The sequence below is a fragment of the Streptomyces sp. NPDC048142 genome, from assembly GCF_043202835.1.
GTDB lineage: Bacteria > Actinomycetota > Actinomycetes > Streptomycetales > Streptomycetaceae > Streptomyces.
This window is the reverse complement of sequence record NZ_JBIDBC010000001.1, coordinates 392,661-507,514: the sequence shown is the minus strand read 5'-3', so window position 1 is coordinate 507,514 and position 114,854 is coordinate 392,661. Positions and strand designations below refer to the sequence as shown.

Below are 114,854 nucleotides of genomic sequence, written 5' to 3'. Positions count from 1 at the left end.
GGAGGGCATGGGCCCGCACGGTCTCTGCGTCGGCGCCACCGGTTCCGGCAAGTCCGAGCTGCTGCGTACGCTGGTGCTCGGCCTCGCCGTCACCCACACCTCGGAGACGCTCAACTTCGTCCTCGCCGACTTCAAGGGCGGCGCGACCTTCGCGGGTATGGCGCAGATGCCCCACGTCGCGGCTGTGATCACCAACCTCGCGGACGACCTGACGCTGGTCGACCGTATGGGTGACTCCATCAGCGGTGAGCTCAACCGCCGGCAGGAGATGCTGCGCGACGCGGGGAACTACGCCAACATCCACGACTACGAGAAGGCGCGCGCGGCCGGTGCGCCGCTGCAGCCCATTCCCTCCCTCGTCCTGGTCATCGACGAGTTCAGCGAACTTCTCACCGCCAAACCCGACTTCATCGACATGTTCGTCCAGATCGGCCGTATCGGCCGTTCGCTGGGCGTGCACCTGCTGCTGGCCTCGCAGCGTCTGGAGGAGGGGCGGCTGCGCGGTCTGGAGACGTATCTGTCGTACCGGGTGGGTCTGCGGACGTTCTCGGCGGCGGAGTCGCGGGCCGCGATCGGCGTGCCCGACGCGTACCACCTTCCCAACGTTCCCGGCTCCGGGCTGCTCAAGTTCGGTACGGAGGAGATGGTCCGGTTCAAGGCCGCGTACGTCTCCGGGGTGTACCGCTCGGGCGCGCACCGGGCCGCGGCGCCGGGTGCTCCGCTGCCGGTGGACCGCAGGCCGGTTCCGTTCACGGCCGCCCCGGTTCCGGTGCAGTACGTTCAGCCGGCGGCGCAGCCCGCGGGCGTACCGGATCAGCGCTCGACGGAGGACGACGCGCTGGCGGACACGGTGCTCGATGTGATCGTGCGCCGGCTGGAGGGCCGCGGCGCCTCCGCCCATCAGGTGTGGCTGCCGCCGCTGGACAATCCGCCGTCGCTGGACGAGCTGCTGCCGGGGCTCTCCCCCGTGCAGGGCCGGGGGCTGACCCAGCCCGGCTTCGAGGGCGCCGGCCGGCTGGTCGTGCCCCTGGGCGTCATCGACAAGCCGTTCGAGCAGCGGCGCGACACCCTCTACCGGGACTTCTCCGGCGCGGCCGGTCATATGCAGATCACCGGAGGGCCGCAGTCCGGGAAGTCGACGCTGCTGCGGACGCTCATCGCCGGTTTCGCGCTCACCCACACACCGGAGGAGGTCCAGTTCTACGGGCTCGACTTCGGTGGCGGCGGCATGTCCTCGATCGCGGGGCTGCCGCATGTCGGCGGCATCGCGTCCCGGCTCGACCCCGAGCGGGTACGCCGTACGGTCGCCGAGGTGTACGGCATCCTGGCGCGGCGCGAGGAGTACTTCCGCAGCGCCGGGATCGACTCCATCGCCACGTTCCGCAGGCTGCGGGCGCGCGGTGAGATCTCGGTGACGGACCAGCCGTGGGGGGATGTGTTCCTGGTCATCGACGGGTGGGGCAGCTTCCGGACGGACTACGAGGGGCTGGAGTCGGCGGCCACGGACATCGCGGCCCGCGGACTGGGTTACGGGATCCACCTGATCGTCACGGCGTCGCGTTCCATGGAGGTGCGGGCCAGTCTGAAGGACCACCTCATGAACCGTCTGGAGCTGCGGCTCGGCGACGTGATGGACTCCGAACTGGACCGCAAGGTGGCTGCCAACGTGCCGGCCGGGGTGCCGGGCCGCGGCCTGACCCCGGAGAAGCTGCACTTCATGGCGGCGGTGCCGCGGATCGACGGCATCAACTCCGACAGCGACCTCTCCGAGGCCACCGCGGCGATGAACCAGGAGGTCGCCCGCCACTGGACGGCCGCGCCCGCCCCGGCGGTGCGTCTGCTGCCGCGCGCGCTGGAGGTGAGCGAGCTCCCGGCCGGCTACGCGGTACCGGAGCGCGGTGTCGCCTTCGGCATCGACGAGAACAACCTGGAGCCGGTGTTCCTGAACTTCGAGCAGGACCCGTTCTTCCTGGCGTTCGGCGAGAGCGAGTCCGGGAAGTCGAACCTGCTGCGGTTGCTCATCAAGCAGCTGACCGAGCGGTACGACGGTGATTCCTGCAAGCTCTTCGTCATCGACAACCGGCGTTCGCTGCTGGACGTGACCCCGCGCTCGCACCTGGCGGAGTACATCCCGATGTCCAACAACATGGAACATCACATGACGGCGCTGCACGATCTGATGAAGCGCCGCACACCGTCCGCCGACGTCACGGCGCAGGAACTGCGCGACCAGAGCTGGTGGCAGGGCCCCACGGTGTACGTCGTCATCGACGACTTCGACCTGGTCTCCACGTCGAGCGGCAACCCGCTGTCACCGATCACGGAGCTGCTGCCGTTCGCCCGCGATGTGGGCGTCCGCTTCATCATCGCCCGCAATACGGCGGGGGCCAGCCGTGCCCTGTACGAACCCTTCCTCCAGCGCATGATCGAACTGGGCGCACAGGGCGTGGTGCTGTCGGGCGACCCGAACGAGGGCGACGTCCTCGGCAACGTACGACCGCGGCCGATGCCTGCGGGCCGGGGCATCTTCGTCACGCGCCGGCGGGGGAACCCGCTGGTGCAGACGGGGCTCATGGACGGGGAACGGTAGGCCGGCGAAGCGGGGACGGGACGGGACGCACGGATCCTCCGTGCGTCCCGTCCCGTCCCCCGATCCGGCTCTCGTGAGGAGGTCCCGGTCTCGGGACACAGCTCCCCAGCCTTGGGACACAGCTCAGGGTGGACACCTCCCGCGTGTGTCCACCCTGTTGCGCTGTGTGCTGTGTGCTGTTGTGCTGCGTGCCGTTGTGCTCGAACTCTGTTAGAAGTTCGCTGCCGCCCGCTTGTCACCGCCGCGGTAGATGGGCGCCGCCTCGCTGACCTTCTGAGCGATGTCATTGAGGTTGTCGCGGATAGCGCTGGCGTCCTCGCTCCACTTCTTCTGGGCGAGGGCGTAGGCCTGCTTCGCCTCGCCCTCCCACAGCTCCGAAGCGCCCGCGATCATGTTCCTGATCGCCTCGAGGTCGTCGGTGAGCAGCTTGCCCTGCCGCTTGATCTCGGCGGCCGCGAGATCAAGGCTCGCGTAAGTGACAACCGTCGTGCCGTCGTTGTTCCCCATGTGGTCCTCCGCTGGATTTCGAGTTACGGGATGAGGGTCAGAAGTTGTTCAGGTTCGACGTCTTGGCCGTCGCCGCCGCGTCACCGGAGTAGCCGTCGACAACGTCCACGCCACTGAGGGCCGCGCGGATCTCGTCCTCGTTGTTGCCCGAGATGGTACGGGCGGCCTTGATGGCCTCCTGGAACTGGAGAAGCTGCTTGCCCAGGCTGACCATGCGGTTGTTGATCTGGTCCTGCTTCACATTGAAGTGATTGGCGCCGATGCCCTGCCACTTGCCTTCGAGGCTGTCGATCGTCGCGTGGAGCTTCTGGAGCTGCCCCTTCACCGAGTTGAACCGCAGGGTGAGGTCACCCTCCAGCTTCAGGAGTGCGGCATCTGAGACCTTCTGGTCTGCCATGGTTCTCTTTCCCTTTCGGTTGGTTCTGCAAGGCCGGCATGGGTCGCCGACCGGTACATGCGGAACGTGCGGTCAAGCGGCCTTACGCCTGCGGATCACGGCGTAGGTGACCCCGCCGAGCACGGCCACGGCTGCGGTCACTCCGAGGATCAGGCCCAGCCGGCCTTCGTCCCCCGAGGACTTGGTTTCTTCTGCCGCTACGGGCTTGTCGCCCTCCGCGCCGTTCTTGGCGGGCTGCGGTGAGGCCGAGTCGGCCGGCTTCTCGGACGAGTCGGCGGGGCCGGTCGTCCTCTTCTTGGTGAGCGGGCTGATGTCCGGGTCGCCAGGCTCACCCTTGCCCTTGAGGATGTTCATCGAAGGGCGGATGAGACCGTGACCGAGGTACTTGCTGCGCTCGCCGTCCTTCCAGTCACGGCTGGCCGTGTCGAAGAGGACGTTGAGGACCTGGTTGGCGGTCCAGTCGGGGTGGAGGGACCAGATCAGGGCTGCGGAGGCGGAGGCGATGGCGGTGGCGGCGCTGGTGCCGCCGTCGCCGTCGCAGTAGCTCTTGAAGGAGTTGTCGCACCAGCCGGGAACGTCGCTCCCGGGAGACGCGACATCCACCGTGCCAGCGTGCTGCGAAGTGGACGAGACCTTCCCGACGCGGTCTGCTGAAGCGACGCCCACTACCTCAGGGTGTGCGGCTGGGTACCCCCGCTTGTTCTGCTTATGCCCTTCGTTCCCAACGGCAGCGAAGAGCAGTTTCCCTTTACTCTCGGCGTACTTGATCGCTTCATGTTGCTGAGGCGAGACGTAGAAACTACCGAAGGACATGCTGATGATCCGTGCGTCGCTGTCCGCCGCAGCGCGGATGGCGTTCGCGGTGTCCTGGATCGTGATGGAAGGCTTCTCCTCCTCAAACTCGCCCAGGGCAATCCGCATTGGAATGATCTTGGCTCCTGGGGCGAGTCCCTTCAGACCGCCTCCTTTGCCTGTCCCGGCGATCAACTCAGCCATCGTCGTACCGTGACCGTCGTAGTCGTCGGTTTCGTCGCCTGGTGCCTCGGTTGCGTCGACCCCCTTGAGGACTTGTCCCTGTAGCGACGGCGTTGACGAGTTCACACCCGAGTCAATAACGGCGACTTTGATGCCTTCGCCCGTCGTGACATTCCACATGTCCTCAGCCTGCATCGCGCTGAGATACCACTGCTTCGACTGCGTATCGGCTGCGGCGGGCTGCGCCGCGCCGACGAACAGCACACTCCACGAAGCGGCCACAGCCAGCGCGCCGAGCCCACGCACGCGCCTCTGAGCTCGGCCCATTCCTGCTGTCATCGCGGCTTCCGTACCTTCCCTGGGACTGCTACTCGACCACCGGCGGCACGGCTCCGCGCCGTCCGACGTTCCATGTCTCTTCGTCTTCCGTCAGGTAGTCGGGACGGGTCGATCCGTTGTCGTCGTCTTCCTTCCGGCCGGAATTTCGCCGACCAGCAGGACCACGGACTAGCCCTGCCCCACCGGCCGTGAAGCCCTTGGCGTTCGTGCCACTCCCCGCAGCCTTGCGGGGTGCGCCGACGACTCCGTTGGCACCGGGAGCAGGGGTGACTCGCCCACCGGTACGAGAGGTGGCGGCAACTGCTCCACGTTCTCCGATCACTCCCCGCTGGCCGGACCCTCCAGCAGTGTTTCTGCCTTGAGGCGCGTGCTGGGGAGTTCCACCGACAATGCCGTTTCTGCCTCCTGCACGAGGGCCGCCGACTGCGGATGTACCGCCCTGGCCGGCGATGGGGCGACCGCCCGTCACACCGGAACGGCCCCCAGTCGGCGACTGCGATGGCGAGCCGACCGGCGGACGGCCGGTGGACGATCCTCCGCCCCCCATGGGACTGGGACGACCGACCGGGGGCCCGCCCGGCCCCTTCGCGACGGGACCTCCCCCGGTGGACTGAGCCTTGCCCGTACCCAAACCGGTCCGGCTGACCGTTCGCGGCATGCCGGGAGGTCCCGTCGGACGCTGTGTGCCGCCCTGCACAGGGTTCATGAGGCTGGGCTGCATGAGCGACGGTGGCGCTCCAGACGGCCCCGGCGTGGGCGTGGGCGTGGGTAGCGGTGGCGCACTGTTGATCGTCGTCGGAGCCTGAGGAGGCGCAACGCTGTTGATCTCCGTAGCGGTGCTCCTGTCAGGCAGGGGTGCCGAGCCGAGTACCTGATCCAGTGGCCGACTGGCTGCGACTACTGAAGCGGATTCCCCCGGCGTAGAGCGCCCTGAAGAGCCTGGCACTGCACTGTTGCCAAGACTCTCGGAGCGCTCGCCGAAAGTACCGGATGACGGAGGGCGCCAACCATCGTTCTGCGGCGGCGGCATATCGATACCAAGGTCCTTCTCGAACCGAGGCGGTTCCTGCCCCGCCAGCACCTCCTCCGAGACCGAGTAGTACGAAGCCAGCCGGTTGACCTGGTTGATGGCCTCCTGGCGGTTCTTCTCCACCTTGACGGCGGCCTCGTACTCCGGGTTGGCCTCGATCCGGGCCGGGAACTCGATGTCGTCCGGCATCTTCCGGATCAGCCGGCTGTCGCGCGGCGGCATGGCGCTCTTCACCGACGCGAGGCCGGTGCCCGCGACCGTGATCTGCGTGCCCGCCGCGTCCGCGAAGTCGCCCAGCTTTTCGGCGTGGGCGACCAGGCCCGTGCCGAAGGACCGGAAGGCCGTGCCGGACTCGCCCTGCCAGTCGACCCCCTTGAGGTGGTCGCCCAGCTCCTTCGCCGCGCGCCGGATGGCGTCCCTGGCATTCCAGAGTGCCTCGCCCGCGCTCTCCAGGTGTTCCGGGTTGGAGTTCTCCACCATGTCGATGAGGGCGTTGAGCTCGTGTCCCTCGAAGGAGGTACGGCCCCCGGTGCGGAAGTTGCCGAAGCCGAAGGACTCCAGGGCCCGGCCGGCCATCTCGGACATGTCCGTGACGACGATCTGGCTCTGGACTCGGCCTTCGTCCTGCTTCGACTGCTCGGCAGGCGTCAGGTTCTGCTGCTTCTCGTCGCTCATTCCGCCGCCCACCCGGAGTCCGACTGCTTGTCGTTGTTGGTCTCTTCAGGCTTGGCCTGTTCGGACTTCGCGTACTTCTCGCGTTCCGCGTCCATGCGGGTCTGGATCTCGTAGAAGCGTCGCCTGATGTCGTCGTCCACGTTGTCGAAGCCGACGGCCGCCGCGTGCACGCCCAGGCTCAGGTACTCGATCTGGTCGCCGAGGGACCTGGAGAGCGAGACGAGGGAGGAGTGGACCCGGTTGTACTGGGTGTAGAGGCCGTCCGCCTCGGCGAAACGCGCGTTCGGGCCGCTCAGTGAGGCCCGCGAGACCTTCTGGCCGGCGACCTTCGTCTTGCTGGCCGCCGAGCCCTCGAAGTCCGCCAGCAAGGCGTCGACACGCTTCTTGAACGTCTCCAGCGCGCCCACTCCGCGCCTGAGGTCACCCGTACCGCCACCGCCACCTGGATCGGTCACAATGCCGTCCTCCCCGTTCTGCATCCCCGTTTGCTCGGATCGTCCCGCGTTGCTATCGCACTGACGCGATCCGATCCGATCTCATCCCGACAACTGTAGTCACTGGCTACGACAGCGCCAATCGACTTGGTGACCACGTGACTTGTCTCATGGCCGGCACTTCACCGGTTCCCCCGCTACGCCCCGCCCGCCAGGCGCCCCGTGCGTCGCCGCTTGTCCCGTACCGCCACTGCCGTGCCCGCGATGGCCGCCACCAGGACGCCGCCGCCGACCATGACGTACGTCGCCAGGCGCACGTTCCGCTCGTCGGCCGTTTCGCCCAGATGGAGTTCGGCGGGGGTGGGGGCTTTGCCCTTGCTCACTCCCTCGCTCGCGACCGGGCGGTCGATCGGCCGGTCGTCCTCGGTGAGGGCGCGTACCGGGTCGATCACGCCCCAGCCGACCAGGCGGTCGTGGCCCGCGACCGAGCGTTCCGCCGTCTGCTGCATCTGCGCGACGATCTGCGCCTGTGTCCAGTCGGGGTGCTTCGCCTTGATCAGGGCGGCGACCGCGGCCACGTACGGGGCGGAGAAGCTGGTTCCGTTGTCGGCGCAGTGCCCGCCGCCGGGGACCGTGGAGATCATGTCCACGCCGGGGGCGGCGATGCCGACGAAGTCGCCGGACTGGGAGAAGGGCGCCCGTTCGTTGTTCCGGTCCGAGGAGGCGACGGCCAGGACGCCCTTGAAGGAGGCCGGGTAGGTCTCCTTGACGTTGCCGCCGAGCCCGTCGTTGCCGGCCGAGGCGACGACCACGATGTTCCGGGCGAGGGCCCTGTCCACGGCCTGTTTCAGCTCCGCGGACGGTTTCACGGCGTCGGCGGTGTCCTGGGAGATGTTGATGACGTCCGCGTCCGCCTGCACGGTGGCGTAGTGGATGGCGTCGGCGAGGGTCTTGGTCGTTCCGTGGCCGTCCGCGTCGTTCTGCTGGATCGGGATGATCGTCGCGTCGGGGGCGAGGCCGCTGAAGCCGGTGCCCTTCGCCCTGCGCGCGGCGATGATGCCGGCGACCTTGGTGCCGTGGCCCACGGTGTCCGTCGTGCCGTCCTCCTTGCCGCGTTCGATCTTCGTGCCGTCGTCGGCCTTCAGGCCCTTCGGCAGGAAGTTGCGGCCCGCCTTGGTGTCGACGGCGGACGTGAGCTGCGTGTTCCTGACGTCGACGCCGGTGTCGATGACCGCGACGCGTACGCCCTTGCCGGTGGACTGCTTCCACAGCTCGTCCAGCAGGACACGCTGCAACGCCCAGGGGCGGCCCGGGTACTTCTTCGAGGGGAACGTGCACTGGGTCGAGTCGGCCGCGGCCGCGGGGAGCGCCGGCAGGGTGACGAGGAGGACGGCCGCGGCCGCCGCGGCGGTCAGGAGGCGGCGGGCCGGGCGGTGTTCGTGGGTCGCCATGTCCGTACGCACGCTCACGAACCCTGCGGCTGGCTGGCGGCGCCGGTGGAGAGCCGGGGGCCGGTCGGCAGGAACGCGGACCAGACCGCCGGTACGGGGTTGGGGTCGACGTCCTTGTAGCCGAGCCGGTTCTGCGACTGCTGCGCCTCCTCCTGCTGGGACGCCCTTTCCTCCTTCTCCTCCTTCGAGCCGGACTCGCCGATGCCGGAGTCGTCCTGGCCGCTGTCGCTGTTGGACTGCATCGCGTAGCGCAGCCCGGTGTCGGTGACCAGGAAGAGGAAGCCCGCGCTGGTCGTGGAGCCCTTGAACTGGCGGAAGAACTCACCCGATCCGGGCGTGACGTAGGCGCTGCTGGAGCCGGTGGGGAGCGTCGCGGGGAAGCTCGTACCCACCCATGTGCTCAGCGTGGTGACGCCGTTGTCCGCGTCGACGCCGCGCAGAACGTTGCACACGGTGTTTCGGCTGCCCTTCTTGACGCTCGGGGAGTTGACGGGCTCCGGCTCGCTGACCGGCCAGTCCTTGTCCTGGCCGAACGGGGCGCCCGGTTCGATCTCGCCGGCGCTCACCCCTTTGGTGATTCCCGCCTGCTTGAGGTCCACCAGCTGCCTGCTGCTGAGCAGGAGCTTTGCGGTGAAGTCCGAGACGGGGGCGACCCTGCCCGGCAGGACGACGTACTGCTGGGTCTTGGTTCCCGCTGTCGCGGCCAGGACCATGCCGACCTTGTTCGTCCGCGCGTCGAGGGTGCCGGGGGCGCCCGCGGGGGCTCCGGGGACGCCGTCCACGGTCGGGAAGGTGATCGGGGCCCCGGTGTGGAGCGTGGCGAGCCAGGCGGCCGAGACCCTCTGGGGCTTGGTGTCCTGGCCGACCAGGGTGCGCAGGAGCAGTTCGTCCTTCTTGACCGGGTAGGCCTTGCCCGCCTTGTCGACGATGTAGCGGGTACGGTCCGGGCCCTCGACGTACATCAGCTCGCCGCCGTGCAGGGCGTTCTTGCCCTCGGTCTTCTTCTGCTCGCGCTCGGCGAAGATGAAGGTCGCCTTCTGGATGGCCCTGCCGCCCTCGCCGGGCCGCTCACAGACCGCCCAGCGCTTGGCCGCGCCCGCTTCCTTGGCGTCGGGCAGCCGGTCGGGGGCGTACGGGATGCCGAGGGTGGCGCCGTGCGGAATCTTGCCGCTGTCCAGGACCGACTCGTCGACGTTGACGACGGTGCCCTTGTCCGGGGCGAGGAGGAGCTTGGCGGAGGCCATGTTCAGGACGGGGTGCAGTTGCTTCTTGCCGTCGGTCTCCAGCACCACGTACCGGGTGGTGGATTTGCTGGCGATGATGACGTGTTCCTTGGGGGCGTCCCACTTCTGGGGAGCCACCGGCCTGAACATCCCCCAGGCGCCGAAGACGGCGAGAACGACGACGGCGATGATGGCCCCGGGCAGCACCGCGCGCAGCGGCCGGGGGGCGCCTTCCTCGGAACCGGTGGGGTTGGGCTGCAGGAACTGTGCGATCAACCTCCGCTTCGCAAAGGTATAGGCGTTGAGCTCATCCCGCCGTGATGCCATGTGTCCGCTGACCCTTCTCCCCAGTGATCGAACAGGGTCCCACACGCACCGTCGGCCCCCGCTCCGTACCGCGCCCCTACTATGCCTGCTGGGGTTCCGCTCCCTGTGCTCAGGTAGGGTGACGACCCGATCAACACCCGTGCAAAAAGCGGTGAATACGGACACGAGGGGGCAACGCGGCGATGGGTGCAGCTACGCGCGAGCGTACCGGGCGGACCGGCCGTCGAGCCGCCGGGACTTCCCGGAGGCAACGCAGCAACCGGTCGCCCGCACCGGCCCCCGATCCGTCCCCGGATTCCGTCGCCCCCGGGCAGAACGCGCCCGCCGCGACGACGCTGCGTTCGATCTCACGGACCGACCGGGTGCGCCCCCTGCTGCGGCAGATGGTGATCATCGAGGTGGCTCTCGTGATCGCCGCCGTGGGCGCGGTGCTGGGCGGCGCGTGGCTGATCCCCTCGCTCGTGCTGCTCTGTCTGCTGGTCGCCCTCGCGGTGGTACGCCGACGGGGCCGCGCGCTCCAGGACTGGGTGTCGACCGCTCTCGGGCTCCGGGCCAGGCGCCGGGCCGCCGTCACGCCGCCCGCGGACGCGGAGCCGATGCTGGCCCCGGTCGCCGAGAACGTGCCCGGTTTCGGCCCGCAGGTCTATGTGGACCGGGCCCATCGGACGGTGGGCATGCTCGGCGACGGTACGTTCCTGACCGCTGTGGTGCGGGTGGAGGCGAGCGGCGAGTCGCTACGGCCCGCGTCCGGCGCCCGGTCGCTCCCGCTGTCCCTGCTGGGCGACGCCCTCCAGGTGGACGACATCGTTCTGGAGTCGGCGCAGTTGGTGCAGCAGGTGCGGTGTGCTCCGGCCCCGCATCTGCCGCAGCAGTCGGTGGCCCGGCTCTCCTACGCGCCGCTGCAGGACCAGACCGGTGCGCCCGCCCTGCGGATGACGTGGGTGGCGGTGAAGCTGGATCCGGAGTTGTGCCGTGAGGCCATCGAGGCGCGCGGCGGCGGGCTGGACGGTGCGCAGCGCTGCCTGGTACGGGCCGCGGACCATGTGGCGAGCCGGATCACGGGCGCCGGTTTCCAGGCCGCGGTGCTCGACCAGGACGAGTTGAACTCCGCCGTGGCCACCTCCGCGTGCGCCCATCCCATCCTGTCGGGGCGGGCGGGCCGGCCGGACGCCGCACCGCAGCGGCGCACGATGGAGACGTCCCGGGTCTGGCGGTGCGACGACCGCTGGCACACCACGTACGCGGTGGACCGCTGGCCCGAGCTGGGCCGGGGCGCGACGCCGCTGCCGCAGCTGGTCGCGCTGCTGACCTCGGTGCCCGCGTACGCGACGACGTTCAGCCTGACGGTGCGCCGCGGGGTGCGCCAGGGCTCGACGCGGGTGGGCGGCCATGTGCGGGTCACCGGTGGTTCGGACACCGAACTGATCGGGGTGCGAAGGACATTGGAGCAGGCCGCCCGGCACGCCAAGGTGGGTCTTGTCCGGCTGGACCGCGAGCAGTTGCCGGGCGTCCTGGCCACGCTCCCGCTGGGAGGCGCTCAGTGAGCAACCGGACCGAGCCGCGCCGCGGGCTGCGCGGCCCCCGTCACGCCGGCCACACCGTGGCCGCGGACCACCTCGGCGCGCTGTCCCTGCCGGTCGGCGACGACGGCGTGATCATCGGCAACGACGCCAACAACCGGCCGCAGTTGATCGGCTTCCACCGCCCCGTGCCGTACGACGTCACCCTGATCGGCGGACTGTGGACAGCACAGGTCCTGGCCCTGCGGGCGGCGGGCACCGGCGCCCGGGTGGCGGTCGAGACCGGTCGGGTCCAGGCCTGGACCACGCTCGCCCAGGCGGCGGGCGCCGGGCTGGAGTGCGTTTCCCTGTACGACGTGGGCCGTGTTCCGCCGACGGGGGCGACCGTGGGCAGCCCCGTGGTCGTCGTGCGGGACTGCGGCATGCGGCCGCCGCGCGGCCGGGTGGTGTCCTCGCCGTGGCAGTCCGTGCTGACGCTGCTTCCTTATCTGAGCCCTGTCGCACCGCGGTTGATGCGGTCGTCGGCGCTGGTGGGCATCCAGCGGGTGTCGCCCGGTGAGGCCGAGCAGATCGGCCGGATCCTGGGGCTGGCGCGTGCCGAGTACGAGGCGCTGCCCACGCTGGCGGACGGTGTCACGCTCTGGGTGGCGGGGCGGGAACACCACTGGGTGATGACGAACCCGACGGACGCCGAGACCGGTCTGCTGGGCACAGCTCGCCGGATGGACTGATTCCTGTCCCGTTCGGTGCACGGACACCCCTCCCGCCAGGGAACATGGATCACGCAACGAATCCGTTCGATCGAAGGGACGCCGTCATGGGCACCCAGCAGGAAAAGGACGAGCTCTACGCTCTCGACATCTCGGATGTGACGTGGCTCAGTGCGCCCGGCACCGAGGACGCCGAGGAGCGGGTCGAGATCGCGCATCTGCCGGGCGGCGCCGTCGCCATGCGCTCCTCACTGGACCCGGACACCGTCCTTCGGTACACCGAGGCGGAGTGGACGGCGTTCGTCCTGGGCGCTCGCGACGGTGAGTTCGACCTCACGTAGGCGCGTCGCCGTACAGGATCGGCCCCGCACGGGCGCGGGCATGGCGAAGGGTGGCGGCCCGGGTGAGCTTCCACTCTTCGCTCTGTACGTGTATGGCCTGGATTGACCGTCTCGCCGCCCCCTTCCGTCGCACGTGGTTCACCGGGGTGTGACACATGGCCCGTGGGGCGGGGTTTGCCGTGCCCCACGCCCTGCCTGAGTTCACCGGATGGCGATTAGGGTGGGTGGGGCGCGGCAGAGGAAACCTGCGAGCAGGTGATGCGCGTCGCAAGGGGGAGAGCCGGGCGGACCGGCACATCGGGAACGGTCGCCCCCACCCACCACGGCACAAGGGTGCTCGACCACACCAGGAGGCAAAGTGAACGGCGATCGGGACGAGATCCGCGGCGGATGGGACCTGCCCGTCGACGAGTCGTCCGACGCGGATCCCGCCGAGATGACGGGTGAGTTCACCATCGACTACACCCCTCCCGCCTGGTACACGCAGAACGCGGCGGGGGACTCGTCGGGCGGAGCGGGCTCGCACCTCGCGCCCCCTCCGCCGCCGGCCGGGCCACCCGTGTCCGCTCCGGGCCTGTCGGCGACGCCCGGCGGCTTCGACCCCAACTGGGCGCCCGCCCCGCCGGCGCCGGCCGAGCCCGCCGTACCCACGGCTCCGGAGGCCCCGGTCTCCCCCTCCCCCGCCGTGCCGGAGACGCCGTACGCCCGGACTCCGGCCGCTCCGACTCCGGCCGCTCCGACTCCTGCCGCTCCGACCACGGCTGCCCCGACTCCTGCCGCTCCGACTGCTCCGGCCGCTCCGCTTGCCGAGACCGGGGATGCCGGACCGTTCGGCGGCGGTGATGTGGAGAGCGGCGCGACGATGCGGTTCTCGCCTGCCGCGCTCAAGCGGGAGATCGCGGAGCGCGAGGCGGAAGCCGCAGCGGGTTCCGGGGCCGGGGCCGCCGCCGGCTCCGGTTCCGGGTCCGCTGCCGGTTCCGATTCCGGGGCCGGGGCCGCCGCGGAAGGCGCATCCGCCGCCGGGGCGAAGGACGACGAGAACGCCGATGTCCTCTCCTCCGGTACGTCCTTCGAGGACGCGTCCCCCTCCGGTACGTCCTCCGAGCCGCCCGCCGCCCTTCCCGTGCTCAGCGGCACGGACTCCACGGCCGTCTCCCGTACGGACGCGGACGCCGTGGACTCCCAGGGCGGCAGGCCGAGCACCGACGAAGCCCCGGGCCCTGTTGACGTAACCGCCGCCGACGCCGTTCCGGACGCGGGTACGCAGGGTGTCGGGCCGCAGGACGCGGGTCCCCGGGACGCCGCGCCCCAGGAGGTGCCGCCTCCCGCCGACGCCCCGCAGGCCGCCGTCGCACCCGTGCCGTGGTCACCGCCCGCACAGGGCGGCGCGCTGCCGCCGCTGCCGCCCGCCTTCCAGCCGGCCGCTCCGGCGCCCTCCGCACCGCAGCCCGCGGCGCAGTGGCCCGGTTCCGTCCCGGCGAACGAGACACCCGGCGGCTACGGCTTCCCACAGGCGGCCCAGGCACCTCATGCGCCGCAGGCACTTCAGCCCCCTCATGCGGCCCAGGCACCCCAAGCGCCTCACGCACCCCAGCCGCCGCACCAGCAGCAGCCGTACCCCGGCCACCCCGGCTCCGGCGCACCCCTGCCGCCGCAGGCCCACCCCCAGGCCCCCCAGGGCGCGGGCGGCTACGGCTACCCGCAGCAGGGCGGTTACGGCTACCCGCAGACCGGGCAGCCGGGCCGGCCGGGGCAGATCCCCCAGCAGACCGGGCAGACGCCCGACGCGCCCCAGCCCAACGCGCAGTTCCCGCAGCAGCCGGAGGCGTACGGGCAGCAGCAGCCCCCGGCCCAGGCCCAGCCGCCGCACCAGCAACACCAGCAACATCCTGTCGACCCGCGTACGGGCGGAGCCTGGCCCACCCCGGTCGCGCACGACCAGCGCGAGCGGTCGGTGCCCGGTGCCCCGCTCGGGTACACCGCGGCCGTCGAGCTCTCCTCCGACCGGCTGGTGCGGGGCAAGCAGAAGGCCAAGAGCAGCCGTAACCCCTCCGCCGCCTCCCGGTTCAAGCTGGGCGGCAAGAAGGAGGAGGCCGAGCGGCTGCGCAAGCTGGAGCTGATCCGCACCCCGGTGCTGTCCTGCTACCGGATCGCCGTCATCAGCCTCAAGGGCGGCGTCGGCAAGACCACCACGACCACCGCGCTGGGCTCGACCCTGGCCACCGAGCGGCAGGACAAGATCCTCGCCATCGACGCCAACCCCGACGCCGGCACGCTGGGCCGGCGGGTGCGCCGCGAGACCGGGGCCACCATCCGCGACCTGGTCCAGGCGATCCCGTACCTCAACTCGTACATGGACATCCGCCGGTTCACCTCGCAGGCGCCCTCCGGTCTGGAGATCATCGCCAACGACGTGGACCCGGCGGTCTCCACGACGTTCAACGACGAGGACTACCGGCGCGCGATCGAGGTGCTCGGGAAGCAGTACCCGATCATCCTCACCGACTCGGGCACCGGGCTGCTCTACAGCGCGATGCGCGGGGTCCTTGACCTCGCCGACCAGTTGATCATCATCTCGACCCCCTCGGTCGACGGCGCGTCCAGCGCCTCCACGACGCTGGACTGGCTTTCGGCGCACGGCTACGCCGATCTGGTGCAGCGTTCGCTCACCGTCATCTCGGGCGTCCGCGAGACCGGCAAGATGATCAAGGTGGACGACATCGTCCAGCACTTCGAGACGCGCTGCCGCGGCGTCGTCGTCGTGCCGTTCGACGAGCACCTGGCGGCGGGCGCCGAGGTCGACCTCGACATGATGCGGCCCAAGACCCGTGAGGCGTACTTCCACCTCTCGGCGCTGGTGGCCGAGGACTTCGCGCGGGCCCAGCAGCAGCAGGGGCTGTGGACGGCGGACGGCCAGAACCCGCCGCCGCAGTACGCCCCGCCGATGCCCGGCCAGCAGGGCTACCCGGGACCGGGACAGCAGGGCGGCCCCGGTCAGCCCGGACCGGGACAGCAGGCTCCGGGTCAGCAGATCCCCGGTCAGCCCATGCCCGGCCAGCAGGCTCCAGGTCAGCCCATGCCCGGTCAGCAGGCTCCCGGTCAGCCCATGCCCGGTCAGCAGCCGTACGCACCGCAGCAGCCCGGACCCGGTCACCCCTATCCGCCGCAGCAGCACCCCGGGCAGCCGCAGCCGGCGCAGCAGCAGCCGTACGCCCAGCAGCCCTACGCCGGACAGCCGCCGTACGGGGGATATCCGGCGGCGGGTCAGCCCGGTTCCCCGCAGGCCCCCTACCCCCCGCAGGCGGCCCCGGGCGGATGGCCCCAGTCGCCTCCCCCGCAGGCCGCTCCGGGTGCGCCCGGAACCGGCGGGCAGCAGCAGGGGCAGCCGGAACAGCAGGGTGGACAGGGCGAGTCGGCGGACCGGCCCGATCCGCACGGTCCCGTACCTCCCGCCGGCTGGCAGCAGACGCCTCCGCAGCCGCCTCCGGCGCCTCCGCAGTAGGGCGCAAGAGGGAGGGACCATGAGGGCTCGCACCGCTCACGCGGTGCGAGCCCTTTCGTATTCCCGCAGCCCACACGCGGTTTGACACACCGTTGACGAGCCTCGACCGCCGCTGATAGACCTCGCTTCACCAACTGGCGAACCAGAGATCTGCCCGCCCTCTTCTCAGCGAGTGATGACGCGAGGTCCCGTCCATGGTCACAAGAGTTCCCGCCCGCTCCTCCCGGCCACGCCGACGCCTGCGCCTCCTGCCGGCCTCCGGCGTGGCCGCCCTGGCGCTCGCCGCCGGGTCCGTCGTCCCCGGAAACCCGCTCGCGCCCGCGCCCTCCGAGGCCCGCGCCGACGACGGAAGGACGACGCTCACGGTCGCCGTGGCGCAGAGCGTCGACTCGCTCAGCCCGTTCCTCGCGCAGCGGCTGCTCAGCACGAGCATCCACCGGCTGATGTATGACTACCTCACCAACTACGACGCCAAGGACAGCAAGGCGATCCCGGGCCTCGCCACCGCGTGGGAGCCCTCCGCGGACAAGCTGACCTGGACGTACACGATCCGCTCGGACTCGAAGTGGTCCGACGGGCAGCAGGCCACCGCCGAGGACGCGGCCTGGACGTTCAACAAGATGATGACCGACGAGAGCGCCGCGACCTCCAACGGGAGCTTCGTCGGCAACTTCGAGACGGTGACCGCACCCAGCAAGGACAAGCTGGTCATCGAGCTCAAGGAGCCGCAGGCCACGATGGCCGCGCTCGATGTGCCGATCGTCCCGAAGCACCTCTGGGAGAAGGTCGGCGACTTCTCGAAGTTCAACAACGACAAGGACTTCCCCATCGTGGGGAACGGCCCGTTCATCCTGACGGACTACAAGGTCGACAGCTATGTGAAGCTCAAGGCCAACAAGGACTTCTGGCGCGGATCGCCCAAGTTCGACGAGCTGGTCTTCCGCTACTACAAGGACCAGGACGCGGCCGTGGCCGCCCTGCGCAAGGGTGAGGTCTCCTTCGTCGCGGGCAACCCCAGCCTGACCCCGGCCCAGTCCGCCTCGCTGAGGAGCGCCCCGGACATCAAGGTGAACGACGCCCCGGGCCGCCGCTTCTTCGCGCTCGCCGTCAACCCCGGTGCCCGTACCAAGGACGGGCAGACGTTCGGCGACGGCCACCCGGCGCTGCTGGACCAGAAGGTGCGGCACGCCCTGTTCATGTCGGTCGACCGCAAGACCATCATCGACAAGGTCTTCCAGGGCCACGCCGTCGAGGGCGAGGGCTACATCCCGCCGCGCTTCGCCGACTACTTCTGGAAGCCGTCGGCGGACCAGAAGCTCGCCTACGACCCGGCGAAGGCCGCGGCCCTGCTGGACGAGGCCGGGTACCGGAAGAACGGCCAGGGCAAGCGCGTCGGCGAGGACGGCAGGCCGCTCGACTTCCGTATCCTCTGCCACGCCACCGACCCCAACGACAAGGCGATCGGCAAGTACCTCCAGGAGTGGTGGGGCGCGCAGGGCATCGGACTGAAGGTCGACTGCCTCGACAACGTGTCCGACCCCTGGTACGCCGGTGAGTACGACCTCGCCTTCGACGGCTGGTCCGTCAACCCCGATCCCGACTTCGTCCTGTCGATCCACACCTGCGCCGCCCTGCCGACCAGGGCGAAGGAGTCGGCCGCGACCGACAACTTCATCTGCGACAAGCAGTACGACGAGCTCTACAAGAAGCAACTGGCGGAGTACGACCCCGCCAAGCGGGCGGATCTGGTCAGGCAACTGGAGTCACGGCTGTACGACACCGGGTACATGAACGTCATGGCGTACCCGAATGCCGTCGAGGCCTACCGCACCGACCACATCGAGTCCATCACCACCATGCCGTCGGCCGCGGGCAACATCTACGGCCAGGACGGCTACTGGAGCTGGTGGTCGGCGGTCCCGGCCGCCGGGGCCTCCTCGTCCGGTTCCTCCGACTCCGGTGGCGGCTCCACCGGAGTGCTCGTCGGAGTCGGGATCGCCGTCGTCGTCCTCGCCGGTGGCGGACTCCTGTTCGCCATGCGTCGCCGCTCCACCGCGGAAGACCGTGAATAGTCCATGAGCTCAGAAAGCACTCCCGCCCTGCTGAAGGGGGCGGCGGGCGTGGCGAGCACCGAATCCGGCGGCCCGGCTCCGGCCGGGCCGCCGGACCGCTCCCCACGCTCCCGCGGTACGGCCGCCTACGCCCGCTACGCGGCGGGCAAGCTCGCCGGGGCGGCCGTCTCCCTCTTCGCCGTCCTCGTCACCAGCTTCTTCCTCTTCCGGCTGATCCCCGGCGACCCGGTCAAGCAGATGACCGGCGGCCGTCAGGTGTCGACGGAACAGATCGCGGCGATGCGCCGTGAGTTCGGCCTCGACCTGCCGCTGTGGCAGCAGTTCACGCAGTACTGCGGCAAGGCGCTGACCGGCGACTTCGGTACGTCGTACCAGTTCCGCGCCCCGGTCGTCGACAAGATCGCCGAGGCGCTGCCCGCCACCCTGCTGCTGACCGGCACCGCCTTCGTGATCTACACCCTGCTCGGCATCTGGCTGGGCGCCCGCTCCGCGTGGCGCAACGGCAGTGCCGGGGACCGGGCCAACACCGCGTTCGCGCTGACGCTGTACTCGGTGCCCTCGTTCTGGCTCGGACTGCTTCTCATCATCACCCTGTCGGTGGGTATCGGCCCGGTCCCCGGGCTCTTCCCGACCGGCGGCATGGAGTCCGGCAGCACCGAGGGCTTCGACCGGGTGCTGGACATCGCCCACCACATGGTGCTGCCCGTCATCACGCTGGTCGCCGTGGAGTACGCACGCACCCTGCTGGTGATGCGCTCCTCGCTGCTGGACGAGATGGGCAGCGACTATCTGACGACCGCCCGCGCCAAGGGGCTGCGCGACGACCTCGTACGCCGCAGGCACGCCGTGCCGAACGCGATGCTGCCGACGGTGACGCTGCTCTTCGTGAACCTCGGTACGACGGTGGCCGGGGCGATCCTGGTGGAGACGGTGTTCTCCTGGCCGGGACTCGGCGGGCTGTTCTACCAGGCGCTGAGCGTGCCCGACCTGCCGTTGGTGCAGGCGTTGTTCTTCGTGTTCGCCGCCGCGGTGATCCTGATGAACACGCTGGCCGATGTGCTCTATCCGCTGCTCGATCCCCGGGTGGGCCGATGACGACGTCGATGGACAAGCCCGCACAGCCGCCCGGGAAGGTACGGGGGCGGAGCCCGCGCGCCCTCACCCGGGCCCGGCGGCGGCAGGCCGTGGTCCGCTTCTGGCGGCAGTACCGCACGCACCGCGCCGGGCTCGTCGGACTCGCCGTGCTCGCGGTGATCGCCCTGCTCGCGCTGACCGCCCCGCTGCTGGTGGGGGCCGACTCGCAGAGCGTGACCCATGCCCCGGGCGGCCCGATGGAGTCCCCCAGTGGTGAATTCCCGCTGGGGACCGATCAGTTCGGGCGCAGCCTGCTCGCCCTGATGCTCTGGGGAACGCGGGTGTCGCTGACCGTGGGGCTGCTCGCGGCGTTCCTGTCGGTGGCCATCGGTACCCTGGTCGGGATCACCGCCGGTCACTTCAAGGGCTGGTACGCGACCATCCTCATGCGGGTGACGGACTGGTTCCTGGTGATGCCGACCCTGGTGCTGGCCATCGCCCTGGCCACCGTCCTGTCCCGGTCCCTCTGGACGACGATCCTGGCGATCGGCGTGACGACCTGGCCGACGACCGCCCGCCTGGTCCGTGCCCAGACGCTGTCCGTCGAGTCCCGTCCGTACATCGAACGCTCCCGGGCGCTCGGCGGCGGACACGGGCACATCATGTCCCGCCATGTGCTGCCCAACGTGATGCCGCTGGTGCTGGCACAGACCACGCTCGTGATCTCCACCGCCATCCTGACCGAGGCGACCCTCGCCTTCCTCGGGCTCAGCGATCCCACGATCGTCTCCTGGGGCGGACTGCTCCAGGACGCCCGCGAGGCCGGCGCCGTCAGCTCCGGCAACTGGTGGTACCTCGCCCCGCCCGGACTCGCCATCGCCGTGGTCGCCCTCGCCTTCACGCTGTGCGGCCGCGCCATCGAGTCCGTGCTCAACCCCAGGCTGGGGGTGTCCCGTTGACCGCCACGACCACGACCGCCGCACCGAACCCGGACCCGTCCGGCTCGCCCGGCCCGACCAGGCCGGTCGGCGATCCGCCGCTCCTTCAGGTACGGGACCTGACCGTCACCTACGGCACCGGGAGCGACGCCGTCCCCGCCGTCCGGGGAGTCGATCTGCGGGTCGAGGCCGGGCAGAAGCTCGGCATCGCCGGGGAGTCCGGCTGCGGCAAGTCGACGCTGGCCCTCGCGCTGCTGCGGCTGCTGCCCGCGACGGCCACCCTGTCCGGCGAGATCCTGCTGGACGGCGAGGACATCCTGACCATGAAGTGGGGGCGGCTGCGGGCGGTCCGCTGGGCGGGCGCGTCGATCGTCTTCCAGGGCGCGATGCACTCGCTGAACGCCGTGCACCGGATCGGGGACCAGATCGCCGAGCCGATCCTCCTGCACAGCAGGGCCACCCCCGCCGCCGCCCGCAGACGCGCCGGTGAGCTGCTGGAGCAGGTGGGGCTGCCCGCCGCCCGCGCCCAGGCCTATCCGCACGAGCTGTCCGGCGGGCAGCGCCAGCGCGTGATGATCGCCATGGCGCTCGCCTGCGATCCGCGCCTCATCGTCGCGGACGAGCCGACGACCGCCCTCGATGTGATGATCCAGGCGCAGATCCTGCGGCTGATCGAGGCGCTCGTCGCCGACCAGGACGTCGGGCTGATCATGATCAGCCACGACCTCGCGGTGCTCGCCGACACCTGCGACCGGCTCTCGGTGATGTACGCGGGCCGGATCGTCGAGGAGGGCCCCGCCCGGCAGGTGTACACGGATGCCCGCCACCCGTACGGCAAGGCGCTCTCCGCCGCGTTCCCGAGGATCGGGGACCTCTCCTCCCGGCACGCCCCGCGCGGCCTGCCGGGCGACCCGCCGGACCCGGCGGCGCTGCCGGGCGGCTGCGCCTTCCATCCGCGCTGCCCGGTGGCGCTCGGCTCCTGCGCCACCGAGGACCAGGAGCTGCGGGACGCCGGGGGCGAGCGCCGGGCGGCCTGCGTGCTGGTGGACGCGGACCGCGCACAGCCCGGGGACGAAGAAGCAAGGAGCACCCCATGAGCACCACCCCTCCGGTCGGCGCCGCCCCTCCGGTCGGCACCGCTCCCCTCCTCAGCGCCGAGACGCTGAAGGTCGCCTTCCCCGGCCGGCGCGGGGCCGCCACCGCCCGCGCCGTCGACGGCGTCGACCTCGACATCCGGCCCGGCGAGATCGTCGCGCTGGTCGGCGAGTCCGGCTGCGGCAAGACGACGCTCGCCCGGTCGCTGCTCGGCCTGGTCCCGCCCACCTCGGGGCGGGTCACCTTCGGCGGCGCACCGCTCGACTACGCGGGCCGGGCGCTGAAGGCGTACCGGAAGCGGGTGCAGTTGGTCCTGCAGGATCCGAGCGGCTCGCTCAACCCCCGGCACACGGTGTACGACGCGGTGGCCGAGGGCCTGCGCATCCACGGGTACGCCGGGGACGAGCGGGCGGCCGTCTCCGGGGCCCTGTCCCGGGCCGGGCTGCGGCCGCCGGAGCGGTTCTTCCTCCGCTTCCCGCACGAGCTGTCGGGCGGTCAGCGCCAGCGCGTCGTGATCGCCGGGGCGCTGGTGCTGGAGCCGGAGCTGATCGTGGCCGACGAGCCGGTGGCCTCGCTGGACGCGTCGGTACGGGGGGAGATCCTGGCCCTGCTCCTGCGGCTGCGGGACGAGCTGGGGCTCTCGGCGCTGGTCGTCACCCACGACCTCGGGCTCGCCTGGAACATCGCGGACCGGGTGGCGGTGATGTATCTGGGCCGGATCGTCGAGACGGGCCCGGTCGAGCAGCTGCTCACGGCCCCTCAGCACCCGTACACCCGGGCCCTGCTGTCCGTGCTTCCGGAGGCGGAGGGCGAACCGGTCGTGCTGGCCGGGGAGCCGCCGGACCCCTCGAAGGTGCCCTCCGGCTGCCGGTTCCACATCCGCTGCCAGGTACTGGCCTCGGGCGAGGCGGAGCGGGCCGGGGTGGCGGAGGCGTGCCGCACGGTGGATCTGCCGGTGCTGAACGGGGGCGGGGACGCCCAGGTGGCGTGCCACTGGGCGGCGGCCCGCGGTGACGCCTCTTAGGCCCACCGGCGATTGGAGCGTGGGTCTCAGTCCGTGTCCTGGTGGATCGGGCCGGTCAGTTCGCCGAGCGGGCGGCCCGTGCCGCCCCAGCGGTGCTGGATGATCTCGGCGGCGATGGAGACCGCCGTCTCCTGTGGCGTACGGGCTCCGAGGTCGAGGCCCACGGGTGCGGCGAGGCGCGCGAGGTGCGCCTCGTCCACCCCGGCGTCGCGCAGCCGGGCCAGCCGGTCGCGGTGGGTGCGGCGGCTGCCCATCACCCCGATGTACGCGGCGGGCGTGCGCAGGGCCGCGACGAGCAGGGGCACGTCGAACCTGGGGTCGTGGGTGAGGACGCAGATCACGGTGCGGGCGTCGATCTCGGTGGACTCCAGGTAGGTGTGCGGCCAGGCGCGGACGACCTCGTCCGCGGTGGGGAAGCGTTCCCGGGTGGCGAAGGCGGGGCGGGCGTCGCAGACGGTGACCCGGTAGCCGAGGAACGAGCCGATGCGGGCGGTGGCCGCCGCGTGGTCGATCGCGCCGAAGACGAGCATGCGGGGCGGTGGGGCGTACGTCCGGACGAAGACGGCGACCTCCTGCATCCGGCGCTGGCCGTGCGCCCCGTACCACTGGATCCCGGTGCGGCCCTGGGCCAGCAGTCCCCGGGCGTCGTCGGTGACGGCGGCGTCCAGCCCCTCGGTACCGAGTGTGCCCAGGGTGCCGGCGGGCCGGACGACCAGGCGGGCCCCGGTCTCCGCCGCGCCGGACAGGACCGTGGCCTCGGCCACCGGCCGATCGGCGGCGATCAGGTCCAGCACGGCCGCGAGCTCCTCGCGCTCGGCGGTGGTCGCGTACGCACGCACCAGGACCTCGATCGTGCCGCCGCAGGTCAGGCCGATGCCGAACGCCTCGTCGTCGCTGATCCCGTACGGCACCACGCGCGGGCCCGCCCCGGCGAGCACCTCGCGGGCGACCTCGTACACATCGCCCTCGACACAGCCCCCGGAGACGCTGCCGATGACCGTCCCCGCCGCGTCGACGGCCAGCACGGCGCCGGGGTCGCGGGGCGCGCTGCCGTGCACGGCGACGACGGTCGCCAGGGCGAAGGGAATGCCGTCGGCGCACCGGGCACGGAGGTCGGGCAGGATGTCGCGCACCCTGTCAGCATCCGCCGCCCCGGGGCGGCGCGCACGGGGAGGGGATGCGTCCGTGGCGGCTTCAGTGGGCGCGGTCGTACGCGGCGGTCAGCTCGCCGGCGCGCTTCACATCGGCGGCCATCGCGACCAGGAGGTCGTCGATGGAGTCGAACTTCAGCATGCCGCGGACGTACGCGAGGAATTCGACGGCCACGTGCAGCCCGTACAGGTCCAGGTCGACCCGGTCGATGGCGTACGCCTCGACGGTCCGCTCGGTGCCGTCGAACTGGGGGTTCGTGCCGACCGAGATCGCGGCGGGCATCGACTCGCCGTCCACCTCCAGCCAGCCGGCGTAGACGCCGTCGGCGGGGATCGCGGTGTGCGGCAGGGTCTCGACGTTGGCCGTCGGGAAGCCCAGCTCGCGGCCGCGCTGCGCGCCGCGCACGACGATGCCCTCGACCCGGTGCGGGCGGCCGAGGATCTCGGCGGCTCCGGTGACGTCGCCCTCGGCGACCAGCCGGCGGGTGAGCGTGGAGGAGAACGGCTGTCCGCCGCCCGCGTCCCCGGTGACGTACAGGTCGATGACCTCGACGGTGTAGTCGTAGGTGGCGCCCAGCTCGGTCAGCAGCGCGACGTTCCCCGCGGCCCGGTGGCCGAAGCGGAAGTTGGGGCCCTCGATGACGGTCCTGGCGTGCAGCCGGTCGACGAGGACCTTCGCGATGAAGTCGGCGGGCGACAGCTTCGAGAACTCGGTGGTGAACGGCAGGATCAGCAGGGCGTCCACGCCGAGCTCCGCCATCAGCTCGGCGCGGCGGTGGTGCGGGGCGAGGAGCGGCGGGTGGCTGCCGGGGCGGACGACCTCGCTGGGGTGCGGGTCGAAGGTGACGACAACGGACGGAACGCCCAGCTCACGGGCGCGTTCGACGGCCCGGCCGATGATCAGCTGGTGCCCGCGGTGCACACCGTCGTAGGAGCCGATGGTGACGACGCTGCGTCCCCAGTCCTGGGGGATGTCCTCCAAGCCACGCCAGCGCTGCACTGTGACCGCTCCTCGCCCGAACCTGTGTACGTGTGTATGTCGATTACGCAGGTCTAAGACTGCCATGCTCACGTCCCGCCGCCTGCATCGGCATCGGCATCGGCTGACGTGATGTCTCCAACGCCTCGACCGTACGCCGGGCGCTCGGCCCCACGACCGCCGCCCACTCCTGCGGGGCGTCGGCCAGCCAGCGGGTGACGAGGGCGGCGAATCCGGGCACGTCACGGGCGAGTTCGACCAGGCCCCGGTCGAAGCGGGCGGCGCCCTCGGGGGTGCGGACCAGCAGCATCCCGGTGCGGTGGACGAGGGCGCGCGTACGGATCTCGGGGCGGCGCTCCGAGCCCTCGGCGGCCGCCCGGAGCAGGGCTTCCAGCACGTCCGGGTCCCGCCCGGTGACCTGCTCGAACTCCAGCAGGACCTCCAGCAGCTCGGCCCGCAGCGGCCGGGACGCGGCACTGCCCGCCCCGGCGAGGACCCGGGCGAGCGCGGCGCGCACGGGCGGCGGTGCGGGGCGGTCCCGCAGCAGCCCGGTCACCAGGGGCAGGAGAAGCGCTCGGGCGGCGGGACCGTGCTCCAGACGGAGGTCGACGTACTCGGCGGCGTGCGTGCCGTCCTGGGGGTGGGCGTCGATGTACTCCCGTACGAGTCCGGCGACGTGCAGCGCGAGCGCGGGCGTGTCCAGGCCGGCGAGCGCCAGCAGCACCGCTCCCCCGCTGTCCCCGGGGCGGGCGAGGCGGGCGCGGAGGGCGGCGAGGACCGGCTCCGGATGGGCCGGGAACACCTCGGCGAGCAGCTCGACGGGCAGCCGGGGGTCTCCGGCGGCGAACGCGCGCAGGGCCGCCGGGAGGTAGCCGTTCCTGGCCTCCGGGTCGCGGACGAGGAGGGTGAGGGCGGCGGCGTGCAGGCCGGTGTCCTCGGGCCGGCCCAGCAGGACGAGGGCGGCGGAGCGCAGCAGGGCCCGGTCGCCCTCGGCGGTGACCCGCGGCTGGAGGAGTCCGGCGTACCGGGCGGCGGCGGAGCGGCGGGCCGGGCGGTCCTCGTCGCGGGCCCAGCGCTCCACGGCCCGGCAGAGCGCGGTGGGCTCGTCCTCCGCGAGGGCCAGGAGCAGTTCCCCGGCCCGCTGGTGCGGGGTGGCGATCAGCGCGTCGGTCAGGTCGTCCAGGGCGAGGTCGCGGCGGGCGTACAGCAGGGCCTGCGCGGCGGCGGCGACCGTGGGGCGCAGCGGGACGTCCGGCGCGTCGGGGCCGACGAGCAGCGGGCGCTCGTCGGTGAACCAGCGGCACAGCAGCGGCTGCACAGTGGGCGCGTCGAGGGCGAGGCGGCGGGCGACCGCGTCCAGATACCGTTCGTCGCCGTCGGTGCGGGGCAGCCCGTCGGCGGGCACGAGACGGCGGAGCAGGTCGATCCGGTCCTCCTCGGGCAGCCGCAGCCGCCGCCAGAACCAGGGCCCGAACTCTCCGTACGCCCCGCGGTCCCCGGGTCCTTCGGGGGCGGCGGAGCTGCGGGTGATGCGTCCGGCGAGGACCCGCAGGACGCCGAGGTACGGGCGGGCGTCGGGCACCCGCAGCAGGCTGCCGCCCAGGAGGTGGGCCGCCCACCAGGCGGCGTCCTCGTCGCGCGGGCCCTCGTCGGTCCACAGCCGGTCCAGCGCCTCGATCAGGTCGGCCATCCGGTGCGCGAGCGCGGCCGTGCCCTGGCGGCGGCCGAGGAGCACCATCGCCTGGATCACCGGTCCGATGCGGTGCCGGGGCACGGGCAGGCTGCGGGGCTCACCGGCGGTGCGGGGGTGCGGCGACCGGTCGGGCCCCACGCTCCCCCGGTGCCAGCGGTGCACCAGGGAGCGCAGGGCCGCGTCGAGGTCGAGGTGGGCGCCCTGCACCCAGTCGCCGAGCTCCTCGTGGGCGAAGCGGTAGCCGGCCCCTGCGGGGACGAGGAGGCCCTCGGTGAGCACGGCGGAGGCCCAGCCGGTACGCCAGGGGAAGATCTCCTCGAACGCCGCCCGGTCCAGCTCCCCCTGTCCCGGGCCCAGGCAGCGGCGGGCCGCCTCGTGGACCTGGCCCGCGACCCGGGCGGCGAGCCGGCGCACGGCGGCGCCCCGGGGCTGTTCGTCGTCGGCGGCCGCGATCCGGACCGCGACGCGCAGGCACTGCAGGTCGAGGTGGGCGCCGAAGACGTCCTCGGTGCCGGGGCGGCCCGGCACCCCGGGCGGCAGCGCCGCGCGGACCTCGGCGAGGAGCCGCAGGGTGAGCGGGTGCCGGTCGTGGCCGGGGGCGAGAGCGGCGGGCGGGATGCCGTACGCCTCCTTGGCCCGCTCGGCCTGCTCGGGGGTGAGGTCGCCCAGGCACAGGGCGGGCGGCAGCCGCCGGGCGGGCCGGTGCGGGCGGTGCAGGGTGCCCGGCGGGTACAGGGAGCCAGCGGTCTCCCAGTGCTCGGGGCGGCAGGCGACGACGAGCCGGATGTCCTGCTCGCGCAGCCAGGCGGCGGTGCCGGCCGTCCAGTCGGCGAGCCGGTGGGCCAGCAGCGGCGGCATCTCCTCGGGGCCGTCGAGGACCACCAGGAGCGGATGCCCGGCGTCGGCGGCGAGCCGGGCGACGCGCTCCGGGGTGGCCGTGCTCATGTCGCCGCGAGCCCCCGCCGCCGTGACGATCCGGGCGGAGCGGGTGAGCGTACGGCTCGCGGCGTCCTCGATGGAGGTGTCGTCGGCCAGCAGGTCCGCGCCGCGCAGCCAGAGCGTGGGGGCGGGTGCGCCGCCGTCGGCGCGGCGGGCGGCGAGGGCGGCCAGCTCGGTGGTGCGGCCGGTGCCGGGCGCTCCGACGAGGCCGAGGACCAGGCCCCGGCCGGCGGTGAAGGCGGTGAGCTCGGCGTGGACGTCGCCGCGTTCGACCGGGGCGGTGCGGGCCTTCGGGCCGTCCGCCGAGCCGACGGAGGTGGCGGTGAGCTGGAGGGCCCCGGCGAGGTTGAGGTCGGGGCCGTAGGCGGGGGCGGCGGTGGCGTTGCGGCGCAGCAGGGCGTCCAGTGTGTCGTCCGCACCGCGGGTGATCGGGAGCGCGAGCCCGGCCGCCTCGTGCGGGGCGGTGAGGGCGGTGCAGAGGATGCCGATGACCGCGCCGGTGGCCGGGTCGGTGACGGGCCCGCCGATGGCCGCGCCCCCGGAGCGCAGGGCGTCGCGTCCGTCGGTGCCGAGAGCCAGCTCCAGGGCGGCGGGGACCGGGTGGCCGACGCCGTCCGGTGCGGTGCAGAGGGCGGGGGTGGTGCCGAGGACCCGGGCCTCGCGCCGTCCGTGGGCGGCGATGTCCACGTAGCCGCCGGGCTCGGCGTGGTCGCGCCCGGCGATGGGCAGGGGTTCCGCGTCGAGGGTGTCGGGGCCGCCGGTGTGCAGGAGGGCGAGACCGAGGGCGGGCAGCGCGGTGATGTCGTCGGGGGCGACGGAGCAGGTGCGGCCGTCGGTGCCGTGGAGGAGGAGCGGGCCCGGGGAGGCGACGGCCTGGTGGGCGGTGACGACCGTGCCGCGGTCGTCCGCGACGAATCCCGTCCCCCGCGGCCGGCCGGCCTGATCGCAGATTCTTACCAGCTTCGACCGGTCCCCACTGCCCATGGTCCGACGTTAGGCCGCCGATGATCTCCCGGCGTGCGCGGTCGGGGAAAGCGCCCCCCGCGCCCCCGGTGTTCGCTCCGAGCGCCCGTCCAATGGGGTGAATAAGCGTGTCCCGCGGGGAGCAGGAATGGTGCCGGGGAGGGGAACGTGGAGCGGGCGCCCGGGTTGGGGGGTGGGCGCCCGCTCCACGCAGGACGTGTCACGCAGGACCTGCGACACATGACCTGCTACAGGTGAACTGCCACGTATGACCTGCCACACGGAGATCATGCGCGGCACGGGACGGCACCGGACGCGGCTCAGGCGAAGACGGCGAGGCTCTTGGCCTTGCCCTTCTCCTCCTCGACGAGCACGAGGAACGTGCCGTCGGGCCCGAAGACCGCGACCGGCCCCGGCGGGTGGGCGGGCATGTCCAGCCGTACGCCGTTGAGGAGCAGCTTGGCGCGCTTCTCGTCCACGTCCCAGCGGGGGAACGCGGCGGCGGCCGCCTCGGCGACCGGCATCACGGTCAGCTCCTGCTGGTGCTGGTCGAGCGTCCGGGCCGCGTCCAGTCCGTACGGGCCGACCCGGGTGCGGCGCAGCGCCGTCAGGTGGCCGCCGACGCCGAGCCCGGCGCCGAGGTCCCGGGCGAGGGCCCGGATGTACGTACCCGAGGAGCAGACGACGGAGACGACCAGGTCCACGACGGGCGTGCCGTCCTCGGCGGATCCCTCGCGGACGTCGTAGACGCGGAAGGAGGAGACGGTCACCGGGCGGGCCGGGATCTCGAACTCCTCGCCGCCGCGCACCCGCGCGTAGGACCGCTTGCCGTCGATCTTGATGGCGCTGACCTTGGACGGCACCTGCATGATCCGGCCGGTCAGGGCGGCCACCCCGGCGTCGATGCCCTCGCGGGTCACGCCGGAGGCGTCGGTGGACGAGGTGATCTCGCCCTCGGCGTCGTCGGTGACGGTGTCCTGGCCGAGCCGGATGGTGCCGAGATACTCCTTCTCGGTCAGCGCGAGATGGCCCAGCAGCTTGGTGGCCCGCTGGACGCCGAGCACGAGGACTCCGGTCGCCATCGGGTCCAGGGTGCCGGCGTGGCCGACGCGGCGGGTGCGGGCGATGCCACGCATCTTGGCCACGACGTCGTGCGAAGTGAAGCCGGACGGCTTGTCGACGATGACAAGGCCGTCCGGCGTGGTGGTCTGCTGCTCGGTCATGCGGAGGTCGGGCCCTCGCTCTTCTCGGCGGATCCGGAGGCCTCAGCCTCGTCGTCCTCGTCCTCGGGCTTGCGGTACGGGTCGGCGTCGCCGGCGTAACTCGCGCCCGTGGACACCTGGCGCACCTCCGCGTCCTTGGCCCGCGCCTTGTCGAGGAGGTCCTCGATGGTGCGGGCGTTGTCCGGGAGGGCGTCCGGGACGAAGGCCAGGCTCGGCGTGAACCGGACCCCGGTCTGCCGGCCGACCTCGGTGCGCAGAACGCCCTTGGCGCTCTCCAGCGCCGCGGCGGAGGCCGCGCGCTCCTCGTCGTCGCCGTAGACCGTGTAGAAGACCGTGGCCTCCCGCAGGTCGCCGGTGACCCGGGCGTCCGTGATCGTCACGAATCCCAGCCGCGGATCCTTGATTCGCCGGTCCAGGGTCTCCGCGACCACGACCTGGATGCGATCGGCCAGCTTGCGGGCCCGCGCGTTGTCGGTCACCGGTCCGTCACTCTTCCTTCTGATTTCGCTCGACTGTCAGTCTTCGTCACTGTGCAGCCGCCGTCTCACCGACAGCAGCTCCACCTCGGGGCGTCCTGCGACCAGCCGCTCGCACCGGTCCAGTACGTCCGTGAGGTGTCCGGTGTCACCGGAGACCACGGCAAGGCCGATCTCGGCCCTGCGGTGGAGATTCTGTCCGCCGGTCTCGGCCGCGCTCACCGCGTACTTGCGCTGGAGCTCGGCGAGGATCGGGCGGACGACGGAACGCTTCTCCTTCAACGACCGTACGTCGCCGAGGAGCAGATCGAAGGACAGGGTCCCCACATACATGTGTGTCCGGATGTCCCGCCGGTTCGGGTTCGTGCCCCGCCAGAGCTTGCCGGGGACACTCAGAACCGTACCGGAACGGCCGGAGCCGATCGACGGAAATACGACCCGTCGACCGGCCCCGACCGTGCTGGAAGGGGCCCGGGGCGAGGCCCGGGACCCTTCCCTCTGCGGATCAGCCTCGCGGCTTCTCGCGCATCTCGTACGTCGCGATGACGTCGTCGATCTTGATGTCGTTGAAGTTTCCGAGGTTGATACCGCCCTCGTAGCCTTCGCGGATCTCGGTGACGTCGTCCTTGAAGCGGCGCAGACCGGAGATGTTGAGGCTCTCCGCGATGACCTTGCCATCGCGCAGCAGGCGCGCCTTGGTGTTGCGCTTGACCTCGCCGGAGCGGACCAGCACACCGGCGATGTTGCCCAGCTTGGACGAGCGGAAGACCTCGCGGATCTCCGCCGTGCCGAGCTCGACCTCTTCGTACTCCGGCTTGAGCATGCCCTTGAGGGCCGCTTCGATCTCTTCGATCGCCTGGTAGATGACCGAGTAGTACCGGACGTCCACGCCTTCGCGGTCGGCCATCTGCTGCGCACGCCCTGCGGCACGCACGTTGAAGCCGATCACGATGGCGTCGGAGCCGGTCGCCAGGTTGATGTCCGACTCGGTGACCGCACCCACACCGCGGTGCAGGATCCGGATGTCGACCTCTTCACCGACGTCGAGCTGGAGCAGCGAGGACTCGAGAGCCTCCACCGAACCGGACGCGTCGCCCTTGATGATGAGGTTGAGCTCCTGGACCAGACCGGCCTTGAGCGCCTCGTCCAGGTTCTCCAGGGAGAACCGGACACCCTTGCGGGCGAAGTTGGCGTTGCGCTCACGGGCGGCACGCTTCTCGGCGATCTGGCGGGCCGTACGGTCCTCGTCGACGACCAGGAGGTTGTCGCCGGCACCCGGGACGTTGGTGAGACCCAGGACCAGGACGGGGGTCGACGGACCCGCTTCCTCGACGTTCTGACCGTTGTCGTCGAGCATCGCCCGGACACGGCCGTACGCGTCGCCGACGACCACCGTGTCACCGATGCGCAGCGTTCCGCGCTGGACCAGGACGGTCGAGACGGCACCGCGGCCGCGGTCGAGGTGGGACTCGATCGCAATACCCTGCGCGTCCTGCTCCGGGTTGGCCCGCAGGTCGAGCGAGGCGTCGGCGGTGAGGACGACGGCCTCCAGAAGGGACTCGATGTTGAGGCCCTGCTTGGCGGAGATGTCGACGAACATCGTGTCGCCGCCGTACTCCTCGGCCACCAGCCCGAACTCGGTGAGCTGACCGCGCACCTTGGTCGGGTCGGCACCCTCGACGTCGATCTTGTTGACCGCGACCACGATCGGCACCTCGGCCGCCTTGGCGTGGTTCAGCGCCTCGATCGTCTGGGGCATCACACCGTCGTTCGCCGCCACCACGAGGATCGCGATGTCGGTCGACTTCGCACCACGGGCACGCATGGCGGTGAACGCCTCGTGGCCCGGGGTGTCGATGAAGGTGATACGGCGGTCCTCGCCGTTGACCTCCGCGCCGACCTGGTAGGCGCCGATGTGCTGCGTGATACCACCGGCTTCGCCCGCGACGACGTTCGTCTTGCGGATCGCGTCCAGCAGTCGGGTCTTACCGTGGTCGACGTGACCCATGACGGTCACGACCGGCGGACGGGAGACCAGGGCCTCTTCGCCGCCCTCGTCCTCGCCGAACTCGATGTCGAAGGACTCGAGCAGCTCGCGGTCCTCCTCCTCGGGGCTGACGATCTCCAGGACGAAGTTCATCTCGTCCGCGAGCAACCGCAGCGTCTCGTCGGGGACGGACTGCGTCGCCGTGACCATCTCGCCGAGGTTCATCATCACGCCGACGAGCGACGCCGGGTTCGCGTTGATCTTCTCCGCGAAGTCCGTGAGGGAAGCACCGCGGGACAGCCGCACAGCCTGCCCGTTGCCGCGGGGCAGCATGACGCCGCCCACCGACGGGGCCTGCATGGACTCGTACTCCTGGCGCCTCTGCCGCTTCGACTTACGGCCACGACGCGCCGGACCGCCGGGACGGCCGAACGCACCCTGTGTGCCACCGCGGCCACCGGGGCCACCGGGACGGCCACCGAAGCCGGGACGACCGCCGAAGCCGCCGCCGCCACCGGGACGACCGGCACCGCCGCCGCCACCGGGACCGGCCGGACGACCGGCGAAGCCGCCGCCACCGCCGCCACCGGGACGACCGGCGAAGCCGCCGCCGCCACCGGGACGACCGCCGCCACCGGCGCCGCCGGGACGACCGGCACCGCCGCCGCCACCGGGACCACGGCCACCGCCGGGGCCACCGCCGGGACGCGGGCCCGCAGCGGGACGCTGCGGCATCATGCCCGGGTTCGGACGGTTACCTGCGGGACCGCCGCCGGGACGCGGAGCCTGCGGGCGGGGCATGCCGCCCGGAGTGGGACGGGCACCGCCCTGACCCTGACCGCCCTGGGGGCGCGGGGCGCCGCCGGGGCCACTGCCCTGGGGACGCGGGGCGCCGGGGCGCTCCGAGCCGCCACCGGGGCGCGGGGCGCCGCCGGGACGGGGCGCGCCGGGGCGCGCCATTCCCGTGGAGCCGCCGGAGGTGAAGGGGTTGTTGCCCGGACGGGGACCGGCCGGACGGGCGCCGCCGGGGCGCGGGGCGCCCTGGCCCGCGGGACGTGCGGGGCGGTCGCCGCCACGCTCGCCGTCACGCTGACCACCGTCGCGCTGGCCACCGTCACGGCCGCCGTCGCGCTGGCCACCGTCGCGCTGCCCGGCGGCCGGAGCCGGACGGGCGGGAGCGGGACGGGGCCCCGGGGTGGCACCCGCGGGACGCGGGGCCTGGGGCTGCTGCGGGGCAGCCGGCTGAGCCGGAGCCGGAGCCGAGAACTCGGCGGCCGGGACCGGGGTCACCGGGGCCGCCTTCGGCGCGGGCTTCGGGCCCGGACGGGGGCCCGCCGACGGCTCGGAAGGCGCCGCCGGGGTGCTGCTCGGGGCCTCGGCCGCGGCCGGCTTGGGGGCCGGTGCGCCGGGCTTGGGGGCAGCGGGACGCGCCGCAGCGGCCGGGGAGGGCGCTGCGGGCTTTGCGGGTGCCGCCTTGCGGGGCGCACCAGGCTTGGCAGCGGACTTGCCGGCGTTGCCGCCGGGCCCCTGCAGTGCGTCGGTCAACTTACGTACAACCGGCGCCTCGATCGTCGAGGACGCCGAACGGACGAATTCACCGAGTTCTTGGAGCTTGGCCATGACGACCTTGCTCTCGACGCCGAACTCCTTGGCGAGTTCGTATACCCGGACCTTAGCCACTTCGCTCCTTTTAGGTCCGGGTTACCGCCGGACCGTCGCTACTTCATGGGCGTACTCATCGCGTACTCATCGAGTGCTCATCGCAATCTCGACCTACTTCCAACTCGCGAGGTACCTGACCGCACGGGGACCCGTGCCGTTCACTTTTCTTACGGTGTCACCCGCTCGACGAACCGCGTCAGTGCCGCGGTGTCGAACGGCCCCCTGGCCTTGAAGGCCCGGGGGAAGGCCCGGCGGCGAACCGCCAGGTCGAGACAGACAGAGACCGGGTGCACGTAAGCACCCCGGCCGGGCAGCGTACCGCGTGGATCAGGGGCGCATGCGCCCTCGTCCACCACGATGCGCAGTAGCTCGCTCTTGGCCGCTCGCTCCCGGCATCCCACACAGGTTCGCTCGGGGCAAGCGCGGGCTTGCGTCCGGCCAGACACGTTTAAGTCTACCTCCCCGTACCGACCTCACCCCTTTGGGGCAAAAATCGAACGGATGTTGTCGTGATCTCAGCGTCGTACCGCCCAGATCTATTCCCTGGACCGGCTCCGGGTCAACGCCTTTCCGAGCGCTCCCGGGCCCGCTCGGCCCGCTCGCGGTCGGCGCTCTCGCGCTCCTCGTCCGTCTCGGTGTCGGGGCGGATGTCGATGCGCCAGCCGGTGAGACGGGCGGCGAGGCGGGCGTTCTGGCCCTCCTTGCCGATCGCCAGCGACAGCTGGTAGTCCGGCACGGTGACACGGGCGGAGCGGGCGCCGAGGTCGACGACCTCGACCTCGCTCACCCGGGCGGGCGAGAGGGCGTTGGCGACCATCTCGGCCGGGTCGTCGGACCAGTCCACGATGTCGATCTTCTCGCCGTGCAGCTCGGCCATGACATTGCGCACACGGCTGCCCATCGGGCCGATGCAGGCGCCCTTGGGGTTCAGGCCGGCGCGGGTGGAACGCACGGCGATCTTGGTCCGGTGACCGGCCTCGCGCGCGATGGCCTCGATGACCACCGAGCCGTCGGCGATCTCCGGGACCTCCAGCGCGAAAAGCTTCTTCACCAGGTTGGGGTGGGTGCGCGAGAGCGTCACCGACGGACCGCGCACGCCCTTCGCGACCCGTACGACATACGTACGAAGGCGCAGACCGTGCACGTACTCCTCGCCCGGGACCTGCTCCTGCACCGGCAGCATGGCTTCCATCTTGCCGATGTCGACCAGGACGTTCTTGGGGTCCTTGCCCTGCTGGACGACGCCCGTGACGACATCGCCCTCGTGGCCCGCGTACTCCCCGAAGGTGCGGTCGTCCTCGGCGTCGCGCAGCCGCTGCAGGATGACCTGCTTGGCGGTGGTCGCGGCGATCCGGCCGAATCCGGACGGGGTGTCGTCGAACTCCTCGGGCTCCTGGCCCTCTTCGAGGTCGGCCGGGTCCTCCTTGGCCCACACCGTGACGTGGCCGTTCTCGTCGAGCTTCACGCGCGCCCGGCGGTGGCTGCCGTCGGTGCGGTGGTACGCGATGAGGAGGGCCGACTCGATCGCCCCGACGAGCACGTCGAAGGGGATCTCCTTGTCCTGCGCCAAGCCCTTCAGAAGCTTCACATCGATGTCCACGGCTACGCCTCCTCTTCCTTCTTGTCCTTGCGGTTGAATTCGATCTCCACGCGCGCCTTGGCGATCTCGTCGAAGGCGAGGCGGCGGGCCGTGGGCTTGCGGCCCTTGACGCCGGGCACTTCGAGGTCGAGCCCGTCCTCGTCGACGGTGAGGATGCGGGCGACCAGTTCACCGGATCCGTCGCCGGCCAGGTGGAACCTGGCCAGCCGGCCGATGGCGCGTACGTAGTGGCGGTGCTCGGTCAGCGGGCGGTCCGCGCCGGGGGAGCTGACTTCGAGGACGTACTCGCCCTCGCCCATCGCGTCGGTCTCGTCCAGCTTCTCGGAGATCGCGCGGCTCAGCTCCGCGCAGGCGTCCAGCTCCACGCCCTCCTCGGAGTCCACGATGATCCGCAGCACTCCTCGGCGGCCGGCCCGGGACACCTCGATCTCCTCAAGGTCCAGCTGCTGGGCGCTGACGAGCGGTTCCAGCAACCCGCGCAGCCTCTCGCTCTGGGTGGTGCTCATCCGGGTGACTCCTCGGCCGCGTGTGCTGTTGTGGGGATCGTCGTGCGTCAGGTCAAAGGGTATCCGGTCGCCAGGGGTGTTGCCGTCCGCCTGCCGCTCGGCCGCGGGTACGCTCGCCTGCGGTGATCACAACAGGACAGATCCTGTCAGGACCGGTCCAGGCCCGAAGGAGAAACGTGCGGCGCACGGGGACGACGCGCAGGGGGGCGCTCACCGCGACGGGAGCCCTCGCCCTGGGTGCGGTGCTGGCCGGCTGCGGTGGTGGCGACGAGGCGGGGAGCGGGAAGCCGGCGGGCTCCGGCGCGCGGGCGGCCGCCGCCGAGGCCGAGAAGACCCTGCGCGAGAAGGCGGTGCGCGACGGCGCCCTGCTGCTCGCCCGGTACGACCTGGTGGCCGGGGCCCATCCGGCGACGGCCACCGGCCTGGCGCCCCTGCGGGCGGCCGTGGCGGAGCACGGGAAGGCACTGGCGCCGCCGCACGCGAAGGGCGCACCGAGAGCCGACGCTCCGCCGGCCGCCCCCGGTCCGGTCTCCGCCGATCCGAAGGCCGCGGTGCGGGAGCTGGCCGCCGCCGAGCGCCGCCGGGCCGACGCGTACGCCGAGGCCCTGCTGAGCGCCGGGCCGGAGCTGGCCCGGCTGCTGGCCTCGGTGGCGGCGGCCGCGGCCGCGCACGCGTATCTGCTGACCGAACTGGCCGAGGAGACAGCCGCATGAGCACCCGTTCCGTCCGGCCGTCCGAGGAGGACGCCGGCTCCCCCGAGCTGACCGCCGTCCAGGCGGCCCTGGCCGCCGAGCACGCCGCGGTGTACGGCTACGGGGTGCTGGGCGGCCGCCTCGACGGGAAGCGGCGCACCGAGGCCCGCGCCGCGTACGACGGACACCGGGCCCGCCGGGACGCGCTGACGCGCACCGTCCGGGACCTGGGCGGGCGGCCGGTGGCCTCGGACGCCGCGTACGCTCTGCCGTTCGCGGTCGCGGACTCCCCGTCGGCGGTACGGCTGGCCGCCGTCCTCGAGGACCGGATCGCGGGCGCCTGCGCCGATCTCGTACGGGCCACCGAGGGCCCGCGCCGCGAGGAGGCCGCGGTCGCGCTGCGCGAGGCCGCGGTGCGGTCGGCCCGCTGGCGGGGCGGCAACGTAGCCTTTCCGGGGCTCGCGGAGCGGGCCGCCGGTGCGGATCCGGCCGCGACGGGCCCGGTGGAGGCCGCCGGCGCGGACGGCGCGCGCTGATTCGTAGGACCGGAAAGGGAACACACGACGTATGGGTTTCGAACCGCCGCCGCGCCTGGTGCGCGCGCTCGGTGAGATGTACGGGGACGCCGCCGCGGCCGACTGGCTGGACGGGCTTCCCGCACTGACCGAGCAGGCGCTCACCGCCGGGGACGACCTCACCGTGGAGCGGGTGGCCGCCCCCGGCGGGCGCAGCTCCCTGGTGGTTCTGGTGCGGCGGGCCGACGGGACCCCGGCCGCGCTGAAGATCGCCCCGCCGGTCGCCCGGCCGGAGCTGGAGCGGGCGGCGCTGGAGCACTGGAACGGCTGGGGCGCGGTGCAGCCGCTGGACGCCCCGGGGCTCGACGCGTCCGGTGCGCTGCTGCTGGAGCGGCTGCACCACGAGGTGTCGCTGCGTTCGCTGCCGGAGGCGAAGGCCCTGCTGGAGGCGGCGGGCACGCTGCGCCGGCTGTGGGTGGAGCCGCCGGCCGGGCACGCCTTCGAGAGCGTGGCCGATCGGACCGGACGGCAGAGCGCCGGGATGCGGGCGGCCGCCGAGGCCGACCCGGAGCTGGCGCCGCTGGTGGACGCGGCGCTCGCGGCACGGGCGGAGCTGGTCGAGGCAGCGCCCGAACTCCTGCTGCTGCACGGCAACTTCCGGCAGAGCAAGGTGCTGTCCGGCGAGCGGGCGCCGTGGCTGACGGTGGGTCCGGAGCCGCTGGTGGGCGAGCGCGCCTACGACCTGGCGCGGCTGGTGCGGGACCGCGTGGAGGATCTGATCGCCTCGCCCGGCGGCCCGGTGACGGCCCGGCGGCGGGTCAGGAAGCTGGCGGAGTCGCTGGAGGTGGAACAGGCACGGCTGCACGGCTGGACGCTGTTCCGGGCGGTGGAGTCGGGCACCCGCGCGCTGGCCGAGGGACGGCGGCAGCTGGGCGAGGTCACCCTGGAGTTCGCGGGCTGGCTGTAGCCCTTCCCGTACACCGAAGGCCCCCGCGCGATCCTGCGCGGGGGCCTTCTCGGCAGCTGGTCAGGCCAGGTCGGCGGTCAGGCGGGCGATCGCCTCGTCGACGGTCAGCTCCTCGCGCTCGCCGGTGCGGCGGTCCTTCAGCTCCAGGACGCCGTCGGCGGAGCGGCGGCCCGCGACCAGGATCTTCGGCACGCCGATCAGCTCGGAGTCGGTGAACTTCACGCCGGGCGAGACGCCGGGGCGGTCGTCGACCAGGACCCGCAGGCCCGCCGCGTTGAGCTTCTCCGAGACGTCGAGGGCCAGCTCCGTCTGGAGGGCCTTGCCGGCGGCGACGACGTGGACGTCGGCCGGGGCGATCTCGCGGGGCCAGCACAGCCCCTTGTCGTCGGCGGTCTGCTCGGTGAGGGCGGCCACGGCGCGCGAGACGCCGATGCCGTACGAGCCCATCGTGACCCGGACGGGCTTGCCCTGCTGGCCGAGCACGTCGAGCTGGAAGGTGTCGGCGTACTTGCGGCCCAGCTGGAAGATGTGACCGATCTCGATGGCGCGGTCCAGGGTGAGGCCGGTGCCGCAGGCGGGGCAGGGGTCGCCCTCCTCGACGACGACGACGTCGACGTAACGGTCGACCTCGAAGTCGCGGCCCGCGACGACGCTCGCAGCGTGCCTGCCCTCCTTGTTGGCGCCGGTGATCCAGGCGGTGCCGGGGGCGACGCGGGGGTCGGCGAGGTAGCGGACCTTCTCCAGGCCCTGGGGGCCGACGTAGCCGCGTACGAGGTCGTCGCGGCCGACGAAGTCCTCGGCGGTGACCAGCTCGACGACGGCGGGGGCGAGGTGCTCGCCGAGCTTGCCGAGGTCGACCTCGCGGTGGCCGGGGACGCCGACGGCGACGATCTCGCCGTCCACCTTGACCAGCAGGTTCTTCAGGGTGGCGGAGGCGGGGACGCCCAGGTGCGCGGCGAGCGTCTCGATGGTCGGGGTGTCGGGGGTGTCCAGCTCCTCGACCGCGCCGTGCGCCGAGCCGTCGACCGGGGCGAGCGCGAAGGTCACGGCCTCGGTGTTGGCGGCGTAGTCGCAGTTCGGGCAGTCGGCGAAGGTGTCCTCGCCGGCGGCGGCGGGGGCGAGGAACTCCTCGGACGCGGAGCCGCCCATCGCGCCGGAGACGGCGGAGACGATGCGGTGGTCCAGGCCGAGGCGCTCGAAGATCTTGATGTACGCGGCCCGGTGCAGGGCGTAGGAGTGCGCGAGGCCCTCGTCGGTGGTGTCGAAGGAGTACGAGTCCTTCATCTGGAACTCGCGGCCGCGGAGCACGCCGGAGCGGGGGCGGGCCTCGTCGCGGTACTTCGTCTGGATCTGGTAGAGCATCACCGGCAGGTCCTTGTAGGACGTGCACTGGTCCTTGACGGTCTGGGTGAAGATCTCCTCGTGGGTCGGGCCGAGGAGGTAGTCGCCGCCCTTGCGGTCCTTGAGGCGGAAGAGCAGGTCGCCGTACTCCTCCCAGCGGCCGGACGCCTCGTAGGGCTCCTTGGGCAGCAGGGCGGGCAGCAGGACTTCCTGGGCGCCGATGGCGTCCATCTCCTCGCGGACCACGTTCGAGATGTTGTCCAGGACCTTCTTGCCGAGCGGCAGCCAGGACCAGATGCCGGCCGCGTTGCGGCGGACGTAACCGGCGCGGACCAGCAGCTTGTGGCTGAGCGTCTCGGCGTCCGCCGGGTCGTCGCGCAGTGTCTTGATCATCAATCGGGACATGCGCTGGACCTGGGCCATGGTGAACTCCTGCTCGCAAGGGTGGTGGGCCCGAGGTTAGCCGGGCGGTGCGGGCAGGCGGAAATCCGTTCAGTTCCCGGGCCCCTCAGCGCAGCAGCGGCAGGGGCGCGCCCATGACCGCGTACGGCTGCGGGGCGCTCGGGAACACGACCTGGCGGGCCAGGTCGCGGTAGCCCAGCGAGCGGTACAGGGTGCGGGCCGGGCTGTCCTTGTCGATCGCCGAGAGGATCGACCGGGGGTGGTCGACGGCGTCGGTGATGGCGGTGATCAGGGTGCGGCCGATGCCGCGCCGCTGGTGGTCGGGGTGGACGTGGAGTTCGGTGATGACGAAGGAGTCGTCGAGCCAGCCGTCGGTGCCGGTGACCCGCAGATAGGGCTCGACGACGGTGGACCACCACTGGGCGCGGTCGTTGGGCAGCCCGTAGACGAAGCCGACGAGCCGCCCGTCGGGGGCGAGGGCGCCGAGTGCGCGGGCCTGGGGGTGTTCCAGGTGCCTGAGGACGATGTGGCGGCGTACGTCGATCTCGTCCTGGCTCAGTCCGAAGGCCGCCGCCTGGACGTGCAGGGCTTCGTCGACGCGGGCGGCCAGGTCGACGGGGCCGATCTCGGTGCCGGGTGCTGCGGAGCCTTCTCCGGGGACTGCTGCCATGCGGGAACCCTACTGGCCGGGGCGGGCGGTCAGAACCGGTGGAATCCGGGCGCGTACCCGCGGGAGAGGTTCAGAACAGGACGCTCATGAACGCGCCGACCTCGCGGAAGCCGACGCGGTGGTAGGCCTTGCGGGCGGGGGTGTTGTAGTCGTTCACGTAGAGGCTGACGACGGGGGCGACGTCGGCCAGGGCGTAGCGCAGGACGGCGGCCATGCCCGTTTCGGAGAGGCCCTTGCCGCGGTGTTCGGGGGCGACCCAGACGCCCTGGATCTGGCAGGCCTGGGGGGTGGCCGCGCCGATCTCCGCCTTGAAGACGACCTTGCCGTCGTCGATACGGGCGAAGGAGCGGCCGGTGCCGATGAGTTCGGCGACGCGGGCCTGGTAGAGGAGTCCGCCGTCGCCGGCGAGCGGGGAGATGCCGACCTCCTCGGTGAACATCGCCACGCAGGCCGGCATCAGGATCTCGGTCTCGTCCTTGCGGATGCGGCGGACGAGCGGGTCGGGCGTGACGTCGGCGGAGAGGCTCTCGGTGACCATGAGGGGCTGGTTGCCGCGGACCTCGCGGGCGGGTCCCCAGCTGGGTTCGAGGAGCCGCCACAGCTGGGTGGTGGGTTCGGCGGGGCCGACGATGGAGGAGCAGCGGCGGCCGGCCCGGCGGGCCCGGTCGGCGAAGGCGCGGACGGCCTCGGGTCCGGCGCAGATGGGGACGAGGTTGGCGCCGGAGTAGCACAGGGAGCGGAGCATGCCGTCGGCGTACCAGCCCCACATCTCGCCGCCGAGACGCCAGGGGTCGAGTCCCGCGACCTGCACGCGGGAGGTCACAAAGGCGTTGACCACGGGCTCGCTCTCCAGAAGGGCGAGCGCGGCACCGAGGTCGCTGGGTTCGAGGACCCGGGTGGTGGTCTGCGTCAACACGAGGGGGCCTCACCATGCGGTCTGCTGATTTCCGCACTGTAACCGACAAGGCCCTCGAACGCCGCTCGGGCCCGGGAGCCGGCTTCCGGATACGCCGCCGCCCCGCCCGGCACGGGGCCCGGCGGGGCGGCGGCGGATCGAAAAGCGCGGGTCAGCTGATGGAGACCTCGGGCTCGCCGGACGCGATGCCGTCCTTCTCCATCTGTTCGGCGATCTTCATGGCCTCTTCGATGAGGGTCTCGACGATCTTCGACTCGGGGACGGTCTTGATGACCTCGCCCTTCACGAAGATCTGGCCCTTGCCGTTGCCGGAGGCGACGCCGAGGTCGGCCTCGCGGGCCTCGCCGGGGCCGTTGACGACGCAGCCCATGACCGCGACGCGGAGCGGGACCTCCATGCCCTCCAGGCCGGCGCTGACCTGGTCGGCGAGCTTGTAGACGTCGACCTGGGCGCGGCCGCAGGACGGGCAGGAGACGATCTCCAGGCGGCGCTGCTTGAGGTTGAGCGCCTCCAGGATCTGCAGGCCCACCTTGACCTCCTCGGCCGGCGGGGCCGAGAGGGAGACGCGGATGGTGTCGCCGATGCCCTCGGAGAGCAGGGCGCCGAACGCGACGGCCGACTTGATGGTGCCCTGGAACGCCGGTCCGGCCTCGGTGACGCCGAGGTGCAGCGGGTAGTCGCTCTGGGCGGCGAGCTGGCGGTAGGCGTTGACCATGACGACCGGGTCGTTGTGCTTGACCGAGATCTTGATGTCGCCGAAGCCGTGCTCCTCGAAGAGGGACGCCTCCCAGAGGGCCGACTCGACGAGGGCCTCCGGGGTGGCCTTGCCGTACTTCTTCAGGAGCCGCGCGTCCAGGGAGCCGGCGTTGACGCCGATCCGGATCGGGGTGCGGGTCTCGGAGGCGGCCTTCGCGATCTCCTTGACCTTGTCGTCGAACTGCTTGATGTTGCCCGGGTTCACCCGGACCGCCGCGCAGCCCGCGTCGATCGCGGCGAAGACGTACTTCGGCTGGAAGTGGATGTCGGCGATCACCGGGATCTGCGACTTCCGGGCGATCGTGGCGAGCGCGTCGGCGTCGTCCTGGGTCGGGCACGCGACCCGGACGATCTGGCAGCCGGACGCCGTCAGCTCGGCGATCTGCTGGAGCGTGGCACCGATGTCCGACGTACGCGTCGTCGTCATCGACTGCACGGAAACGGGCGCGTCGCCGCCGACCGCGACCGTGCCGACCTGGATCTGTCGGCTGACCCTTCGGTCGGCGAGCTTGGTCGGAACGGCCGGCATTCCGAGAGAAATCGCAGTCATGCGCTGTGCATCCCCAAGGTGTGGATCAAGGTCCCGAGATCGGCGGGCTCCGGCCTTCGAGGTTACGGCACCGGAACCGGGACGGACGCACCGTGTCGACAAGTCCACCCGTTGGTGAGCGGCCGGACACAACGCGTGTGCCCGGCCGCTACCTGAGTGACGGAAGTGGCAGAAGGGACGGTCAGGAGATCTTGACGGGGTTGACGATGTCGGCCACCAGGACCAGCAGCGTGAAGCAGATGAAGAGCCCGGCGACCACATAGGCGACCGGCATCAGCCGGGCCACGTCGAACGGCCCCGGGTCCGGGCGCCGGAAGACCTTGGCCAGATTGCGCCGCAGGGATTCCCAGAGCGCGCCCGCGATGTGCCCGCCGTCCAGGGGGAGCAGCGGCAGCATGTTGAACAGGAACAGCGAGAGGTTGAAGCCCGCGAGCAGGAACAGCATCATCGCGACCTGGTTCTGCGCCGGGATGTCGAGGTTCATCACCTCGCCGCCGATCCGGGCCGCGCCGACCACGCCGACCGGCGAGTCGTCGGCGCGTTCGCCGTCGCTGAAGGCGGCGTCCCAGAGGGCCGGGATCTTGGACGGCAGGGCGATGATCGAGTCGACGCCGTTCTCGATCATGTCGCCCATGCGGACGAAGGAGTCGCCGAAGGAGAGCGGCACGATCTCGGTCTGCGCGGCGAAGCCCAGGTAGCCCGCCTTGATGAACTCGTTCGGGACGATGTCGCCGTTGCCGTCCTTCTTCGCGACGGCGTTCTCGCGCAGGACGGCGTCGAGGGTCACTTCCTTGCCGTCGCGTTCGACGACGAGGGTGGCGGGGCCGATGGTCTCGCGGATGCGCTCGGAGAGCGTCGCCCAGTCGTCGACCTCTCTGCCGTCGAAGGCGACGATCCTGTCGCCCTCCTGGAGGCCGGCGGCCTTGGCGGGCGAGACCGGGTCGCTGTCCTTGCAGGTCTCGCGCTTGTCGCTCTGCGAGATCACGCACTGCTGGACGCCGGCGACCTCGGTGGTCTGGGTCTGGAAGCCGAAGGTCATCGCGACGCCCATGAAGATGGCGACCGCGAGGACCAGGTTCATGAAGGGCCCGGCGAACATCACGATGACGCGCTTCCACGGCTTGCGCGTGTAGAAGAGCCGCTTCTCGTCGCCCGGCTCCAGCTCCTCGAAGGCGGCGGAGCGGGCGTCCTCGATCATGCCGCGCCACGGTGAGGTGGAGCGGGCTTCGAGCCGGCCGTCGGGTCCGGGCGGGAACATCCCGATCATCCGGATGTAGCCGCCGGCCGGGATGGCCTTGATGCCGTACTCCGTGTCGCCCTTCTTCCTCGACCAGAGCGTCGGGCCGAAGCCGACCATGTACTGCGGCACCCGGATGCCGAACATCTTGGCCGTGGAGAGGTGGCCCAACTCGTGCCAGGCGATGGAGAAGAGCAGGCCCACGACGAAGACGGCGATCCCCAGGACCGTGAGCAGGATCGAGGTCAGACTCATGCGCGCGCCTCCGCTGTCGCTTTCGCCGAGAGTTCCCGGGCCCGTGCGCGGGCCCACGTTTCCGCTTCGAGGACGTCCGCGACGCTGAGCGAGGTTCCCGGGGCGGGGGTGCCGTGTTCGGACACCACAGCCGTGACCGTATCCATGATTCCGTTGAAGGGCAGCTGTCCGGCGAGGAACGCGTCGACGCATTCCTCGTTCGCCGCGTTGAACACGGCCGGTGCGGTGCCGCCGAGGCCGCCGACGTGCCGGGCGAGCCCGACCGACGGGAAGGCGTCGGTGTCGAGCGGGAAGAACTCCCAGGTGGAGGCCTTGGTCCAGTCGAAGGCGGGGGCGGCGTCCGGGACGCGCTCGGGCCAGCCGAGGCCGATGGCGATGGGGCCGCCCATGTCCGGCGGGGTGGCCTGGGCGAGTGTGGAGCCGTCGCTGAACTCGACCATGGAGTGCACGTAGGACTGCGGGTGGACCACGACTTCGATCCGGTCGAACGGAAGGTCGTAGAGCAGGTGCGCCTCGATGACCTCCAGGCCCTTGTTGACCAGGGTCGCGGAGTTGATGGTGATGACCGGGCCCATCGCCCAGGTCGGGTGGGTGAGCGCCTGTTCCCGGGTGACGTCGGCCAGATCCGCGCGGGTACGGCCCCGGAAGGGTCCGCCGGAGGCGGTGACGACGAGCTTGCGGACGTCGGCGCGGGTGCCCGCGGCCAGCGCCTGGAAGAGCGCGGCGTGCTCGGAGTCGACCGGGATGATCTGGCCGGGGGCGGCGAGCGCCTTCACCAGCGGGCCGCCGACGATCAGCGACTCCTTGTTGGCGAGGGCGAGCGTGCGGCCCGCCCTCAGCGCGGCGAGGGTCGGGGTGAGCCCGATGGATCCGGTGATGCCGTTGAGCACGGTGTGGCAGGCGCTCGCGGCGAGGGTGGCGGCCGCGTCGGGTCCGGCCAGGAGCTCGGGGAGCGGCTCGCCGGCCCCGTACTGTTCCCGCAGCGCCTCGCGCAGGGCGGGGACCGCGTCCTCGGCGGCGACGGCCACCGTGTGCACACGCAGTCGGCGGGCCTGCTCGGCCAGCAGGGCGACCCGGCCGCCGGCGGCCGAGAGCGCCGTGACCCGGAAGCGGTCGGGGTTGCGCAGGACCAGGTCGATGGCCTGGGTGCCGATGGACCCGGTGGAGCCGAGGATCACGAGATCCCGGCGGCCGTCCGCTGCGTCGAAGACGAGATGCGGATCGGCGAGGGGGGCGGGGCTGTCGCTCATGGCCCCCATTGTTGCCGCTCCGGCTGTGCGTGGGGACAGCGCGTCCCGGTGGGCCCTGGATTCACGGTGGGGCGGGGCCGGATTCACGGCGGGGCGGGGCCGGATTCACGGCGGGGCGGGGCCGGATTCGCCTGCGGCGCGGAGCCCCGACTCATGGCGGGGCGGGCCCCGGCCTCCCCGCTGCGCGGAGCGCCGTCCGCCTCGGTGCCGTGGTGGACGCGCCCCGGTTGCCGGCTGTTTCCGGCTCCTCAGCGCACCGGGCGGTGCTGGTTCTCCTGGACGGAGGGTCCCGGTGTGGCGTCCGCGATCCAGGGGCCTTCGCCGCTGGGGTCGATGACGCCCTCCTCCAGCCAGGTGTACATCCCCGACAGGACGCCGTCGACGACGCGCCGGTCGAGATCGTCGGTGTTGGACCACAGGCGGGTGAACAGCTCCTCGACCCGGATACGGGACTGGCGGCAGAAGGCGTCGGCGAGCTGGTAGGCCTCGCGGCCGTGCTCACCCGTCCCGCGCAGGTGCTCGGCGCGGACGCAGGCGGCGCTCATCGCGAAGAGTTCCGCGCCGATGTCGACGATCCGGCCGAGGAAGCCCTGCTTGGTCTCCATCCGGCCCTGCCAGCGGGACATGGCGTAGAACGTGGACCGGGCGAGCTTGCGGGACGACCGCTCGACGTACCGGAGATGGCCGGAGAGGTCGCGGTGGCCGGTGGGGTTGAACTCGGCGTACGTACGCGGAAGTTGTCCGGCGCCGGTGACCAGCTGGGGCAGCCAGCGGGCGTAGAACGCGGCGGCGTTCGCGCCCGCCCGCGCCTTGGCGGAGAGCGGCTTTCCGGGATCGATGATGTCGCCCGCGACCTTCAGGTGGGCGTCGACGGCCTCACGGGCGATCAGCAGGTGCATGATCTCGGTGGAGCCCTCGAAGATCCGGTTGATCCGCATGTCCCGGAGCATCTGCTCGGCGGGCACGGCGCGTTCGCCCCGGGCGGCCAGCGACTCGGCGGTCTCGAAGCCGCGGCCGCCGCGGATCTGGACCAGTTCGTCGGCGATCAGCCAGCCCATCTCGGAGCCGTACAGCTTGGCGAGGGCGGCCTCGATACGGATGTCGCTGCGGTCCTCGTCGGCCATCTGCGAGGAGAGGTCGAGGATGGCCTCCAGGGCGAAGGTGGTGGCCGCGATGAACGAGATCTTCGTGCCGACCGCCTCGTGCTTGGCGACGGGCCGGCCCCACTGCTCCCGGGCGGCGGACCATTCGCGGGCGATCTTCAGGGACCACTTGCCCACGCCCACGCACATCGCGGGCAACGAGAGGCGGCCGGTGTTGAGGGTGGTCAGGGCGATCTTCAGCCCGGAGCCCTCGGGCCCGATGCGGCAGGCTCCCGGGACCCGGACCCGGTGGAAGCGGGTGACGCCGTTCTCGATGCCGCGCAGGCCCATGAAGGCGTTGCGGTGCTCCACGGTGACGCCGGGGGCGTCGGCCTCGACGACGAACGCGGTGATGCCGCCGGGATGGCCCTCGGAGGCGGGGACCCGGGCCATGACGACCAGGAGGTCGGCGACGACACCGTTGGTGGTCCACAGTTTCACGCCGTCGAGGACGTAGTCCGGCCCGTCGGGCACCGCGGAGGTGGCGAGGCGGGCCGGGTCGGAGCCGACGTCCGGCTCGGTCAGCAGGAAGGCGGAGATGTCGGTGGTGGCCAGCCGGGGCAGGAAGACGTCCCTCTGCTCCTGGGTGCCGAAGATCTTCAGGGGCTGCGGTACGCCGATCGACTGATGCGCGGAGAGCAGCGCGCCGATCGCGGGGCTGGCTGAGCCGACCAGGGCGAGGGCCTTGTTGTAGTACACCTGGGTGAGGCCGAGCCCGCCGTACTTGGTCTCGATCTTCATCCCGAGGGCGCCGAGTTCCTTGAGTCCGGCGATCACCTCGTCCGGGATCCTCGCCTCGCGCTCGATCCGCGCGCAGTCGATGTGCGTCTCGCAGAACGCCCGCAGCCGCGCCAGGAACTCCTCGCCACGCCGCACGTCGTCGGGCGGCGGCAGGGGATGCGGGTGGATCAGGTCGAGCCGGAAGCGCCCCAGGAACAGCTCCTTGGCGAAGCTGGGCTTGCGCCAGTCCTGCTCCCGGGCGGCCTCGGCGACCCGTCGCGCTTCGCGTTCGGTGACCTTGGGGGCCTGGGGGACCTGGGGGGTGTTGTGTGGTGCGGACATGAGGGACCTCACCTCGCCGCTCGTCGCTGCTGCTACTGGGCTGCTGCTGGGCTGCTCTGGTCCGTATGTAACCCGTGTACCCGCTGATCGGCACCCGCACCAGCCCCCGCGCACGAGACGGGACGCCGGTTTCCCTCGGCCGGGGACTACGGGGCGTGCCGATGAGCAGCATTCCTGGCCAGGTGCATGTCAGAAGTGTCAGACTCCTGCGTATCCACGAAGGGCACGCCGTTCGATACCTGGGGGTATGGGGATGAACTGGTACAGACGTGCGGGAGTTGTGCTGGCCGCATCACTGTTGGGCGGACTGATGGCCTCGGGCACGGCCGGCGCCGCGACACCGAAGGACGTGTGCGGCTGGACGAGTACGCCCGTGGGGTGGATCGAGGTGAAGTACTGGGACAGTTCCCGGTGCGGCGCGACCGGCGGCGGCATGTACAACACGAAGCGGATCACGGACACCAGCGGCGTGGCCGCCGGCGGAACGGTGTCGGCGTGCACCTACAGCCCGGTGCCGTCCGGGTTCCACATCACCCGGTACTGGTCGATCTCCGACTGCAATCGGAGCCGCGCCACCAGCGATTACCACAACCGGGTCGGGCTGGTGAATCTCGCCGGTCTCCCGAAGGGCACCACCAAGACCATCTGCGGCCTGTTCGAGGTGCCGACCGGGTGGACCGTGTACAGCCGGTCCAAGTCCGTCGACTGCCAGCAGTACAAGTACGGATACCCCTCCAACGACAACACCATGACCATCCGCAAGTCCTGACCAGGTCCGTGCGGAGTGCGGCCGACGCCCCCGCCCGCGCTCGCTGTCCGGGCGGGGGCGCGGGCGGGGTCGTCCGGGGTGTTACAGGGCGAGGCCGGTGAGGACCAGGACGCGCTCGTAGGTGTAGTCGTCCATGGCGTAGCGCACGCCCTCGCGGCCGACGCCGGACTGCTTGGCACCGCCGTACGGCATCTGGTCGGCGCGGTACGAGGGGACGTCGCCGATGATCACGCCGCCGACCTCCAGGGCCCGGTGGGCGCGGAAGGCGGTCTGGAGGTCGTGGGTGAAGACGCCCGCCTGGAGCCCGTACTTGGAGGAGTTGACGGCGGCGAACGCCTCGGCCTCGCCGTCGACCTTCTGGAGCGACATGACCGGGCCGAAGACCTCTTCGCAGGAGAGCTTCACGTCGTCCGGGAGACCGGCGAGGACGGTCGGGGCGTAGGTGGCGCCGTCGCGCTTGCCGCCGGTGAGCAGCTCGGCGCCGCCCTGGACGGCCTCGTCGACCCAGGACTCGACGCGCTTCGCCGCGTCCTCGCTGACGAGCGGGCCGACGTCGGTGGCGGCGTCGGCCGGGTCACCGGTGACCAGTGCCTCGACGGCGGCGACGATCTTCGGGACGAGCCGGTCGTAGACCGAGGCGTCGGCGATGACGCGCTGCACCGAGATGCAGGACTGGCCGCCCTGGTAGTTGGAGAAGGTGGCGATCCGGGTGGCCGCCCAGTCGAGGTCCGCCTCCGAGGCGTAGTCGCCGAGGACGACCGCGGCGCCGTTGCCGCCGAGCTCCAGGGTGCAGTGCTTGCGGGGCACCGACTCCATGATCGCGTAGCCGACCGGGCCCGAGCCGGTGAAGGAGATGACCGGCAGCCGCTCGTCCTGGACCAGGGCGGGCATCTTGTCGTTCGGGACCGTCAGGACGGACCAGGAGCCGGCCGGGAGGTCGGTCTCGGCCAGCAGCTCGCCCAGGATGAGGGAGGAGATGGGGGTGGCGGGGGCGGGCTTGAGGATGATCGGGGCGCCGACGGCGATGGCCGGGGCGACCTTGTGGGCGCTGAGGTTCAGCGGGAAGTTGAAGGGCGCGATGCCGAGGACGGCCCCGCGCGGGAAGCGCCGGGTCAGCCCGAGGCGGCCGGTGCCGCCGAGGTCGGTGTCGAGCCGCTGGGCCTCGCCGCCGTTGAAGCGGCGGGCCTCCTCGGCGGCGAACCGGAACACGGACACGGCCCGGCCGACCTCGCCGCGGGCCCACTTGATCGGCTTGCCGTTCTCCGCCGAGATCAGCTGGGCGATCTCCTCGGTGCGCTCCGTCAGCCGCCGTACGACGTGGTCGAGCGCGGCCGCCCGTACGTGCGCCGGGGTGGCGGCGAACTCGTCACGGACGGCGTGCGCGGCGGCGACGGCCTCCTCGACCTGGGCGTCGGTCGGCACGCTCACGGTGCCGACGACGCGTCCGTCGTACGGGTTGGTGACGTCGAAGCTGTCGGCACCGGTGGCCTGGCGGCCGGCTACCCAGAAGGCGTGGGGCGAAGTCATGGAGGTTCCGGCCCTTCGGAGGTCGTGACGGGGGTGGTGGGCGCCAGAAGGCTCCCCTCTGTGGTCCCACGGTAGGGCGGGGAGGTGCTCAGGGCGTTTGTCCGGCGTGGAGCGGAGCGGGTGCCGGGTGCTCCGAATTGGCGGAGGAGAGGTCCGGGCCGCCCAGCACGGAGCCCGAGGACCACACCGAAGGTGATGAAGGAGCTGTGCACGGTGTTGACGAGCGGTCGGGCGTTGCCGGTCCGCTGCGCCCGTGCGACCAGGGCGGGGCTGGGCCCGTACGTGGACGGCACGGGGCACGGTGGGTTCCCCCTGGTGGCTCAGTCCTGGGCGGGCGTCGCCGCCTCGGTCGTCTTGAGGGCGAGCCACAGCTCCATGCGGACGTCCGGGTCGTCCAGCGAGCGGCCCAGGATCTCCTCCACCCGGCGCATCCGGTAGCGCAGGGTGTGCCGGTGCACGCCCAGGTCGGCGGCGGCCGCGTCCCACTGGCCGTGCCGGGAGAGCCAGGCGCGCAGGGAGGCCACGAGGTCGCCGCGGCCCTTGGCGTCGTGCTCGTACAGCGGGCGGAGCATGCCGTCGGCGAAGGCCCGTACCGCGTCGTCGGCGAGCAGCGGCAGCACCGAGCCGGCGGCCAGTTCCTCGTGCTCGACCAGCGCCCTGCCCCGGCGGCGGGCGACGGCCAGGGCCTGTTCGGCCTGCTTGTACGCGGCGGAGACGGCGATCGGGCCGGAGGGCGCGGAGAGCCCCACCACGACGTCGCTGTCCTCGGTGCCGCCCTCGCGCGGGGCACGGTCGTCCTGGGCCTCGGCGTAGGAGGCGCAGGCGGCGACGGCGGCTCCGCCGTCCGCGGCGAGCACGACGACGCGTTCGCCCTCGGGGACCAGGAGCAGCATCTCGCCGGTACGGGCGGCGGCGGCCTCCATCGTCTCGGTGAGCAGTTCGGGCCCGGCGGGCGCGGAGGCTTCGGCGATGAGCAGCCGGAACGGGGCGTCGAGCAGTCCGCCGTAGAGGTCTCCGGCGACGGCCCGCGCGTGGTCGGACTGCCCGGCGAGCAGCATGCGCAGGACGGCGGCGCCCAGGCGCTGTTCGGCGCCCTGGAGGGAGCGGGAGCGGGCGGTGGTCAGGGTGAGCAGGGCGACGGCGGAGTGCACGGCGTACCGCTCGGCGGTGCCCAGCGCGGCTCCGGTGCCGACGGCCAGCGCGCCGCGGGCCCGGCGGCCGGTGCCCAGCGACTGGAGCTCGACCCGGTCCTCGCTGTCGCCGACGACGACGCTGGCGGGGGCGGGGCGGTCCCGGAGGCGTTCGACGTCGGGGGTGAGGCGGGCGGCACGGCGGGCGGCCCAGTCGGGGGCGGCGGCGAGCACCGCGCCGGAGGTGTCGTACAGCGCGGCCCAGCCGTCGATGTGGGCGGCGAGCCGGGCGAGGAGATCGACGGGCCCGTCCCCGGCGAGCGCGGCCCGGGTCAGCTCGCGCTGGGCCTCGAAGCCGGCGGTGACCGCGCGGTACTGGTCGGCGGCGATGGCGGCGGAGACAGCCTTGCTGATGGCGAGGAACGGGGTGCGGCGAGGCACTTCGAGAAGCGGCAGCCCGGCCTCCTCGGCGGCGTCCACGAGGGCGGCCGGGATGTCCTCGTAGTTCACCCCGACGCCGAACCCCACCCCGGCGACCCCGGCTCCGGCCAGCCGTCGCACGTACCGCCGCATGGCCTCGGCGTTCTCGGCGTCGAGGTTGGTGGCGGTCACCAGGAGGAGTTCGCCGCCGTCCATGTACGGGACGGGGTCGGCGAGCTCGCTGGCGTGGGCCCAGCGCACGCGCGTGTCGAGCCGGTCCGCGCCCGCCCGCACGGTGAGCTTGAGCGCCGAGTGCTGGACGAGCGAGGCGAGCGTGGGGGGCATGGGCGCGGGAACCCTCAAGGTCGGGGACGAGGTCGCGGCGCCGTACGGGCGGCCGGATCGCCGGCCGGACCGATGGCACCGATTTCGCCGTCCCGTATGAACGGCTTCCTCCGATTCTGCCAGGGCGGCAGGGTGCCGGTAACCGCTCTCAGCCGCCCCTCGCCCTACTTACCGGTAGGCGTCTCGGCCGTTGGGTGTCTCAGCCGTCCAGGCGTCTCAGCCGTCCAGGTGGACGAGGAGGGGGGGTGCGTGTTCTCCCCCGACCGTGGCCAACCGGATGACCGCATGGCCCGCCGGAACCGCGTACGCCAGCTCCGAGGCCGACCAGCGCTCCCGCTCGACCTGCCGTACGGTCACCGCGTCCGTGGTCACGGCCTTGCCGGTGACGAGTTTGCGCAGGGCGTGCAGGGCCCGGGTGAACGGCTGGTCGGCGAAGACGGTGTGCTGGGCGACCTCGCGGGTCTCGACCCATTCCTTGCCCCAGGCCTCGGCGAAGCGTTTGCCGTCCCAGGTGGTGATGCCGGAGAAGGCCGCCGTGCAGCCGACCGCGCCGAGCAGCGGGGTGTGCAGGGCTTCGGGGACGTCGTCGACGGTACGCAGGGCGAGCACCGCCCCGGCGTTGACCGAGCGCAGCCGGCGGATACCGCGGACGGTCTCGGCGGTCACGGCGTGGGTGGCGTCGTCCAGGACGAGGCAGGCGAAGAGGGTGGTGTCGGTGCGGGCGGCGGTGATCGCGGTGAACTGGGCGAGGAGCAGCCGGGTGAGCAGCCGGGACGCCTCCGCGTGGCCGCGCTCCGGGAGGTCGACGCGGACCCGCAGCGGGTGCTGGCCGAGCGCGCGCAGCGAGAACGGGCGGGCGTCCGGGCCGGTGGCGAAGAACCCGGCGAACGCCGGCCGGTCCAGCAGGGCGACCCGGTCGGCGAGGGCCGGCGCGGGGTCTCCCGGTCCGCCCGCCTGCCGGGACCGCGCGTCCAGCTCGCGGAGCATCGCGTGGTGGCCGGCGGCTTCGAGACGGGCGCGGAGCCCGGCGAGTGCGGCCGGTGTGCCGTCGAGGAGCTCGCGCAGTTCCGGTACGGAGGGGAAGTGCCCGTGGGCGGCGTGGTACGGGCCGAGCAGCTGGGCCAGGACGGTGGCGGCGCGGCGGCTGTCGAGGCTGCCGACATCGCCGACGAGCCCTTCGGCGAGGACGGCTGCCGCCTCGTCGGGGTCGGTGGTGCCGCCGTACAGGTCGATGTCGTGGGCGGAGCCGGGGTGACCGACGCGGACGACGACGTCGAAGGCCTCGTCCGGACCGAGCGGCGCACCGGCCCCGCCGACGGCGAGGACCGCGGCCTGTCCGGCCAGTGCGCGCAGCGCGAGCGCCTCGACGACCGGCCGGACCAGCCGGGCGGACTTCCCCGCGCCGGGCGGGCCGACCGCGAGCAGGGAGGTGCCGAGGAGCGCGGGGTCCAGGGCGAGGCCCGTGCCCCGGCGGACGTAGGGGTTGTGCGGGTCGGTCGCGCACCGGCCGATCCTGACCTGGCCGGTGAGCACGTCGTGGCGGGCGGTGCGCCGGGGCAGGTCGCGGTGGCCGGAGGGGTGCAGGGCGGCGGCGCCCCCGGTCCGCAGCACGGCCTCCGCGAGGGGGGCGAGCCGGTCGGGCCGCCGGGTGGCGAGCGTCCACGCGTGCCGCAGCCGGGCCACGTCCACGTCGTTCATCCGGCCGGTGCGGACCTCGGCGGTGAGGGTGTCCGCGGCATCGGTCCAGCCCGCGGCGCGCAGTTCGGGCCACTGGTCGGCGGAGGTCGTGGTGGCGGGGGCCGCGTCGCCGTCCGGCGCCGGGGTGCCGCTCCCCCGGCGGGCGGCGAGCAGTTCGCGCCAGCGGCCGAGCCGGGCGAACGGCCAGAGGACGGCGGCGGCGATCAGCGCGTAGATCACGTTGACGACGGTCTGGCTCTGGTAGATCTCGCCGCCCGCGACGGAGGCGACCAGGACCAGGACCGGGCGGACGACCGGAAGCGCCTCCTTCCAGACGAGCAGCTGGGTCAGGCCCGCCGCGGCGGCTGCGGCGAGGGCGAGGAAGGGCTGCCCCCGGTCCGCGACATGGCGGCGGAAGAGCTCGGAGAAGTTGCCGATCCGGCCGCAGCCGTAGGCCAGCAGCCCGAACAGCATCGCCTCGTACACCGTGAGGGCGTCGCTGCCCTCGATGGTGCGGGGGCCGCCGGACGTTCCCGGGTTCCACCACTCGCCCGGGGTGAAGAGTTTCAGCGGGACGAGGCGGTAGGGGAGGTAGCCGTTGCGCCACAGGGACCACAGCAGGAGCGCGGAGAGCAGCGAGATCACCGCGCCGACCAGCAGCGACCGGTCGGACACGCGCTCGGACGCCTCGGGCGGTGGCGGGGTGTATCCGAACCGCCAGACGCCTGGCTCCTGGGGCGGCCGGGGTGTGCGCAGCCAGGCGTCGACCGGGGCCCCCGGGGGCGGCTGCTCGACCGGCGGGGACGAAGCGGGCCGCGCCGGTCCGGGCTCGACGGGCCGGGCCCGGTGGTGCTCGACGGGCCGGGGCGCCGCTCCCCCGGCGGGCCGGGCCTGGCCGTATTCGGCGGGCGGGGCCGGGTGCGGGGCCGCCGGGCCGGGGCCGGTGGCGGGCGGGGGTACCCGCGGCGGGGTCGTGGGCGGTGGCGGGAGGGCCGGTCCGGGGACCCTGTCCGCGCTCGATCCCCGTACGCCCCGCGTGCCGTCGTCGTCCATGAACCACTGCCCCCTTGACCTGCCGGTCCGTCCGCTGCCCCGGTCAATCTAGTGCGCGCACACGGGGAGTTCAGCAACGCGCCCGGATAGTGACCGTCCGGGAGCCACGTGGACGCGGGCCCCACCGACGTACCGGGCACCTGCACACAGGTCCCACGGACGTACCGGGCACCTGCACGCGGGCCCCACCGACATGCCGGGCAGGTGGGCGCGGGCAGCGCCGACGCGCGAGGCGGCGCCGGCCATCTGTCCGCCAAGGACAAGGACACACCCCCACCACTCCCGATCGGAGCATGCCCGCGCTCCTCCTCCACCCCTAGCCTGCAGAAAGAAGAGCGTCCGAAACACCCCCCCAGGAGCCCCTCATGACCGCAATCCCGCAGGAGCGCCGCGTCGTCACTGCCATCCCCGGCCCGAAGTCGGCCGAGCTGCAGGCTCGCCGTCTCGCCGCCGTCGCCGCAGGTGTGGGCTCCACCCTGCCGGTTTTCACCGCCCGTGCGGGCGGCGGGATCATCGAGGACGTGGACGGCAACCGGCTGATCGACTTCGGGTCCGGGATCGCCGTGACCTCGGTGGGCGCGTCCGCCGAGGCCGTCGTGCGGCGGGCCTCCGCGCAGCTCGCGGACTTCACCCACACCTGTTTCATGGTCACGCCGTACGAGGGGTACGTCGAGGTCTGCGAGCAGCTCGCCGAGCTGACGCCGGGCGACCACGCGAAGAAGTCCGCGCTGTTCAACTCGGGCGCCGAGGCCGTCGAGAACGCGGTGAAGATCGCCCGCGCCCACACCAAGCGCACCGCCGTCGTCGTCTTCGACCACGGCTACCACGGCCGGACCAACCTCACGATGGCGCTGACGGCGAAGAACATGCCGTACAAGCAGGGCTTCGGCCCGTTCGCGCCCGAGGTCTACCGGGTCCCGGTCGCCTACGGCTACCGCTGGCCGACCGGTGCCGAGAACGCCGGTGCCGAAGCGTCCGCGCAGGCCATCGACGAGATCACCAAGCAGATCGGCGCGGACAACGTCGCGGCGATCATCATCGAGCCGGTGCTCGGCGAGGGCGGCTTCATCGAGCCCGCCAAGGGCTTCCTCCCGGCGATCGCGCAGTTCGCGAAGGACAACGGCATCGTGTTCGTCGCGGACGAGATCCAGTCCGGCTTCTGCCGTACCGGCCAGTGGTTCGCCTGCGAGGACGAGGGGATCGTCCCGGACCTGATCACCACCGCCAAGGGCATCGCGGGCGGTCTGCCGCTGTCCGCCGTGACCGGCCGCGCCGAGATCATGGACGCCGCGCACGCGGGCGGTCTGGGCGGTACGTACGGCGGGAACCCGGTGGCCTGCGCCGGTGCGCTCGGGGCCATCGAGACGATGCGCGAGCTGGACCTGAACGGGAAGGCCAAGCGGATCGAGGAGGTCATGAAGGGCCGCCTCGCCGAGATGCGGGCCAAGCTCCCCAACGGCGACATCATCGGCGACATCCGCGGCCGCGGCGCGATGATCGCGATCGAGCTGGTGAAGTCCGGCACGAAGGAACCGAACCCGGAGGCGGCGGGCGCGCTCGCGAAGTCCTGCCACGCGGAGGGGCTGCTCGTCCTGACCTGTGGCACGTACGGCAACGTCCTGCGGTTCCTGCCGCCGCTGGTGATCGGCGAGGACCTGCTGAACGAGGGTCTGGACCTGATCGAGCAGGCTTTCGGCCGGCTCTGACCCGTCGAGGATCCTTCGAAGGTCCGCCGAAGATTCCGTTGACGTTCTCGTTGACGTTCTCGTCGAACCCGGATGCGGACGGAGCGGTCTTTCGCCGCTTCCGTCCGGCATCCGGGTGAGGGCCTGTGAAGAACGTGTGCGGGGGCGATGGCGGGAGGCGATGGCTGCTGTCGGCCGCCCCTTCGCTGCCGTACGGTTTCTGCGGATGAGAGAAACACCTCGGCCTCGGGAAACCGCGGCCGACTCCGGGCCGGGGCTTCCCCAGCACCGTCCGGGGCATGCGTTCGCGCATGCCGGAGCCTCGGGCTCCGGGACTCCTCACCGATCGGACGGCCGCCCGCCCCACACCCCCCGGGGCGCGCGGCGAACCGATCTCGCCGGCCACCCCGGAACAACCCCCCCTGTTCCCGGGTGGCCGGCCCCTCTCGTTTCCGGCGTCCTCGGTCTGCTCGCCGTCCTCTTCGCGCTGATCACCTGGCAGGTCGCCGTCGACGGTCCGCTCCTGCGGCTGGACGAGCGCGTCGGGGAGCGGATGTTCGGGCACGGGCCGGGCGCGCTGACGCAAGTCCTCTCCGACCTCGGCGGCATGCCGGTGGCGCTTCCGGTGCTGACCTGCGTGATCGCGTACGCCCTGTGGCGCGGCGCCCGGCGGCTCGCCGGGTACGCGGCCCTCACCATGGCGGCGGTGCCCGCACTGGTGATCCCGCTGAAGGTGGCGACCGCCCGGCAGGGCCCGCTGACCGAGGCGGTCAACTACTACCCGTCCGGTCATACGACGACGGCCGCCGTGGCGTACGGGGCCTCGGCCCTGGTGCTGCTGGCCCTTCCGCGCCCGTCATGGCTGCGGGAGGCGTCCTGGCCCCGGGCGTGGATGACGCCCGTCGCCGCGATCCTGCTGACCACGGCGACGGGCATCGGTCTGGTGCTGCACGGCTACCACTGGCCGCTGGACGTGCTGGCCGGTTGGTGCCTGGGGCCGTTGGTGCTGGCGCCCCTGTGGTGGGTCAGCTGCCGAAGTAGGCGTCGAAGTTCTTCGAGAACTCCCCGTTGTTGAAGCGGTCCCAGTTGATGGACCAGGTCATCAGGCCGCGCAGGTCGGACCAGGTCCCGTGGGTCCGGTAGGAGCCGCAGCCGGTCTTCTCGATCAGGCAGTCGAGCGCCTTGTTGACCTCGGCCGGTGAGGTGTGGCCGTTGCCCGCCTGGGGGGAGGCCGGCAGGCCGATGGCCACCTGGTCGGGGCGCAGGCCCGGGAAGACCCGGCTGGTGTCGCCCGCCACCGGGAAGCCCGCGAGCAGCATGTCGGTCATCGCGATGTGGAAGTCGGCGCCGCCCATCGAGTGGTACTGGTTGTCCAGGCCCATGATCGGGCCGGAGTTGTAGTCCTGGACGTGCAGCAGGGTCAGGTCGTCGCGCAGGGCGTGGATGACCGGCAGATAGGAGCCGGCGCGCGGGTCCTGGCCGCCCCAGGGGCCGGAGCCGTAGAACTGGTAGCCGAGCTGCACGAAGAAGGTCTCGGGCGCCATCGTGAGGACGAAGTCCGGGCCGTACTTCGCCTTGAGGGTCTTCACCGCGGAGATCAGGTTGACGATCACCGGTGTGGTGGGGCTGCGGAAGTCGGTGTCACCGGTGTCCAGGGAGAGCGAGTGGCCCTCGAAGTCGATGTCGAGGCCGTCGAGACCGTAGGTGTCGACGATCTTCGAGACCGAGGTGACGAAGGCGTCCCGGGCCGCGGTGGTATCGAGCCGCACCTGCCCGTTCTGGCCGCCGATCGAGATCAGCACCTTCTTGCCCGCCGCCTGCTTGGCCTTGATCGCGGTCTTGAACTCCGCCTCGGATTCCACGTTCGGACATTCGGCGACCGGGCAGAGCGCGAAGCGGATGTCGCCCGAGGTGACGGAGGTGGGCTCGCCGAAGGCGAGGTTGATGACGTCCCAGGAGTCGGGCACGTCCGCCATCCGGGTGTAGCCGGAGCCGTTGGCGAAGCTGGAGTGCAGATAGCCGACGAGCGCGCGGGCCGGAAGCTCGGTGTCGCCGCCTCCGCCGCCCTCCGTGGTGGTCGCGGTGACGGCGGCCGACTTCGCGGACTCCCCGGCCGCGTTGGTGGCGGTGACCTGGAAGCTGTACGTGGTGGAGGCGGTCAGGCCCGTCGCGGTGGCGGACGGCCCGGTGGCCGTGGCCACCTTCGTACCGTCGCGGTAGACGTTGTAGCCGCTCGCGTCGGAGACGGCGTTCCAGGAGAGCGCGACGGAGGAGGAGGTGACCGCGGTGGTTCTCAGGCCGGCGGGGACGGCCGGGATCACGACGGGCTCGCCGCCGGGGCCGATGAGGGAGAGGTCGTCGACGTAGTGGTCCGGGGTGCCGTACCAGCCGTGGGTGTAGACGCTCACGGAGGTGGTGGAGGGGCCGGTGGTGAAGGTGGTGGTGAGCTGCTTCCACGCTTCGGGGGACTGGGTCCAGGTGGAGACGTCGGTGGTGCCGGTGCCGGACGCGCCGAGGTAGACGTAACTGCCCCGCACCCAGGCGCTCAGTGTGTACGAGGAGTCGGGCTTGACGGTGACGCTCTGGGAGCACTTGGCGTGGTCGCTGCCGGCCGGGGTCGCCTTGAGCGCGAAGGCGCCGCTGCGCTTGGGCTCGGAGACGGCGGCCCCGCTGGAGTTCGCGCAGCTCCAGCCGTCCAGGCCCGCCTCGAAGCCGCCGTTGCGCACCAGGTCCGCGTCGGCGGCTACCGCCGGAGCCGGGGCGACCAGGGCGCCGGCGGCGAGCAGGGTGGCCGAGCAGACGGCCAGAAGTCCGGAAAATCTGACGATCGGTCCGGTGCGTTCCACAACAGCCTCCGCGCAGGGGGGAAATGGGGGTGTGGCGTGCGCACAACATGGTCCAGACCAATCAGGTTGTCAAGACCTCTGGCGGCCGGCTCAGCCCTTCGGTCGCTCCCGGCGGGCGTCCCGGGCGGCGGCTCCCGCCGCCTCGTGCATCGCGCGTTCGAGGACTCCGGCGTCGGTGAGGGTCCCCGAGCCGTCCGGCGGGACCAGCCAGCGCACTCCCCCGGCGGCCCGCCCCGGGTACGGGACGACGATCCAGCTGCCCTGGCCGCAGCCCCTGATCCCGGTGCCGATCCAGCGGGAGACGGTGCCCGGCGGCACGAAGAAGCCCGTGCGGGACTCGCCGGCATCGGCGAGAACGGGGCCCGGCCGGTCGGTCAGGCGGCTGAGGACGTCGAGCGTCGGACCTCCCAGCTCGCCCGGCAGGATCAGGAGGTCCCAGAGCCTGCCGGCCGGAAGGAGCGCGATCCCCTGGGGATTGCGCTCCCATTCCCACCGGCAGGCGGCCGGGTCCGATGCCACCGATGTGAGCCACTCGACCGCGGCTTTCGTTTCCGTGCCAGTCATGTCCAGCCTCCCCGTCGACGTGAGCACCGGCAGGGTCCCGCCGGTGCGTTACATGTGCGAGAGAGGGTTCGGCCGCGACTATGACGCGGGTTGGGGCCACCAGTTGGCCGTGACGTGGGTCACCGCGCCTGATTCGCCGTGGGCAGGGGGTCAGCTGTCGAAGCCGAGACCCAGCTTGTCCATGGCCCTGAGCCACAGATTGCGGTGCCCGCCGTTGCTGTCGGCGCGGGCCAGGGACCGCTTGGTGATCTCGATCCCGGCCCAGGCGAAGGGCTCCGGCGGGAAGGGCAGCGGCTTCGAGCGGACCATCTCCAGCCGGGTCCGTGTCGTCTCCTCGCCGGAGAGCAGATCGAGCATCACATCGGCGCCGAAACGGGTGGAGCCGACGCCGAGTCCGGTGAATCCGGCGGCATAGGCGACCCGCCCCTGATGGGCCGTGCCGAAAAAGGCCGTGAAACGGGAACAGGTGTCGATCGCACCGCCCCAGGCATGCGAGAAATTCAGCCCGGAAAGCTGCGGAAAGCAGGTGAAGAACTGTTCCGCGAGCTTCAGGAAGGTCTCCGGACGCTGATCGAGATCGGCGCTGAGCCGGCCCCCGTACGGATAGATCGCGTCGTACCCTCCCCACAGGATCCGGTTGTCCGCGGAAAGCCGGAAGTAATGGAACTGGTTGGCGCTGTCGCCGAGCCCCTGGCGCCCCTTCCAGCCGATGGACGCGAGCTGCTCGGGGGTGAGCGGCTCGGTCATCAGGGCGTAGTCGTAGACCGGCACGGTGTACGGCCGGACCCGCTTGACGAGCGACGGGAAGATGTTGGTGCCGAGCGCGACGCGGCGGGCGAAGACCCGGCCGTAGGGGGTGCGGACCGCCATCCCGGTGCCGGAGCGGACCAGGTCCAGGCCGCGGGTGTGCTCGTGGATCCGTACGCCGAGCTCCAGGCAGGCCCGCTTCAGGCCCCAGGCGAGCTTGGCCGGGTGCAGCATCGCGACGCCGCGCCGGTCCCAGAGCCCGCCGAGGAAGGTGGGCGAGTCGACCTCGGCGCGCAGGGCGTCACGGTCCAGGAAGTCCACCCCGGTGATGCCGAGCCGCTGGATCTCCTCGTGCCATTCCCGCAGCTCTTCGAGCTGGTGGGGCTCGGTGGCGACGTCGATCTCGCCGGTCCGCTCGAACTCGCAGTCGATGCCGTAGCGGGCGACGGCGGCCTCGATGGCGTCGAGGTTCCGCTCCCCCAGCTCCTCCAGCTTCGCGATCTCGCCCGGCCAGCGCTCCACACCGTTGGCCAGACCGTGGGTGAGGGAGGCGGCGCAGAAGCCGCCGTTGCGGCCCGAGGCGGCCCAGCCCACCTCGTGCCCCTCGATGAGGACGACGTCCCGGTCCGGGTCGCGCTCCTTGGCGATGAGCGCGGTCCACAGCCCGCTGTAGCCGCCGCCGATCACCAGGAGGTCGGTGTGCTCGTCACCGGTGAGGGCGGGGAGCGCATCGGGTCTGGCCGGGTCGTCGAGCCAGTAGGAGAGCGGCTTGGCGCCGGCGATCGATTGTGCGGCAGTACGCATGGCAGCTGGGGCCATGGTTTCCAACTCCTTCAGGAATTTCAGGGGGTGTCTTGCCGCTCAGGCCCCGCGAGCCCGGCCTGAGCGGCAAGACACCCCCTAGGATCGAGCGTTGTTCTTGCGCCGGTTGGCCATGAGCTGGCCGACGAGAACCACCAGTACCGCGATGATGAACATGGCGGTTCCGATGACGTTGATCTGCACGGGCGTGCCGCGCTGTGCCGAACCCCAGACGAACATGGGGAAGGTGACGGTGGAGCCCGCGTTGAAATTCGTGATGATGAAATCGTCGAACGAGAGCGCGAAGGCCAGCAGCGCACCCGCCGCGATTCCCGGTGCGGCGATCGGAAGGGTCACCCGTACGAAGGTCTGCACGGGTCCCGCGTACAGGTCGCGGGCGGCTTCCTCCAGTCGCGGGTCCATCGACATGACGCGCGCCTTGACGGCGGTCACCACGAAGCTGAGGCAGAACATGATGTGCGCGATCAGCACGGTCCAGAAGCCGAGCTGGGCGCCCATGTTCAGGAACAGGGTGAGCAGGGAAGCGGCCATGACGACCTCGGGCATCGCCATCGGCAGGAAGATCAGCGAGCTGATCGCGCCGCGTGCCCGGAAGCGGTAGCGGACCAGCGCGAAGGCGACCATCGTGCCGAGCGCGGTCGCCCCGAGCGTCGCCCAGAAGGCGATCTGGAGCGAGAGGGAGAGCGAGCCGCACAGGTCGGCGACCCCGCACGGGTCCTTCCAGGCGTCCAGCGAGAACCGCTGCCAGGCGTAGTTGAAGCGCCCGTTGGGCTTGTTGAACGAGTACACCATCACGACGATGTTCGGAAGGATCATGTACGCGAGGGTCAGCAGACCCGCGATGACGATCAGGTTCCGGCGTATCCAGCGCAGTACGGGCATCAGACCAGGTCCTCCGTCCCGGAGCGGCGGATGTAGAAGGTGACCATCAGCAGGACGATCGCCATGAGGATGAACGAGAGCGCGGCGGCCGTCGGATAGTCCAGGACCCGCAGGAACTGGCTCTGGATGACGCTGCCGACCATCTTGGTGTCGGTGGAGCCGAGGAGTTCGGCGTTGACGTAGTCGCCGCTGGCCGGGATGAAGGTCAGCAGGGTGCCGGAGACGACACCGGGCATGGAGAGCGGGAAGGTCACCTTGCGGAAGGTGGTGGCGGGGGTGGCGTAGAGGTCGCCCGCCGCCTCGTGCAGCCGGCCGTCGATCCGCTCCAGCGAGGTGTAGAGCGGCAGGATCATGAACGGCAGGAAGTTGTACGTGAGGCCGCAGACGACGGCCATCGGGGTGGCCAGGACCCGGTTGGACTCGGTCCAGCCGAGCCAGCTGGTGACGTCCAGGACGTGCAGGGTGTTGAGCACGTCCACGACCGCGCCGCCGTCGGCGAGGATCGTCTTCCACGCCAGCGTACGGATGAGGAAGCTGGTGAAGAACGGGGCGATGACCAGCACCAGGACCAGGTTGCGCCAGCGGCCCGCCTTGAAGGCGATGAGGTAGGCGAGCGGGTAGCCCAGCAGCAGGCACAGGAGCGTGGCGGTGCCCGCGTACAGCAGGGACCGGATGAACTGCGGGTAGTACTCGCGCAGCGCGTCCACGTACGTCTGGAAGTGCCAGGTGACCTCGAAGCCCTGCTCCAGCGAGCCGGTCTGTACGGAGGTGGAGGCCTGGTAGACGAGGGGCAGGGCGAAGAAGACGACCAGCCAGAGGATGCCGGGGAGCAGCAGCCAGTACGGGACGAGCCGTTTGCGGGTGGAGGGCTTGCGGAGCACCGCTTCCCGGGGTTCGGCGGGGGGCGCGGGCGGCGCCTCGGTGAGGCTCACGCCGCGTCCTCCACACTCTCCACGCCGGCGGCGATGTCCTGGCCGGCGTCGAGTCCGAAGGTGTGGGCCGGGTTCCAGTGCAGGACGACCTCGGCGCCGGGGACCAGGCGCGGGTCCCTCTCGATGTTCTGCTCGTAGACCTGGAGGGCCGTGCCCGCCGGGCTCTCGACGACGTACTGGGTGGAGACGCCGATGAAGCTGGAGTCGGTGATGCGGCCGGTGACGCGGTTGCGGCCCGCGGCGATGTCGTCCGCGTCGTCCGCGTGGGCCAGGGAGATCTTCTCGGGCCGGATGCCGAGGAGCAGCCGGCCGCCGCTGGTGGTGGGGGCCGGGCATCGTTCCCGGGGCAGCGTGAGCTTGCCGCCGCCCGCGGCCACCACCGGATCGCCGCCCGTGGACACGACCTCGCCCTGGATGAGGTTGGAGGTGCCGAGGAAGTTGGCGACGAACGTGGTGCGCGGGTTCTCGTAGAGGTCGGCGGGGGCGCCGAGTTGCTCGACGCGGCCCCCGTTCATCACCGCGACGGTGTCGGCCATGGTCATGGCCTCCTCCTGGTCGTGGGTGACATGCACGAAGGTGATGCCGACCTCGGTCTGGATCCGCTTGAGCTCCAGCTGCATCTGGCGGCGGAGCTTGAGGTCGAGGGCGCCGAGCGGTTCGTCGAGCAGCAGGACCTGCGGGTGGTTGATGAGCGCGCGGGCGACGGCGACGCGCTGCTGCTGGCCGCCGGAGAGCTGGTGCGGCCTGCGGCGGGCGAAGTCGCCGAGCTGGACCAGCTCCAGCATGTCCTCGACCTGTTTCTTCACCGACTTGATGCCGCGCCGCCGGAGCCCGAAGGCGACGTTCTCGGCGACGTCCAGATGCGGGAAGAGCGCATAGCTCTGGAAGACGGTGTTGACCGGCCGCTTGTACGGGGGCAGGTCGGTGATGTCCTTCTCCCCGAGGAAGACCGTGCCGGTGGTGGCCTCCTCCAGGCCCGCGATCATCCGCAGGGTGGTGGTCTTGCCGCAGCCCGACGCGCCGAGCAGGGCGAAGAAGGAGCCCTGGGGCACGGTCAGGTCGAGCGGCTGCACGGCGGTGAAGGAGCCGTAGGTCTTGCTGATCCCGGCGAGGCGGACATCGCCGCCCGCGGTCTGCTGCTGCTGTGTCATGGGTCGCAGTCCCAGTGTGTTCGGGGAGAGTTCAGGGAAGGGGAGGGGGTGACCTGGCGGGGGAAAGTGCCTGGTCAGGCGCCGATGAGTCGGGCGAACTTCTCTTCGTACGCGGTCTCTTCCGCCGTGCTCAGGGAGCGGAAGGAGCGGGACTTCGCCGCCATCTCCTCGTCGGGGAGGATCAGTGTGTTGGAGGCCATCGACGGGTCGATCCTGGCGAGTTCGTCGCGTACGCCGTCGACCGGGCAGACGTAGTTGATGTACGCGGCGAGCTGGGCGGCGACCGGCGGTTCGTAGTAGTAGTCGATGAGCTTCTCGGCGTTGGTCTTGCGCCGGGCCTGGGCGGGGACCAGGAGGTTGTCGCTGGAGGTGATGTATCCGGCGGCCGGGATGGCGAACCTGATGTCCGGGTTGTCGGCCTGGAGCTGGATGACGTCCCCGGCCCAGCCGACGCAGGCGGCGATGTCGCCCTTGCTGAGGTCGGCGGTGTAGTCGTTGCCGGTGAAGCGGCGGATCTGCTTCTTGTCGACGGCCTTCTGGAGGCGGCCGATCGCGCCGTCGAAGTCGGCGTCGGTGAACTTCCCCGGGTCCTTGCCCTGGTCGAGCAGGGTCATGCCGACGGAGTCGCGCATCTCGGAGAGGAAGGAGACGCGGCCCTTGAGCTTCGGGTCGTCGAGGAGCTGGGTGACGGAGTCGACCTTGCGGCCGCCGGTCGCCTTCACGTTGTACGCGATGACGGTCGGGATGCCGGTCCAGGGGTAGGAGTAGGCGCGGCCCGGGTCCCAGTCGGGGGTGCGGAACTGGGCGGACACGTTCGCGAAGGCGTGCGGGAGGTTCGCGGGGTCGAGCTTCTGTGCCCAGCCGAGCCGGATGATGCGGGCGGCGAGCCAGTCGGTGACGCATATGAGGTCACGGCCGGTGTTCTGGCCGGCCGCGAGCTGCGGTTTGATCTTCCCGAAGAACTCGACGTTGTCGTTGATGTCCTCGGTGTACTTGACCCTGATCCCGGTGCGCTTCGTGAACGCCTGGAGGGTGGGGCGGCTCTTCTCGTCCTCGCTGACGTCCATGTACTCGGTCCAGTTGGAGAAGGTGAGTTCCTTCTCCTTCGCCGAGTGGTCGTCGGCGGGCGCCCCGGCGTCGGCGCGCTTGGCGGGCGGGATGCCGCAGGCGCCGAGGGTGGCCATGCCGCCCAGGGCGAGCGCGCCCATGCCGGAGGCGCGCAGCAGCGACCGGCGGGTGAGGGCGCCCCTGCCGCTGTTCAATGATCGCCTCATGGCCGCCAGTCGGGCGGCGGTGAGGTGCTCGGGCTCGTAACTCTCCATGCGCTGTCTGCCCTTTCGGGTGGGAGGCCGCCGGGGCCTCTCGGCCCCGATCGTGCGGCAGCTGCTATCGGTCCCCGAAGATCGTGCGGTGCCAGTCCTTGCGGGCGACCGCGGTGTTGTCGTACATGACGTGCTTGACCTGCGTGTACTCCTCGAAGGAGTACGCCGACATGTCCTTGCCGAAGCCGCTGGCCTTGTATCCGCCGTGCGGCATCTCGGAGAGGATCGGGATGTGGTCGTTCACCCACACACAGCCCGCCTGGATCTCGCGGGTGGCGCGGTTCGCGCGGTACAGGTCGCGGGTCCAGGCGGAGGCGGCCAGTCCGTACGGGGTGTCGTTGGCGAGCGCGATGCCCTCGTCGTCGGTGTCGAAGGGCAGCACCACGAGGACGGGGCCGAAGATCTCCGACTGGACGATCTCGCTGTCCTGGGCGGCGTCCGCGACGAGGGTCGGCCGGTAGTACGCGCCGTCGGCGAGGTCGCCGCCGGGGGCCTCGCCGCCGGTGACGACCCGGGCGTAGCCGCGGGCCCGCTCGACGAACGCGGCGACACGGTCGCGCTGGGCGTGACTGATCAGCGGGCCGAGGTCGGTCGAGGCGTCGAAGGGGTCGCCGAGCCGGACGGTCTCCATGAGCGCGGCGACGTCCCGGACGAACGCGTCGTAGAGCGGGCGCTGCACATAGGCGCGGGTGGCGGCGGTGCAGTCCTGGCCGGTGTTGATGAGGGATCCGGCGACCGCGCCGTGGACGGCGGCCTCCAGGTCGGCGTCGTCGAAGACGACGAAGGGGGCCTTGCCGCCGAGTTCCAGGTGGAGGCGTTTGACGGTGGCGGTGGCGATCTCCGCGACCCGCTTGCCGACGGCGGTGGAGCCGGTGAAGGAGGTCATCACGACGTCGGGGTGGCCGACGAGGTGCTCGCCGGCGTCCCTGCCCGCGCCGGTGACGATGTTGATGACCCCGTCGGGGATGCCCGCCTCCGTGGCCGCCTGCGCGAACATCAGCGAGGTCAGCGGGGTGAGTTCGGCGGGCTTGAGGACGATGGTGTTGCCCGCGGCGACGGCCGGGAGGACCTTCCAGGCGGCCATCTGGAGGGGGTAGTTCCAGGGGGCGACGGAGCCGACGACGCCGATGGCCTCACGCCGTACGTACGAGGTGTGGTCGCCGTCGTACTCGGCGGCCGCCTTGCCCTCCAGGTGGCGCGCGGCCCCGGCGAAGAAGGCGGCGTTGTCGATGGTGCCGGGGACGTCGAACTCGGTGGAGAGCTTGACCGGCTTGCCGCACTGGAGGGACTCGGCGTACGCGAAGTCGTCCGCCTGCTCGGCGAGGACCGCGGCGAAGCGGTGCATCGCATCGGAGCGTTCGCCGGGGGTGGCGCCGGACCAGCCGGGGAAGGCGGCGCGGGCGGCGGCGACGGCCGCGTCCACGTCGTCGGTGCCCGCCAGCTCGTAGCGGAGCACGCTCTCGCCGGTCGCGGGGTTCACCACCTCGTGGTGGTTGCCGGAAGTGCCGGGGAGCAGCTTGCCGCCGATGTACTGCGCACCTTCCGCGAAGCGGTCCTGTACCTGGAAGCCGTTGCTCATGACGCTCTCCTCCGCCGCTGTGCCCGCTGGGCGCGGTCGGCGTAGCTTCTTCGTGAATTGAGTGCCGATCCTGACAGAGGGGTGCACGCCCAACAAGTGATTCCGTTGTTGCCTTTTGGTTACGCGACGGAATCTGTCGACCATGTGTCGTGCCGGTGCGGAAATCCCCGTACGGAGTGTCAGTGGCGGATGCCACACTCACATGCCATGGGACCGATCGATGAGCTTCTGGCGGACGTGGCGCGGGGCAGGCGGATGAAGTATCTGCCGTTCTGGGGACACCGCCCGCGCCCGGACGGGCGCAAGGGAGGCCCTCACTGCCTCAGCCAGTGGTGGCCGTCGCCGTTCACGGTGGACGGGGTGACCTACGCGAGCGCGGAGCACTGGATGATGGCGGGCAAGGCGCGGCTCTTCGGGGACCCGGAGGCGGAGCGGGCGGCGGTGTCGGCGAAGAGCCCGGCGGCGGCGAAGAAGGCCGGACGCCTGGTGCGCGGCTTCGACGAGGACGTGTGGATACGGGAGCGGTTCGCCCTGGTCGTGGCGGGCAGCGTGCACAAGTTCGGGCAGGACCCGGAGTTGGGCGGCTTTCTCCTGGGCACCGGGAACCGGGTGCTGGTGGAGGCGTCCCCGGTGGACCGGATCTGGGGCATCGGGCTCGCGGCGGACGACGAGCGGGTGGAGCGGCCGCAGCAGTGGCGGGGCCTGAATCTGCTGGGCTTCGCGCTGATGGAGGCACGGCAGCGGTTGCGGGCCGGCGCGGCGGGCTGAGGCTTTTCCGTACGGGGGCGGGGGCGGGGGCCGCAACCGACGTCCGGCCGGGCGGGGAGCGGTCCCTGCCCGGCCGGCGGTGTACGGCGTTCGCGCCGGTGCTGCTAGCGGTCCTCGACGACCAGCGACGTGGCGAACGGGTCGTCGTAGGTGTCGTTGTAGTCGCTGTCGCTGTCGGAGCTGGCCGCGGCCCAGATGATCAGGCCCAGGATCACCGCGCCGACGACGATGCCGACGGAGCCGAGGATGACCCCGGCGAGCGCCATGCCCCGGTTGGTGGCCTCGCCGCGCTTGGCCCGGCCGAGGCCGATGATGCCGAAGATCAGCGCGAGGATACCGAGGATGATGTTGACGCCGTACAGACAGAAGCCGACCACCGAGATGATGCCGATCACCATCGCGGCCGTGCCCAGGCCGTTGTTGGGCGCGGGGCCCCAGGCGGCCGGACTCGTGCCGTAGGCGCCGTAGCCCGGGTAGCCGCCGTACGGCTGCGCGGGCGGGGTCGGGTAGCCGTAGTGCGCGGCGGGCGGCGGGGCCGCGTGGCCGGGGCCGTTGGGCCCGATCGGCGGCGGGGTCGCGTAGCCGGGGCCGTTGGGCCCGATCGGCGGCGGCGGTACGTCCGAGGGCGCGGGCCCGAAGCCTCCGGGCTGGGGTATCGGCCCGGTGCCGTCCCCCGCGGCCGGTCCGGCGCTCGGCATCGACGTCACGGTCGGCTGGTCATGGACCGCGGGCGGCGTGTGCGCGGCGGGCGGCGGTGTATGCGCGGCGGGCGGCGGCGTGTGCGCGGCGGGCTTGCCCAGCTCCACCCGGCCGTCCGGCGGTGCCCACGGATCGCGTGGCGCGGCCCCGCCCCCGGGCTGCTCTGTGTTGTCTGACATGGGCCTCCCCCATCGTGGTCCCGTCATGCTACGGCCAGGCCCGACGGCCCCGGACCCCGGCTGCGATGATCGGTGCGGCCGGGTACGCCCGGCCGCACCGCACGCCGAACCGGGAGATAACCGATGACCGATCCGCATCCCTTCATCGCCGGGCTGCCCAAGGCCGAGCTCCACGTCCATCATGTCGGGTCGGCCTCGCCCCGGATCGTCGCGGAGCTGGCCGCCCGCCACCCGGACTCCAAGGTCCCCACGGACCCGGAGGCGCTGGCCGACTACTTCACCTTCACCGACTTCGCGCACTTCATCGAGGTCTACCTCTCGGTGGTGGACCTGGTCCGCACCCCCGAGGACGTCCGGCTGCTCACCTTCGAGGTGGCGCGGGACATGGCCCGGCAGAACATCCGGTACGCGGAGCTGACCGTGACCCCGTACAGCTCGACCCGCCGGGGCATCCCGGAGGTCGGCTTCATGGAGGCCATCGAGGACGCCCGCAAGGCGGCCGAGGCCGAGCTGGGCGTCGTCCTGCGCTGGTGCTTCGACATCCCCGGCGAGGCCGGGCTCCGGGCGGCCGAGGAGACCGCCCGGCTCGCGGTGGAACGGCGGCCCGAGGGGCTCGTCTCCTTCGGCCTCGGCGGACCGGAGATCGGGGTGGACCGCCCGCAGTTCAAGCCCTGCTTCGACCGGGCCATCGCCGAGGGCCTGCACTCGGTGCCGCACGCCGGGGAGACCACAGGGCCCGGGACCATCTGGGACGCGCTGACCGCGCTGCGCGCCGAGCGCATCGGGCACGGCACCAGCTCCGTCCAGGACCCGAAGCTGCTGGAGCACCTCGCCGAGCACCGTATCGCCCTGGAGGTCTGCCCGACGTCGAACATCGCCACGCGCGCGGTCACCGACATCGAGCTGCACCCGATCCGGGAGATGGTGGCGGCCGGCGTGCTGGTGACCGTGAACAGCGACGACCCGCCGATGTTCGGCACCGACCTCAACAACGAGTACGCGGTGGCCGCCCGGCTGCTGGAGCTCGACGAGGCCGGCATCGCGGACCTCGCGAAGAACGCCGTGGAGGCCTCGTTCCTCGACCCGGCGGGCAAGCGGAAGCTGGCCGAGGAGATCGACGCGTACACGGCGAACTGGCTCCGGGCCCCCGGCCGCTGACCCGGTCGTCGACAATGGCCCCATGGCCGACACCGTCACCAGCGTCACCGCCGTGGGGCATCGCGGCGATCCGTATCTCGCGCGCGAGAACACCCTGCCCTCGATCCGCTCCGCCCTCGAACGGGGGGCGGACGCGGTCGAGATCGATGTGCGGGTGACCCGTGACGGGGTGCCCGTCCTGCTGCACGACGCGACGCTGGAGCGGCTGTGGGGCCACGACCAGCGCCTGGACCGGCTGGACCACGCGGAGCTGACGGAGCTGACGCGGGGCGGGGTGCCCACGCTCCATGAGGCGCTGCTCGCCGCCGGGGCGCACCGGGTGATGGTGGATCTGCCCGGCTCCACGGACGCCTCGGTGAAGAAGATCATCGGGACGGTCCGGGAGTGCGGGGCGGGGGATCGGGCGTACTACTGCGCGAACGCGGGCGCGATGCTGCGGGTGCGCGCCGCCGACCCGTCCGCCGAGATCGCCCTGACCTGGACCACCCTGGCCCCGCCGCGTCCGGAGCTGCTGGCCGCGGTGAAGCCGCGCTGGCTGAACTACCGCTTCGGCCTGGTGAGCCGGGAGCTGACGGACCGGGCGCACCGGGACGGGCTGCTCGTCTCCGCGTGGACGGCCGACACGAAGCGCACGATGCGCCGGCTGATCGAGCGGGGCGTCGACTCGATCACCACCAACCGGATCGACGCCCTCCACCGGCTGCTGGCCAACTCGCCCGCACGTGAGGCGCCCTGATCCGCCCGGCATGACGGGGAGCCCCGCACCGCCGGATACGTCCGACGTCGCGCGCACCACCTGGGCCCGGGTCAACCGGCCGGGACTCAGCCGTCGCGCGCAACACCCGGGCCCGGAACCACCGGCTGGGGCTCAGGCGCTCGCCGGGACGGAGGTCACCGGCGGGAGCGGTGTCTGCTCCAGTGCCTCCAGACGCTTGATCATGCGGCGGACGATCAGCAGCGGGATGACGCCGAAGACCCCGAAGGACATGTCGATCACGCTCCACCAGAACGGAATGTCGCGGATCGGCCCGCAGATCAGGGCGAGCGGGATGATCCCGGCGCAGGCGATCATGCCGAACTCGATGACCCAGATGTTGCGGACCGGGTCCCGGTAGGGGCCGTAGAAGGCGACCGCGATGACCAGGTGGGCGAAGGCCAGCCAGTCGGTGCCGTACAGCATGAAGGGCTGGTCGCGTTCGACGGTGTCGAGCCCTTCGCGGACCCGGGTGATCCACTCCATGAGACCGGGGAGGTGATCGGGGACCGGGGAGGCGGAGGCACCCAGCAGATCCTCGGCCCAGCGGAGTTCGGTGACGAGCGGGAAAGCCGTGAGCCCGCTCAGCACCAGACAGACGATGAAGAAGACCAGCCACCTGCGTATACGCCGCGTGAGGGCGTGTCGCTCGCTCATATCCGCAGCGTACGCCCGTGTTTACCGCCCCTTTACGGCACCCCGGTCAGGGCCTCACAAGCCGACGATGGAGTTCCATTTCTTGGCGAAGTCCATCCGCTCCTCGGAGGTGATGTCGCGTGCGATGGCGAGCCGTTCGCGCATCGCGTCGTCGGGGAAGATCAGCGGATCCTCGGCGAGTGCGGCCGTCTCCTCGTCCTTCGAGGAGGCCAGGACGTCACGGGCGGCGGGCACCGGGCAGACGTAGTTGACCCAGGTGGCGAGTTCGGCGGCGACCTCGGGGTCGTAGTAGTGGTCCACCAGGCGTTCCGCGTTGCGCTTGTGGCGGGCGAGGTTGGGGATCATCAGGGACTCCGCCCACAGTTCGGCGCCCTCCTCGGGGACGACGAACCGGATGTCGGGGTTGTCGGCCTGGAGCTGGATGACGTCGCCGGAGTACGCCTGGCAGGCGAACACGTCGCCGGTGGCGAGGTCCTTGATGTAGTCGTTGCCGGTGAAGCGGCGGATGTGCTTCGAGTGGACCCGCCGCTCCGTCTGCTCGCAGATCTCGTGGAAGTCGTCGGCCGTCCAGCGGGTGATGTCGACGCCGTTGCCCTGCATCAGCAGCGCGAACGACTCGTCGAGCCCGGAGAGCAGGGTGACCCGGCCGCGCAGGTCGTCCGCCCACAGGTCGTTGGTGGACCGGATCTCGCGGCCGAGCTTCTTGCGGTTGTAGGCGATGCCGGTGATCCCGGACTGCCAGGGGACGCTGTGCCGCCGCCCCTCGTCGAAGGCGGGGTTTCGCAGCTGCGGGTCCAGGTACCTGGCGACGTTGGGCTGCTGGGCGCGGTCCATCTCCTGGACCCAGCCGAGCCGGACGAAGCGGGCGGCCATCCAGTCGCTGATGACGATCAGGTCCCGGCCGGTCTGCTGGTGGTTCATCAGCGCCGGGCTGATCTTGCCGAAGAACTCGTCGTTGTCGTTGATCTCCTCGGTGTACGTGACCGAGATGCCGGTCCGCTTCGAGAAGGCGTCCAGGGTGGGCCGCTTCGACTCGTTGTCGTCGTCGGTGTCGATGTAGAGCGGCCAGTTGGCGAAGTGCAGCGTGCGGTCGGTGGCGGAGCTGTCGTGTCCGGCCCGCTCCCCCGGCTCGACGAAGGCCGCGGGCACCCCGCAGCCGGCCAGGGTGGCGCCGGCCGCTCCCGCCCCGAAGGCACGCAGCAGGGAACGGCGGGACATGGGGTTCTTCCTGATCGCTCGCACCCGCGCAGAATGCCGGTCGGCGGGCGCGCGGACAATGGACCAAGCGTCCAGCGGGACGGCCCCGCCCCGCACACCTTGTACAGAGCGGCCCACGGAGACGGCCCCGGGCCGGAGCCCGGGGCCGTACACCACTGCAACGAGGCGGATGTTCAGTCCTCGATGGACGTCATGACGTGCTTGATGCGGGTGTAGTCCTCGAAGCCGTACGCGGAGAGGTCCTTGCCGTAGCCGGACTTCTTGAACCCGCCGTGCGGCATCTCGGCGACCAGCGGGATGTGGGTGTTGATCCACACGCAGCCGAAGTCGAGGTTCTTGGACATGCGCATGGCGCGGGAGTGGTTCGTCGTCCACACCGAGGAGGCGAGCGCGTACTCGACGCCGTTGGCGTACGCGACGGCCTGCGTCTCGTCGGTGAAGGACTGGACGGTGATGACGGGTCCGAAGACCTCGTTCTGGATGATCTCGTCGTCCTGCTTCAGGCCGGAGACGACGGTCGGGGCGTAGAAGTAGCCCTTGTCGCCGACCCGGTGGCCGCCCGCCTCGACCTTGGCGTGGGCGGGGAGGCGCTCGATGAAGCCGCTGACCTGCTTCAGCTGGTTGGCGTTGTTGAGCGGGCCGTAGGTCACGTCCTCGTCGTCCGGCTGGCCGGTCTTCGTGTCGGCGGCGGCCTTGGCGAGCGCGGCGGTGAACTCGTCGTGGATCGACTCGTGGACCAGCACGCGGGTGGCGGCCGTGCAGTCCTGGCCCGCGTTGAAGAAGCCGGCCTCGGAGACACCCGCGACCGTCTTGGCGATGTCGGCGTCCTCGAAGACCACGACGGGCGCCTTGCCGCCGAGTTCCAGGTGGACGCGCTTGACGTCCTTGGCGGCGGACTCGGCGACCTGCGTGCCGGCCCGTACCGAACCGGTGATGGAGGCCATCGCGGGGGTCGGGTGCTCGACCATGGCGCGGCCGGTGTCCCGGTCGCCGCACAGGACGTTGAAGACGCCCTTGGGCAGGATCTGGCCCATGATCTCGGCCATCAGCACGGTCGACGCCGGGGTGGTGTCGGACGGCTTGATGACGACGGTGTTGCCGGCGGCGAGCGCCGGGGCGAACTTCCACACGGCCATCATCATCGGGTAGTTCCACGGCGCGACCTGGGCGCAGACGCCGACCGGCTCGCGGCGGATGATGGAGGTCAGGCCCTCCATGTACTCACCGGCCGAGCGGCCCTCCAGCAGCCGGGCGGCCCCCGCGAAGAAGCGGATCTGGTCCACCATCGGCGGGATCTCTTCGCTGCGGGTCAGGCCGAGCGGCTTGCCGGTGTTCTCCGATTCGGCGGCGATCAGGTCCTCGGCCCGCTCCTCGAAGGCGTCCGCGATCTTCAGCAGGGCCTTCTGCCGCTCGGCGGGCGTGGTGTCGCGCCAGGCGGGGAAGGCCGCCGCCGCGGCCTCCATGGCGGCATCGACGTCGGCCTGGCCGGAGAGCGGCGAGGTCGCGTAGACCTCTTCCGTCACCGGGCTGACCACATCAATGGTCCGCCCGTCCGCGGCGTCCCGGAACTCTCCGTTGATGTAGTTGCGCAGACGGCGCACCTCGGTGGTCACAACCACCCCTCCTGTCGGCTGTCCGATGGGTGAGATGTCCACCCTAATCGTTCCGGTGACGCTTTCGACATACCCACTCGCCCCCAACTTCGGATTCAGTCAGATCGAAGCATTCAAACAACGAATTTCATCGATCTGGGGTTGCGATACAGACGAGGAGCGGTGCATGGTGGATCCGTGGCCAGTCGCAGCGCAGACTCCAGGACCGGGAACGGATCACCGCCATCGGTCGATGCCGTCTCTCTCGCAATCATCGAGCAGCTCCAGGAGGACGGACGGCGTCCGTACGCCGCGATCGGCAAGGCCGTCGGCCTCTCCGAAGCGGCTGTGCGCCAGCGCGTCCAGAAGCTGCTCGACCAGGGCGTGATGCAGATCGTCGCCGTCACGGACCCGCTCACCGTGGGTTTCCGACGCCAGGCGATGGTCGGCATCAATGTCGAGGGTGACCTCGACCCGGTGGCCGAAGCCCTGTCGGCCATGGCCGAGTGCGAGTACGTGGTCATGACCGCGGGCTCCTTCGACCTGATGGTGGAGATCGTCTGCGAGGACGACGACCACCTGCTGGAGATGATCAACAAACGCATCCGGACCCTTCCCGGCGTGCGCTCCACCGAGAGCTTCGTCTACCTCAAGCTCAAGAAGCAGACCTATATGTGGGGAACCCGATAGCCGTGAGCAAGGACCTCAGCCGAACCGCGTACGACCACCTGTGGATGCACTTCACCCGCATGTCGGACTACGAGAACGCGCCCGTTCCCACCATCGTGCGTGGCGAGGGAACGTACATCTTCGACGACAAGGGCAAGCGCTACCTGGACGGTCTCTCCGGCCTGTTCGTGGTCAACGCCGGTCACGGTCGTCACGAGCTCGCCGAGGCGGCCTACAAGCAGGCCCAGGAGCTCGCCTTCTTCCCGGTGTGGTCCTACGCCCACCCGAAGGCCGTCGAGCTGGCCGAGCGTCTCGCCGGCCACGCCCCGGGCGACCTCAACAAGGTCTTCTTCACCACCGGTGGCGGCGAGGCCGTCGAGACCGCCTGGAAGCTGGCCAAGCAGTACTTCAAGCTCCAGGGCAAGCCGACCAAGTACAAGGTCATCTCGCGTGCCGTCGCCTACCACGGCACCCCGCAGGGCGCGCTGTCCATCACCGGCCTCCCGGCCCTGAAGGCCCCCTTCGAGCCGCTGGTCCCCGGCGCGCACAAGGTGCCGAACACCAACATCTACCGCGCCCCGCTGTTCGGCGACGACCCGGTGGCCTTCGGCCGCTGGGCCGCCGACCAGATCGAGCAGGAGATCCTCTTCGAGGGCCCCGAGACCGTCGCGGCCGTCTTCCTGGAGCCCGTGCAGAACGCGGGCGGCTGCTTCCCGCCCCCGCCCGGCTACTTCCAGCGGGTCCGCGAGATCTGCGACAAGTACGACGTGCTGCTCGTCTCCGACGAGGTCATCTGCGCCTTCGGCCGGCTCGGCACGATCTTCGCCTGCGACAAGTTCGGCTATGTGCCGGACATGATCACCTGTGCGAAGGGCATGACCTCGGGCTACTCCCCGATCGGCGCCTGCATCGTCTCGGACAGGATCGCGGAGCCGTTCTACGAGGGCGGCAACACCTTCCTGCACGGCTACACCTTCGGCGGTCACCCGGTCTCCGCCGCGGTGGGCCTCGCCAACCTCGACATCTTCGAGCGCGAGAACCTCACCCAGCACGTCCTCGACAACGAGAACGCCTTCCTGACGACGCTGCAGAAGCTGCACGACCTGCCGATCGTCGGCGACGTCCGCGGCAACGGGTACTTCTACGGCATCGAGCTGGTGAAGGACAAGGTCACCAAGGAGACGTTCACCGACGAGGAGACCGAGCGCGTCCTGTACGGCTTCCTCTCCAAGGCGCTGTACGAGAACGGCCTGTACTGCCGGGCCGACGACCGCGGCGACCCGGTGATCCAGCTCGCCCCGCCGCTGATCTCCGACCAGTCGACGTTCGACGAGATCGAGGGCATCCTGCGGGCCGTGCTCACGGAGGCCTGGACGAAGCTCTGACCGTCATCAGGTCCCCCGGCTGATCGCCGCCCAGCGGTCATTTCATACGGTTCACCGGCCCGGATACGCCCCTTCGAGTGACAAGGGGGGTATCCGGGCCGCGTGCTGTGCGCTCACACCGGTCCGACTATCTACGGTGCCGAGTGACCGATCGGCCGCGTCTTCGTTCCCCCGTACGGGGGACGGGAAATCTGACCTGAACCGAGGTGTACGCCATGGTGGCCCCGCCGGACAACGACGTGATCTGGGCGCGTTCCCTGCACCACTCCCACAACGGATCGCCCGGTCTCGGCGGTGTCTCCATCGGTGTCCAGGACGCCGAGATCCTCGCTGTGACCGGCCCGCGCGGCAGCGGGAAGACCACACTGCTGCACTGTCTCTCGGGCCGGCTGGTGCCCCAGCAGGGCGAGGTCTGGTTCAACAGCGTCCCCGTCCACACCATGGCCCCCCGGGTCCGCGAACAGCTGCGCCGGGAGCGCTTCGGCTGGATCGCCCCGGACCCGGAGCTGGTCCCGGAGCTGACCGTCTGGGAGAACGCCGCGCTGCCCCTGCTGCTGCGCGGCGTCTCGCACCGGGCCGCCCGGAAGGCCGCCACCGAGTGGCTGGAACGCCTGGACATCGCCGCCTTCGCCAAGAAGCGGCCGCACACCCTGCTCCAGGCACAGCGCCAGCGGGTCTCCGTGGCGCGGGCCCTGGCCGCACAGCCGACCGTGATCTTCGCGGACGAGCCGACCGCGACCCTGCACCGCGCGGACCGCACCCATGTGCTGCGCACCCTGACCACGGCGGCCCGCTCGCACGGCATCACCGTGGTGCTGGCCACGCACGACGCCGAGGTCGCCGCACTCGCCGACCGGGCGGTGGCGCTGCTGGACGGCCGTCGCGTCGCCACCGCCGCCCTGCCCGCGAAACCGGAAGCGGAGGGCCGCGCGGCGTGCTCGCTCTCCGTCTAGCCCGCGGTTCGCATCCCCTTGTCCTGGTCCGGCGGCTGCTGGTGGCCACCGCGTCGGCCGGCGTCGGGTTCCTCCTGCTGTGCGCCCTCGGGTACGCCGCCGCGCACCCCGCGTCCGCCGGTTCGGTGCTGCGGCTGCTGTGGTGCTTCGTCCCGCTGGCCGCCACCGTGCAGTTCTCCGTGGCGGTGGCCCGGACCGACCCGAGCACCCGGCCCCGGCCGGGCCTCTCCTCCGTGGGCCTCGGCCCGGTCCGGCTCTCCGCACTGGCCGCGGTCTCCACCGCCGTCTCCACCACGCTGGGCTCCATGGTGGCCCTGCTCTTCTTCCTGCATCTGCGCGGCGACCTCACCGGGATGCCGTTCGACGGGAGCGCGGCGGAGTTCCTCGGCGCGGGCAGTCCGCTGCCGCTGGCCGCCGCGCTGATGCTGCTGGCGCTCGTACCGGTGGCCTCGTCGGCGGCGAGCGCGCTGGCGCTGCGGTCGCGCCCCGACCCGGCACGGGACGCCTTCGGCTCCGAGGAGCTGCCGGAGCCCGCACCGGCCCCGGCCGGGCTCCCCTGGGGCGTGGCGCTGACGGCCGCCGGACTCGCGGTGGAGGCGTACGCGTCCAGGGAGGCGGCGGGAAACGCGTTCCCGCTGCCCGGCCGGTTCGACGCCACGCCGGTGGCGGTGCTGATCGGCTGGACGCTCACCGCGGTCGGCCTGGCGATGGCCGGACCGAGCCTGACGTATCTGTGCGGGCGGGCGCTTCAGTCGGTGCGCCCCGGAGCCGTACGGCTGCTGGCGGGGCGGGTCCTGATGAACGAGGCGCGCCGGATCGGCCGCCCGATCGGGGTCGTCTGCGCGGTGCTGTCCGCGGTGATCGCCGCGTCGGCGCTGTACGGGGGCGACGAGCGCCCGTACGGCCCGCTCACCGCACTCGGCGCGGTGCTGGTCCTCGGCTGTACGACGGCGACGCTGCTGACCTCGGCGCTGGAGGCCAAGCACGCCCGCGCCCACACGGTCGAGGCGCTGCTCAGGATGGGCGCTCCGGCAGCGACACTGCGCCGGGCGACGGCGCTGCGGGCGGGCGCGCTGCTGACGCTGTTCGCCCCGCTGACCTGGGTGATCGCACAGCTGGCGGCGCTTCCGCTGGCGAAGTGAGCCGGCCGGCGGCCGCCGGGAGCCGCGGGTCGCTCAGGGATGGGTCGCCAGGCGGGCGGCCAGGGCGTCGAAGAACGCCTCCCAGCCGTCCTCGGCCGCAGCGTACTGCTCGGCGGTCAGATGGCCACCACGCTGCTGGAAGGCCAGCTCGGTGGTCCCGTCACCGAGGTCGCTGAAGGCCACGGTGACGATCTCGCCCTCGGTGTCATCGGGCGCTGAGCCGTCCTTCAGTGTGAAGACCAGCCCGTCGGGCTCGCTGACCTCGCGGTAGACCCCGTGGAAGGGCATCTCGACGCCCGGCAGCACGATGACCAGGCTCCACGCACCGCCGGGCCGCACGTCCATCGCCACCCGGTCCAGGGGGACGTCCGCCTCGCCCCCGTACCAGGCGGCGAAGTCCTCCGGTGAGGTCCAGGCGGCGAAGACCCGCTGCTGCGGGGCGTGCAGGACGCGGGTGAGGTCGATGCCCTCGCGGGTGCCACCGGTCATGATCACGGTCCTTGTCCGGTCCTGCCGTCCCCGCGGAGCCCGGACGGCAGGACCGGGCTCCGCGGGATGGTCCGCCTCCAGCTTGCCCGGCCCACGGCCCCCTTGCCACGCCGGTCGGGGGTTTCGGTAGCTCGGTTGTCCAGCCGGTCAGAAGACAGCAGACCGGTCGGTCGCCAGCGGTCAGGGGGCAGCAGACCGGCCGTCCAGCCCGTCAGGAAGGTCGCAGACCGGTCGGTCACAACGGTCGGAGGGGCAGCAGAGCGGCCGTCCAGCCCGTCAGAGACCGCAGACCGATCCGCTGGCAGCGGTCAGGGGGGCAGGGGGTCAGGGGGTCAGCAGACCGGCCAGTGTGTCGTACGTCTTCTCCCACCCCCATGCCTCGCGGACCCACGCCCGGCCCTTCTCCCCCATCGCCGCGGCCGCCGCCCGGTCCCGCAGCAGCGCGACGAGCCGGTCCGCGACGGCGGCGACGTCCCGCCCGTCGACCAGGTGCCCCGTCTCCCCGTCCCGTACGGTGTCCGGCGCGCCGCCCGAGTCGCCGACGAGGACCGGCAGCCCGGACGCGGCGGCCTCCAGGAAGACGATGCCCAGCCCCTCCACCTCCAGGCCCCGCCTGCGGGTGCGGCACGGCATGGCGAAGACGTCGCAGGCCGCGTAGTGCTCCGGCATCGCCGCGTGCGGCTGCCCGCCGGCCAGGACCACCGCGTCCGCGACCCCGGTGTCGGCGGCGAGCCGGCACAGGACCCGGGCGTACGGTCCGTCCCCGGTCAGCAGGAGCACGGCGTCGGGCACCGCGCGCCGCACCGCGGGCAGAGCGCGGATCAGGGTGTCCTGGCCCTTGCGCGGGACGAGCCGCGCCGCACAGAGGATCACCGGCCGCCCGCCCAGGCCGTACCGTTCGCGGACGCCGCCCGCCGGAGGCGACACGGCGTCCCGCGCCCCTTCCCGTACGCGGAACTCCTCCGCGTCCACCCCCGGCGCCAGGCGCACCATGCGGCGGGCGGCGGGCGGCGGGCGGGCCGAGTGCGGCGGCGATGGGCGCGCGGGTGGCCGCGCCCAGGTAGGTCACCGTGTCGGTGCCCGCGCCGATCCGCCGGAGCAGGGCCCGTGCGCCGGGTGTGCGGGCCCACCACACCTCGTGCCCGTGCGTCGTGGCGACGGCCCGCCGTATCCCGGTCTCGCGGCGCAGCCGGTCCGCCATGAGCCCGAGCGGTGCGGCGGCCCCGAACCAGACGCTGTCGCAGCCGTGGCGGCGGGCCAGCTCGACCGTGCGGGCGGCGACGCGCGGGACCGGGAGGAGCGTGCGGGCCGGATCGCGGACCACGGGGTAGGGCAGGGCGGCGTCGTGGGCGGCGGCTCCGGGTTCGGCGGAGGTGTGGACGACGACGGAGTCCGCGGGGAACCGGGCGGTCATCGCGTGGACGAAGGTCTCGATGCCGCCCTGGCGCGGCGGGAAGTCGTTGGTGACGACGAGGGTGCGGCGGCGCGTCATCGGGAGGCCTGCTTCCGTTCGCGTACGGGTACCCGTACGCGCTCTCGTGCGAGTTCGCGCACACGTTCGCGTACGCGGAGGGGGTGGACGGGTTCCTGCCATGCGAGGGCGCACACCGTGAGGACCAGCGGGTGCACGAGATAGCCGAACCGGGTCGCGGGCATGAACACGATGGCCAGAAGCAGCCCGAGCGCGAGCCGCGTGGCGGCGGCCGCCGCTGTCGCCGGGGGCCGGACGAGCAGGGAGACGGCGAGCAGCAGGGCGCTCACCCCGAGCAGCAGGAGGGCCAGGGTCCGGCCGCCGGGGACCTCGGTGGCGAGCAGCCGGCCGGGGAACGGGCTCGCGGCGGACGAGACCGCTCCGGTCAGCCCGAGCGGGAAGTCGACGACATGGGTCCGGAAGGCTCCCGGGTCGCGCAGCGCGGCGGGCAGGACGAGCACGGCAGCGGTGAGCAGGCTGACGAGCGCACAGCGCAGGGCGGCCCGTTTCCCTCGGAGCCCTGCGCCCCCGAGGACGGCAAGGTCCCCCCGCAGTCCATCGTGCCCGGACACGGCACGGTCCCCCCGCAGTCCGCCGCCCCCGGACCCGGCACGGTTCCTTCCGCGGCCGTCGCCCCCGGAGGCCGCGGCGAGCAGTGCGAGGGCCACGGGGACCGCCGGCCACGCGGTCCACTTGAGGGCGGCGGCCAGACCGAGTGCCAGCCCGGCCGGTCCCGCTCTCCCCTGCCCCGCCCTGGCCAGCCCCAGACACATCAGACCGGCCACCGGCAGATCGACGCCGCCGACCGCGAGCGGCAGGGCCACCAACGGGCAGGCGGCGATCCACCGGGACCATCCACTGCGGGAACCCGCCGGGAGGGCGAGGGCGAACGCGCCGAGGAAGGCCGCGCCCATCCACAGCCGCGGGTCGGTGAACGGCCCGGTCCCGGCCACCGCCTCCGGGATCCCGAAGGCCGCCATGCCCGGGAGATACGGGTTGAAGTCCTCGGGCACGGCGGGCCGTTCGGGGTACGGCGTCCCTTCGGAGAGCAGGAGCCCCGCCGAGCGGGCGACGACGTCGACCTCCAACTGCGCCCGGTCCACGGCGAGCAGCACCAGCAGGGGCAGCAGCACCGCCCCGGCGACGGCGACCGCCCCGGCCGTACGGGGGCTGCGCCCGCGGGCCACGAGCACCGCGGCGGCCGTGTAGCCGAGTGCGGCGGCGGCTCCCCAGACCCGGTGCGGGCCGAGCGAGGAGAAGGCCCCGAGCGCCGAGGCGGTGGCAGCGCAGCACGCCCACCAGACAGCGTCGCCGGGCAGCGCGGGACGGCCCCGGAACCGGTCGGGAGAGGTGGGAAGCGTGAATGTGGCCATGGATCCGAGGCTAGGAACGTACCGTTCACGGAGCGTCACACCACCGTCCGGTCCTTCGGGTCAACCCGTGGCATGAGACGGCACCGCGAATTCCACCCGTGCTCCGACGCGTCCACCCTCGGCGGTGACGAAGAATCTCCGTATGACGCGCACCATCACGCCGGAGGGCCCGGCCGCCGCCCCCACCGCCCCGCCGCCGGATCACGGCCTGCGCCGACGGCTGCGGCGCTGGACGTCTGAGCCCGCGTACGCCTGGCTGACCGGGGGAGCACTGACGCTCTTCGCGGTCGTGGAGCTGGCCGTCGTACCGGGTTCGGCGGCCACGGCGTTCGGGGTGCTGACCTGCACGGCCTCGCTGGCACTGCGGGCGACGCGGCCCGCCGTGGGGTTCCTGACGGTGGGCGCGGCCCTCCTCAGTTTCGGGACCGACGGCAACATGGCCTACGCGACCATCGCCGGTGCCCTGATCGGCTGCTACACGCTGGGGCGGCATCGGGTGCAGCATCCGGCGGTGCTCGTGCCGGCCGGTTCGCTGGCCGCGCTGACCGTCAATCTGGTGCACATCGACCGGTGGGCCCGGGACGGCTCCCCCGGGCTGCCCGCGCTCCAGGGCACCGACCGGTTCAGCCTGGGTCTTTACGCCGAGACACTGGTGCTGACGGTGATGATCCTGGGCGCGGTGAGCACGGGCGACGCGGTGCGGGCACGCGAGGAGACCCGGCACACGCGGGCAGCCGCCCAGTCCCGGCTGCTGGCGATGGAGCGGCGGCAGGCGGCCGAGGCGGAACGAGCGGCAATAGCACGGGAGTTGCACGACATGATCGCGCATTCGGTGTCGGTGATCGCGGTACGGGCCGAGAGTGCCACGTACACGACTCCGGACCTCTCGCCCCCGGCCCGGGACGCCTTCCAGGAGATCGCGGGCACGGCACGGTCCTCGATGGCGGAGCTGCGGCGGCTGCTGGGGGTGCTGCGCACGGGTGACGGCGCGGATCCGGCCCCGCTCACCGCGCCACAGCCTTCACTGGCCGGCCTCGACGACCTCCTCGACCAGCACCGGGCGGTGGGCGGTGCGGCCGAGCTGCGCGTCACCGGCGAGCGGACAGCGCTGCCCGCGTCCTGGGAGCTGTCGGCGTACCGGATCGTCCAGGAGGCCCTGACGAACGCCCGGCGGCACGCCCCGGGTGCGCACACGGTCGTGGAACTCCACTACGGGACGGGCCTGTTGAGAGTCCGCGTGAGCGACGACGGGCCAGGCCCCGATCCGGCCGGCGGCTCCGGGCGCCCGGGACACGGGCTGGTGGGCATGGCCGAACGGGCCGCCCTGCTCGGCGGGGGACTCACCACGGGCCGGGGTCCGGCCGGCGGGTTTCTCGTGGAGGCGGAACTGCCGTGGTGATCCGGGTGCTGGTGGCCGACGACCAGGCGGTCGTCCGGACGGCGTTCTCCGGCCTGCTGAACACCCAGGACGACATCGACGTGGTCGGGGAAGCGGAGGACGGCGAACAGGCGGTGCACAGGGCGGCCGAACTACGGCCCGATGTGGCGCTGCTGGACATCCGGATGCCCCGGCTCGGCGGCATCGACGCGGCACGAGAGATCGTCGCGGCGTCGAACGGGGCGACCAGGGCGCTGATGCTGACGACGTTCGGTCTGGACGAGTACGTGTACGACGCCCTCAGCGCCGGAGCCAGCGGCTTCCTCCTCAAGGACGCGACCTTCCCCGAACTGCTGCACGCGGTACGGGTGGTGGCGGGCGGCCGCGCCCTGCTGGCCCCCGAGATCACCGGGCGGCTCATCGCCGAGTTCGCCCGGCAGCGGGTCGGCACTCCCCCGCCGCGTTCGGTCGACGGGCTGACCACGCGCGAGGCCGAGGTACTCGTCCTGATCGCCCGTGGCCTGTCGAACGCGGACATCGCCGAGCGGCTGACCATCACCGACCACACGGTGAAGACCCACATCAACCGGCTGTTCGCGAAGATGGGACTGCGGGACCGGGCGCAGGCGGTGATCCTGGCGTACGAACGGGGTCTCGTGGTGGCGGGAACGCAGACACGATAGGGGCATCCGCCACCCCGGCCGTCTCAGGAGGCATCCGCACCGGCCGCCTCGGCAGGTGCCCGCCCGTGCCGCCCCAGCAGGTGCCCGCCCGTACCACCTCGGGAAGCATCCACACCGGCCGGCCCAGCGGGTACCCGCCCGTGCCACCTCAGCGGGTGCCCGCCCCGGCCGCCAGTACCACCGTCTCCGCCGCGTCGAAGCGGACACCCACGACCGCGCCCTCGTCCGGGGTGTCCCGCAGGGCGCATTCGGCCTCCAGCACCGGTGCGTTCCCGGGCATCAGGCGTACGGTCACGTGGTTCCCCCGGAAGGTGCGGACGCCGACCGTGCAGCGCAGTCCGTCCTCGGGGGCGCCGATCAGCACCCCGGCGGGGCGGACCAGCAGGTCGACCTCGCCCTGCGGGGAGCCCTCGGGCACCGGGACCTTGCCCCAGGCGGTGACGGCGGCCTGTCCGGTCACGGTCGCCGGGGTGACGTTGTCGAAGCCGAGGAACCGGGCGACGAACGCGGAGGCGGGACGCTGCCAGACATCCAGCGGGCTGCCCTCCTGCGCGATCCGGCCGTCCCGCATCACGACGACCCGGTCGGCGAGCGCGAACGCCTCGCCCTGGTCGTGCGTGACGGCCAGCACCGTCGTGCCCAGCTCCTGGAAGAGCGTGCGCAGTTCGACGACGAGCCGTTCGCGGAGGCTGCGGTCGAGCTGGCCGAGCGGCTCGTCCAGCATCAGGAGCTTCGGGCGCGGGGCGAGGGCGCGGGCCAGGGCGACGCGCTGCTGCTCACCGCCGGACAGCGCGGCGACCGCGCGGCGTTCGGCCCCGGGCAGGCCGACCAGCTCCAGCAGTTCGCGGACCCGGCGCCCGGCCTCGGCCCGGCCGACGCCGTGCATCCGCAGCCCGAAGGCGACATTGGCGCCGGCATCGCGGTGCGGGAAGAGCTGGTGGTCCTGGAACATCAGGCCGAGCCCGCGCCGGTGCACCGGGACGCCCGCCTGGTCCCGGCCGGCCAGCAGGACCCGGCCGCCGTCCATGGGCTGGAGCCCTGCGACGGCCCGGAGCAGGGTGGACTTCCCGCTGCCGCTGGGTCCGAGCAGGCACACGATCCGGTGGTCGGCGACCTCCAGGTCCACCGCGTCCAGCGCCGTCCGCTTCCCGAACCGTACGGTGGCGGATTCCAGACTCAGCATGAGCGCCGCTCCCCTGCCATCGCTTCCCCTACTGCCACTTCCCTTGCCGCCGCTTCCCCTGCCGTCACTTCCCCTGTCATCGTTCAGAACTCCCCGGATCGGTCGGTGCGGATACGTTCGAGGAGCAGCAGCGACACCGCGCACACCAGCATCAGGATCGTGCTGAGGGCCATCGCCTGCCCGTAGTTGAGCTCCCCCGACCGGCCCAGCAGCCGGGCCACGGCGACCGGCAGGGTCGGGTTGTCCGGCCGCGCGATGAAGACCGTCGCGCCGAACTCCCCGAGGGAGACGGCGAAGGCGAAGCCCGCCGCGACCAGCACCGCCCGCCGCACCAGCGGCAGATCGACCTCCCGCCAGGCCCGCAGCGGCGAGGCTCCCAGCACGGCGGCGGCCTCCCGCAGCCGGTCGTCGACCGCGCGCAGCACGGGCAGCATCGTCCGTACGACGAAGGGGACGCCGACCAGCGCCTGCGCCAGCGGAACCAGGATCCAGGAGGTCCGCAGGTCGAGCGGCGGCTCGTCCAGGGTGATCAGGAAGCCGAAGCCGACCGTGACGGCGGACACCCCGAGCGGCAGCATCAGCAGCGCGTCGAAGCCGCGGACCAGCCGTCCGGCCCGCCGGGTCAGGGCCGCCGCCGCGAGCCCGCCGACGACGAGGGCGATGAGCGTCGCGACGAGCGCGTACCGCAGGGAGTTCCCGACGGCTTCCAGCGGCGGCACCAGGAAGGTGGAGGAGCCGCCCGACCCGGCGGACTGGAGGGCCCGGTAGTAGCCGAAGCCGTAACCGCCGGATCCGTCGAAGGACCGCTCCACCAGCACCCCGAGCGGCATCAGGATCAGCAGCAGCGCGGTGAGCAGGACACCGCCGAGCAGCGCCCACTGTCCGGGGCCGCGCGGCCGGCGGGAGGTCCGGGCCGGGTCGACGAGCTTCAGCGCCCGCTCCCGGCGGCGTACGGTCGCGGCGTGCACGGCGAGGATCCCGCCGACCGCGGCGAACTGCACCAGGGTCAGCACGGCGGCCGTCGGCAGGTCCAGCAGCTGCGCGGTCTGCCGGTAGATCTCCACCTCCAGGGTGGAGTACGCCGGTCCGCCGAGGATCTGCACGACGCCGAAGGAGGTGAAGGTGAAGAGGAAGACCATCAGCGCGGCGGCGGCGACGGCCGGGGCGAGCGCGGGCAACGTCACCCGGCGGAAAGCGGCGAACCGTCCGGCCCCCAGCACCCGGGCGGCCTCCTCCTGGCGGGGGTCCAGCTGCGACCACAGCCCGCCCACCGTGCGTACGACCACGGCGTAGTTGAAGAAGACATGGGCCAGCAGGATCGCCCACACGGTCGTGTCGAGGCGGACGCCCCACAGTTCGTCGAGGAGTCCGCCACGTCCGAGCAGCGCCAGGAACGCGGTGCCGACGACGACGGACGGCAGCACGAACGGCACCGTGACGACCGCCCGCAGCACCTGTTTGCCGGGGAAGTCGAAGCGGGCGAAGACATACGCCCCGGGCAGGGCGATCAACAGGGTGAGCGCGGTCGAGGCGAGGGCCTGCCAGGTGGTGAACCAGAGAACGCCGAGGATGTCCGGGCGGGCCAGCACCTCGCCGATCCGCCCGAGCTGCCAGTCGCCGCCCGCCTTGAGCCCGCGGCCGACGATCGCGGTCACGGGGTAGGCGAAGAACAGCGCGAAGAACGCGACGGGCACGGCCATCAGGCCGAGCCGCACCGCGGTCCCGCGCCGACCGGCCCCGCCACCGGCGGGCCGGACGGGCTCGGCGGCCTTCGCCTCGGGCCCTACTTCAGGACCAGCGACTGCCACGACTGGATCCACTGCTCACGGTTGGCGGCGATCTTCTCGGGCTCGACGGTGGGCGGCGTCTCGACGCTCTCGCCGAACTCGGTGAACAGCGCGGGGAGCTTCGTGTCCTTCACGACCGGGTTCACGAACATGTTCAGCGGCATGTCCTCCTGGAACGTCTTGCTGATCATGAAGTCCAGCAACGCCTTGCCGCCCGCCTCGTTCTTCGCCCCGGTCAGCAGCCCGGCGTACTCGGTCTGCCGGAAGCAGGTGCCGGTGGCGACCCCGGTGGGGGCCTCCTTGGGCTGCGGGTCGGCGTAGAGCACCTCGACGGGCGGGCTGGAGGCGTAGCTGACGACGAGCGGCCGGTCCGCGTTGGCCTTCTTGCCGCCCGCGGAGCCGGAGAACTCCTCGTTGTACGCCTGCTCCCAGCCGTCGACGACCTTGACGCCGTTGGCCTTCAGCTTCTTCCAGTACGCCTCGTAGCCGTCCTCGCCCTGGGTGGCGATGGTGCCGAGGAGGAAGCCGAGACCGGGCGAGGAGCTCGCGGCGTTCTCGGTGACGAGGAGGTTCTTGTACGCGGGCTCGATCAGGTCCTCGAAGGTCTTCGGCGGCGCGAGCTTCTTGTCGGCGAAGTACTTCTTGTCGTAGTTGACGCAGATGTCTCCGGTGTCGACGGGCGTCACCCGGTGCTTCTCGTCCGTCTGCGTGTCCGCCGCGACCGTGTCCAGGCCCTTGGCCTCGTACGCGGTGAACAGACCGTTGTCGAGGGCGCGGGAGAGCAGGGTGTTGTCGACGCCGAAGAAGACGTCGCCGCGCGGGGAGCCCTTGGTGAGGATCTCCTGGTTGAGCGCGGCTCCGGCGTCGCCGCTCTTGAGGATCTCGACGGTGTAACCGGTCTCCTCGGCAAACGCCTTCAGCACCCCGTCCGAGACGCTGAAGGAGTCGTGGCTGACCAGGGTCACGGTCTTGGAGCCGGTGCCCTTGGACGCCCCGGAGCCCGCGGGACCGTCGTCGCTGCCGCAGCCCGCGAGCACGGTGACGCCGAGAGCGGCGGCGAGCGCGGCCGCCGCGTACTTCGTGGTGGTGTTCATGTGATTCCTCCTGGAGGTGACCAGGAAGAGACGCGGCCCCGCCCGCTGTCCGGCGAACCGGAAGCGGGCAGGGCGCAACAGCTTGAGTAAGGTCCGAACTTCCTACCCGGAATGACCCGGGCGAGGTTCAGAGGGTCTGCGGCCAACCTGTCCTTGGTGCCGCACTCTCAGCGCTGTGGCGCTCCCCTGTCGGAATATGAAGTTGATTTCGGCCCAGGCTACACCGGCGGTTTTCGGCCGGGCCGTGCGGTCTCCGGTCTTTGCGCGGTCGCTGCTGCGCCGAGGTCTCAGCGCTCGGAGGCCGCCAGCTGCCCGCAGGCTCCGTCGATCTCCTGGCCACGGGTGTCCCGGACGGTGACTGGCACGCCGTGGGCCGCGATGGCCTCGACGAACGCCTTCTCGTCCTCGGGCCGCGAGGCGGTCCACTTGGAGCCGGGCGTGGGGTTCAGCGGGATCAGGTTGACGTGCACCCGCTTGCCCTTGAGCAGCCGGCCGAGCAGGTCGCCGCGCCAGGCCTGGTCGTTGATGTCCCGGATCAGGGCGTACTCGATGGAGATCCGGCGGCCGGACTTCTCGGCGTACTCCCAGGCGGCGTCCAGCACCTCGCGGACGTTCCACCGGGTGTTGACGGGGACCAGGGTGTCGCGCAGCTCGTCGTCCGGGGCGTGCAGCGAGACGGCGAGGCGGCACTTGAAGCCCTCGTCGGAGAAGCGCAGCATGGCCGGGACAAGGCCCACGGTGGAAACGGTGATCCCGCGCTGCGAGAGGCCGAGGCCGTCCGGCTCCGGGTCGGTGAGCCGGCGGATCGCGCCGACCACGCGGTTGTAGTTGGCGAGCGGCTCGCCCATGCCCATGAAGACGATGTTGGAGAGCCGCGCGGGGCCGCCGGGCACCTCGCCGTCGCGCAGGGCGCGCATGCCGTCGACGATCTGGTGCACGATCTCGGCGGTCGACAGGTTGCGGTCGAGGCCGGCCTGCCCGGTGGCGCAGAAGGGGCAGTTCATTCCGCAGCCGGCCTGCGAGGAGATGCACATGGTGACGCGCTCCGGGTACCGCATCAGGACGGACTCGACGAGCGTCCCGTCGTGCAGCTTCCACAGGGTCTTGCGTGTCGTGTCGTCGTCGCAGCTGATGTGCCGGATCACGGACATCAGGTCGGGGAACAGCGCCTCGGCGAGCTTCTCCCGCGACGCGGCCGGGATGTTGGTCCACTCGGCCGGGTCGTGCGCGTACCGCGCGAAGTAGTGCTGCGAGAGCTGCTGGGCGCGGAACGGCTTCTCACCGGTCGCGGCGACCGCTTCCTTGCGCTCGGCGGGCGTGAGGTCGGCGAGGTGCCGCGGCGGCTTCTTGGCTCCGCGGGGCGCGACGAAAGTGAGTTCTCCGGGCTTAGGCATGGTTCATCCAGTGTGGCAGACAGACGGGTGAGGGCCCGCCGCCCTGTGGACAACGGACCCTCACTCGAAGAACGTGCAGGTGGGAAGGGGTGTCTGGCGCTCAGCCCGAACCCACGAACAGCACCAGCAGCAGCCAGACGACCGGTGCGGTGGGCAGCAGCGAGTCCAGCCGGTCCATGATGCCGCCGTGGCCGGGGAGCAGGGTGCCCATGTCCTTGATCCCGAGGTCCCGCTTGATCATGGACTCGCCGAGGTCGCCGAGGGTGGCGCTGGCGGCGACCGCGAAGCCGAGCAGCAGGCCCTGCCACCAGGCGCCGCCGTCGATCAGGAACTCCATGCACAGCGCGCCGGCGACCATCGCGAAGCCCACGGCTCCGAACAGGCCCTCACGGGTCTTGCCGGGGCTGATGCGCGGGGCGAGCTTGTGCTTGCCGAAGCGCCAGCCGACCGCGTACGCCCCGGTGTCGCTGACCACGGTGAGGACGAGGAAGGTCAGGACCCGCCACGATCCGTCGTCCGCCTTCAGCAGCAGGGCGACGAAGGTGGCGAGGAAGGGTACGTAGAACGCCGCGAAGACCCCGGCCGTGACGTCCTTGAGATATCCGTCCGGCGGCTCGGTCATCCGCCAGACCAGCACCGCGAGGGCGGTCAGGGCCATCGCGACCCAGGCCCCCTCGGGCCCCCGTGCGTAACCGGCGACGACCATCGCGGCTCCGCCGACGGCCAGCGGCACCAGGGGCGCCTTGATGCCCTTGCTCTCCTGGAGGCGGGAGGTGAGCTCCCACAGACCGACGACGACGGCGATCACTATGACGCCGACGAAGACGGCCTTCACGATGAACAGCGAGAGGCCGATGACGGCGCCGAGACCCACGCCGACCCCTATGGCGGCGCGCAGATCACGCCCCGCGCGCTTCTTCTGCGGCGGGGGCGGCAACGGGGTGGACATGGGCTCCTGCGGCATCTCGTCACGGAACAGGGGGCCGCTGACGTGAGCGGCGTCCCTGTCCCGGTCGTCGCGGCTCTCTGCGTCTCTACCTGCGTCGGGAACGTCCGGCACGTTGGGCATGGGCCGAGTCTGCTGGGCGTCACGCACATCGTGGGCAGGACCCGCCGGGGCGGCTCTCATCTCGGGCGTGCCCCGGTAACCGGCTCCTTGCGGGACACCCCGGGAAGAGTCGTTCATCAGACTTCGAGCAGCTCGGCTTCCTTGTGCTTGAGCAGCTCGTCCACCTGCGCGACGTACTTCGCGGTGGTGTCGTCGAGCTCCTTCTCGGCGCGGCGCACCTCGTCCTCGCCGGACTCCTTGTCCTTGACGAGCTTGTCGAGGGTCTCCTTGGCCTTGCGGCGGATGGAGCGGATCGAGATCTTGGAGTCCTCGGCCTTGGTCTTGGCGACCTTGATGTACTCCTTGCGGCGGTCCTGGGTGAGCTCGGGGAACGTCACCCGGATGATATTGCCGTCGTTGCTCGGGTTGACGCCGAGGTCGGAGTCGCGGATCGCCTGCTCGATGTTGCGCAGCGCGGTCTTGTCGAACGGCGTCACGACGGCCATCCGCGCCTCGGGAACCGAGAACGAGGCCAGCTGGTTGATCGGGGTCAGCGCGCCGTAGTAGTCGGCGACGATCTTGTTGAACATCGCCGGGTGCGCGCGGCCGGTACGGATCGCCGCGAAGTCCTCTTTCGCGACGACAACGGCCTTCTCCATCTTCTCCTCGGCCTCGAGGAGGATTTCTTCGATCACCACGTGCTCCTGCGTGTCTTGAGTGGGCCCGGCGTCGTCATCGCCGGGCCCTGCGGGTCCTGCGTCGCGTCCTCACCTGCACGGTGTCCGACCGGCAGGCCGTTGTCCATCCTGGGGGGCCGTCAGGCCCGGGTGCTCTCGTCGCTCACGAGCGTGCCGATCTTCTCACCCTTGACCGCGCGAGCGATATTGCCCTCGGCGGTCAGCTCGAAGACGAGGATCGGGAGCTGGTTGTCACGGCAGAGCGTGATGGCGGTGGCGTCGGCGACCCTCAGGTCGCGGGTGATCACCTCGCCGTACTCCAGTGCGTCGAACTTCACCGCGTCGTGGTTGGTCTTCGGGTCGGAGTCGTAGACCCCGTCCACGCCGTTCTTCCCCATGAGCAGCGCCTCGGCGTCGATCTCCAGGGCGCGCTGGGCGGCGGTGGTGTCGGTGGAGAAGTACGGCATGCCCATACCGGCGCCGAAGATCACCACGCGCCCCTTCTCCAGGTGCCGTACGGCACGGAGCGGGATGTACGGCTCGGCGACCTGGCCCATGGTGATGGCGGTCTGGACGCGCGAGTCGATGCCCTCCTTCTCCAGGAAGTCCTGGAGTGCCAGGCAGTTCATGACGGTGCCGAGCATGCCCATGTAGTCGGACCGGGCCCGGTCCATGCCACGCTGCTGGAGCTCGGCACCACGGAAGAAGTTGCCTCCCCCGATGACCACCGCGATCTGGGCGCCGTCGCGTACGACGGCGGCGATCTCGCGGGCAATGGTGTGCACGACGTCGGGGTCGACGCCGAGGCCGCCCCCACCGGCGAACGCCTCGCCGGAGAGCTTCAGCATGAAGCGCCCGGAGCCCTTGTCGTCGTGCTTGCCGTCGGCCTGAATGGCGTCCGAGCCCTTGTCCATGGAAATTCTCCTCGTGCACATACGAAGAAGGCCATTGCCGGTGGGTCTGGTGTCCCTACAGCGGCAATGGCCTCCTCGTCAGATCTGCGGTCGTCCGGCGTGGGTGCGGCCGTCGACTGCACCTGGGGGTGTCCGGTGCATCAGGGCCGGAGAGGCCGCGGCGTCCGGTGCGGTGCATCGCAAGGCGCTGGAACGTCCTCATCGCGGAGCGATTCAGGCGTTTCGGCAACGCTGCGAGGTGCCGTGCCAGGCGTCGCGGACCCGGTCATGATGCGCCGGATACCCCCTCGACCCTATCGGGTCCGGTGCTGTTCGCCCGGACGGACTCAGATGCCGACCTTGATGCGCGAGAAGCGCTTCAGGGTGACACCGGCCTCGTCCAGGACCTTCTGAACCGACTTCTTGGCGTCCAGCGCGTACGGCTGGCCGAGGAGGGTGGCCTCCTTGAAGAAGCCGTTGACGCGACCCTCGACGATCTTCGGGAGCGCGGCCTCGGGCTTGCCCTCGGCGCGCGTGGTCTCCTCGGCGACGCGGCGCTCGGCCTCGACGACCTCGGCCGGGACGTCCTCGCGGGACAGGTACTTCGGAGCGAAGGCGGCGATGTGCTGCGCGATGCCCTTGGCCAGCTCGGCGTCGGCCTTGTCCAGCTCGACCAGAACACCGATCTGCGGGGGCAGGTCGGGCATGGTGCGGTGCATGTACACGGAGACGAAGGCGCCGGTGAACTGCGCGAAGCGGTCCAGGACGATCTTCTCGCCGAGGTTGGCGTTGGCCTCGTCGACGTACGCCTGGACGGTCTGGCCGGCCTCGATCTCGGAGGCGAGCAGCGCGCCGATGTCTGCCGGGGAGGTCGCGGCGACGTGAGCGGCGAGCGTGTTGGCGACGGCCTGGAACTTCTCGCCCTTGGCGACGAAGTCCGTCTCGCACTTCAGCTCAAGGATGACGCCGGACGTCTGGTCCTCGGAGATGAGGGAAACGACGGCACCGTTCTCGGCAGAGCGGCCCTCGCGCTTGGCGACGCCCTTCTGGCCCTTGATACGGAGCGCCTCGACGGCCTTGTCGACGTTGCCGTCGGCCTCGTCGAGCGCCTTCTTGCAGTCCATCATGCCGGCGCCGGTGAGCTCGCGGAGCTTCTTGACGTCAGCGGCGGTGTAGTTCGCCATGAGTCTGTATGTCTCTCTCGAAGTCTGAAAGATCTACGGGTGAACGGCGGGGGCGACGCTTGTGGCGTCGGCCCCCGCCGTCAGTAGCCGTGACGGGTGTCAGGCCTGCTCGGCGTCCGCGTCGGCGGCCGGGGCGTCAGCAGCGGCCGGGGCCTCGACGACGGCCTCGGCGACGGCCTCGGCGACGGCCTCGGCCGGCTTCTCGGCGTCGGCGACCTTCTCGGTCTCGGCGGAGGACTGGACCTCGGCGACGGCCGCGGTCTCGTCCTTCTTGTCGCCCTCGAGCAGGTCGCGCTCCCACTCGGCGAGGGGCTCGCCGGCGGCCTTCTCGCCCGGCTTCGAGTCACCGGTGGCGGCACCGGAACGGGCGATGAGGCCCTCGGCGACGGCGTCGGCGATCACGCGGGTGAGCAGGGTGACGGAGCGGATCGCGTCGTCGTTGCCCGGAATCTTGTAGTCGACCTCGTCGGGGTCACAGTTGGTGTCGAGGATCGCGACGACCGGGATGTGGAGCTTGCGCGCCTCACCGACGGCGATGTGCTCCTTCTTGGTGTCGACGATCCAGACGGCGCTGGGCACCTTCTGCATCTCGCGGATACCACCGAGGGTCTTCTCCAGCTTGGCCTTCTCGCGCGAGAGGACCAGGAGCTCCTTCTTGGTGAGGCCGGAGGCGGCCACGTCCTCGAAGTCGATGAGCTCAAGCTCCTTCAGACGCTGAAGGCGCTTGTAGACGGTGGAGAAGTTGGTGAGCATGCCACCGAGCCAACGCTGGTTGACGTACGGCATGCCGACGCGCGTCGCCTGCTCGGCGATGGCCTCCTGGGCCTGCTTCTTCGTACCCACGAACATGATGGAGCCGCCGTGGGCGACGGTCTCCTTGACGAACTCGTAGGCGCGGTCGATGTACGACAGCGACTGGAGCAGGTCGATGATGTAGATGCCGTTGCGCTCGGTGAAGATGAAGCGCTTCATCTTCGGGTTCCAGCGACGGGTCTGGTGACCGAAGTGGACGCCGCTTTCCAGCAGCTCCCGCATCGTGACGACGGCCATGGCCGTACTCCTTGAGGTGCTCGGTTATCGCGACCGCAGGTTTGCGCTCGCGCCTGACGCCCCGACGCGCCGTGCCACGAGGGACCGAGGAGCGCGGCCATCTCCGAGAAGAGGGAGATGGCGGGGCGTGCGAAGTCGACCCGGTGACCCGGATCGCCGTAAGAAGTGTACGGGACCGGTTGGGTCCCGGGTGACGGCGATGTCCACGGCCGGATGACGCCGATGTCCACGGCCGGGTGACGGCGATATCCACAACCGGCGAGTAGTCCACAGAAACGGTTCATGATCCCCGGAATCCCGACCTCCGGGCCATGGTGACGGACATGCGTCATCAACCCGGCCCACGCCGCTCCGCCGCCCTGCGTCCGCTGCTCCTGCTGCTGCCTCTGCTGCTCCTGCTGCCCCTGCTGTACGTGCCGCTCCCTGCCGGGCTGCCCGCGCCGGGCGGGCCCGCCGCGGCCGTCGTGCCCGCCGGGGCCGTGGCGTCCTTGCCGGGGGCGGACGCCGATGCCGACGATGACGGCCGGAGCTGGCCGCTGGCGGGGAGACCCGCGGTGTTACGGGGATGGGAGCCGCCCGCCGGTCGCTACGGGCCCGGCCATCGCGGCGTGGACCTCGCGGCGGAGCCGGGCGCGCGGGTCCTGGCGGCCGCCGGGGGCCGGGTGTCGTTCGCGGGGCGGGTGGCGGGGCGTGGGGTGCTCGCCATCGAGATGGCCGACAGCGGTTCGCCACCGCTGCGCACCACGTACGAACCGGTGCGGGCGCTGGTCGAGGAGGGCGCGAGCACCCGGGCCGGGCAGCCGGTCGGAGTGCTGGAGGAGGGGCCGTTCCACTGCGCGGAGGGCTGCCTGCACTGGGGGCTGCGGCGCGGGGATGCCTATCTGGACCCGCTCTCGCTGCTGCCGCCCGCTCTGCTGCGGGGAGGTCCCTCGCGGCTGCTGCCGGTGTTCGGGGTGCCGGAGCCGGACGCCGCCCGGGTCAGCCGCTCACACCGCGCAGGACCATCGCGACGACGGTGTCCGCGATGACGCCGGGCTCCTCCGCGACACCCAGTTCGATCCGGCGCACGGCGGCGTCGACCGAACCCTGCAGGAGCATGGCGGCCAGCCTCGGCTGCGCGTTGCCGAGGTCGCCCAGCGCTTCGACGATCATGGCGATCAGCCCGCCGTGCGCGGCCCGGATCTTCTCCCGGGCGCCCGCGTCCAGCTCGCTCGCGGAGATCGCGACGACCGCGCGGTGGCGGCGGTCCCCGACGAGGTCGAGCTGTCGGCGCACGTACGCCTCGATCTTCGCCTCGGGCGTCTCGGCGCGCCGCATGGCGTTCTCGACCTCGGCCGCCCAGACGGGGAAGTCGACGGCGCACAGCTCCTCGACGACGGCGGCACGGGAGCGGAAGTACTCGTACACGGAGGACCGGGCAAGACCCGTGCGTTCGGCGAGGGCGGGGAAGGTCAACGCCTCCGTACCGCCCTCGGACAGCAGGGAGCGCGCGGCGTCCAGGAGGGCGCCGCGCTGCATGGTCCGGTGCTCGGCCACGGAGGCCGCTCGAATCCTGGGCACGCATCCACTCTACGGCGGCAGGCGTGCGAGGGAAGGGCACGGCCGCCGGTCGGATGGCCGGAGTGAGCCGGGAAGAGGACGTCAGCGGCCCGCGTCGGCCAGCTTCGCCCGCAGTTGCAGCACGGACTTGGTGTGGATCTGGCTGACGCGGCTCTCGGTCACCCCGAGGACGTTGCCGATCTCCGCGAGGGTGAGGCCCTCGTAGTAGTAGAGGGTCACCACGGTCTTCTCGCGGTCGGGGAGGGTGTTGATGGCCCGCGCGAGCAGTCTTCTCAGCTCGCGGTCCTCGGCGACCTCCACCGGGTTGTCGGCGGCGGTGTCCTCCAGGGTGTCCATCAGGCTCAGCCGGTCGCCGCCCTCGCCGCCGACGTGCAGCAACTCCTCCAGGGCGACCACGTTCGCCAGCGACAACTGGCTGAAAACAGCGTGCAGTTCCTCCAGCGCAATACCCATCTCCGAGGCGACCTCGGCCTCCGAGGGCGTACGCCGGAACTGTGCCTCCAACGTGGCGTACGCGCGCTCCACGTTCCGCGCCTTCTGCCGCACGGACCGCGGGATCCAGTCCAGCGCCCGGAGTTCGTCGATCATCGCGCCGCGGATCCGGGTGATCGCGTACGTCTCGAACTTGATGGCCCGTTCGATGTCGAACTTCTCGATGGCGTCGATCAGTCCGAAGACACCGGAGGAGACGAAGTCGGCCTGCTCGACGTTGGGCGGCAGCCCCACGCTCACCCGGCCCGCGACGTACTTCACGAGCGGTGAGTAGTGCAGGATCAGCTGCTCCCTCAGCCGCTCGTCGCCCGTGGTCTTGTAGGAGCGCCACAACTCGTCGAGGGAGGAGGGAGCGGGAGGGCGCACAGTGCCACGCGCAACCGGTGGTACTGCCGCGCGGTCAGACCCGGAGGTGTGCTGGGGCATGTGGTGCCTTGAGCCGTTCTGCCGTGAAGTGCTGGGGGACTTTTGTCTGGGGCGGAATCCTTGTGAGCGTAGCGTGACTGCGGCGTCGCAGTCCGCGCAGGACGGGAGATCCATGCCGCGTGATCGCGTGCCGCCGTTCACGCCGTCCGCGCCCGCCGGGAGCCGGGGCCACCGCCGTGGGCGCGGGTCCCGGACAGGTCACCGATCGATCGTGCGAGGTCATCGGCCTTACCTTTTCACCCGAATGCTCCAGGTCAAGTACCGCCTCGCCGCGCGTCGTCGTTGCGTGCCGAAGGAAGCGTCAACCGCCAGCCGTCGCCTTCGCGTTCGACGAACCCCAGTGAGTGCAGTTCGTACAGTCGACCGAGCGTCTCGTCGGCGGACGTCCCCGCAGTGCGGGCAAGGTCACGGGGGTGGGTGACACCGTGGTAGGGGAGCGCTTCGAGGACCCTCGCGGTGACCGCGTCCAAGTGGTCCCTGGGCAGCACCGGGCCGCGTCGGGCGGGCGGAAGGTCGCCGATGTCCCCGACCAGCTCGACGACTTCGTCGGCATCGGTGACGAGCACGCCCTCACCGCGCAACAGCTCGTGGACCCCTGCCGACAGCCCGCTGGTGGCGGGGCCGGGCACCCCCATGGAGAAGCGACCGAGCCGTTGCGCCTGGCGGGCGGTGACCAGTGAACCGCTGCGGTATTCGGCCTCGACCACGACCGTTCCCCTGGTCAGCGCGGCGATGACGCGGTTGCGCAGGATGAATCTGCTGCGGGTGGGGTGGGAGGACGGCGGCAACTCGGCGACGACGAGCCCCTGTTGCGCCAGCCGCCCGAGCAACTCGGCGTGCCCGCGCGGGTAGGCGACGTCGACACCGCAGGCCAGCACCGCCGTCGTCGCTCCGCCCGCGGCCAGCGCGCCGCGGTGAGCGGCTCCGTCCACCCCGAACGCCGCCCCCGACACCACCACCCAGCCGCGCTCCGCGAGGCCGGAGCCGAGGGCCGCCGCCATATGCGCCCCGTACGGGGTGCAGGCCCTCGCTCCGACCACCGCGACCGAGCGCAGGGACCACAGCCGCAGATCGGGCCGCCCCCGAACCCAGAGTCCGACGGGCCGCGCGTCGCCCAGGTCGTCCAGCTGGCTCGGCCACTCCCGGTCCCCCGGGCAGACGAAGCGTCCGCCCACCGCGGCGACCGCGGCCAGATCCCGCGCCGGCTCCGCGGCGGCCGCACGCAGCCGGTAGCCCCCGAGCCGTACGGCGGTCATCCCCGGCAGCTTCTCGGCGGACCCGTCCTCGACGGTGAGCCTCCGCATCAGCTCGACCGGACCGGTCCGCCGGAGCCAACGTCCGGCCCGCTCGTCCCCCGGCTCCAGCACCCGCGTCAACGCGGCCCTGGCCACCCGCTCCCGCTCCCGGTCCCCGTCGTCGCGGCCGGAGTCGTGGTCCCGGTCCGGATGCCCGTAGCGACCACGGCCCCGGCCGGGCTCCGGCGGATGCCCTCGCTCCAGCTCCCTCCCGCGCTCCCGGCCCCCGTCCTCGCCCCGCTCCCGCTCCTCGCCCCCGTCCTCGCCCCGGTGGCCGCCCCTGTCCCGCCCCAGCCCCTGCTCCCGACCTCCGTCCTCGGCCCGCTCCCCGTCCTCGCCCCGGTCGCCGTCCCGCTCCCATCCCGGCCCGCGCTCCCGGCCCCCACCCTCGTCCCGGTGGCGGCCCCGATCCCGCCCCGGCCCGCGCTCCCAGCCCCCGTCCCCGCCCTCGCCCCGCTGCCGGTCAGGATCTGGCAGGGCTTCCCCGCCGCCCGTCCCCGGCTCGTCCTCCTGTCCCGGCCCGTACTCCTGCCCGCGCTCCCGGCCCGCGCCGTGTTCCCCATCCCGCTCCGGCCCGTGCCCGCGCTCCCCCGTCGGCCCGGTCACCGCGACCCCGCCCCCATCGGCACCCCGCGCTGGATGCCCGTCCGCAGCTCCAGGGCGACCGCCACGTCGGAGGCGTCCGGGCGGCCGGCGCCCCGCAGGTCCGCCACGGTCCACGCGACCCTCAGCACCCGGTCCAGGCCCCGGGCCGTGAGCATCCCGCGTTCCAGGTCCCGCTCCGCCGCCCCCAACGCTCCCGGGGCCACGAGCAACCGGGTCCGCAGCTCATGGCCGGGCACCTCGCTGTTCGTGGTCCACGGGGTACCGGCCAGCCGCTCGGCCGCCCGCGCCCTGGCGTCCCGTACCCGGGCGGCGACGACGGCCGTCGACTCGCCCCGGCTGTCCTGCGCCAGGAGGTCCGCGCGGTCGACCGGCTCCACCTCGACCCGCAGGTCCACCCGGTCGAGCAGGGGCCCGGACAGGCGCGCCTGATAGCGGCGGACCATCGAGGGCGGGCACTCGCAGCCCGCGCCGGTGAGCGTGTGCCGGCCGCAGGGGCACGGATTGGCGGCCAGCACCATCAGGAACCGGGCAGGCAGCCGCACCACTCCCGCCGCCCGCGCGACCACCACATGGCCCGACTCCAGCGGCTGACGCAACGCGTCGAGGGCCTTGCCCGAGAATTCGGGGGCCTCATCGAGGAAGAGCACCCCGCGGTGGGCGAGGGACACCGCCCCGGGCCTCGGCATCCCGTTGCCCCCGCCGACCAGGGACTGCATGGTCGCCGAGTGGTGCGGGGCGCAGTAGGGCGCCCGGGAGACGAGCGGTTCACCCGGGGGGAGGATGCCCGCCACGGAGTGGACCGCCGTCACTTCGAGGGATTCCTGCCGGGTCAGCGGCGGCAGGACCGCCGACAGCCGCTCGGCCAGCATGGTCTTGCCGGCGCCCGGCGGGCCCGAGAACAGCAGATGGTGTCCTCCGGCCGCGGCCACCTCCAGGGCCTTGCGCGGGCGCGGCTGCCCCGCGACGTCCGCCAGGTCCGGCCGGTGGGCGTAGCCCCGCGCGGTGGCCGGGGCGAGCCCCGTACCGAGGCCCGTGCCGGGGATCATGAGCCCGGCCAGCATGGCGTCGGGGCGTCCCTGGCCGTCGACGGGCTCCTCGGGCACAGGTTCGTCGCACAGGACGGCGATGAGCTGGCGCAGGCTCCGGACGCCGAGGACCGAGACCCCCGGCACCAGGGCCGCCTCCCCGGCGGTCTGCTCGGGCACGACGACCTGCTCGTACCCCGCTTCGGCCGCCGCGAGGACGGCGGGCAGCACGCCCCGTACCGGACGGACCCGGCCGTCCAGACCCAGTTCGCCGATCATCACCACATCGGCGATCGCGGCGGGGTCGATCCGCTCCGCCGCCCCGAGCACCGCACAGGCGACGGCGAGATCGAAGCCCGAGCCGCTCTTCGGCACGGAGGCCGGGGAGAGCCCGACCGTGAGCTTCTTCTGCGGCCACTCCGCCCCGGAATTGACCACGGCGGCCCGCACCCGGTCCCGGCTCTCGACCAGGCTCTTGTCCGGCAGTCCGACCAGGGTGAAGGCCGCCACTCCCGGCTCCAGGTCCGCCTGGACCTCCACCACCACACCCTCGACGCCGACCAGCGCCACGGAACACGCACGTGCGAAGCCCATCAGGACACCCCCCGGGCGTGCTCCGTGACCGGGGCTCCGCGCCGGGGCACGGTCACCCCGATCAGGTCGATGCGGACCCCGCCGGGCGGTGGCCCGCCGTGCCGGTCGAGCCAGATCTCGGCGAGCCGTCGCAACCGGTCCGCCTTGACCGGGCCGACCGCCGCCATGGGGTGTTCGAAAGCGTGTGACCTGCGGGTCTTCACCTCGCAGAAGACCAGGGCTTCGCCGTCCCTGGCCACGATGTCGATCTCTCCGGCGCGACAGCGCCAGTTGCGCTCGACCACCGCCATCCCGGCTTCGGCCAGCAGCCGCGCCGCCAGATCCTCGCCGTACCGCCCGAGTGCCCCCCGTGCGTTCATATCGGCACCACCTCCGGCACCGACTGTGCCCCGGCCCGCCCGAAGATGTGGATCTTGGTGGACAACTCCGCGGATGTGGAAAACCCGGCCACCCACACGGGTGACCGGGTCGCTCACTGCAACGCGCGTATCGACGGCCCGGCACCGCGGGCCACGCGGGATCAGCCTCCCGGAAGTTCCAGATCGCTCTTGTTGAGCTCTTCGATGTTGACGTCCTTGAAGGTCAGCACGCGGACCTGCTTGACGAACCTCGCAGGCCGGTACATGTCCCAGACCCAGGCGTCCGCCATGGACACCTCGAAGAAAACCTCACCCTGGACGGAGTGCACCTGCATCTCGTAGTCGTTGGTGAGGTAGAAGCGCCGTTCGGTCTCGATCACATATTTGAACAGACCGACGACATCGCGGTACTCCCGGTAGAGCTTCAGCTCCATCTCGGTCTCGTACTTCTCGAGGTCCTCGGCGCTCATGGCATGTTTCCCCTTCAGCCGTGCGTGCCCCCATTGTGCGTCAGCCTCCGGCGTCCCTGGACGATGAGACGATTTCGGGGGCCAGAACCAGCGGATCACGCGGGGGGCCCTCGTCGAGAAGCGTGCGCAGCAGCTCGGCGAGTCTGGTCGGGTACACCGTCTCACGCGTCGCGAGCAGTTCGGCGGAAGTCCACCACCTCAGACCGGCGACACTGCGCAGCTCCAGGTCGGTGAGGCCCTGCGGGACGGTGGCGGACTGTGTCGTACGGGCCAGGTAGTACCACTCGTCCTGGTCCCAGCGCCGTCCGTCGAACGGGAAGGAACAGATCCGGGTCCAGAGCAGCGGGCCCAGCTCGATGTCCGTGACACCGGTCTCCTCGGCGAGCTCACGGCGGGCCGCCTGCTCCCGGGTCTCGTCGCCCTCAAGGCCGCCGCCCGGGGTGAACCACCAGGTGTCGGCCGGGTCGTCCGGCTCGTGGCCGTGCAGCAGCAGAACGCGGTCGTCGGGGTCCAGGAGGACCACCCGGGCGACCTTGCGGGCCCCGGGGGTCACCGGGCCCCTCCGGGGACCGTCTTCCGGCGGGCGAGGCGCGCCGCCACGGGTCCGTACACCGCGCCGCCGAGGATCAGTGCGACGCCCACCAGGATCGCGCCCACCTGGAGCGGCAGCGGCCCCGCGGCGGACACCCCGCCGGGCAGCGCGGCGAACGAGGAGGGCCGGTCGATCATGCCGTTCACCGGCCAGGCCACCGCGTCCACCCGGGCCTGCACGGCGCTCAGCGGTACGGAGCCCTCGCCGGCGTCCTGGAGGTGGACCCGGGAGTCCAGGGAGGTGGCCCGTTCGTCGCCGAGCAGGAAGATCTGCCCCTGGGGCACGGTGGCGGAGAAGTCCTGGGGCGAGGCGGGCGCCGTGCTGCCCGGGGCGGCCGGGCCGCTGGCGAGGTAGGGCTCGTCGACGGGGGTCCCGTTGACGGTGAGCCGCCCTTCCTCGTCGCAGCAGGCCACCTCGTCGCCGCCGATCCCGACGACACGCTTCACCATCGGTGCGGAGCCCCAGACCTGGTCGGTGAAGACCACCACATCACCGCGCCGGACTTCGGCGCCGTCTATCCGCTCGGCGAGCACCCGGTCACCGGGGTTCACCGTGGGGGACATCGAGGCGGTCGGGACCGTGTACGGCTGGTAGACCACCGCCGCCCAGACGAAACCGCCGAGAAAAAGCACACAGCCGACGGCCACGGCCAAGCCCGACACCATGGCGCCGAACCGGCCGCGGCCGTCTTCCTTGCGTCCTGTACCGCTCATCCCAGCGCTCCCCCGTCGGAGATCGGCAATCGCTGATCCGAGTCGGCACCCTACCCGGCGGTACGCCCGGCGGTCAGCCTCCGGCGGCGCCACAGCACGAAGGGCAGCGCTCCGGCCACGCCCAGTGCCGCCGGCGCCATCGCGGCGGCCGCGTTCAGACCGGGCTGGTCGAAGGTGTCCGGGACCGGAAGCGTCGACCAGCGGCCCAGCGGCCAGGCGATACCGACGGCACGGCCGACGACCTCGTCCGTGGAGACCGTGCCCTGGCCCGGGAGCTCCTGGTGGTAGCGCGAGTCCAGGGAGTTCTGCCGGTGATCGCCCATGACGAAGATCCGGCCGTCCGGCACCTCGATCGGACCGAAGGGCTTGTCATTGCACGGGGTGTTCCCCGGGAAGATGAACGACTTCTCGTCCAGGCTCTTCCCGTTGACCGTGACCGGCCCGTTCTCCTTGCATTCCACGGTGTCGCCGCCGACCGCGATGACCCGCTTGATCAGGTCCTGCTCCTCGGAGGACGGCATCAGGCCGATGAAGCTCAGGAACTTCTGCGCCACGTTGGGCTCCGGAGTCTCGGTGTCCTGCAGCCAGCCGCCCGGGTCGTGGAAGACCACGACCTCGCCGCGCTCCGGCTCCGAGCCGAACCACGGGGTCAGCTTGTCGACCAGGACCCGGTCGCCCCGCTGCAGAGTGTTCTGCATGGAGTCCGAGGGGATCGAGAACGCCTGGACCAGGAACGTCTTGATCAGCAGCGCCAGAACCAGGGCGATGCCGACGAGCAGCGGCAGCTCCAGCCAGAAGGAACGCTGCTTCCTGGGGGGCTTGCCACCGCCGTCGCCCGGGGTGTCGCCCTCACCCTCCGGCGGGACCGCCGCCCCGCCCGCGGAAGACCCGTCGCGCTCGGGCCGGTCCTCGGGTTCGTCGTGTCCGGATCGTGCGCCGACCGCCAAATCCCCCACATCCACTCCTCAATACGTGCCACTGCCCGCGCCCGATCCGGTGCAGGCCCACCACTCCCATAACGAGCGGGAGTTCCGCAGGGATCGGGATCCGGACCATTCCATAGCGATCCGGAGGTGCCACACTATTCGACGCTGTCGGAACCGCTGCCTCCGATGCACGCGAGTCCGGGACCGCGGTGAAGGCGTCGCGCTCCTCCAGAGTGCTCCAGTGGCCGAACGGCCAGGCGATCACGACGGCCCGCCCCACGACCTCCTCCTCCGCGACCGTGCCCCGGTCGGGTTCGTCGAGATGGAAGCGGGAGTCGGCGGAGTCGGACCGGTGGTCCCCCATCACGAACAGCCGGCCCTCGGGCACCATCACCTCGAACGAGATGGCCGATGGCCGGTCGTCGGGGTGGAGATACGTCTCGGCCGGCGGTACGCCGTTGACGGTGACCCGGCCGTCCTCGCCGCAGCACTTCACGGTGTCGCCGCCGACCGCGATGACGCGTTTGATCAGGTCCTGCTCGTCGTCGGACGGCAGCAGCCCGATGAAGGTCAGCAGCTCGGTGACCTGCTTGACGCCGATCGGCGGGTCCTTCTTCTGCCCGGCGTTCTCCTGCTGGAGCCAGCCGCCGGGGTCCTTGAACACCACGACGTCACCGCGCTGCGGCTTCGATCCGAACCACGGGGTCAGCTTGTCCACGAGCACCCGGTCGCCGATCCGGATGGTCTGCTCCATCGACCCGGACGGGATGACGAACGCCTGGACCAGGAACGTCTTCAGGACGAGCGCGATCAGCAGGGCCACGACGACGAGGACGGGTATCTCCCGCACCGCGGACCCGCGGCGCTTGCGCCGGACCTTCCTGGCGAGCCGGCGGCGTTCCGCCCGGGTGGGCAGCGAGCGCGGCCCGGTGGGCCCGGCCCCGGCCGGCAGGGGCGCCTCGGGGTCGGGCGCTCCGCGCGGACGTCCGCGGCTACCCATGCGCTCCGCCGGGCGCCCGTACGCCGTCGAAGGCACCGGTCCCCTCCAGCGAGCCCGTCCGGGCCGGCGGCCAGCCCAGCCAGTCCACCCGGCCGGTCACCCGCTCGACGGGGACCATTCCGCCGCCGGGCGATCCGAGACGGTCCCGGGAGTCGCTGGAGCGGCTGCGGTGGTCGCCCATCATCCACAGGGCCCCGGCGGGCACCACGATGTCGAAGGGCACCCGGGAGGCGGTGTCACCGGGGTACAGATACGGCTCGTCCACCGCTGTGCCGTTGACCGCGAGTCTCCCCCGTGCGTCGCAGCAGACGACGCGGTCGCCGCCCACACCCACCACCCGCTTCACGAAGTCGGTGTCGGCGGGCTGCGCGAGCCCCAGGGAGGCCGCCGCCCCGCGCACCAGAGCGGTCAGGGGGTTCGCGTCGAGGTCCTCCCGTACGAACGAGCCGGTGCCGTCGAAGACGACCACGTCGCCGCGCTCCGGCTCGGAGCCGAAACGGTACGCCAGCTTGTTGACGAGAATCCGGTCCCCGACCTCCAGCGTGGGCTCCATCGAGCGGCTGGGGATCAGGAAGGGCTGGACCACGTAGGAGCTGAACAGCAGCAGGGCGACGGTGGCCAGGACCGCCCCGGCGAGCACCCGCCGCCAGGACAGCGCGGAGGCGACGCGGGCCCTCATACGCGAAAAGCGCGACCTCTCCTCGGACCCCGTGTCGGATTCCGAGGAGCGGTCGCGCTCCGAGTGCTGTGCTTGCGTGTCCATCGCGGCCGAAGCCTATCCGGCCGGGCTGTGCACGCGGGCGGCAGCTCAGTTGTCGCGCTTCTCCTTGATCTTCGCGGCCTTGCCGCGCAGCTCACGGAGGAAGTACAGCTTGGCGCGACGGACGTCACCGCGGGTGACGAGCTCGATCTTCTCGAAGATCGGGCTGTGCACCGGGAAGGTGCGCTCGACGCCGACGCTGAAGGAGACCTTGCGGACCGTGAAGGTCTCGCTGACGCCCGAGCCCTGGCGGCGGATGACAATGCCCTTGAACTGCTGGATACGGGAGCGGTTGCCCTCGATCACGCGCACGTGGACGTTGACGGTGTCACCGGCGCGGAACGCCGGGAGGTCCGTACGGACGGAGGCGGCGTTGACGCCATCGAGCAGGGAAGACATGGTTTCTGCTTTCTTCGCCGATGCCACAGGTCATCGACGGAATCTCGTTGAAGAGTTCGGAGTGCTGATCGCGTCGGGCGGGCGTCTTTCCCCCTGTGGCAGGGGCGCACACCGGACGTACAGCAGCGGCCTATTCTTCCACGGCGGTGGGCCTGCGCCAAAATCGGCCGCCGGGATCCGGCGCGAAACCGAGGATGGAGAGGATCTCGCGGTCCTTCTTGTCGAAGGCGCTCGCCTCGCACCGCTCGATCAGGTCGGGCCGGTTGAGGGCTGTCCTGGCGAAGGCCTGGTCCCGCCGCCAGCGCGCGATCTTCCCGTGGTGGCCGCTGAGCAGGACGTCCGGGATGGACCGGCCGCGCCACTCGGGCGGCTTGGTGTAGACGGGGCCCTCCAGGAGGTTCGCCATCGCGCCCGGGGCGAAGGAGTCGTCCCGGTGGGACTCGGCGTTGCCGAGGACGCCGGGCAGCAGCCGGGCCACGGCCTCCGTGATCACCAGGACGGCCGCTTCCCCGCCGGCCAGCACGTAGTCCCCGATGGAGACCTCGACGACCCGCAGCCGGGTGGCGTACTCGTCGATCACCCGGCGGTCGATGCCCTCGTACCGCGCCGGGGTGAAGACCAGCCAGGGCTCGGCGGAGAGTTCGACGGCCAGTTCCTGGGTGAACGGACGGCCGCTGGGCGTGGGCACGACGAGCACCGGGGCGTGCGCCCCGGCCTCGTAGCCGTCGGCCAGGGCCTCGTCCAGCGCCTCGCCCCAGGGCTCGGTCTTCATGACCATGCCGGGACCGCCGCCGTAGGGGGTGTCGTCGACCGTGTTGTGCCGGTCGTACGTCCACTCCCGCAGGTCGTGGACATGGACGTCCAGCACACCGCGGGCGCGGGCCTTGCCGACGAGGGAGACGTTCAGCGGTTCCAGGTACTCCGGGAAGATCGTGACGACGTCGAGCCGCATCAGACGTCGTCCTTCGGCGCCTCGCCCGCGTCCCCGGGGGGCTCCTCCTCGTCGCGCGAGGAGGCGACCACGGCCTCGCTCTCGTCGATCAGGCCTGGCGGCGGGGTGATGACCGCGCGCTGCTCCTCCAGGTCGATCTCCGTGACGATCTCCTCCACGAAGGGGATCATCACCTCGGAGCCGTCGGGGCGCTCCACGATGAACAGGTCCTGCGAGGGCAGATGGGAGATCTCGGTGATCCGGCCGACCCCGGTGCCGTCGGCGAGGACCACGTCGAGGTCGATCAGCTGGTGGTCGTAGAACTCCTCGGGGTCCTCGGGGAGCTCCTCCGGGTCCACCTCGGCGATCAGCAGGGTGTTGCGCAGGGCCTCGGCGCCCGTGCGGTCGCGCACACCCTCGAAGCGCAGCAGGAGCCGGCCGCTGTGGACCCGGCCCGTCTCGATCGTCAGCGGACCCGTCTCCGCCGGTTCGGTGGCCAGGACGGCACCGGGTCCGAGCCGCAGCTCCGGCTCGTCCGTTCGTACCTCGACGGTGACCTCGCCCTTGATGCCGTGGGCGCGGCCGATCCGCGCGACTACCAACTGCACGCTGTTCTCCGATTGATGGGGTGCGGGACGCCGGCCGGTCGCGGAAACGTCCGGGTGGCCGACGACAAAGGCCGGGGACGGCCCGAAGGCCCTCCCCGGCCCTGGCCGGTGTTCAACTCGCTTATCAGCGAACCTGGTCCACATCGACGAGGTCGACGCGGATCCCACGGCCGCCGATGGCACCCACGACCGTACGCAGAGCGCGAGCGGTGCGGCCGTTACGGCCGATCACCTTGCCGAGGTCTTCGGGGTGGACCCGGACCTCCAGCACGCGCCCGCGGCGCAGGGTGCGCTCGGCAACCTGCACGTCGTCGGGGTTGTCGACGATGCCCTTCACGAGGTGCTCGAGAGCCTCCTCGAGCATGCTCAGGCCTCGGTCGACTCGGTGGACGAGGGAGCCTCAGCCGCCTCGTCCGCCTTCTTGTCGGACTTCTTGGCCTTGGGAGTGATGGCCTCACCCTTGGCCTCGTCGCCGTCCGAGGTCAGCGCCTCGAACAGTGCGCGCTTGTCAGCCTTGGGCTCCGGCTGCAGCAGCGGCGCGGGGGCCGGGAGGCCCTTGTGGGCCTGCCAGTCACCGGTGAGCTTCAGGATCGCGAGGACCGGCGCGGTCGGCTGGGCGCCGACGGACAGCCAGTACTGCGCGCGCTCTGCGTTGACCTCGATGCGCGAGGGGTTCTGCACCGGGTGGTACAGGCCGATCTCCTCGATGGCCCGGCCATCACGGCGGGTACGGGAGTCGGCGACGACGATGCGGTAGTGAGGCGAACGGATCTTGCCCAGACGCTTCAGCTTGATCTTGACTGCCACGGAAGTGGTGTCTCCTGGTCTATGACGTGGTTGGGCACAACAAGATGCCACGTGGGGTTGCGGTACTCGGCGTGCCCGATGGACGCGTCAGCCGGAGGAGAGAGGGGTCCTGTGCGACTGTCGAGTACAGCTAGCCATTGTGCCACACGCCGTCGGCTCACCCCACCGCGACCGCTTCCGGGATCCGGAACGGCTTGCCACAGCCGCCGCAGACGATCGGCGCCTGCGCCAGGACCGACGGGACGACGCGGACGTTGCGTCCGCAGTCGCAGACGGCCTTGACCCGCACACCGCCTCCGGAGGAACCGTGCCGGGCGGCAGGTCCACGGAAGGAGCGCTTGGTGTCGGCGGCGGTGGCGACGGTGTGCGCCTTGAGGGCGCGCTGCAGCCGTTCGATGGTCGGGCGGTACCGGCGCTTGGCTTCCGGATTCAGCGTGACCAGCGAGAATCCGCTGCTGGGATGGGGTTCCTCGGCATGATCGAGGCCCAGCTCCTCGGCGATCGCGAGGAAGCGTCGGTTGTGGTAGCGGCCGGCGCGGGAGGTATCTCTGACTCCTCTCGCGGCGGCGATGCCATGGACTGCCTCATGGAGCAGTCGTTCGAAGGAGAGCTCGGCGCCACAGGCGGACGACGACTCTCCGATCAGGGACTCGGGCGCGGCAAGATCGGGCAGCTCGGCGTGGTACCGCTGAATGTCGGCCCACGCCTGTGCCAGCTCTGCGGCTAGTACAGGTGGTGTCGTGCTCACGTCGTGACAACGAGCCCGAGTGCCCCGGTGTTCCTATTCCGGGGCATCCCAAATAATTTGCACGTACCAGTCAGTTGCCGTTGATGCGTCCGGACGAGGGCGGGTACGCAGAACTGCGGAGAAGACGCTCAGCTCGCACCAAGGTGGTGCACAGCGTGCGGTACGCCCGGCGCTTCGGATGTGAGGTGCGCGGGCGGCCCGCGGTCCTGACGAATCCGCCCGAGAGACTACCCGCTCCCGCGCTCGACGTGCCCGGCGCGGGGTGTCGGGTAAGACTGGTCGGAGAGCAGACGTGGGACGGGGCGCACGGCCGGGGCACGCAAACACTGCTCCACGACCCCTGGACGGAACGGCGGATGCGCAGTTCTCTGGCTACGGGGGGTGCGGAACACGCGCACACGGGGGACGTCCACTCGGGCACGACCGACCTCTTGGCGGATTGGGGCACTTTCCATGACACCAACGCTCGTCCGGAACCACCTGGCCGCGGATGCCTCCGCGCCGGCGGACGCCGGTACCCGCGCACGCGACTGGGCCGAGATCCAGGAACGCATGCTCGCGCCGCTGTACGAGGCGGTGTACGACCGGATGGAAGTCGGGGCCGACACCCGGATGCTGTCCCTCGGCTGCGGCTCGGGCCTCGCGATGCTCGTCGCGGCGGCACGGGGGGCGCACGTCACGGGTGTGGACTCCGACCGGGAGCGGCTGGCGCTGGCCCGCGCGCGGCTGCTGCCCGATGCCGGCTGGAACGACGCGCCCGCGCATTCCCCGCACCCGGCCCGCCGCCGGGCCCGGCTGCTGGAGGACGGGCGGCCCGCGCCCGCCGGCGCGGACGGCACTCCGTACGACCTGATCACGGTCTTCGAGCCGATCGGCTGCGCGGCCGGGGACTCCGAGGGTCTGGTGCCGGCGCTGCGGTCGGCCGTGCCGCTGGCCGTCCGGGGCGCCACCGTGGTGCTGACCGGCTGGGGGCCGCCGGAGCGGTGCGCCACGGCCGCGGTGCTGCGGGTGGCCGCACGGCTCGCGGACTCCGCGCGTCCGCCGCGTACGGAGCCCGGCAGGTGGCGGCCCACGCTCCGGGACGACCTGGAGGACGTGGCGGCGCGGGCCGGGCTGAAGCCGGACGGTTCGGGGCGGGTGTCCTGCCCGTTCGGCTACGCGGACATAGGCAGCGCGGTGCGCGGGCTGCTGTCCACCGGGCTCTTCGACGCCGCCGTACGGGCCACGGACCGCTCCCAGGTGGAGAAGGAGGTCGCGGAGGCCCTGCATCCGTACCGGCGGCAGGACGGCACGGTGTGGATGCCGAACGTCTTCCGCTATCTGGTCTGTGTGACCTGAGCGGACGGACAGCACGACATACGTAAGGGGCGCCCTTGAGAGAGGGCGCCCCTTACGCGTGGTGCTCGGGTCCCGCTACATGAACTTCTTGAACTCGTCCGGCAGCTCGAAGCTCTTGTCCTCCTGGGCGGGCAGACCGAACGCGCCGCCCTGGGCCGCCTGCTCGCGGCGCTCGGCGGCGGCGGCCTCCTCGGCCTTGCGCTTCATGGGGTTGCCGCTCTTGCGCTTGCCCTTGGCCTGCTTGACCTGCTTCTTCTGACGGCCGGGGCCGCCGCCCATGCCGGGCATCCCCGGCATCCCGGGCATGCCGCCGCCCTGGGCCATCTTCGACATCATCTTGCGGGCCTCGAAGAAGCGCTCCACCAGGCTCTTGACCGCGGAGACCTCGACGCCCGAACCCTTGGCGATACGGGCCCGGCGCGAGCCGTTGATGAGCGTCGGCTCGGCGCGCTCCTTGGGGGTCATCGACTTGATGATCGCGGCGGTGCGGTCGATGTCGCGCTCGTCGATGTTGTTGATCTGGTCCTTGATCTGCCCCATGCCGGGCAGCATCCCGAGCAGCTTGGAGATGGAGCCCATCTTGCGGACCTGCTCCATCTGGGCCAGGAAGTCGTCGAGCGTGAAGTCCTTGCCGCCCTTGCTCGACGACAGCTTGGAGGCCATTTTGGCGGCCTCTTCCTGGCTGAACGTCTTCTCCGCCTGCTCGATCAGGGTGAGCAGGTCACCCATGTCGAGGATGCGGGAGGCCATCCGGTCCGGGTGGAACGCGTCGAAGTCCTCCAGCTTCTCGCCGTTCGACGCGAACATGACCTGCTTGCCCGTGACGTGGGCGATCGACAGGGCCGCACCGCCGCGGGCGTCGCCGTCGAGCTTGGAGAGCACCACGCCGTCGAAGCCGACGCCGTCGCGGAAGGCCTCGGCGGTGTTGACCGCGTCCTGACCGATCATCGCGTCGACGACGAAGAGGATCTCGTCGGGGCTGACGGCGTCGCGGATGTCCGCGGCCTGCCGCATCAGCTCCTGGTCGATGCCGAGGCGGCCGGCGGTGTCGACGATGACGATGTCGTGGACCTTGGCCCTGGCGAACTCGATGGAGTCCTTGGCGACCTGGACCGGATCGCCGACGCCGTTGCCCGGCTCGGGGGCGTACACGGCGACGCCGGCGCGCTCGGCGACGACGCTCAGCTGGTTGACGGCGTTGGGGCGCTGGAGGTCGCAGGCGACGAGCAGCGGGGAGTGGCCCTGGCCCTTGAGCCAGAGGCCGAGCTTTCCGGCCAGCGTCGTCTTGCCCGCGCCCTGGAGGCCGGCGAGCATGATCACGGTGGGCGCGGTCTTGGCAAACCGCAGCCGCCGGGTCTCGCCGCCGAGGATGGAGACGAGCTCCTCGTTGACGATCTTGACGACCTGCTGGGCGGGGTTCAGCGCCTGGGAGACCTCGACGCCGCGCGCCCGCTCCTTCACGTTGGCGATGAAGGCCCGCACCACGGGCAGGGCGACGTCGGCTTCCAGCAGGGCGATACGGATCTCGCGTGCCGTGGCGTCGATGTCCGCCTCGGACAAGCGGCCCTTGCCCCTGAGGTTCTTGAAAGTCGCGCTAAGGCGGTCGGAGAGAGTATCGAACACGGCGCTCGTCGGTCCTCAGGGTCGGGGGCGTGGCAGGTCAGTCGCCCTCCAGGGTATCCGTCCCCCGGAGAACACCAAGCCCTCGCCCGGAACTGAGGTCCGGCGAGGACTGGGCGGCGGTGTCGCAGCGGGTCAGCCGAGGGCCTTCTCGACCTCCCGGGCGACCTCGGCGGCGCGGGCCGGGGGCAGGGGTCCGCCGTCGGTCCCGGTGACGTAGAAGGCGTCCACGGCGTTGGCGCCGAGGGTGGAGACATGGGCGCTCCGCACCCGTACCGCACTCCGTTCCAGGGCCCGGCCGATCCGGTGCAGCAGGCCCGGGGCGTCCTGGGCGCGGACCTCGATGACGGTGGCACGGCGGGAGCCCGCGGCGGCCACGGTCACCCGGGGCGGCGGGGCTTTCACGCCGCGCCGGCGCGGGTAGGCGGCCTCGCGCTCGGCGAGGCGGGCGCGGATGTCCAGGGAGCCGTCGAGGGCGCGTACGAGGTCGGCGCGGAGGCGGGCGGCCTGCGGGAGGGACCCGTACTCTGCGGAGACCCGCCAGCTGAGCAGCAGCAGGTCCGCCCGCTCCCCCAGCTCGTTGGGCAGCTCCACCGCGCGCAGGTCGGCGGCGCGGACGGTGAGGCGGTGCAGGGCGAGGACTCCGGCGGCGGCGGGCAGGACGCCGGGACGGTCGGGCAGGGCGATGAGGAGTTCGACGCCGACGGGTTCCACTTCGCCGTCGCCGGCGGGCTCCTCGGGCTGGGTGTGCAGGGCGAGGACGGGTTCGCCGGTGCGCAGGGCCTCGATGGCGAGGCGTTCGTGCTCGGCGCCGGTCGCGGCCTCCTCGGGCTCTTCGGGGAACTCTCCGGCGAGGACGGCGGCGACGCGTTTGACCAGGTCCGTGACGAGAGAGGCGCGCCAGGAGCTCCAGGCTGCGGGGCCGGTGGCGAGCGCGTCGGCCTCGGTGAGGGCGTGCAGCAGCTCCAGGGTGGAGGTGGTGGAGACGGCGGCGGCGACCGACCGCACGGTGGCGGGATCGTCCAGGTCGCGCCGGGTGGCGGTCTCGACGAGCAGCAGATGGTGGCGTACGAGGGTGGCGATGACGCCCACGTCGTGCTTGTCGAAGCCGATGCGGGTGGCCATGTCCCGGGCGATGACCTCGCCGGCCACGGAGTGGTCGCCGGGCCAGCCCTTGCCGATGTCGTGGAGCAGGGCGGCGACCAGGAGGAGGTCGGGGCGGTGGACGCGGCGGGTGAGGGAGGCGGCGCGGACGGCGGTCTGAACGAGGTGCCGGTCGACGGTCCAGGTGTGCACGGCGTTGCGCTGGGGGCGGCAGTGGACGCGTTCCCAGTCGGGCAGCAGCCGGGTGATGATCCCTTCCGCTTCGAGCGCCTCCCAGACGCCGACGGTGGCCTCCCCCGCGCCGAGCAGCGTGACGAGTTCCTCGCGGGCCTCGGGGGGCCAGGGAACCGGCAGCGGCCGGGCGGTGGCGGCCAGGTGGCGGACGAGGTGGCGGGAGAGCGGGAGTCCGGCCTCGGCGGCGGCAGCGGCGGCGCGCAGGGTGAGGACCGGGTCGCGTTCGGGGCGGGCGGCGCGGGCGAGGACCACTTCGCCGTCCGCGTCCACCACACCGTCGGCGAGCGGGGTGCGCTCGGGGGCGGGCCTGGCGGAGCCTCGGCCGCCGCTGAGCATGGCGCGGAGCCGGGGGCGGACCGAGCGGGCGCGCAGCACCCGGTTGACCTCGCGCCAGGTGACGTCGGTGGCGTACGAGACGGTGCGGGCGGCCTCGTAGACCTTGCGCAGCAGTACGTCGGCGTCGAGCAGGCCGAGGGCCTCGGCGACCTGGTCCTGTTCCTGGAGGGCCAGCCGGTCGGTGGCGCGCCCGGTGGTGAGGTGGAGGGCGTCGCGGGCGTCGAGGAGGACCCCGCGGGCCTCGGCGAGTCCTTCGCGGGGGGCGTCGGCGACCCAGGACGCGGCCACCGCGCGCAGGGCGGTGACGTCGCGGAGGCCGCCTCGGGCCTCCTTGAGGTCGGGTTCCAGGAGGAACTGGAGCTCGCCCGTCCGTTCCGCGCGTTCCTGGCAGAGCTCATGGAGGGCGGGGAGGCGTTTGGGGGCCTGGTTGCGCCAGTCCGCGAGGATCGTGGTGCGCAGGGAGGCGACGAGGCCGACGTCGCCGGCGACCGGGCGGGCGTCCAGCAGGCCGAGCTGGACCTTGAGGTCCTCGCCCGCCGTTCTCCGGGCCTCACCGGGGGTGCGTACGGAGTGGTCGAGGGCCAGGCCCAGGTCCCAGACCGGGTACCAGATGCCGTCGGCGAGGGCGGCGAGGGCCGCCGCGTCGGCGCTGCCGTCGTGCAGGAGGAGCAGGTCGAGGTCGCTGCGTGGGGAGAGCTCGCCGCGGCCGTAGCCGCCGACGGCGACGAGGGCGGCGCCGCGCACCCCGGCGTGTGCCGCGGCGGCGGTGAACAGGCCGGTGAGCCAGTCGTCTGTGAGGTGGGCGAGGGCCGCACGGCGCGGCGGCCCGGACCGCGCCTCCTGCTGGAGGAGGCGCAGCCGGGCCGCCGCGTAGCCGCTGGGTCCCGAGCCTTCGGTTTCGGTGGTCACTTCGGTACGCGTCACCCAGCTGCCTTCCGTTTGCGGGCCGTCGGTCAGAGGGCGTCCGGGCCGCGCTCGCCGGTCCGTACGCGGACGGCGGTCTCGACCGGAATGCTCCAGACCTTGCCGTCCCCGATCTTGCCGGTGCGGGCGGCCTTGACGACGACCTCGATGAGCTGTTCGGCGTCCTCGTCCTCGACGAGGACCTCGATGCGGATCTTGGGCACCAGGTCGACGGTGTACTCGGCGCCCCGGTAGACCTCGGTGTGGCCGCGCTGGCGCCCGTAACCGCTGGCTTCGGTGACGGTGAGCCCCTGGACGCCGAAGGCCTGGAGGGCCTCCTTGATCTCGTCCAGCCGGTGGGGCTTCACGACCGCGGTGATGAGCTTCATGCGTCCACCTTCTTTGTCTTCGGTGCTGCCGTCGGGTCCGTCGCGGGGGCGGTGGTGCGGGAGACCGTGCCGCCGCCGGCGCCGCTGAAGTCGTAGGCCGTCTCCGCGTGCTCGACCTGGTCGATGCCGGAGATCTCGTCGTCCTCGGAGACCCGCATCCCGATGGTCTTGTGGAGCAGCAGGGCGATGAGGCCGGAGACGAGCAGAGAGTACGCGAGGACCGCGACGACGCCGACGACCTGCTTGCCGAGCTGTTCGACACCGCCGCCGTAGAAGAGGCCCTTGGCGTCGGACTGGACACCGCCGGTGGCGAAGAAGCCGACCAGGACGGAACCGATGATGCCGCCGACGAGGTGGACGCCGACGACGTCCAGGGAGTCGTCGTAGCCGAACTTGTACTTCAGGCCGACCGCCATGGCGCACAGGACACCGGCGATGGCGCCGATCGCGATGGCGCCGAGCGGGCTGACGGAGCCACCCGCGGGGGTGATGGCGACGAGGCCCGCGACCGCGCCGGAGGCGGCGCCGAGCGTGGTGAAGGAGCCGTGGCGGAGCTTCTCGTAGATCAGCCAGCCGAGGACGGCTGCGGCGGTGGCGACCTGGGTGTTCAGGAACATGACCGCGCCGACGCCGTCGTCGTTGCCGAGCCAGGATCCGGCGTTGAAGCCGAACCAGCCGAACCACAGGAGGGCCGCGCCGAGCATGACGAGCGGCAGGCTGTGCGGCCGCATCGGGTCCTTCTTGAAGCCGACGCGCTTGCCGATGACGAAGATCACGCCGAGGGCCGCGGCACCGGCGTTGATGTGGACGGCCGTGCCGCCGGCGAAGTCGATGACGCCCATCTCGAAGAGCCAGCCGCCCGAACCCCAGACCCAGTGGGCGACGGGGAAGTAGACGACGCTGACCCACAGGACGATGAACAGCGCCCACGCGGTGAACTTCACGCGGTCGGCGAGCGCGCCGCTGATCAGGGCCGGGGTGAGGACGGCGAACATCAACTGGAAGGCGGCGAAGACGTACACCGGGATGGTGGTGCCGTCCCACAGCTCGTTGAGTCCGATGCCGCTCAGGCCCAGGTAGTCGGAGTTCCATCCGACGACCGAGCCGATGTCGGAGCCGAAGGCGAGGCTGA

Annotated in this window: 98 protein-coding genes, 1 pseudogene and 1 riboswitch (2 of these 100 cut by a window edge); of the genes and pseudogenes, 27 read left to right on the top strand and 72 right to left on the bottom strand. The window is 71.7% G+C overall.

The genetic code is table 11. The annotated features are described in order from the left end of the window. Positions 1-2,590, top strand: the 3' portion of a protein-coding gene (eccCa, locus tag ACGF2Y_RS02465) for a type VII secretion protein EccCa (protein ID WP_392942528.1). It extends 1,385 nt beyond the left edge of the window; only the last 2,590 of its 3,975 coding nucleotides appear in the window; its start codon lies off the left edge, out of view; it ends in the stop codon at positions 2,588-2,590. A 210-nt stretch (positions 2,591-2,800) separates the two neighbouring features. On the opposite strand, the gene ACGF2Y_RS02460 is transcribed toward eccCa, so the two are convergent. From ACGF2Y_RS02460 to eccB, 7 genes are all read right to left on the bottom strand, one after another. Beyond that, positions 2,801-3,097, bottom strand: a complete 297-nt coding sequence (locus ACGF2Y_RS02460; protein WP_392942526.1) for a WXG100 family type VII secretion target — start codon at positions 3,095-3,097, stop codon at positions 2,801-2,803. Positions 3,098-3,134: 37 nt separating this feature from the next. Next, entirely contained in the window at positions 3,135-3,494 is a 360-nt protein-coding gene (locus tag ACGF2Y_RS02455) for a WXG100 family type VII secretion target (RefSeq protein WP_392942525.1), read from the bottom strand. Between the two features lie 72 nt (positions 3,495-3,566). After that, positions 3,567-4,808, bottom strand: a complete 1,242-nt coding sequence (locus ACGF2Y_RS02450) for a S8 family serine peptidase (protein ID WP_392942523.1) — start codon at positions 4,806-4,808, stop codon at positions 3,567-3,569. Positions 4,809-4,836: 28 nt separating this feature from the next. Further along, positions 4,837-6,513, bottom strand: a complete 1,677-nt coding sequence (locus ACGF2Y_RS02445; protein WP_392942522.1) for a WXG100 family type VII secretion target — start codon at positions 6,511-6,513, stop codon at positions 4,837-4,839. Next, positions 6,510-6,992 carry a hypothetical protein gene (locus tag ACGF2Y_RS02440; protein WP_392942521.1) on the bottom strand — a complete coding sequence of 161 codons (483 nt, stop codon included), beginning with the start codon at positions 6,990-6,992 and terminating at the stop codon, positions 6,510-6,512. Before ACGF2Y_RS02440 ends, ACGF2Y_RS02445 begins: the two co-directional genes overlap by 4 nt. A gap of 152 nt (positions 6,993-7,144) precedes the next feature. After that, entirely contained in the window at positions 7,145-8,398 is a 1,254-nt protein-coding gene (gene mycP / locus ACGF2Y_RS02435) for a type VII secretion-associated serine protease mycosin (RefSeq protein ID WP_392942574.1), read from the bottom strand. 14 nt (positions 8,399-8,412) lie between these two features. Next, the gene (eccB, locus tag ACGF2Y_RS02430; RefSeq protein ID WP_392942519.1) at positions 8,413-9,948 is read right to left on the bottom strand and encodes a type VII secretion protein EccB; all 1,536 of its coding nucleotides are present in this window, start codon (positions 9,946-9,948) and stop codon (positions 8,413-8,415) included. Between the two features lie 182 nt (positions 9,949-10,130). Here eccB and eccE point away from each other — a divergent pair, with 182 nt between their 5' ends. The 9 genes from eccE (at position 10,131) to ACGF2Y_RS02385 (ending at position 22,224) form a co-directional block, all read left to right on the top strand. Next, positions 10,131-11,492, top strand: a complete 1,362-nt coding sequence (gene eccE, locus ACGF2Y_RS02425) for a type VII secretion protein EccE (RefSeq protein WP_392942517.1) — start codon at positions 10,131-10,133, stop codon at positions 11,490-11,492. Beyond that, on the top strand, positions 11,489-12,199 hold the full coding sequence (locus ACGF2Y_RS02420; RefSeq protein ID WP_392942516.1) for a hypothetical protein: 711 nt from the start codon (positions 11,489-11,491) through the stop codon (positions 12,197-12,199). Before eccE ends, ACGF2Y_RS02420 begins: the two co-directional genes overlap by 4 nt. A gap of 86 nt (positions 12,200-12,285) precedes the next feature. Then, positions 12,286-12,519, top strand: coding sequence for a DUF397 domain-containing protein (locus ACGF2Y_RS02415; RefSeq protein ID WP_352238524.1), 234 nt, complete (start codon positions 12,286-12,288; stop codon positions 12,517-12,519). A gap of 358 nt (positions 12,520-12,877) precedes the next feature. Continuing rightward, entirely contained in the window at positions 12,878-16,021 is a 3,144-nt protein-coding gene (locus tag ACGF2Y_RS02410; protein WP_392942514.1) for an SCO5717 family growth-regulating ATPase, read from the top strand. Between the two features lie 194 nt (positions 16,022-16,215). Beyond that, positions 16,216-18,093, top strand: a complete 1,878-nt coding sequence (locus tag ACGF2Y_RS02405) for an ABC transporter substrate-binding protein (protein ID WP_392942512.1) — start codon at positions 16,216-16,218, stop codon at positions 18,091-18,093. A 3-nt stretch (positions 18,094-18,096) separates the two neighbouring features. Beyond that, the gene (locus ACGF2Y_RS02400; protein ID WP_392942510.1) at positions 18,097-19,188 is read left to right on the top strand and encodes an ABC transporter permease; all 1,092 of its coding nucleotides are present in this window, start codon (positions 18,097-18,099) and stop codon (positions 19,186-19,188) included. Then, complete coding sequence (locus ACGF2Y_RS02395) at positions 19,185-20,126, top strand: ABC transporter permease (protein ID WP_392942508.1); 942 nt, start codon at positions 19,185-19,187, stop codon at positions 20,124-20,126. The genes ACGF2Y_RS02400 and ACGF2Y_RS02395 overlap by 4 nt, the downstream gene beginning before the upstream one ends. After that, positions 20,072-21,202 carry an ABC transporter ATP-binding protein gene (locus ACGF2Y_RS02390; protein WP_392942507.1) on the top strand — a complete coding sequence of 377 codons (1,131 nt, stop codon included), beginning with the start codon at positions 20,072-20,074 and terminating at the stop codon, positions 21,200-21,202. Before ACGF2Y_RS02395 ends, ACGF2Y_RS02390 begins: the two co-directional genes overlap by 55 nt. Further along, on the top strand, positions 21,199-22,224 hold the full coding sequence (locus ACGF2Y_RS02385; protein WP_392942505.1) for an oligopeptide/dipeptide ABC transporter ATP-binding protein: 1,026 nt from the start codon (positions 21,199-21,201) through the stop codon (positions 22,222-22,224). Before ACGF2Y_RS02390 ends, ACGF2Y_RS02385 begins: the two co-directional genes overlap by 4 nt. A 26-nt stretch (positions 22,225-22,250) precedes the next feature. On the opposite strand, the gene ACGF2Y_RS02380 is transcribed toward ACGF2Y_RS02385, so the two are convergent. The 10 genes from ACGF2Y_RS02380 to rimP all read right to left on the bottom strand — a co-directional run bounded on the left by ACGF2Y_RS02380 (position 22,251) and on the right by rimP (position 35,403). Next, positions 22,251-23,357 carry an XdhC family protein gene (locus tag ACGF2Y_RS02380; protein WP_392942503.1) on the bottom strand — a complete coding sequence of 369 codons (1,107 nt, stop codon included), beginning with the start codon at positions 23,355-23,357 and terminating at the stop codon, positions 22,251-22,253. A 61-nt stretch (positions 23,358-23,418) separates the two neighbouring features. After that, positions 23,419-24,375 (bottom strand): bifunctional riboflavin kinase/FAD synthetase, encoded by a 957-nt coding sequence (locus ACGF2Y_RS02375; protein WP_392942502.1) that lies wholly within the window; start codon positions 24,373-24,375, stop codon positions 23,419-23,421. A gap of 43 nt (positions 24,376-24,418) precedes the next feature. Further along, positions 24,419-27,970 carry a serine protease gene (locus ACGF2Y_RS02370; protein WP_392942500.1) on the bottom strand — a complete coding sequence of 1,184 codons (3,552 nt, stop codon included), beginning with the start codon at positions 27,968-27,970 and terminating at the stop codon, positions 24,419-24,421. Between the two features lie 299 nt (positions 27,971-28,269). Then, on the bottom strand, positions 28,270-29,172 hold the full coding sequence (truB, locus tag ACGF2Y_RS02365) for a tRNA pseudouridine(55) synthase TruB (RefSeq protein ID WP_392942499.1): 903 nt from the start codon (positions 29,170-29,172) through the stop codon (positions 28,270-28,272). Continuing rightward, the gene (gene rbfA / locus ACGF2Y_RS02360; RefSeq protein ID WP_392942498.1) at positions 29,169-29,651 is read right to left on the bottom strand and encodes a 30S ribosome-binding factor RbfA; all 483 of its coding nucleotides are present in this window, start codon (positions 29,649-29,651) and stop codon (positions 29,169-29,171) included. The genes truB and rbfA overlap by 4 nt, the downstream gene beginning before the upstream one ends. A 36-nt stretch (positions 29,652-29,687) precedes the next feature. After that, entirely contained in the window at positions 29,688-29,981 is a 294-nt protein-coding gene (locus tag ACGF2Y_RS02355; protein WP_392942496.1) for a DUF503 domain-containing protein, read from the bottom strand. A 172-nt stretch (positions 29,982-30,153) separates the two neighbouring features. Continuing rightward, entirely contained in the window at positions 30,154-33,315 is a 3,162-nt protein-coding gene (gene infB, locus ACGF2Y_RS02350) for a translation initiation factor IF-2 (protein ID WP_392942495.1), read from the bottom strand. Between the two features lie 149 nt (positions 33,316-33,464). Further along, a complete protein-coding gene (locus ACGF2Y_RS02345) occupies positions 33,465-33,743 on the bottom strand; it encodes a YlxR family protein (protein ID WP_392942494.1) in 279 nt (92 codons plus the stop codon). A gap of 113 nt (positions 33,744-33,856) precedes the next feature. Next, positions 33,857-34,897 carry a transcription termination factor NusA gene (nusA, locus tag ACGF2Y_RS02340; protein WP_392942492.1) on the bottom strand — a complete coding sequence of 347 codons (1,041 nt, stop codon included), beginning with the start codon at positions 34,895-34,897 and terminating at the stop codon, positions 33,857-33,859. Positions 34,898-34,899: 2 nt separating this feature from the next. Then, positions 34,900-35,403 carry a ribosome maturation factor RimP gene (gene rimP / locus ACGF2Y_RS02335; protein ID WP_392942490.1) on the bottom strand — a complete coding sequence of 168 codons (504 nt, stop codon included), beginning with the start codon at positions 35,401-35,403 and terminating at the stop codon, positions 34,900-34,902. Between the two features lie 176 nt (positions 35,404-35,579). On the opposite strand from rimP, the gene ACGF2Y_RS02330 reads away from it, so the two are divergent. Genes ACGF2Y_RS02330 through ACGF2Y_RS02320 form a run of 3 tightly spaced genes read left to right on the top strand, consistent with a single transcriptional unit; the run spans position 35,580 to position 37,577 of the window. Beyond that, entirely contained in the window at positions 35,580-36,116 is a 537-nt protein-coding gene (locus ACGF2Y_RS02330) for a hypothetical protein (RefSeq protein ID WP_392942488.1), read from the top strand. Beyond that, positions 36,113-36,631, top strand: a complete 519-nt coding sequence (locus ACGF2Y_RS02325) for a ferritin-like domain-containing protein (protein ID WP_392942486.1) — start codon at positions 36,113-36,115, stop codon at positions 36,629-36,631. The genes ACGF2Y_RS02330 and ACGF2Y_RS02325 overlap by 4 nt, the downstream gene beginning before the upstream one ends. A 31-nt stretch (positions 36,632-36,662) precedes the next feature. Next, positions 36,663-37,577, top strand: coding sequence for an aminoglycoside phosphotransferase family protein (locus ACGF2Y_RS02320; protein ID WP_392942484.1), 915 nt, complete (start codon positions 36,663-36,665; stop codon positions 37,575-37,577). A 60-nt stretch (positions 37,578-37,637) separates the two neighbouring features. On the opposite strand, the gene ACGF2Y_RS02315 is transcribed toward ACGF2Y_RS02320, so the two are convergent. From ACGF2Y_RS02315 to ACGF2Y_RS02285, 7 genes are all read right to left on the bottom strand, one after another. Then, a complete protein-coding gene (locus tag ACGF2Y_RS02315) occupies positions 37,638-39,341 on the bottom strand; it encodes a proline--tRNA ligase (RefSeq protein ID WP_392942482.1) in 1,704 nt (567 codons plus the stop codon). Positions 39,342-39,426: 85 nt separating this feature from the next. Further along, positions 39,427-39,990: a GNAT family N-acetyltransferase gene (locus ACGF2Y_RS02310; protein ID WP_392942480.1), complete on the bottom strand. Its 564-nt coding sequence runs from the start codon at positions 39,988-39,990 to the stop codon at positions 39,427-39,429. A 70-nt stretch (positions 39,991-40,060) separates the two neighbouring features. Beyond that, complete coding sequence (locus ACGF2Y_RS02305) at positions 40,061-40,906, bottom strand: GNAT family N-acetyltransferase (protein WP_392942478.1); 846 nt, start codon at positions 40,904-40,906, stop codon at positions 40,061-40,063. Positions 40,907-41,057: 151 nt separating this feature from the next. Further along, positions 41,058-42,212, bottom strand: a complete 1,155-nt coding sequence (ispG, locus tag ACGF2Y_RS02300) for a flavodoxin-dependent (E)-4-hydroxy-3-methylbut-2-enyl-diphosphate synthase (protein ID WP_392942476.1) — start codon at positions 42,210-42,212, stop codon at positions 41,058-41,060. A 181-nt stretch (positions 42,213-42,393) separates the two neighbouring features. After that, positions 42,394-43,704 carry a M50 family metallopeptidase gene (locus ACGF2Y_RS02295; RefSeq protein WP_392942474.1) on the bottom strand — a complete coding sequence of 437 codons (1,311 nt, stop codon included), beginning with the start codon at positions 43,702-43,704 and terminating at the stop codon, positions 42,394-42,396. Next, positions 43,701-44,954, bottom strand: a complete 1,254-nt coding sequence (dxr, locus tag ACGF2Y_RS02290) for a 1-deoxy-D-xylulose-5-phosphate reductoisomerase (RefSeq protein ID WP_392942472.1) — start codon at positions 44,952-44,954, stop codon at positions 43,701-43,703. Before dxr ends, ACGF2Y_RS02295 begins: the two co-directional genes overlap by 4 nt. Positions 44,955-45,202: 248 nt before the next feature. Next, the gene (locus tag ACGF2Y_RS02285) at positions 45,203-47,158 is read right to left on the bottom strand and encodes an acyl-CoA dehydrogenase family protein (protein ID WP_392942471.1); all 1,956 of its coding nucleotides are present in this window, start codon (positions 47,156-47,158) and stop codon (positions 45,203-45,205) included. Between the two features lie 280 nt (positions 47,159-47,438). On the opposite strand from ACGF2Y_RS02285, the gene ACGF2Y_RS02280 reads away from it, so the two are divergent. Further along, positions 47,439-47,927 (top strand): hypothetical protein, encoded by a 489-nt coding sequence (locus tag ACGF2Y_RS02280; protein ID WP_392942469.1) that lies wholly within the window; start codon positions 47,439-47,441, stop codon positions 47,925-47,927. Positions 47,928-48,008: 81 nt separating this feature from the next. On the opposite strand, the gene ACGF2Y_RS02275 is transcribed toward ACGF2Y_RS02280, so the two are convergent. From ACGF2Y_RS02275 to ACGF2Y_RS02265, 3 genes are all read right to left on the bottom strand, one after another. After that, positions 48,009-49,454, bottom strand: a complete 1,446-nt coding sequence (locus ACGF2Y_RS02275) for an aldehyde dehydrogenase family protein (RefSeq protein ID WP_392942467.1) — start codon at positions 49,452-49,454, stop codon at positions 48,009-48,011. Positions 49,455-49,774: 320 nt separating this feature from the next. Beyond that, the gene (locus ACGF2Y_RS02270; protein WP_392942465.1) at positions 49,775-51,349 is read right to left on the bottom strand and encodes a PucR family transcriptional regulator; all 1,575 of its coding nucleotides are present in this window, start codon (positions 51,347-51,349) and stop codon (positions 49,775-49,777) included. 216 nt (positions 51,350-51,565) lie between these two features. Then, complete coding sequence (locus ACGF2Y_RS02265; protein ID WP_392942463.1) at positions 51,566-54,079, bottom strand: ATP/GTP-binding protein; 2,514 nt, start codon at positions 54,077-54,079, stop codon at positions 51,566-51,568. Between the two features lie 365 nt (positions 54,080-54,444). Here ACGF2Y_RS02265 and gabT point away from each other — a divergent pair, with 365 nt between their 5' ends. Both gabT and ACGF2Y_RS02255 read left to right on the top strand, forming a co-directional pair. Then, positions 54,445-55,785 carry a 4-aminobutyrate--2-oxoglutarate transaminase gene (gene gabT, locus ACGF2Y_RS02260; RefSeq protein WP_392942461.1) on the top strand — a complete coding sequence of 447 codons (1,341 nt, stop codon included), beginning with the start codon at positions 54,445-54,447 and terminating at the stop codon, positions 55,783-55,785. A gap of 205 nt (positions 55,786-55,990) precedes the next feature. Further along, entirely contained in the window at positions 55,991-56,839 is an 849-nt protein-coding gene (locus tag ACGF2Y_RS02255) for a phosphatase PAP2 family protein (RefSeq protein WP_392942459.1), read from the top strand. On the opposite strand, the gene ACGF2Y_RS02250 is transcribed toward ACGF2Y_RS02255, so the two are convergent. From ACGF2Y_RS02250 to ACGF2Y_RS02215, 8 genes are all read right to left on the bottom strand, one after another. Next, positions 56,790-58,610 carry a chitinase gene (locus ACGF2Y_RS02250; RefSeq protein ID WP_392942458.1) on the bottom strand — a complete coding sequence of 607 codons (1,821 nt, stop codon included), beginning with the start codon at positions 58,608-58,610 and terminating at the stop codon, positions 56,790-56,792. The genes ACGF2Y_RS02255 and ACGF2Y_RS02250 overlap by 50 nt on opposite strands. Positions 58,611-58,700: 90 nt before the next feature. Further along, positions 58,701-59,174: a hypothetical protein gene (locus tag ACGF2Y_RS02245; RefSeq protein WP_392942456.1), complete on the bottom strand. Its 474-nt coding sequence runs from the start codon at positions 59,172-59,174 to the stop codon at positions 58,701-58,703. Between the two features lie 150 nt (positions 59,175-59,324). After that, the gene (locus ACGF2Y_RS02240; RefSeq protein ID WP_392942454.1) at positions 59,325-60,740 is read right to left on the bottom strand and encodes an NAD(P)/FAD-dependent oxidoreductase; all 1,416 of its coding nucleotides are present in this window, start codon (positions 60,738-60,740) and stop codon (positions 59,325-59,327) included. A gap of 81 nt (positions 60,741-60,821) precedes the next feature. Then, positions 60,822-61,625: an ABC transporter permease gene (locus ACGF2Y_RS02235; RefSeq protein WP_392942452.1), complete on the bottom strand. Its 804-nt coding sequence runs from the start codon at positions 61,623-61,625 to the stop codon at positions 60,822-60,824. Then, positions 61,625-62,557 carry an ABC transporter permease gene (locus ACGF2Y_RS02230; protein ID WP_392942450.1) on the bottom strand — a complete coding sequence of 311 codons (933 nt, stop codon included), beginning with the start codon at positions 62,555-62,557 and terminating at the stop codon, positions 61,625-61,627. Before ACGF2Y_RS02230 ends, ACGF2Y_RS02235 begins: the two co-directional genes overlap by 1 nt. Beyond that, complete coding sequence (locus ACGF2Y_RS02225) at positions 62,554-63,708, bottom strand: ABC transporter ATP-binding protein (RefSeq protein WP_392942449.1); 1,155 nt, start codon at positions 63,706-63,708, stop codon at positions 62,554-62,556. Before ACGF2Y_RS02225 ends, ACGF2Y_RS02230 begins: the two co-directional genes overlap by 4 nt. 74 nt (positions 63,709-63,782) lie before the next feature. Continuing rightward, positions 63,783-65,030 carry a PotD/PotF family extracellular solute-binding protein gene (locus ACGF2Y_RS02220; RefSeq protein WP_392942447.1) on the bottom strand — a complete coding sequence of 416 codons (1,248 nt, stop codon included), beginning with the start codon at positions 65,028-65,030 and terminating at the stop codon, positions 63,783-63,785. Between the two features lie 64 nt (positions 65,031-65,094). Further along, entirely contained in the window at positions 65,095-66,609 is a 1,515-nt protein-coding gene (locus tag ACGF2Y_RS02215) for a gamma-aminobutyraldehyde dehydrogenase (protein WP_392942445.1), read from the bottom strand. A gap of 207 nt (positions 66,610-66,816) precedes the next feature. On the opposite strand from ACGF2Y_RS02215, the gene ACGF2Y_RS02210 reads away from it, so the two are divergent. Continuing rightward, positions 66,817-67,377: an NADAR family protein gene (locus ACGF2Y_RS02210; protein ID WP_392942443.1), complete on the top strand. Its 561-nt coding sequence runs from the start codon at positions 66,817-66,819 to the stop codon at positions 67,375-67,377. Between the two features lie 104 nt (positions 67,378-67,481). Here the strand turns inward: ACGF2Y_RS02210 and ACGF2Y_RS02205 are convergent, their stop codons facing one another. Then, entirely contained in the window at positions 67,482-68,255 is a 774-nt protein-coding gene (locus ACGF2Y_RS02205) for a DUF4190 domain-containing protein (protein ID WP_392942441.1), read from the bottom strand. Between the two features lie 123 nt (positions 68,256-68,378). Between ACGF2Y_RS02205 and ACGF2Y_RS02200 the strand changes: the two genes are divergently transcribed. Together ACGF2Y_RS02200 and ACGF2Y_RS02195 are read left to right on the top strand one after the other, a co-directional pair. Continuing rightward, positions 68,379-69,413, top strand: coding sequence for an adenosine deaminase (locus ACGF2Y_RS02200; RefSeq protein WP_392942440.1), 1,035 nt, complete (start codon positions 68,379-68,381; stop codon positions 69,411-69,413). A gap of 22 nt (positions 69,414-69,435) precedes the next feature. Next, on the top strand, positions 69,436-70,149 hold the full coding sequence (locus ACGF2Y_RS02195) for a glycerophosphodiester phosphodiesterase (RefSeq protein WP_392942438.1): 714 nt from the start codon (positions 69,436-69,438) through the stop codon (positions 70,147-70,149). A gap of 132 nt (positions 70,150-70,281) precedes the next feature. Here ACGF2Y_RS02195 and ACGF2Y_RS02190 read toward each other — a convergent pair whose 3' ends face one another. From ACGF2Y_RS02190 to ACGF2Y_RS02180, 3 genes are all read right to left on the bottom strand, one after another. Next, entirely contained in the window at positions 70,282-70,824 is a 543-nt protein-coding gene (locus ACGF2Y_RS02190; RefSeq protein ID WP_392942436.1) for a hypothetical protein, read from the bottom strand. Positions 70,825-70,878: 54 nt separating this feature from the next. Beyond that, positions 70,879-72,042 (bottom strand): spermidine/putrescine ABC transporter substrate-binding protein, encoded by a 1,164-nt coding sequence (locus tag ACGF2Y_RS02185; protein ID WP_392942434.1) that lies wholly within the window; start codon positions 72,040-72,042, stop codon positions 70,879-70,881. A 173-nt stretch (positions 72,043-72,215) separates the two neighbouring features. After that, the gene (locus tag ACGF2Y_RS02180; protein ID WP_392942433.1) at positions 72,216-73,655 is read right to left on the bottom strand and encodes a gamma-aminobutyraldehyde dehydrogenase; all 1,440 of its coding nucleotides are present in this window, start codon (positions 73,653-73,655) and stop codon (positions 72,216-72,218) included. Between the two features lie 177 nt (positions 73,656-73,832). Between ACGF2Y_RS02180 and ACGF2Y_RS02175 the strand changes: the two genes are divergently transcribed. From ACGF2Y_RS02175 to ACGF2Y_RS02160, 4 genes are all read left to right on the top strand, one after another. After that, entirely contained in the window at positions 73,833-74,324 is a 492-nt protein-coding gene (locus ACGF2Y_RS02175) for an Lrp/AsnC family transcriptional regulator (RefSeq protein WP_392942431.1), read from the top strand. Beyond that, positions 74,309-75,688, top strand: coding sequence for an aspartate aminotransferase family protein (locus ACGF2Y_RS02170; protein WP_392942429.1), 1,380 nt, complete (start codon positions 74,309-74,311; stop codon positions 75,686-75,688). Before ACGF2Y_RS02175 ends, ACGF2Y_RS02170 begins: the two co-directional genes overlap by 16 nt. Positions 75,689-75,903: 215 nt before the next feature. Next, complete coding sequence (locus ACGF2Y_RS02165; RefSeq protein WP_392942428.1) at positions 75,904-76,641, top strand: ABC transporter ATP-binding protein; 738 nt, start codon at positions 75,904-75,906, stop codon at positions 76,639-76,641. Next, complete coding sequence (locus ACGF2Y_RS02160) at positions 76,623-77,783, top strand: hypothetical protein (RefSeq protein ID WP_392942426.1); 1,161 nt, start codon at positions 76,623-76,625, stop codon at positions 77,781-77,783. Before ACGF2Y_RS02165 ends, ACGF2Y_RS02160 begins: the two co-directional genes overlap by 19 nt. Before the next feature lie 33 nt (positions 77,784-77,816). Here the strand turns inward: ACGF2Y_RS02160 and ACGF2Y_RS02155 are convergent, their stop codons facing one another. The 3 genes and pseudogenes from ACGF2Y_RS02155 to ACGF2Y_RS02145 form a co-directional block, all read right to left on the bottom strand. After that, positions 77,817-78,272: an SRPBCC domain-containing protein gene (locus tag ACGF2Y_RS02155; RefSeq protein WP_392942424.1), complete on the bottom strand. Its 456-nt coding sequence runs from the start codon at positions 78,270-78,272 to the stop codon at positions 77,817-77,819. Positions 78,273-78,596: 324 nt separating this feature from the next. Continuing rightward, positions 78,597-79,764 (bottom strand): annotated as a pseudogene (locus ACGF2Y_RS02150) (glycosyltransferase family 4 protein). Next, the gene (locus ACGF2Y_RS02145) at positions 79,761-81,116 is read right to left on the bottom strand and encodes a hypothetical protein (protein ID WP_392942422.1); all 1,356 of its coding nucleotides are present in this window, start codon (positions 81,114-81,116) and stop codon (positions 79,761-79,763) included. The pseudogene ACGF2Y_RS02150 and the gene ACGF2Y_RS02145 overlap by 4 nt, the downstream one beginning before the upstream one ends. 142 nt (positions 81,117-81,258) lie before the next feature. On the opposite strand from ACGF2Y_RS02145, the gene ACGF2Y_RS02140 reads away from it, so the two are divergent. Beyond that, positions 81,259-82,515, top strand: coding sequence for a sensor histidine kinase (locus ACGF2Y_RS02140; protein WP_392942420.1), 1,257 nt, complete (start codon positions 81,259-81,261; stop codon positions 82,513-82,515). Then, entirely contained in the window at positions 82,509-83,177 is a 669-nt protein-coding gene (locus ACGF2Y_RS02135) for a response regulator (protein WP_392942418.1), read from the top strand. The genes ACGF2Y_RS02140 and ACGF2Y_RS02135 overlap by 7 nt, the downstream gene beginning before the upstream one ends. Positions 83,178-83,325: 148 nt before the next feature. Here the strand turns inward: ACGF2Y_RS02135 and ACGF2Y_RS02130 are convergent, their stop codons facing one another. The 9 genes from ACGF2Y_RS02130 to rpsB form a co-directional block, all read right to left on the bottom strand. Further along, on the bottom strand, positions 83,326-84,360 hold the full coding sequence (locus ACGF2Y_RS02130) for an ABC transporter ATP-binding protein (RefSeq protein ID WP_392942415.1): 1,035 nt from the start codon (positions 84,358-84,360) through the stop codon (positions 83,326-83,328). 83 nt (positions 84,361-84,443) lie between these two features. Further along, positions 84,444-86,060: an ABC transporter permease gene (locus ACGF2Y_RS02125; protein WP_392942572.1), complete on the bottom strand. Its 1,617-nt coding sequence runs from the start codon at positions 86,058-86,060 to the stop codon at positions 84,444-84,446. Between the two features lie 83 nt (positions 86,061-86,143). Continuing rightward, on the bottom strand, positions 86,144-87,241 hold the full coding sequence (locus ACGF2Y_RS02120; protein WP_392942414.1) for a thiamine ABC transporter substrate binding subunit: 1,098 nt from the start codon (positions 87,239-87,241) through the stop codon (positions 86,144-86,146). Between the two features lie 81 nt (positions 87,242-87,322). Beyond that, positions 87,323-87,439: riboswitch (TPP riboswitch) on the bottom strand. 89 nt (positions 87,440-87,528) lie between these two features. Continuing rightward, a complete protein-coding gene (gene rlmN, locus ACGF2Y_RS02115; RefSeq protein WP_392942412.1) occupies positions 87,529-88,635 on the bottom strand; it encodes a 23S rRNA (adenine(2503)-C(2))-methyltransferase RlmN in 1,107 nt (368 codons plus the stop codon). Positions 88,636-88,735: 100 nt separating this feature from the next. Continuing rightward, positions 88,736-89,821 carry a phosphatidate cytidylyltransferase gene (locus ACGF2Y_RS02110; protein ID WP_392942410.1) on the bottom strand — a complete coding sequence of 362 codons (1,086 nt, stop codon included), beginning with the start codon at positions 89,819-89,821 and terminating at the stop codon, positions 88,736-88,738. After that, entirely contained in the window at positions 89,821-90,378 is a 558-nt protein-coding gene (frr, locus tag ACGF2Y_RS02105; protein ID WP_018960718.1) for a ribosome recycling factor, read from the bottom strand. Before frr ends, ACGF2Y_RS02110 begins: the two co-directional genes overlap by 1 nt. Positions 90,379-90,500: 122 nt before the next feature. Beyond that, positions 90,501-91,274: a UMP kinase gene (gene pyrH / locus ACGF2Y_RS02100; protein WP_392942408.1), complete on the bottom strand. Its 774-nt coding sequence runs from the start codon at positions 91,272-91,274 to the stop codon at positions 90,501-90,503. Between the two features lie 326 nt (positions 91,275-91,600). Next, positions 91,601-92,437: a translation elongation factor Ts gene (gene tsf, locus ACGF2Y_RS02095; RefSeq protein WP_392942407.1), complete on the bottom strand. Its 837-nt coding sequence runs from the start codon at positions 92,435-92,437 to the stop codon at positions 91,601-91,603. A gap of 99 nt (positions 92,438-92,536) precedes the next feature. Beyond that, complete coding sequence (gene rpsB, locus ACGF2Y_RS02090; RefSeq protein ID WP_392942405.1) at positions 92,537-93,487, bottom strand: 30S ribosomal protein S2; 951 nt, start codon at positions 93,485-93,487, stop codon at positions 92,537-92,539. 323 nt (positions 93,488-93,810) lie between these two features. Between rpsB and ACGF2Y_RS02085 the strand changes: the two genes are divergently transcribed. After that, entirely contained in the window at positions 93,811-94,515 is a 705-nt protein-coding gene (locus ACGF2Y_RS02085; protein WP_392942403.1) for a peptidoglycan DD-metalloendopeptidase family protein, read from the top strand. Here the strand turns inward: ACGF2Y_RS02085 and ACGF2Y_RS02080 are convergent. The 17 genes from ACGF2Y_RS02080 to ACGF2Y_RS02000 all read right to left on the bottom strand — a co-directional run bounded on the left by ACGF2Y_RS02080 (position 94,466) and on the right by ACGF2Y_RS02000 (position 107,798). Continuing rightward, a complete protein-coding gene (locus ACGF2Y_RS02080; protein WP_392942570.1) occupies positions 94,466-95,023 on the bottom strand; it encodes a TetR/AcrR family transcriptional regulator in 558 nt (185 codons plus the stop codon). The genes ACGF2Y_RS02085 and ACGF2Y_RS02080 overlap by 50 nt on opposite strands. Before the next feature lie 105 nt (positions 95,024-95,128). Beyond that, complete coding sequence (gene whiG, locus ACGF2Y_RS02075; RefSeq protein ID WP_392942401.1) at positions 95,129-95,965, bottom strand: RNA polymerase sigma factor WhiG; 837 nt, start codon at positions 95,963-95,965, stop codon at positions 95,129-95,131. A gap of 254 nt (positions 95,966-96,219) precedes the next feature. Beyond that, positions 96,220-97,332, bottom strand: coding sequence for a DNA-processing protein DprA (gene dprA, locus ACGF2Y_RS02070; RefSeq protein WP_392942568.1), 1,113 nt, complete (start codon positions 97,330-97,332; stop codon positions 96,220-96,222). 530 nt (positions 97,333-97,862) lie between these two features. After that, positions 97,863-99,485: a YifB family Mg chelatase-like AAA ATPase gene (locus tag ACGF2Y_RS02065; protein WP_392942399.1), complete on the bottom strand. Its 1,623-nt coding sequence runs from the start codon at positions 99,483-99,485 to the stop codon at positions 97,863-97,865. Next, complete coding sequence (locus ACGF2Y_RS02060) at positions 99,485-99,844, bottom strand: YraN family protein (protein WP_392942398.1); 360 nt, start codon at positions 99,842-99,844, stop codon at positions 99,485-99,487. The genes ACGF2Y_RS02065 and ACGF2Y_RS02060 overlap by 1 nt, the downstream gene beginning before the upstream one ends. A gap of 161 nt (positions 99,845-100,005) precedes the next feature. Then, positions 100,006-100,314 (bottom strand): DUF2469 domain-containing protein, encoded by a 309-nt coding sequence (locus ACGF2Y_RS02055; protein ID WP_003965949.1) that lies wholly within the window; start codon positions 100,312-100,314, stop codon positions 100,006-100,008. A 40-nt stretch (positions 100,315-100,354) separates the two neighbouring features. Further along, a complete protein-coding gene (locus ACGF2Y_RS02050) occupies positions 100,355-100,867 on the bottom strand; it encodes an NUDIX hydrolase (RefSeq protein WP_392942396.1) in 513 nt (170 codons plus the stop codon). Continuing rightward, entirely contained in the window at positions 100,864-101,619 is a 756-nt protein-coding gene (gene lepB / locus ACGF2Y_RS02045; protein ID WP_392942395.1) for a signal peptidase I, read from the bottom strand. The genes ACGF2Y_RS02050 and lepB (ACGF2Y_RS02045) overlap by 4 nt, the downstream gene beginning before the upstream one ends. 50 nt (positions 101,620-101,669) lie before the next feature. After that, a complete protein-coding gene (lepB, locus tag ACGF2Y_RS02040) occupies positions 101,670-102,566 on the bottom strand; it encodes a signal peptidase I (RefSeq protein ID WP_392942566.1) in 897 nt (298 codons plus the stop codon). Beyond that, on the bottom strand, positions 102,469-103,545 hold the full coding sequence (gene lepB / locus ACGF2Y_RS02035) for a signal peptidase I (RefSeq protein WP_392942393.1): 1,077 nt from the start codon (positions 103,543-103,545) through the stop codon (positions 102,469-102,471). The genes lepB (ACGF2Y_RS02040) and lepB (ACGF2Y_RS02035) overlap by 98 nt, the downstream gene beginning before the upstream one ends. Beyond that, positions 103,538-104,308 (bottom strand): signal peptidase I, encoded by a 771-nt coding sequence (gene lepB, locus ACGF2Y_RS02030; RefSeq protein ID WP_392942391.1) that lies wholly within the window; start codon positions 104,306-104,308, stop codon positions 103,538-103,540. Before lepB (ACGF2Y_RS02030) ends, lepB (ACGF2Y_RS02035) begins: the two co-directional genes overlap by 8 nt. A 45-nt stretch (positions 104,309-104,353) precedes the next feature. Continuing rightward, positions 104,354-104,704 carry a 50S ribosomal protein L19 gene (gene rplS / locus ACGF2Y_RS02025; RefSeq protein WP_392942389.1) on the bottom strand — a complete coding sequence of 117 codons (351 nt, stop codon included), beginning with the start codon at positions 104,702-104,704 and terminating at the stop codon, positions 104,354-104,356. A 130-nt stretch (positions 104,705-104,834) separates the two neighbouring features. Then, a complete protein-coding gene (trmD, locus tag ACGF2Y_RS02020) occupies positions 104,835-105,656 on the bottom strand; it encodes a tRNA (guanosine(37)-N1)-methyltransferase TrmD (RefSeq protein ID WP_392942388.1) in 822 nt (273 codons plus the stop codon). Further along, positions 105,656-106,243 carry a ribosome maturation factor RimM gene (gene rimM / locus ACGF2Y_RS02015; RefSeq protein WP_392942386.1) on the bottom strand — a complete coding sequence of 196 codons (588 nt, stop codon included), beginning with the start codon at positions 106,241-106,243 and terminating at the stop codon, positions 105,656-105,658. Before rimM ends, trmD begins: the two co-directional genes overlap by 1 nt. 124 nt (positions 106,244-106,367) lie before the next feature. After that, positions 106,368-106,607, bottom strand: coding sequence for an RNA-binding protein (locus tag ACGF2Y_RS02010; RefSeq protein ID WP_073771547.1), 240 nt, complete (start codon positions 106,605-106,607; stop codon positions 106,368-106,370). A 2-nt stretch (positions 106,608-106,609) separates the two neighbouring features. Continuing rightward, positions 106,610-107,050, bottom strand: coding sequence for a 30S ribosomal protein S16 (rpsP, locus tag ACGF2Y_RS02005; RefSeq protein ID WP_392942384.1), 441 nt, complete (start codon positions 107,048-107,050; stop codon positions 106,610-106,612). A 157-nt stretch (positions 107,051-107,207) separates the two neighbouring features. Beyond that, on the bottom strand, positions 107,208-107,798 hold the full coding sequence (locus ACGF2Y_RS02000) for a hypothetical protein (RefSeq protein ID WP_392942382.1): 591 nt from the start codon (positions 107,796-107,798) through the stop codon (positions 107,208-107,210). Between the two features lie 453 nt (positions 107,799-108,251). Between ACGF2Y_RS02000 and ACGF2Y_RS01995 the strand changes: the two genes are divergently transcribed. Further along, entirely contained in the window at positions 108,252-109,136 is an 885-nt protein-coding gene (locus tag ACGF2Y_RS01995) for a methyltransferase domain-containing protein (RefSeq protein ID WP_392942380.1), read from the top strand. A 75-nt stretch (positions 109,137-109,211) separates the two neighbouring features. Here ACGF2Y_RS01995 and ffh read toward each other — a convergent pair whose 3' ends face one another. The 4 genes from ffh to ACGF2Y_RS01975 form a co-directional block, all read right to left on the bottom strand. Continuing rightward, the gene (gene ffh / locus ACGF2Y_RS01990) at positions 109,212-110,759 is read right to left on the bottom strand and encodes a signal recognition particle protein (protein WP_392942379.1); all 1,548 of its coding nucleotides are present in this window, start codon (positions 110,757-110,759) and stop codon (positions 109,212-109,214) included. 132 nt (positions 110,760-110,891) lie between these two features. Next, complete coding sequence (locus ACGF2Y_RS01985) at positions 110,892-113,354, bottom strand: [protein-PII] uridylyltransferase (protein WP_392942377.1); 2,463 nt, start codon at positions 113,352-113,354, stop codon at positions 110,892-110,894. A 29-nt stretch (positions 113,355-113,383) separates the two neighbouring features. Then, on the bottom strand, positions 113,384-113,722 hold the full coding sequence (locus ACGF2Y_RS01980; protein WP_392942376.1) for a P-II family nitrogen regulator: 339 nt from the start codon (positions 113,720-113,722) through the stop codon (positions 113,384-113,386). Beyond that, positions 113,719-114,854, bottom strand: the 3' portion of a protein-coding gene (locus ACGF2Y_RS01975; RefSeq protein ID WP_392942374.1) for an ammonium transporter. It continues 217 nt past the right edge of the window; the window shows 1,136 of its 1,353 coding nt (coding positions 218-1,353); the start codon falls outside the window, past its right edge; it ends in the stop codon at positions 113,719-113,721. Before ACGF2Y_RS01975 ends, ACGF2Y_RS01980 begins: the two co-directional genes overlap by 4 nt.

Coding starts and splice junctions, on each gene's coding strand:
- ACGF2Y_RS02275 (WP_392942467.1), bottom strand. CDS start 49,454: ATGACTTCGCCCCACGCCTTCTGGGTAGCCGGCCGCCAGGCCACCGGT.
- ACGF2Y_RS02195 (WP_392942438.1), top strand. CDS start 69,436: ATGGCCGACACCGTCACCAGCGTCACCGCCGTGGGGCATCGCGGCGAT.
- ACGF2Y_RS02110 (WP_392942410.1), bottom strand. CDS start 89,821: ATGAACGACTCTTCCCGGGGTGTCCCGCAAGGAGCCGGTTACCGGGGC.
- ACGF2Y_RS02450 (WP_392942523.1), bottom strand. CDS start 4,808: ATGACAGCAGGAATGGGCCGAGCTCAGAGGCGCGTGCGTGGGCTCGGC.
- ispG (WP_392942476.1), bottom strand. CDS start 42,212: ATGACTGCGATTTCTCTCGGAATGCCGGCCGTTCCGACCAAGCTCGCC.
- ACGF2Y_RS02120 (WP_392942414.1), bottom strand. CDS start 87,241: ATGAACACCACCACGAAGTACGCGGCGGCCGCGCTCGCCGCCGCTCTC.
- ACGF2Y_RS02155 (WP_392942424.1), bottom strand. CDS start 78,272: ATGACCGGTGGCACCCGCGAGGGCATCGACCTCACCCGCGTCCTGCAC.
- ACGF2Y_RS02315 (WP_392942482.1), bottom strand. CDS start 39,341: ATGGCCCAGGTCCAGCGCATGTCCCGATTGATGATCAAGACACTGCGC.
- ACGF2Y_RS02130 (WP_392942415.1), bottom strand. CDS start 84,360: ATGCTGAGTCTGGAATCCGCCACCGTACGGTTCGGGAAGCGGACGGCG.
- gabT (WP_392942461.1), top strand. CDS start 54,445: ATGACCGCAATCCCGCAGGAGCGCCGCGTCGTCACTGCCATCCCCGGC.
- trmD (WP_392942388.1), bottom strand. CDS start 105,656: ATGCGGCTCGACGTCGTCACGATCTTCCCGGAGTACCTGGAACCGCTG.
- ACGF2Y_RS02295 (WP_392942474.1), bottom strand. CDS start 43,704: ATGAGTCTGACCTCGATCCTGCTCACGGTCCTGGGGATCGCCGTCTTC.
- ACGF2Y_RS02055 (WP_003965949.1), bottom strand. CDS start 100,314: ATGAGCGCCGAGGACCTCGAGAAGTACGAGACCGAGATGGAGCTGAAG.
- lepB (WP_392942391.1), bottom strand. CDS start 104,308: ATGGACACGCAAGCACAGCACTCGGAGCGCGACCGCTCCTCGGAATCC.
- ACGF2Y_RS02235 (WP_392942452.1), bottom strand. CDS start 61,625: ATGCCCGTACTGCGCTGGATACGCCGGAACCTGATCGTCATCGCGGGT.
- ACGF2Y_RS02325 (WP_392942486.1), top strand. CDS start 36,113: ATGAGCACCCGTTCCGTCCGGCCGTCCGAGGAGGACGCCGGCTCCCCC.
- ACGF2Y_RS02165 (WP_392942428.1), top strand. CDS start 75,904: ATGGTGGCCCCGCCGGACAACGACGTGATCTGGGCGCGTTCCCTGCAC.
- ACGF2Y_RS02240 (WP_392942454.1), bottom strand. CDS start 60,740: ATGGCCCCAGCTGCCATGCGTACTGCCGCACAATCGATCGCCGGCGCC.
- ACGF2Y_RS02190 (WP_392942436.1), bottom strand. CDS start 70,824: ATGAGCGAGCGACACGCCCTCACGCGGCGTATACGCAGGTGGCTGGTC.
- ACGF2Y_RS02455 (WP_392942525.1), bottom strand. CDS start 3,494: ATGGCAGACCAGAAGGTCTCAGATGCCGCACTCCTGAAGCTGGAGGGT.
- ACGF2Y_RS02140 (WP_392942420.1), top strand. CDS start 81,259: ATGACGCGCACCATCACGCCGGAGGGCCCGGCCGCCGCCCCCACCGCC.
- pyrH (WP_392942408.1), bottom strand. CDS start 91,274: ATGGACAAGGGCTCGGACGCCATTCAGGCCGACGGCAAGCACGACGAC.
- ACGF2Y_RS02205 (WP_392942441.1), bottom strand. CDS start 68,255: ATGTCAGACAACACAGAGCAGCCCGGGGGCGGGGCCGCGCCACGCGAT.
- ACGF2Y_RS02370 (WP_392942500.1), bottom strand. CDS start 27,970: ATGGGCAGTGGGGACCGGTCGAAGCTGGTAAGAATCTGCGATCAGGCC.
- mycP (WP_392942574.1), bottom strand. CDS start 8,398: ATGGCGACCCACGAACACCGCCCGGCCCGCCGCCTCCTGACCGCCGCG.
- ACGF2Y_RS02255 (WP_392942459.1), top strand. CDS start 55,991: ATGAGAGAAACACCTCGGCCTCGGGAAACCGCGGCCGACTCCGGGCCG.
- ACGF2Y_RS02440 (WP_392942521.1), bottom strand. CDS start 6,992: ATGCAGAACGGGGAGGACGGCATTGTGACCGATCCAGGTGGCGGTGGC.
- ACGF2Y_RS01980 (WP_392942376.1), bottom strand. CDS start 113,722: ATGAAGCTCATCACCGCGGTCGTGAAGCCCCACCGGCTGGACGAGATC.
- ACGF2Y_RS01995 (WP_392942380.1), top strand. CDS start 108,252: ATGACACCAACGCTCGTCCGGAACCACCTGGCCGCGGATGCCTCCGCG.
- ACGF2Y_RS02145 (WP_392942422.1), bottom strand. CDS start 81,116: ATGGCCACATTCACGCTTCCCACCTCTCCCGACCGGTTCCGGGGCCGT.
- ACGF2Y_RS02415 (WP_352238524.1), top strand. CDS start 12,286: ATGGGCACCCAGCAGGAAAAGGACGAGCTCTACGCTCTCGACATCTCG.
- rpsB (WP_392942405.1), bottom strand. CDS start 93,487: ATGGCCGTCGTCACGATGCGGGAGCTGCTGGAAAGCGGCGTCCACTTC.
- ACGF2Y_RS02270 (WP_392942465.1), bottom strand. CDS start 51,349: ATGCCCCCCACGCTCGCCTCGCTCGTCCAGCACTCGGCGCTCAAGCTC.
- ACGF2Y_RS02210 (WP_392942443.1), top strand. CDS start 66,817: ATGGGACCGATCGATGAGCTTCTGGCGGACGTGGCGCGGGGCAGGCGG.
- ACGF2Y_RS02200 (WP_392942440.1), top strand. CDS start 68,379: ATGACCGATCCGCATCCCTTCATCGCCGGGCTGCCCAAGGCCGAGCTC.
- ACGF2Y_RS02395 (WP_392942508.1), top strand. CDS start 19,185: ATGACGACGTCGATGGACAAGCCCGCACAGCCGCCCGGGAAGGTACGG.
- tsf (WP_392942407.1), bottom strand. CDS start 92,437: ATGGCGAACTACACCGCCGCTGACGTCAAGAAGCTCCGCGAGCTCACC.
- ACGF2Y_RS02310 (WP_392942480.1), bottom strand. CDS start 39,990: ATGGCAGCAGTCCCCGGAGAAGGCTCCGCAGCACCCGGCACCGAGATC.
- ACGF2Y_RS02215 (WP_392942445.1), bottom strand. CDS start 66,609: ATGAGCAACGGCTTCCAGGTACAGGACCGCTTCGCGGAAGGTGCGCAG.
- rimP (WP_392942490.1), bottom strand. CDS start 35,403: ATGAGCACCACCCAGAGCGAGAGGCTGCGCGGGTTGCTGGAACCGCTC.
- rplS (WP_392942389.1), bottom strand. CDS start 104,704: ATGTCTTCCCTGCTCGATGGCGTCAACGCCGCCTCCGTCCGTACGGAC.
- ACGF2Y_RS02010 (WP_073771547.1), bottom strand. CDS start 106,607: ATGCTCGAGGAGGCTCTCGAGCACCTCGTGAAGGGCATCGTCGACAAC.
- ACGF2Y_RS02320 (WP_392942484.1), top strand. CDS start 36,663: ATGGGTTTCGAACCGCCGCCGCGCCTGGTGCGCGCGCTCGGTGAGATG.
- truB (WP_392942499.1), bottom strand. CDS start 29,172: ATGACCGAGCAGCAGACCACCACGCCGGACGGCCTTGTCATCGTCGAC.
- ACGF2Y_RS02445 (WP_392942522.1), bottom strand. CDS start 6,513: ATGAGCGACGAGAAGCAGCAGAACCTGACGCCTGCCGAGCAGTCGAAG.
- ACGF2Y_RS02225 (WP_392942449.1), bottom strand. CDS start 63,708: ATGACACAGCAGCAGCAGACCGCGGGCGGCGATGTCCGCCTCGCCGGG.
- ACGF2Y_RS02220 (WP_392942447.1), bottom strand. CDS start 65,030: ATGGAGAGTTACGAGCCCGAGCACCTCACCGCCGCCCGACTGGCGGCC.
- ACGF2Y_RS02185 (WP_392942434.1), bottom strand. CDS start 72,042: ATGTCCCGCCGTTCCCTGCTGCGTGCCTTCGGGGCGGGAGCGGCCGGC.
- ACGF2Y_RS02285 (WP_392942471.1), bottom strand. CDS start 47,158: ATGTCCGCACCACACAACACCCCCCAGGTCCCCCAGGCCCCCAAGGTC.
- lepB (WP_392942393.1), bottom strand. CDS start 103,545: ATGGGTAGCCGCGGACGTCCGCGCGGAGCGCCCGACCCCGAGGCGCCC.
- ACGF2Y_RS02125 (WP_392942572.1), bottom strand. CDS start 86,060: ATGGCCGTGCCCGTCGCGTTCTTCGCGCTGTTCTTCGCCTACCCCGTG.
- eccE (WP_392942517.1), top strand. CDS start 10,131: ATGGGTGCAGCTACGCGCGAGCGTACCGGGCGGACCGGCCGTCGAGCC.
- ACGF2Y_RS02405 (WP_392942512.1), top strand. CDS start 16,216: ATGGTCACAAGAGTTCCCGCCCGCTCCTCCCGGCCACGCCGACGCCTG.
- eccB (WP_392942519.1), bottom strand. CDS start 9,948: ATGGCATCACGGCGGGATGAGCTCAACGCCTATACCTTTGCGAAGCGG.
- ACGF2Y_RS02085 (WP_392942403.1), top strand. CDS start 93,811: ATGCGTCATCAACCCGGCCCACGCCGCTCCGCCGCCCTGCGTCCGCTG.
- ACGF2Y_RS02385 (WP_392942505.1), top strand. CDS start 21,199: ATGAGCACCACCCCTCCGGTCGGCGCCGCCCCTCCGGTCGGCACCGCT.
- ACGF2Y_RS02060 (WP_392942398.1), bottom strand. CDS start 99,844: ATGAACGCACGGGGGGCACTCGGGCGGTACGGCGAGGATCTGGCGGCG.
- rlmN (WP_392942412.1), bottom strand. CDS start 88,635: ATGCCTAAGCCCGGAGAACTCACTTTCGTCGCGCCCCGCGGAGCCAAG.
- lepB (WP_392942395.1), bottom strand. CDS start 101,619: ATGAGCGGTACAGGACGCAAGGAAGACGGCCGCGGCCGGTTCGGCGCC.
- ACGF2Y_RS02065 (WP_392942399.1), bottom strand. CDS start 99,485: ATGGGCTTCGCACGTGCGTGTTCCGTGGCGCTGGTCGGCGTCGAGGGT.
- ACGF2Y_RS02400 (WP_392942510.1), top strand. CDS start 18,097: ATGAGCTCAGAAAGCACTCCCGCCCTGCTGAAGGGGGCGGCGGGCGTG.
- ACGF2Y_RS02355 (WP_392942496.1), bottom strand. CDS start 29,981: ATGTATGTGGGGACCCTGTCCTTCGATCTGCTCCTCGGCGACGTACGG.
- ACGF2Y_RS02460 (WP_392942526.1), bottom strand. CDS start 3,097: ATGGGGAACAACGACGGCACGACGGTTGTCACTTACGCGAGCCTTGAT.
- ACGF2Y_RS02265 (WP_392942463.1), bottom strand. CDS start 54,079: ATGGACGACGACGGCACGCGGGGCGTACGGGGATCGAGCGCGGACAGG.
- dxr (WP_392942472.1), bottom strand. CDS start 44,954: ATGAGCGACAGCCCCGCCCCCCTCGCCGATCCGCATCTCGTCTTCGAC.
- ACGF2Y_RS02245 (WP_392942456.1), bottom strand. CDS start 59,174: ATGACTGGCACGGAAACGAAAGCCGCGGTCGAGTGGCTCACATCGGTG.
- whiG (WP_392942401.1), bottom strand. CDS start 95,965: ATGCCCCAGCACACCTCCGGGTCTGACCGCGCGGCAGTACCACCGGTT.